The organism is Microbacterium algeriense, from assembly GCF_008868005.1.
Taxonomy (GTDB): domain Bacteria; phylum Actinomycetota; class Actinomycetes; order Actinomycetales; family Microbacteriaceae; genus Microbacterium; species Microbacterium algeriense.
In genome coordinates this window covers 1-115343 of sequence record NZ_WAAO01000003.1, presented here as the reverse complement: position 1 = coordinate 115343, position 115343 = coordinate 1, and the positions used below count along the sequence as shown (strand labels likewise).

Below are 115343 nucleotides of genomic sequence, written 5' to 3'. Positions count from 1 at the left end.
TGCTGAGCGCCTCGGCGATGGTCATCGCAGGTTGCAGCAGCACGCCATCGGACGAGCCGTCGGACGGTGGCGGATCGTCCGCCGACCTCACCCTCAAGCTGGGTTCGCTGCTGCCGCAGACCGGATCGCTGTCGTTCCTCGGCCCGCCGATGGAGTCCGGCGTCGGACTCGCGGTCAAGGAGGTCAACGACGCCGACGCCGGCGTCACGATCGAGCTGACAGCGGAAGACGAGGGCGACACCGACACGAAGGCGTACGAGACCTCGATCACCAAGCTCCAGAGTGCCGGCGTGAGCGCCATCGTCGGCGCGGCGGCATCGGGCGTCTCCCGTCTGATCCTCGACGGCAACGTCTCCGCAGGCATCCTGCAGATCTCCGCCTCGAACACAGGCCCCGACTTCACCGACTGGGACGACAACGGCCTCTACTTCCGCACCGCTCCCAGCGACCTGCTGCAGGGCGAGGTGCTCGGCAACCTGATCGCCGAAGACGGACACAAGACGCTGGGCGTCATCTACCAGAACGACGCCTACGGCACGGGTCTGTTCGACAACATCAAGTCGACGTTCGAGGGCGCTGGCGGCGAGGTCGTCGCCGACGCGTCGTACAACGTCGGTGACGGTCAGTTCGACGCGCAGGTCGAGACCATCAAGGCGCAGAACCCCGACGCCGTCGCGATCGTGTCGTTCGACCAGTTCAAGACCATCGCCCCGCTGCTGGTCAACGCGGGCATCTCGCCGGACAAGTTCTACCTGGTGGACGGCAACCTGTCGGACTACGGCTCGTCGCCCGACACCAACTTCCCGTTCTCGCTCGAGGGCGCCCAGGGCACCAAGCCCGGACCGGCGCTCGAGGACGACTTCACCGACCGTCTGCAGACGTTCTGGACGGGTGAGGGCAACCCCGAGGTCAACGACTTCACCTACGCGGCCGAGGCCTACGACGCCGTCGTCCTCGTCGCGCTCGCCTCTCTCGCCGCAGGATCGACCGAGGGCGCGGACATCGCGGCCAAGATGGCCGAGGTCTCCGGCGGCTCCGGTGACGGCGAGAAGTGCACCAGCTTCGCCGAGTGCGCGAAGATCATCAACGACGGAGGCACCGCCGACTACGACGGCTACTCCGGCGAGATCACGTTCGACGAGAACGGCGACCCGCAGGGTGCCTCGATCGGCACGTACGTGTACGGCGCGGACAACCTGATCACCCGCACCAACTGATCGACGAAGAAGGCCCCGGATGCGGAATCCGGGGCCTTCTTCGTGTCCGGCCCTTTCGACAAGTTCAGGGACCCGATCCTGCGGAACCCTTCGACAGGCTCAGGGACCCAATCGTGTCTGTCGAAGCGTCCGGTCGGCCGCGTCAGGCGGCGTCCGTGCCCAGCGTGCCGAGGTAGAGGCCGATGACCTTGGGATCGTTCAGCAGATCGCGTCCGGTGCCCTCATACGCGTCCTTGCCCTGATCGAGCACGTACCCGCGGTCGCAGATCTGCAGGCAGCGCCGCGCGTTCTGCTCGACCATGATCGTCGTGACACCCGCCTTGTTGATGTCGGAGACGCGGATGAACGCGTCGTCCTGACGGACGGGGGAGAGGCCGGCGGAGGGCTCGTCGAGGAGCAGCACCGACGGATCCATCATGAGCGCCCGCGACATCGCCACCATCTGGCGCTCGCCACCGGAGAGCGAACCGGCGCGCTGTTTCAGGCGCTTGCCCAGCTCGGCGAAGATGCCGGTGACGAACTCGAGACGCTCCACGTAGATCTTGGGGTTCTGGTAGAGCCCCATCTGCAGGTTCTCCTCGATCGACAGCGACGGGAAGACGTTGTTCGTCTGAGGAACGAAAGCGACCCCGCGCTTGACGAGCTTGTCGGCCTTCAGTCCGACGATGCTCTCGCCGTTCACGGTGATGTCACCGCTTCGGACGTTCACCATGCCGAAGATCGACTTCAACAGCGTCGACTTCCCCGCACCGTTGGGACCGATGATGCCGATCAGCTCGCCCTGGCGTGCGATGAGGTTGGCGCCGTTGAGGATGTTCACCCCTGGCAGGTAGCCGGCGTGCACGTCCTTGAGTTCGACGACGACATCGTCGGCGGACGATGCTGCGGGGTTCTCGGCGCTCATGCGTTGCCCTTCTGATCCGGATCGGCGGTGCTCGTCGCTTCGAGCTCCGCCTCGGCCTCTGCTTCGATCTGCTCGCGGAGCCGGGCCGCGGCGTCGCTCTCGATCACGGGGATGCGACCGGTGACGGCACCGAGGTCGAGGTCCTGGTGAGCGCCGAGGTAGGCGTCGACCACCGCGGGGTCCTCCATGACCTCGTCCGGCGGTCCCTCCGCGACGATACGGCCCTCGGCCATCACGACGACCCAGTCGGCGATGTGGCGGACCATGTGCATGTCGTGCTCGACGAACAGCACCGTCATCCCGAGTTCCTTGAGATCGAGGATGTGGTCCAGGAGCGACTGGGTGAGCGCGGGGTTGACGCCTGCCATCGGCTCATCGAGCATCACCAGGGTCGGGTCGCTCATGAGGGCCCTCGCCATCTCGAGCAGCTTGCGCTGTCCTCCGGAGAGCGAGGCGGCGAAGTCCTTCTCCTTGGCGTCGAGCTTGAAGCGGGCGAGCAGCTCGCGCGCCTTCCCCTCGATCTCCCGGTCCTGGGCGCGCCACAGGAACGGGAAGAGGCTCGACCAGAATCCCTCGCCGCGCTGGCCGGGAGCACCGAGCTTCATGTTCTCGAGCACCGTGAGCAGCGACAGCGACTTGGTCAGCTGGAACGTACGCACCTGCCCCATGCGCGCCACCTTGAACGAGGGGACACCGGCGAGGTTCGTCCCATCGAACGACCAGGTGCCGCTGTTGGGCTTGTCGAACCCGCAGAGCAGGTTGAACAGGGTGGTCTTGCCGGCTCCGTTCGGCCCGATCAGGGCGGTGATGGCGCCGCGAGGAATCTCGACGTGGTCGACGTCGACGGCGGTCAGACCGCCGAAGTGACGCTGCACGCCGTCGGCCACGAGGATCGGATCGACCTTCGGGACGCCCGGTGCGGCCGGACCCTTCGCGAGCCCCGTGGTCTTGGGGCGACGGATGCTCCCGGTCGTGGGCGCCGCCTCGACGTTCTCGTCGGGGGTGGGTTCAGTGGACAAAGGTCATCTCCCTCTTGTCTCCGAGGATGCCCTGAGGACGGAAGATCACGAGCAGCATCAGGGCGATGCCGACGAAGATGAACACGAGCGTCGAGGCCTGGCTGTCGGACATCGGCAGGATGCCCGCCTTCGCCAGGGCGGGGAGCAGGTTCGCCATGAAGGCGAACACGACCCAGAACAGGATCGCGCCCAGCGTCGGCCCGAAGACCGTCGCCGCTCCTCCGAGCAGCAGCACGGTCCACAGGAAGAACGTGAGCGAGGTCGTGTAGCTGCCGGGGACGACGGCGGACGGGAGGACGAACACGATTCCGCCGGCCGCGCCGATGATGCCGCCGACCACGAGCGCCTGCATCTTGTAGGCGAAGACGTTCTTGCCGAGCGAGCGCACGGCATCCTCGTCTTCGCGGATGCCCTTGAGCACCCGGCCCCACGGGCTGCGCATCAGCGACCACACGAGGAGGATCGCGATGGCGAGGAGGATGATGCCGAACACGCGATTCCACAGGTCGTTCGCGCTGAGAGTCCACGGACCGAACCCGTAGGTCCCGGTGGGGAACGGGTTGGCGTCGCGGAATCCGCCGTTGAACTGCGCGAGTCCGTCGGCCGAGTTGGTGTACTCGTCGAAGATCTGCGTGGTGAACAGCAGTCGCACGATCTCACCGGCCGCGATGGTGGCGATCGCGAGGTAGTCGGCGCGCAGTCGCAGCGTCGGGATGCCGAGGATCACCGCGAAGAGCGCGCCGCCCAGAAGGCCGATGAGCATGCCGACCCACCAGGGCAGCCCGAAGGTCAGCACCGAGATGGCGTAGCCGTAGCCGCCGATGGCCATGAACGCGGCCATGCCGAAGTTGAGGAGTCCCGCGTAGCCGAAGTGCACCGCCAGACCGGTCGCCGCCAGCGCATAGGCGATCGTGACCGGGCTGATCAGGTAGACGGCAGTGTTCGAGAGGATGCTTCCGAAGTCCACGGTCAGCCCAACCTTTCCTTGCGTCCGAGCAGGCCCTGCGGCCGCACCAGGAGGATCACGATGAGCACGACGAGCGCGCTCGCGTACTTGAGGTCGGACGGGATCCACAGAGTCGAGACCTCGACCGCGATGCCGACGATGAGCGAGCCGACGAGGGCGCCGAACGCGGTGCCCAGGCCGCCGAGCGTGATCGCGGCGAAGATGAGCAGCAGCATCTGCATGCCCATGTCCCACTTCACGCCGGGGCGGAAGTATGCCCACAGGATGCCGGAGATCGCGGCCAGCGTGCCGGCCAGGATCCACACGTAGCGGACCACCCTGTCGACGTCGATGCCGGAAGCGGCGGCCAGCTGCGGGTTGTCGGAGATGGCGCGGGTGGCCTTGCCGATGCGGGTGCGCGTGAGGAAGAACGCGACCCCGATGATCACCACGATGCTGACGCCCATGCCGATCAGGTCGATGTACGACAGCGAGATCGGCCCGAATCGGAACGGCTCGGGGCTCGCGCCCGGGAGCTGGCGGGTCCCGCCGCCGATCATGTACTGGAAGGCGTAGCGCAGTGCGAGCGAGAGGCCGATGCTGACGATCATCAGCTGGACGACCCCGAGGCCCCGGCGTCGCAGCGGGCGCCAGATGCCGGCGTCCAGAGCCCAGCCGAACAGACCGCCGCCGACCACGGCGGCGACGATGCCGAGCCACAGCGGGAGGTGCCAGAACGACGTCGTCACGAGAGCGACCAGACCGCCCCAGGTGACCATCTCGGCGTGCGCGAAGTTCGACAGGCGCGTCGTGCCGTAGATGAGCGCGGCGCCCATCGAGGCCAGGGCCAGCAGGAGCCCGAAGTTGAGCCCGCCGACGAGACGCGATGCGAGCTGATCGAAGAAGGATGTGGTCATGCGCTCTCCCTCGCCGAGGAAGAGGTTCATGATCTTGGTGCCCGTCAAGCCGAACTCGACTTCGAACGAGGCGGTCGTGCCCGCGATCGGCTGTGTTCCCTCGGGGAGCTGGGCGGCGTCGACGATCACGCCGTCGGGGAGGGTGTCCTCGTCGACGGTGAGCGTGTACGTCTCCTTCTCGGGAACGTACAGTCGCCACTTGCCGTCGGCGTCGGTCTCGGTCTCTCCCTCGAAGCCGTTGCCCTCGATCGTCATGACGACGCCCTCGACGGGAGCGTCGTCAAAGGTGATGACGCCGGCGAAGTAGAAGTCTGTGATCTCCTGGCCGTCGTCGGTCTCTTCGGCGGAGGCCGACGACGGGGGCTGCAGCCAGAGGAAAGCGATGGCGAGGAGCGACGCCAGCAGGATGATGACCCACCGCTTTCCGCTTCGATTCGCCGAGATCGTCGGACGCACAGAACCTCCAGCCCAGTACACAGGCCATGACGGAGTTGTGCATCGGCCTTGATGTACGACGGTATGAGCGTAATGTGTCGGCTCTGTTTCGACCAAGGCACGATCTGCTCACGGTGAGAACGATCCCATCACGACGGTGCGGAAGCTCGCTGCGTCGCGCCCTCGTCCGGCGTGCGACCCCAGCCCCCGCCGGGAATTTCCTCAGCCTCCTCACGCTTAGAATTGGTACACCCTCGCCCCCAGATCGCGCCCGCAGGAGGACAATCCATGGACCAGCACGACCCCTTCGGCTTCGTTGGACTGACGTACGACGACGTGCTGCTGCTCCCCGGGCACACCGATGTGATCCCGAGCGAGGCCGACACGTCCTCAAGGATCACGCGTCGGATCTCGGTCGCCACTCCGCTGCTGTCGAGCGCGATGGACACGGTCACCGAGTCGCGTATGGCGATCGCGATGGCGCGCGAGGGCGGCATCGGCATCCTGCACCGCAACCTGTCGATCGCCGACCAGGCCGCGCACGTCGACCGGGTCAAGCGCAGCGAGTCGGGCATGATCACCGACCCGATCACGACGACGCAGGACGCGACCGTCGAGGAGGTCGACGCGCTGTGCGCGAAGTACCGCATCTCGGGTCTGCCGGTGGTCGACGACGAGGGCAAGCTGGTCGGCATCATCACCAACCGCGACATGCGCTTCGTCTCGGGCTTCGAGCGCCAGACCACGTTCGTCAAGGACGTCATGACGAGCGAGAACCTCGTCACCGCTCCCGTGGGTGTGGCAGCCGGCGAGGTCATCGCCCTGTTCGCGAAGCACCGCGTCGAGAAGCTCCCGCTCATCGATGAGGACGGCAAGCTGGCCGGCCTCATCACCATCAAGGACTTCGACAAGAGCGAGAAGTACCCCCTCGCCACCAAGGACGACCAGGGCCGCCTGCGCGTCGGCGCCGCGATCGGATTCTTCGGCGACGCCTGGGAGCGGGCCGAGGCGCTGCGCGACGCCGGAGTGGACGTGCTCGTCGTCGACACGGCCAACGGCCAGTCGCAGGGCGTGATCGACCTCGTCAAGCGACTCAAGGCCGACGCCTCGTTCGAGCACATCGACATCATCGGCGGCAACGTCGCGACCCGTGAGGGTGCGCAGGCCCTGATCGACGCCGGAGTCGACGCGGTCAAGGTCGGCGTCGGCCCCGGCTCCATCTGCACCACGCGCGTCGTCGCGGGTGTCGGCGTCCCCCAGGTGACCGCGGTCTACGAGGCCTCGCTCGCCGCACGCCCCGCCGGCGTCCCGGTGATCGCCGACGGCGGTCTGCAGTACTCCGGCGACATCGCCAAGGCGCTCGTCGCCGGCGCTGACGCCGTGATGCTCGGCTCCCTGCTGGCCGGAACCGACGAGTCCCCGGGCGAGATCGTCTTCCAGTCCGGCAAGCAGTTCAAGCAGTACCGGGGGATGGGCTCGCTCGGCGCGATGCAGACGCGCGGCAAGCAGACCTCGTACTCGAAGGACCGCTACTTCCAGGCGGATGTCCCCAGCGACGACAAGCTGATCCCCGAGGGCATCGAGGGGCAGGTGCCGTACCGTGGCCCGCTCTCGGCCGTGGCCTATCAGCTCGTCGGCGGTCTGCGTCAGTCGATGTTCTACGTCGGAGCGCGCACCATCGAGGAGCTCAAGACGCGCGGCAAGTTCGTGCGCATCACCTCGGCAGGGCTCAAGGAGTCGCACCCGCACGACGTGCAGATCGTCGTCGAGGCCCCGAACTACAAGAAGTAGTCGCACGCAGCGAGGGAGGGACCGGATGCTCGCATCCGGTCCCTCCCTGCATGTCTGCCCGAAGCGATGTCAGCCGCACCGGTAGGTGACGCCGTCGATGTTCCACACTCCGGGGCCGAGCTCGGCGCACGTGCCGAAGATGTTGGCGAACACCGCGACGAAGAAGATGATCGCGATGATCCAGAAGATCGTGATGATCGCGCCCACGATGATCCCGGCGATCGCGAGCCCCTTGGGCTGACCGGCCCTGCCGAGCTTCACGGCGGCGACGATGCTGATCACCAGGCCGATCGGTGCTGCGACGACCGCGAGCACCAGTCCGACGATCGACAGCACGCGACCCGGCGGCGTCGGGGTCGGCTGGCCGTAGGGTGCGGCTCCGGGAGGCGAGTACGGCGGGGCCGATTCCTGCGGAGGCGAGGACGGCGGGACCGAGGAGGCGGGCGGAGCCGGCGGGGGTGCGCTCGGCGTCGTGGAATCCGGCGTGGGGGAGTCCGGAGTCGGGGAGTCGGGGAACGGGGGGTTCGTCATGGGCTGTCCTGTCGCTGAGGAGTGGGGCATCGCGGCACGGCGGCCGCTCCGGTAGCCCCGAGCGTAGAGGGGCCGCCGTGCGCGCACCACCCCGATCGACCGGAGCCCCCGCAGGTCTTCCCACCGTCGGAGCCGCGGCGTAGCGTGCCGGTATGTGTCGAAACATCGTCCCGCTGAACAACCTCGAACCCGCCGCGACGGAGGAGGAGTGCCACGATGCCGCGCTGCAGTTCGTCCGCAAGATCTCCGGGAGCACCGCGCCGTCCCGCGCCAACCGGGAGGTCTTCGACCGCGCGGTCGACGACATCGCCGAGGTCGTCCGTCGGCTCCTGGATGAGCTCGTGACATCCGCCCCGCCCAAGAACCGCGACGAGGAGGCGGCGAAGAGGCGAGCCCGATCCGCGGAGCGCTACGAGGCGATCAGGGTCTATCAGCAGGAGAAGCGCGCGGCGCGCGCCGGCGTCTGAGCGGCGGATCGCGGCGGCGACGCCTCCCTATGCCAGAATCGACATACCCCGCTCGACTTTCCCAGCGGTCCCGGTGAGTGAAGGCGCCGAGACGGCGATGCCGCTCCCTATCGGCAGGGAATCTCCCCAAGGAGAGCTGCATACATGCCTGAGGATGCTCCTCGGATTCTCGTCGTCGACGACGATCCCGATGTCGCCCTGCTCGTGAAGACCGTCCTCCAGCGGAGGGCCGGCTGCGTCGTCGACGTCGCGGAAGACGGTCAGGTCGCGGTCGAGCGCGTGGCCGCGTTCCGGCCCGACGTGGTGGTGACCGACATCGAGATGCCGGGTCTGAACGGACTGGAGCTGCTCGCCGAGCTGCGCCGGACCGTCCCGACCGTGCCGGTGATCGTGATGACCGCTCATGTGTCCGTCGAGTACGCGGTGTCGGCGCTGCGGGCGCAGGCGGATGAGTTCCTGACGAAACCGCTCGACAACGCCAAGCTCGTCGAAGCGGTCACGCGGCTGGTCGCCGAGGGGCGGCGTCGCCGGGACGAGGCGAGGACCCCGGAGCGGGTGCTCGCGATCGGCGCGCACCCCGACGACGTGGAGATCGGCGTCGGCGGGCTGCTCGCCGCCCACGCCAAGGCCGGCGACGAGATCACCATCCTCACGCTGTCGCGCGGCGCGCGCGGCGGTGATGCGGACAGCCGTCAGGACGAGTCGCTGGCCTCCGCCGAGATGCTCGGTGCGCGCCTCTTCCTCAAGGACCTCATCGACACCGAGATCTCGGGCGGGGGATCCACCGTGCGCCTGATCGAGGAGGTCGTGCAGGAGATCCAGCCCACGATCGTCTACACGCACTCGAGCCACGACCGCCACCAGGACCACCGAGCCGTGAGCGAGGCGACCATCGTCGCGACACGGCGCGTGGGGACGGTCGCGTGCTATCAGAGTCCCTCGGCGACGATCGACTACCGCCCGACCCGGTTCGTCCGGATCGATCAGTACCTCGACGAGAAGCTCCGGCTGCTCGAGCGGTTCAGCTCGCAGACGGCCAGACGCGACTACCTCGAGCCGGATTTCGTCACGGCGACGGCACGCTACTGGTCGCGCTTCGGCGGCGGCATCGCGGTGGAGCCGCTTGAAGTGGTGCGCGAGACGGCCGAGTTCGTCGGCGCGCACGAACTGACCCGACGGGAGAGCTGATGACCAAGCGCGTTCTGGTGACCGGGGCCGGCGGACCGGCGGGCGTCGCCGTGATCCGATCCCTCCTCCGTCGCTCCGACCTGACCGTCTTCGCGGCGGACATGGACGGGTGGGCGAGCGGGATCTACCTCGTCCCGACGGAGCAGCGCCGCCTGGTGCCGCCAGGGCGGGACGAGGACTTCGTGCCGACGATCGCCCGACTCGTCGAGGACGATCGGCTCGACCTCGTGATCTCGACCGTCGACGTCGAGCTGATCGCCCTGGCCGACCGCCGCGACGAGCTGGCGCCCGCCGTGCTGGCCGCACCGTCTGCGGACACCCTGAACACCGCCCTCGACAAGCTCGCCCTCTCCGAGCGATGCGCGCCGACCGGCCGGACACCGCGCACGGTCCTCGCCGGGGCGGACGCGGAGGCGATCGACTGGGAGTTCCCGGTGTTCGCCAAGCCACGCCAGGGTGCCGGCAGCCGTGGCGTGCGCCTCGTCCCCGACCGGGACGCCCTGCTCGCGCTGCCCACGGATGAAGGGCTCATCGTGCAGGACTTCCTCCCGGGGGAGGAGTACTCGGTCGACGTGATCGCCGACGCGACGGGGAACGTCGTCGCCGCCGTGCCGCGCACGAGAGCGCGGGTCGACTCGGGTGTCGCCATCGCCGGCCGCACGCTCCGCGACCATGAGCTCGAGGAGACCGCCGCGTCGATCGCCAGGGCCATCGGACTCGTCGGAGTCGCGAACGTGCAGCTGCGGCGCGATCGGGCAGGCCGTGCCGTGCTGCTCGAGGTCAATCCGCGGTTCCCCGGCGCGCTCCCGCTGACCATCGCGGCCGGCGTGGACATCCCCTCGCTCGTCGCCGACCTGTTCCTGGGCCGCGAGATCCCCGTCAGCGTGCCGTTCCGCGAGGTCGCCTCCGTGCGATTCCTCGAGGACATCATCGTCGAGGTCGACGAGGTGCTCGTCTCGGACCATGCCGGCCACCAGGAGGAGCTGTGAGCCACGGGATCCTCCGCGGCGATCATCACGTCCATTCGACGTTCTCGGACGACGCCGTCTCGACGCTCGCGGAGAACGTGGCCGCGGCGACGGCGGCGGGCCTGACCACGGTGCGTCTGGTCGACCATGTGCGTCAGAGCACGACCTGGGTGCCCGAGTACCTCGCGGCGGTCCGCGACCTCGACCGCCCGGAAGGGCTCACGGTGCTGACCGGCGTGGAGGCGAAGATCCTCGACGCGACCGGCGCGCTCGACATCCCGGCGCTGCCGCAGGGCATCGACCGGATCCTCATCGCGGACCACCAGTTCCCCGGCGTCGACGGTCCGCTCGGCCCCTCCGCCGTCCGAGAGCGGATGGCCGGCGGCTGGGCGGTCGACGATGTGCTCGATCAGTTCGTGGGCGCTCTGATCGCCGCGATGCGCCGACACCCGGGCAACCAGCTCGCGCACTGCTTCTCGCTCCTGCCCAAGATCGGCCTCGCCGAAGACGACCTGGGCGCGGAACGGGTCCAGGCGTGGGCGCGCACCGCGGCCGAGACCGACACCCTCGTCGAGGTCAACGAGAAGTGGGGCTGCCCGGGAACGGAGCTCCTGCGCGCCCTGCGTCTGGCCGGCGCCGAGATCGTCGCCTCCACGGACAGCCACGTAGCCGACGACGTCGGCCGCTACGCGCGCATCATCCCGATCCTCGACGCCCTGGAGTCCTCCGCATGACCGATCTCACCTGGCTGCAGACGGTCCTGGTCGTCATCCTCCTGCTGTGCGTCCTCGTCGGCACGCTTCCCGTGGTGAACACCGGGCTGCAATTCCTCGCGCTGCCGCTGCACGCCTTCCGCAACCACTACGGCAAGGCGGCCCCGTACCACCCGAACGTGGCCGTCATCATCCCCGCCTGGAACGAAGGCGCGGTGATCGGCCCGGCGATCGAGCGGCTGCTGCAGCTGGAGTACCCTGCCGAGCGCCTGCGGATCTTCGTCGTGGACGACGCCTCGACCGACGACACCCCCGCCGTCGTCGCCGCGAAGTCGGCGGCCCACCCCGGCCGCGTCGTGCACCTGCGTCGCGAGAAGGGCGGCGAGGGCAAGGCGCACACCCTCAACCACGGGCTCGACGTCGTCCTCGCCGACCCCTGGACCGAGGCCGTGCTCATCATGGACGCCGACGTGATCTTCGCGCGGGATTCGCTCCGCAAGCTCAGCAGGCACCTCGCCGACGAGAAGGTCGGGGCCGTGACGGCCTACATCGCCGAGGGCAGTCGCGACCGCAACTACCTCACGCGGTTCATCGCGATCGAGTACGTGATCGGGCAGCTGTCCGCACGTCGCGTGCAGAACGTCGGCGGCGCGATCGCGTGCCTGGCCGGTGGCGCGCAGCTGCACTCCCGGGCGAATCTGGAGGCCATCGGCGGACGCATCCCGACCGGCACTCTCGCCGAGGACACGATGACGACCTTCGAGGGGCAGCTGCACGGGCGCCGCATGGTGTTCGAGCCGCACGCGGTGGTGCTGGCCGAAGAGCCGCGCACGATCGACAGCCTGTGGAAGCAGCGACTGCGATGGGCTCGAGGCAACGTGCAGCTGACCTCGATCTACAAGAAGCTCTGGTTCCGTCCGAGTCCTGATCACAACCTGGGCAGCTTCTCGTTCGGCCTCGCGTGGTTCACGATCCTCCTGCTCCCGGCGTTCATGCTGCTTGCCGCCGCGGGAATGCTCGCCCTGCTGCTCCTGCACAGCGACATCGCCGAGTTCGTGTTCCGCTTCATGTGGATCTCCGCGGCGTGCATCTACATCTTCTCGATGCTCTACTCCGTGCAACTGGATCCCCGCATCGGCAGGCAGTCCTGGCGCGAGGCCATCATGTTCCCCGGTCTCGGTGCCCTGATCCTGATGGCCATCGCGATCTTCCCCTGGCTGTTCGAGTCGGCTCTGCTCGCGCTCGGACTGCCGGTGACGGATCAGGCGCGCATCACCTGGGCGGTGATCTTCTACCTGTGGGGGCCGATCTCGATGCTCGGGATCTGGCTCGCCAGGGCGGTGGAGCCCCTTCCCGGCGGACGGTTCTTCGCCGGGCTGCTGCTCTACATCTGCGGGTACGGATCGCTGCTCTGCGCGATCACCGTGGACTCGTACATCAAAGAGTGGCGTCGCGCCGACGCCTCCTGGATCAAGACCGAGAAGATCGGACGCGTCGACTCATGACCGCAGCCCCGTCACACGAATCCGAAGTGGAGGAGATCGCCGCGGATGCGCGCCGCGAACGCCGCCTCGTCCCGCAGGCCCTCCTCTCCCTCGCCGTCGTCGTCATCATCGTCATCGTGCGAGAGCTGCTCCTTCGATGACCGGGAGGCCGTTGGCCCTGGTCGTCGAGGACGCTCCCGATCAGGCGGCGCTGCTGCGTCGCTACCTGGACCGTGAGGGGTTCGACGTGTTCGTCGCCCGCGATGCGGAGTCGGCCATCGCGGCGTTCTCCGACATCGACCCCGCTCTGGCCGTGCTCGACCTGCTCCTTCCCGGGATATCCGGACAGGCATGCGCACGGCTCGTGCAGGAGCGCTTCCCGGCCTGCTTCCTCGTGATCAGCTCGGTGCTCGACGCGGCGGACTACCCGCCAGCGGACGCGGCGCTGCCCAAACCCATCACCGGAGCAGACCTGCACGCCATCGTGGAGCGGGTGCCCCGATGAGGGCCACACCGCTGGAGCGCGCGGAGAACCGCTGGTACCGGCTGGTCGACAACCCGAGCCCGCTGATCAAGCAGGCGCCGACGTTGACAGCCGCCGTGATCGCCGCGCTGCTGACGTGGACGGTGCCCCAGCTGCCGTTCACGCATCTGGGCGTGGCGCTGATCGGACTGGCCGTGGTGCTCGCCGCCACGGTGCAGGCGGCGATCCTCAGCGCCCGCCACGTCTACGACGGCTGGGCCGTGCTGCTCGTGCCGATGATCGACATCGTGGGGCTGGGCCTCTTCCGCGCCGGCACCGGGGGCGCCGCATCGGTCTTCGGATCGCTCGTGCTGCTGCCCGTCGTGTGGATAGCGGCAGCGCCCGGGATCCGCTGGGTCTTCGTCGTCGGCGGCCTGACCTCCTTCGCGCTGCTGATGCCCTACCTCGCGGACCCGCCCCGGAGTTCCGCCGAGTGGCTGCGCGGCGTCGTCGGTCCGCTCGTGTTCGCCGCGCTCGCCGCGGTCATCAACGAGCTCTCCCGGCAGCAGCGCGTCCGCGTCGAGCAGGCCGAGGAACTGGTGGCCGCGCGCACGAAGGCGCTCTCGGAGAACGTGGCGATGATCGTCCAGCTGCGCGACAAGGAGCGGCAGTATCGGGAGCTGCTCGACTCGTTCGAGAGCCTGTGGTCGTCGATCACCGCGCAGGCGGTGGTCGCCACCGATTGCAGCGGCACGATCACGGCGTGGAATCCCGGTGCGGTGCGTCTGCTGGGGATGTCGGCCGAGGAGGCCCGAGACGGTGTGCGCATCGACCGCTTCTTCTCCGCCGCGGTCCTCTCGATGCTGGCGGCCGAGGGCACGGAGCCCGCGCACACGGCCGACGAGATGCCGACGGGCTTCGCCGAGCTCTCCCCGGGGATCAAGGCGCTGTTCGCGCAGGCCGATGCCGGACTCCCCGTCGACGGCGATGTCGAGGTGACGACCGCCGGCGGGACCACCGTCCCCGCCCGGGTGACGGTCAGTCCGCACAAGGACGGAGCGGGCGCGCAGCAGGGCTACCTGTTCGTGCTCACCGACGAGACGCGCGCCGTCGAGGTCGCCCGGATGAAGGACGAGTTCGTCGGGATGATCTCCCACGAGCTGCGCACCCCGCTCAGCGCGATCATCGGGTTCCTCGATCTGCTCCAGAACGATCCGGGTCAGCCGCTCACCGAGGATCAGCAGGAGTTCGTCGGGATCATCGAGCGCAACGCGCAACGGCTGCTCAACCTCGTCGGCGACCTGCTGTTCACGGCGCAGGTCGAGTCCGGGCGCTTCCCGCTCGACCGCGAGGAGGCGGACGTCGCGCACCTGGTGCGCTCGGCCGTGCAGTCGGCGGGTCCGCACGCGCAGCGCGAGGGGATCGAGCTGGTGGCCGAGGTGCCAGACGGGGCCCTTCCCGTCGTCGTGGACCCCGGTCGCGTGGGGCAGGCGATCGACAACCTGCTGTCCAACGCGATCAAGTTCACGGCCCGTGGCGGCACGGTCACCGCTCGGGTGCGCCCCGTCGATGGAGCCGTGGAGTTCTCGATCGCCGACACCGGCGTCGGGATCCCGGAAGACGAGCAGGGGATGCTGTTCACCCGCTTCTTCCGGGCGTCCACGGCCACCAGGAATGCCGTCCCCGGCGTCGGGCTGGGACTCACGATCACCCGCGCCATCGTGCTGGCGCACGGCGGGACGATGGACGTCACGAGTCAGGAGGGGGTGGGCACGGAGTTCCGCTTCGTCATCCCCACCGCCCCGCGGACCGAGGCGCTGAGCGTGACCCGCACGGACTGAACCGCACCTCCCCGCGCCGCCGGCGGAGCGCATCGAGCAGCTCTGTTGGTGAACGGCCTTCGGATGCTGATAGCCTGATCGGCTCGGCATGCGCGGGCGGAAGGACGGCCACGCACCGTGGGCTATATCGATGTCTCCACTGTCTCTCTGACGCTTCCCGACGGCAGACCGCTTCTGGACGAGGCGACCTTCCGGGTCGGGGCGGGCTCGACGAGTGCGCTGATCGGCCCGAACGGTGCCGGCAAGACCACTCTCCTGCGCATCATCCGCGGTGACCAGGCTGCGGACGACGGCGTCGTGACGATCGACGGCGGTCTCGGGGTCATGGATCAGTTCGTCGGTCACGGTGGCGCCGGCGAGACCGTGCAGCAGCTGCTGGTGCGCGTGGCGCCCGCGCGTATCCGCCAGGCCGCCGAAGCTCTCGAGGCGGCAGAGAACGCGCTGATCGAACGCGATGAGCACGACACGCAGATGGCCTACGCCTCGGCGATCGCCGAGTATGCGGACGCCGGCGGCTACGAGCACGAGACGGTCTGGGACCAGTGCACGGTCGCGGCGCTCGGAGTGCCCTACGAGCGCGCCCGGTACCGCGAGCTCACCACCCTCTCCGGTGGCGAGCAGAAGCGTCTCGCGCTCGAGGCCCTGCTGCGCGGGCCCGATGAGGTGCTGCTGCTCGACGAGCCCGACAACTATCTCGACGTGCCCACCAAGCGCTGGCTCGAAGAGCAGCTGCGTCAGACCCCGAAGACCGTGCTGCTCGTCTCGCACGACCGGGAGCTCCTCGCCCGCGCCGTCGACCGGCTCATCACGCTGGAACCCGGCGGCGCCGGATCGACGGCCTGGGTGCACGGCGGCGGTTTCGCGACCTATCAGCAGGCGAGGGCCGACCGGATGGACCGGCTCGACGAGCTGCGGCGCCGGTGGGATGAGCAGCACGAGAAGCTGCGCACCCTCGTCGCGAACCTCAAGGTGAAGGCGGCCGCCAATGACGGCTTCGCGTCGCGGTACCAGGCGGCCCAGACGCGGCTGCGCAAGTTCGAGGAGGTCGGGCCGCCGGAGGAGCGCCCGCCGGCACAGGACTTCGACATGCGCCTGCGCGGAGCCCGCACCGGCAAGCGGGCGGTCGTCGCCCGCCGACTCGAGCTGACCGGGCTCATGCGTCCGTTCGACGCGGAGGTCTGGTACGGCGACCGGGTGGCCGTGCTCGGCTCGAACGGGTCGGGGAAGTCGCATTTCCTCCGCCTGCTGGCGCGGGGCGGAACCGATCCCGATCCGTCGCTCGGCCACGTCACGTCGACGGGGGAGCAGCTCGCCCCGGTCGAGCACACCGGGACGGCCACGCTCGGAGCCCGCGTCGTACCTGGACTGTTCGCGCAGACGCACGCGCATCCGGAGTTCGTCGGGCGCACGCTGCTGGCGATCCTGCACCGGGGCGATGACCGTCGCGCCGGGATGCCCCGGGACGCGGCGAGCTCGGCGCTGGACCGCTACGGACTCGTCCGGCAGGCTCAGCAGAGCTTCGACTCCCTCTCCGGTGGCCAGCAGGCGCGGTTCCAGGTGCTGCTGCTGGAGCTCTCCGGCGCGACGCTGCTGCTGCTGGACGAGCCGACCGACAACCTCGATCTGGAGTCCGCCGAGGCGCTGGAGCTGGCGCTCGCCCGCTTCGAGGGGACGGTGCTCGCGGTCACGCACGATCGGTGGTTCGCCCGATCCTTCGACCGGTTCCTCGTGTTCGGCGCGGACGGCGAGGTCTACGAGTCGGACGAGCCGGTGTGGGACGAGAGACGGGTGGCCAGAGCGCGCTGAGCTCCGAGGACGATCAGGGCAGGCGGAAGGGGGCCGCGGCGCGCGCGTCCGGGTCGGTCGCGAGATCGGCCAGGACCCCGCCGACGCCCGGCGCGAACTTGAAGCCGTGCCCCGAGAAGCCCGCGCCCACCACCACCCGACCACGACGGTCGAGCACGAAGGCGCCGTCGTGGGTCGAGGTGTAGGTGCAGCTGATCGGCGCGGCGGTCTCGGGGTCCAGGCCCGGGAGCCACTCGCGGACGTACTCGGCGAGTGCCCGCTGCCGCGTCGCCACATGAGGGCGGGCATCGGGGTCCACCTCGTCGCCGACCCGGTGGAAGCCGGCCTTCACTCCTCCGCCCGGCGTCGGCATCCCGTACACGGTGGCGGGGAACCGCGCCGGGTCGACGTGGTGGTTGAACGACGGCCATGGTGCATCGATGCGCGGGCGGAAGTGCGCGGGGATCTCCTCCGTGACGGTGAGCTGCGGGAGGCCGAAGCGTCCGAGGAGCTTCTGCGTCCAAGCCCCGGCGGTGACGACGGCCGTCCCGGCACGCAGCAGGCGTCCCTCGCCCAGGTCCACCACCACGCCGTCGGGATCCTCGCCGATGTGCGCGACCGGAGTGCTCCACCGCACGTCGCCTCCGCCCGTCGCGATCCGCCGCTCGAATGCGCGCAGCGCGTCGGCGGCGCGCACGACCCCGGCGTCCGACGACCACAGGACGTCGCCGGCGAAGCGCATCCCCGGCCAGCGCCGCGCAGCCTCGCCGGGCGAGAGGACGGCAGAGGGGATGCGGCGCGCCGCGAGCCCCGCATGGATCGACGCGATGTCGAGGTCGCCGTGGGTGACGAGTCCGTGCAGGCGCAGGAGGGGTGCGCCGTCGACCTCCCCGATGGCCTCCCATCCGGCGCGGGCCCGCACGAGCAGATCGAGGTAGTGCTCCTCGACGTAGGCGTTGTTGAAGTTCCTGGTCGCCCCGTGCGATGCGCCCTCATGATGGCCGCGGGCGAACCGCTCCAGCACGACGGGCCTGCGGCCGCGGCGCGTCAGCTCCCATGCCGTCGCCAGTCCCATCACGCCGCCCCCGACCACGATGATGTCCACGGTCTCGGTCCTCATGCTGCCTCCGCTCTCGGATCCAGTCTCCCAGCACGGGGGTGCGCAGCCGCCGGGTAGGCTGGAGGGGTGACCATGGAGATCGAGCTCGGCCGAGGAAAGCGCGCGCGTCGCGCGTACACGTTCGATGACATCGCGGTGGTGCCGTCCCGGCGCACGCGCAACCCGGAGGACGTGTCGACCGCGTGGACGATCGACGCCTTCGGCTTCGAGATCCCCGTGCTCGGGGCGCCGATGGACTCCGTCGTGAGCCCGCAGACGGCCATCATGCTCGGTCAGCTGGGCGGTCTCGGCGTGCTCGACCTCGAGGGGCTGTGGACGCGATACGAGAACCCCGAGCCGCTGCTCGCGGAGATCGCCGGTCTCGACGAGGGCAAGGCGACCGTGCGGATGCAGGAGCTCTACTCCGAGCCGATCAAGCCCGAGCTGATCACCCGCCGCCTCGCCGAGATCCGCGAGGCCGGGGTCACGGTCGCCGGCTCCCTGACCCCGCAGCGCACGCAGGAGTACTACGACACGGTCGCCGCCGCGGGCGTCGACCTCTTCGTGATCCGCGGCACCACGGTCTCGGCCGAGCACGTCTCGAGCGTCGCCGAGCCCCTCAACCTCAAGAAGTTCATCTACGACCTCGATGTCCCCGTCATCGTGGGCGGCGCGGCGACCTACACCGCAGCCCTCCACCTGATGCGCACGGGTGCGGCGGGCGTGCTCGTCGGCTTCGGCGGGGGAGCGGCCTCGACGACACGGGCGACGCTCGGCATCCATGCGCCGATGGCGACCGCGGTCTCCGATGTCGCCGCCGCGCGCCGCGACTACCTCGACGAGTCCGGTGGGCGCTACGTGCACGTGATCGCCGACGGCGGCGTCGGCACGTCCGGCGACATCGTCAAGGCGCTCGCGATGGGTGCGGACGCCGTCATGCTCGGCGTCGCACTCGCCCGCGCCACCGATGCACCGGGACGCGGCTTCCACTGGGGGCCTGAGGCGCACCACCCGAAGCTCCCGCGCGGGCACCGCGTCGAGGTGGGCGGCATCGGCACGCTCGAGGAGATCCTGTACGGACCGGCGCCCGTCGCCGACGGCACGGCGAACCTCATCGGCGCGCTGCGCAAGTCGATGGCGACCACCGGATACTCCGACCTCAAGGAGTTCCAGCGGGTCGAGGTCGTGCTCGCGCCCTACGAGGCCTGAGGGTCCTGCGCTCCACCGTGACCACTCCTGCACTCTTCCCCCCGACTCTCCGCGAGGTCATGCTCCGGGGACGCTGGATCGGGATGCTCCTGCTCTGCCTCCTGGTGGCCGGCGTCTTCGCCTGGCTCGGTCAGTGGCAGCTGGAACGCGCGATCGAGACCGATCCGCCCGCGCCCGGTGCCACCGAGCAGGTGCAGGAGCTCTCGGATGTGCTCGAGCCGGCGGAGTACCTTCCGGAACCGCTCGTCGGGCAGCGCGTCGAGACCTCCGGATCGTGGATCCCCGGAGACTTCATCGTCGTGGGGAGTCGCTTCAACGACGACGTGCAGGGCTACTGGGTGACGGGTCAGCTGCGGGTCGATGAGGGCGTCTCCATCGCCGTCGCCCTCGGCTGGGCTCCCGATCGCGCGACCGCGGATGCCGCGGTGGAGGAGCTCGAGGCGGGTGCCGACGGCTCCGAGGTCGCCGTCACGGGCCGCATCATCTCCGACGAGGGCCCCCGCGTGCCTCCGCGGTCGGATCCGTACCAGCTGGACCGCATGTCCCCGGCCGCGCTCCTGAGCCGGTGGCACGACACCGAGCAGCTCGACGTGTACCGCCCCTACCTGGCCGCGACCACCGCCTCGGCGGGCCTGGTCGACATCTCCTCGCCGGCGCCGGAGGAGATGTCCCCGGTGAACTGGCTCAACGTCTTCTACGCGGTCGAGTGGGCCATCTTCGCCGGCTTCGCGTTCTACCTCTGGTACCGCCTGGCGAAGGATGCCTGGGAGCGCGAGGTCGAGGAGTTCGAGGACGCGGCAGCGACCGACGCCGCCTGATCGATCCGCGCATCCGCGCGCTTCGACGTGCGCACCTGCGCGGCTGACCACGCGCTTAGCGACCTTCGTCAGGGGTCGTTCGGGCCATCCGGTGAGCGCTGGATGACGAATCGGAAAACTCCGTTGAGGATGTCCGAACCGCTCCGTATGCTCGCACCATGTGAGCACGCTGGGAGTTCCTCCTGTGTGCCGTGTCAGTCCTGAGAAGCGTAGAACCCGATCGAGGAGACAGCACCGATGATGTCCGCTCCAGACGGCGAGAACCGCATGGTTCCCGCCTCGAACCGTAGAAGTCGGGGGCGCATCGGCGCTCTCGCCGTGACCTGCGTGGCCGCCCTGAGCCTCGGCTCGCTCGCCGCCGCACCCGCTGTCGCCGACACCGCCGGGACGGGGGTGGTGATCAACGAGGCCTACCTCTCCGGAGGCAGCGCCGGCGCGGCGTTCAAGAACAAGTTCGTCGAGCTGTACAACCCGACCTCGGCTCCGGTCACGCTCGACGGCATGTCGCTGCAGTACCGTTCGGCGACCGGCTCCGGTGCGTTCAACGGCGTCGCTCCGCTCACCGGGGTCATCCCCGCCGGCGGGTACTACCTCGTCCAGGGCAACAGCAACGGCACGAACGGCGCGGACCTCCCGGCACCGGACGCCGTCACCACTCTGACGCCGAGCGGCACGAACGGGACCCTGGCGCTCGTCGAGGGCACCGCGGCCGTCACCCTCACCCCCGGCTCGGTCGTGGGTGCGGACGGCGTCGTCGACCTCCTCGGGTACGGCACCTCGAACACGTTCGAGACCAAGGCCGCGACGCCCCCGACCGGCAACACGGACGTGAAGTCCCTCAACCGGACCGACGGCGTCGACACGGACGACAACAGCGCGGACTTCACGCTCTCCGCGACCATCACCCCGCAGAACTCCGGCGGCACCGATCCCGGCACCGACCCCGGCGGAGAGCCGACGAAGGCCACCATCGCCGAGGTCCAGGGAACCACCGACGTCTCGCCGCTGAATGGCCAGACCGTGCAGGTCGAGGGTGTCGTCACCGCCGACTATCGCACCGGCGGCTACAAGGGCATCGTCATCCAGACGCAGGGCTCCGGCGGTGCGACGGACGCGACTCCGGGGGCCTCGGACGGCGTGTTCGTCTTCCTCAACGCTCTGAACCCCGACCTCGCGATCGGCGATCTGGTCTCGGTCACGGGTTCGGTGAGCGAGTACTTCGGCCAGACGCAGCTCAACCCCGCCGCGGCAGCCGACGTGTCGGTCGTCACCGCCGGCGTCGGGGTTCCCGCCGTCACCCCGCTGCCCACCACGGTGCAGGGCGCCGACCGCGAGCAGTACGAGAACATGTACGTCGCCCCGGAAGGGACATACCGTCTGGCATCCAGCCACCAGCTGTTCAACTTCGGCACGCTCTGGCTGAACGCCGGTGACGAGCTCGCCGTCAAGAGCACGGAGACGACGCGGCCTGGTGCCGAGGCCGCCGCGATCGCCGCGGCCAACCGGGCCAACCGCATCCTCCTCGACGACGGCTGGTCGATCCAGGTGTCCAACAGCGGACACCCCGGCGAGCAGCCCTACTTCACGAAGGACACGGTCGTCCGAAACGGCGACACCGTCGACTTCGGCGACAACGGCTACGTGCTGCAGTGGGGCTTCAACGACTGGCGTCTGCAGCCGGTCGTGCCGATCGACGACTCGTCGGCCGCCGACCTCAAGGTCGGATTCACGGCGACGAACCCGCGCACCGACTCCGCCCCCGCGGTCGGCGGCGACGTCCAGGTCGCGTCCTTCAACGTCTACAACTACTTCACGACGCTGAAGAGCGAGGACTCCAACGCGCGCGGAGCCGCGAACGCGGCGCAGTTCGCGATCCAGAAGTCCAAGATCGTGGCGGCGATCAACGGCTTGGATGCCGAGATCGTCTCCCTCATGGAGATCGAGAACTCCGTCAAGCTGGGCAAGCCCATCGACACGGCCCTCAAGGATCTCGTCGCGGGACTCAACGCCGACGCGGGTAGCGACGTGTGGGCTTATGTGCCCACCCCTGCCGCGCTGAACAACGCGGCCACCACCGACTACATCACGAACGCGATCATCTACAAGAAGGACGCGGTCACGACGGTCGGCGACAGCGCCACGGTCATCGACGAGTCCGTGTGGGGCAACGCCCGCGAGCCGATCGCTCAGGCGTTCGACATCGACGGTCGCGTGGTCACGGTCGTGGCGAATCACCTGAAGTCGAAGTCGCCGCCCGAGGGCGCCGGCGCCGAGCCCGCCGACGGGCAGGGCTTCTTCAACGCCGACCGCGTCAAGCAGGCGAACGCGATCCTCGCCTTCACCGCGCAGCTGGAGGAGACGACCGGCAGCGGCGACATGCTGCTGATCGGCGACTTCAACGCCTACGGCAAGGAAGACCCCATCGACGTCTTCACCTCGAACGGGTGGAGCGACCTCGTCGCGGACAAGACGGACGGCCAGTACACGTACACGTTCGACGGCGAGCTCGGCTCGCTCGACCACGTGATCGTGTCGCCGTCCCTCGCCTCGTCCATCACGGGCGCGGGCGTGTGGGGCATCAACTCCCCGGAGTGGAGCGACCGCGGCTACGCGTTCGGCGCCACGGAGGAGGGAACGCCCTACCGCTCCAGCGACCACGACCCGATCATCGTCGGCGTCTCCTCGGACATCCCGCCGGTGAGCATCGACGTCGTGACGGTCAACGACTTCCACGGCCGGATCGAGGCGGACGGCGCTGCTGCGGGCGCAGCAGTGCTGGCCGGTGCGGTCAAGCAGTTCCGCGAGGCGAACCCGAACACGATCTTCGCCGGCGCCGGCGACCTGATCGGGGCGTCGACGTTCACCTCGTTCATCAACGATGACAACCCGACGATCGACGCGCTCAACGCGGCCGGTCTGGACGTGAGCGCTGCGGGCAACCACGAGTTCGACCAGGGCTGGGAGGATCTGCGCGATCGTGTGCAGGACCGCGCGGACTGGGAGTACATCTCGTCGAACGTGTTCGTCACCGAGACCGGAGAGCCCGCGCTCGCACCGGCCTGGGTGAAGGAGCTCGACGGCGTCCGTGTCGGGTTCGTCGGAGCCGTGACCGAAGACCTCGGCTCGCTCGTCTCTCCCGAGGGCATCAAGGACCTCGAGGTCCGCAGCATCGCCGACTCCGTGAATGCGGTGGCCGACGACCTGCGCGACGGCGACGCGTCCAACGGCGAGGCGGACGTGGTCATCCTGCTCGTGCACGAGGGTGCCGAGAGCACGGCGCTCTCCGCCATCACCCCCGACTCTCCGCTGGGGGAGATCGTGTACGGCGTGGACGATGACGTGGACGCGATCGTGTCGGCTCACACCCACCTCGCCTACAACCACGTGATCGACGGCCGCCCGGTCGTCTCCGCGGGGCAGTACGGCGAGAACCTGGGTCTGATGAACCTCCAGGTCGACCCGAAGACGAAGGAGCTGATCTCGATCACCAACGAGATCAAGCCCCTCACCGCCGCCGGCAAGCCGCTGTACCCGGCGGTGCCCGAGGTGCAGGCGATCGTCGATCAGGCCAAGGCCGAGGCCGACGTGCTCGGCGCGATCAAGGTCGGAGACATCACGGCCGACTTCAACCGCGCGCGCCAGTCCAACGGGTCGGAGAACCGTGGAGGCGAGTCCACGATCGGCAACTTCGTCGCCGATGTGCAGAAGTGGTCCACGGGCGCCGACATCGCGTTCATGAACCCCGGAGGCATCCGCGCGAACCTCACCTACGCGTCGAGCGGTGCGACGGACCCGGACGGGAACGTCACCTACCGCGAGGCGGCGACGGTCCAGCCGTTCGCCAACACGCTCGTGACGATGACGCTCACGGGCGCGCAGCTCAAGAGCGTGCTGGAGGAGCAGTGGCAGCCGGCGGGTTCGGCGCGGCCGTTCCTCAAGCTCGGGGTGTCCGAGGGCCTGGTCTACACGTACGACCCGACGGCCGCTCAGGGATCCCGGATCACGTCCATCACCGTGAACGGGTCTCCGCTCGACGCGGCGGGTACGTACACGGTGGCGGCGAACTCGTTCCTCGCGGGCGGAGGCGACAACTTCGCCACCTTCAAGGGGATCGAGGGCAAGCGCGACACGGGCAAGATCGACCTGCAGTCCATGGTCGACTGGTTCGACGCCAACAAGACCGCGAGCCCCGACTACGCCCAGCGCGCGGTCGGAGTGGCGGTCAGCCCGGCCGACGCCGACGGGTACAGCGCCGGTGACCAGGTCACGGTAGCGCTGTCCTCGCTCGCGTTCAGCGCGGGAGAGCCGGCACCGGGTGCGGTCTCGCTGTCGCTGGGGGACACCGTGCTCGCTCAGGGCGCGGTCGACCCGGCGGTCGTCGACACCACCGACGAAGGCGGGCGCGCCAGCCTGACCTTCACGGTTCCGTCGGGAGTCTTCGGCGAGCAGGTCCTGACCGTGGCGGTCGCCGGCACCGGAACCACGGTGCAGGTGCCCTTCACGATCGCCGGCGAAGCCGAGTTCGCGGGCACCATCGACCTCGGCTCGTCCAAGGTCGCCGCGGGCAAGAAGCTCCAAGTGACCGGTGAGGGCTACGTTCCGGGCGAGACCGTGACGATCGAGCTGCGTCCGAAGAAGGGCAGTGCCGCGCAGGTGGGCACGGTCCAGGTGAAGGCCGACGGCACGTTCAGCACGCAGGTCACGGTGCCGAAGAACGCCCAGCCGGGCAAGTACACGGTGGCTGCGGTGCAGGCCGACGGCGATGCGGCAACCGCGACGGTGACGGTCAACCGCGCCGGCGGAATCATCGGCACGATCATCGACTGGCTGTGGGATCTCATCAGCGGCTGGTTCTGACCTGAGCGTCGGATGACACGGGCGGAGGCCGCCGGGATCGCTCCCGGCGGCCTCCGTCGTTCCGTCTCCTGGTCAGGCGGTGACGGCGACGGGAGCCCAGACGAAACCGTCGGGGTCCACGGCCGCGCCGAGGACGCCGTTGATCGTGATGCGGTGCGATCCGGAACCTTCGGCCGGGACGCCCGCGTCCTTCGCGAGCGACGCGTGCCGATACAGTCCGAGCCCGATCGGGCTCGCTCCCGTGTCGAACTGCACGTAGCTGCGGCCGAAGCTCTTGCCGACCGGGATGCCGCGCTCGGCGTAGAAGGTCTTCGAGGCGACCACGTCGTCGGCGCCGAGCAGGAGCACGATCTCGTCGACCGCGCGCCTGGGGGGAGCCGAGTCCTTCTTGGCCGAGGTGGCGATCTTCCAGATCGCGCCGTCCGGCGCCTGGACCGTGCCGCCGACGCCCCAGAGGGACTTCGCCACGGGCTTGATCACGGTGGCACCCGCGCCGACGGCCGCGTCGACGAGGGCCCGCACATTCGCGGGCTGCGATACGACGAGCGACAGCGTGTAGCCGCGGAAACCCGCGGTCGCGGCATCCGCGGTGCGGAATCGGAGGCGGTCGCCGAGGCCGAACGCCTCCGTATAGAAGGAGCGGGCGGCGTCCACGTCGGGGACGTCGAGGGTGAGGGAATCGATCGTGGTGTTCATGTCCACGACGCTACGAGCGTCGGGATCCCGCGTGCTTCTCGATTCCTGACCGATGTCGGACGGCGGAATCGACAGGATTCCGCCCCGGCTAGACTGGAGGCATGCCCGAACCGAAAGTCGCCAGCTTTCCGGCGATCCGCGGTGCGCTGAAGTTCTACCAGATCGCGTCGATCATCACGGGAGTCATGCTGCTCCTGCTGCTGACCGAGATGGTGCTGAAGTACACGCCGATCCACCTCGAGCTCTTCGCCGGAGGCTCGGGCGGTCCGCTCTGGTTCGCCGGCGTGCTCGCCGGGCCGGACTGCCAGTGGTGGTCGCTGTTCGCCCCCATGACGAACTCCTGCGAGATGACCTCCCTCGGTGACGGCTTCAACATCTCGCTGTTCATCCTCGTGGCCCACGGCTGGTTCTACGTGGCCTACCTCTTCGCGTGCTTCCGCATGTGGAGCCTGATGCGCTGGCCGTTCCCGCGCTTCATCCTGCTCGCGCTCGGCGGCGTCATCCCGCTGCTGTCGTTCTTCATGGAGGCGATCGTCGCCCGTGAAGTCAAGACCTATCTCGCCACCCGCGAGGCCGCCGAGGCCTCCGCGACCGCCCCGGAAGGTGTCCGTTGACCGAACAGTCCGAGACCCAGCAGCGTCCAGCGCTCGTCGTCGACTTCGGCGCGCAGTACGCGCAGCTGATCGCCCGACGCGTGCGTGAGGCGGGCGTCTACAGCGAGATCGTGCCGCACACCGCCACGGCCGAGGAGATCGCCGCCAAGAACCCGGTCGCGATCATCCTCTCCGGCGGTCCGTCGTCGGTGTACGAGGAGGGGGCGCCGAAGCTCGACCCGTCCGTGTTCGACCTCGGTGTTCCGACGCTCGGCATCTGCTACGGCTTCCAGTACATGGCCCAGACCCTCGGCGGCGAGGTCGCGCACACGGGCCTCCGCGAGTACGGCGCGACCGATGCGGTCATCTCCGGTGACGGCGGCACGCTGCTGAGCGGTCAGCCGACCGAGCAGAACGTGTGGATGAGTCACGGCGACCAGGTCGCCAAGGCTCCGGAGGGCTTCGAAGTCCTCGCGACGACCGAGGCCACGAAGGTGGCCGCCTTCGCGAACGAGGAGCGCGGCTTCTACGGAGTGCAGTGGCACCCTGAGGTGAAGCACTCCGACCACGGCCAGCGCGTGCTGGAGAACTTCCTCCACAAGGGCGCCGGGCTCGCGTCCGACTGGAACTCCGACAACGTGATCGCCGAGCAGGTCGAACGCATCCGCGAGCAGGTGGGCGACGCCAGGGTCATCTCGGCGCTCTCGGGTGGCGTGGACTCCGCGGTCTCGACCGCTCTCGTGCACAAGGCCATCGGCGACCAGCTCACGGCCGTCTTCGTCGACCACGGGCTCCTCCGCAAGGGTGAGCGCGAGCAGGTCGAGAAGGACTACGTGGAGTCCACCGGCGTGCGGCTCATCACGGTCGATGCCGCCGACATCTTCCTCGGCCACCTCAAGGGTGTGACCGACCCCGAGGAGAAGCGCAAGATCATCGGCCGCGAGTTCATCCGCGCGTTCGAGAAGGTGCAGCTCGATCTCGTCGAGGAGGCGAAGGCCGACGGCGGCGCCCCGGTGAAGTTCCTCGTGCAGGGCACGCTGTACCCCGACGTCGTCGAGTCCGGCGGCGGAGCGGGCACCGCGAACATCAAGTCGCACCACAACGTGGGCGGCCTCCCGGACGACCTCGACTTCGAGCTGATCGAGCCGCTGCGGGCCCTGTTCAAGGACGAGGTCCGTGCGATCGGCCGCGAGCTCGGCATCCCCGAGGCGATCGTCGGACGTCAGCCGTTTCCGGGGCCCGGTCTCGGCATCCGGATCATCGGTGAGGTCACCGCTGACCGTCTCGAGATTCTGCGTGAGGCCGACGCCATCGCCCGCGAGGAGCTGACCAAGGCGGGCCTCGACCAGGAGATCTGGCAGTGCCCCGTCGTGCTCCTCGCCGATGTGCGTTCGGTGGGCGTGCAGGGCGACGGCCGCACCTACGGCCACCCGATCGTGCTGCGCCCGGTATCAAGTGAAGACGCCATGACCGCCGACTGGACGCGCCTGCCGTACGACGTGCTGTCGAAGATCTCGAACCGGATCACGAACGGCGTCCGCGACGTCAACCGCGTCGTGCTCGACGTCACGTCGAAGCCGCCGGGGACGATCGAGTGGGAGTAGGGAGCGCGATGCTCCCGGATGCGGCGCCGGAGCTTCCGGATGCCGAGTATCTGGTGCTGTCCAGTCGTCTCATCCCCGGGATGGACGGCGGGTACACGATCGCCACGCTCGCGCGCGCCCGGCAGCTCGCCGGAGCCGGTGTGGCCAGCGGCGCGGGTCCGCAGCTGCTGACCTTCGACCCGGGGACGAGCGCGGATCACGCGCAGCACCGGCAGACGTTCGCGGAACAGGGTGCGCTGGTCGACCCTTCCCGGATGCGCAACCTCTTCGATGAGGCCGTCACATCCGAGGGAGGCGCGACCGGCTGGCTGCGCGAGGCCGCCGACCCCGCCGTCGCACCCGATCCCGACGTGGAGTACCGCGTGCTGGCGGACGCCGCGGGGCGGCCTTTCGCGGCGCTCCCGGTCATCCCGGGCAACCCGGACTGGCATCTGACGGACGAGCCGGTGCTGGTCTACGGCGCTGCCGGCGAGGTCGTCGGTGCGCTGCACGGGTTCCGCGGCCTGTACCGCGCCTGGCTCGAGCACGTCGTCGCGACGCTGGGCGATCGTCCGGTCATCGTGATCTGCGAGTCCCGGCAGCTCGGCGAGCTCGTCGCGGATTGGGACGATCCGCACGTGCGCATCCTCCACACGATCCACACCATGCACGTCGAGGCGCCGTACACGCCGGACTCGTCGATGAACACGCTCTGGACCCGCTGGTTCCGTCTCGCCGACCGGTTCGACGCCGTGATCTGGCCGACCGTGACGCAGCGCGACGACGTGGTCGAGCGGTTCGGCAGCGGCGCGAACCACGTCGTGGTGCCGAATCCGATCGCCCCGGTCGAGGCCCGCGAGGACCTGCGCGAAGACGGTCTGGTGGTCGTGCTCGGACGCCTCGCCGCGGGCAAACGGGTCGACCACGCGATCAGGGCCTTCCTCGCGGCGGATGTGCCCGGTACTCGGATGGAGATCTGGGGCGGCGGTCCCGAGCAGGAGCGGTTGCAGGCCCTGATCGAAGAGCTCGATGCCGGCGATCGGGTCGTGCTCGCGGGGTACACCGACGCGCCGGGAACCGTCCTCGACCGGGCCTCGCTGCTCGTCACGTCCACTGCCTTCGAAGGGCAGCCGCTGGGGATCGTCGAGTCCCTGCTGCACGGAACGCCCGTGGTGTCGTACGACGTCCGCTACGGCATCCGCGATGTGCTCGGATCCGGCGGGGGAGTGCTCGTGCCCGCGGGCGATGTCGACGCGCTGGCCGCAGCCGTCCGGGAGGTGCTCGGCGACGACGACGTGCGTGCCCGGCTGAGTGCCGAGGCTCCGCTGGTCGCCGCCGCGTGGAGCCCGGAGCGCTCGCTCGCCGCGCTGGCCACGGTGATCGCCGACGTCGCCCGCCGCCCCTCCCGTCGCGCCTGAGCCGTCCCTCCCGTCCGGCCCGGGTTCTCCCGGACGCTCACTTCGCGTTCTCCGGCGCTTTCCCCGGACCCGAGCGCGGGGAGCGGATGGGCGGCATGGAGGGTGCGGAGAAGAATATCCGCGGTGATGTCGATCCGGGGCATTCCTGTTCGACGTCTGTAGTGAGAGGGTCGAGAGACGGCCCTTCGAACAAGGAGAACATCATGAAGTTCATGCTCATCATGCGCGCGACCGACGAGGCCGTGGCGGCCTACACCGAGATGCCGTTCGAGCAGGTCATCGAGGCCATGGGCAGGTACAACGAGTCGATGCTGAAGGCGGGCGTGCTCGTCGCCGGCGAAGGCCTGACGGATGCGGCCGAGGGCTTCGTCGTCGACTTCAGCGCCGACAAGCCCCTCATCACGGACGGCCCCTACGGGGAGACGAAGGAGCTCTTCAACGGCTTCTGGATCCTCGAGGTGTCCTCCCGTGAGGAGGCCGCGGAGTGGGCGAGCCGCGCACCCCTCGGACCCGGTTCCTTCCTCGAGGTGCGCCGCGTGACCGGTGTCGAGGACTTCCCCGCCGACAACGAGTGGATCCAGAAGGAAGCAGGATGGCGCGAGCAGCAGGCTCAGCGCTCCGAGCAGGGATGACCGCCGACGAACCCGCCCCGACGGCGCGCTCCGCACCCGCGAGAGAGGTGACGGAGCGCGCCGTCGCGGCGGTGTGGCGCATCGAGGCCGCCCGGATCGTCGGCGCCCTCACCCGGATGGTCGGCGATTTCGGTCTGGCCGAGGACCTGGCTCAGGAAGCGCTGGAGGACGCGCTGCGGCAGTGGCCCGCGGATGGCGTGCCGCGCAATCCCGGCGCCTGGCTGACCGCGGTCGCCAAGCGCAAGGCCATCGACCGCTGGCGCCGGCAGGAGCGTCTCGACGAGAGGGTGGCGCTGCTCGCCCAGGAGCTGGAGCGGGAACAGGTAACGGACGGTGATCTGCTTTGGGATCCCGATGCCGTCGACGACGACGTGCTCCGGCTGATCTTCATCGCCTGCCACCCGGTGCTCTCGAGGGAGGCGCAGGTCGCCCTCACGCTGCGCGTCGTCGGGGGTCTGTCGAGCGAGGAGATCGCCCGCGCTTTCCTCGTGCCGACGGCGACGGTGCAGCAGCGGATCGTCCGCGCGAAGAAGACGCTCGCCGCCGCGAACGCTCCCTTCGATGTCCCGCCGCCCGAGGAGCGCGCCGAACGGATCGGAGCGATCCTCGCCGTGCTGTACCTGATCTTCAACGAGGCGCACGCGGCGAGTGGCGGACCGGAGTGGATGCGTCCCGATCTCGGGGCCGAGGCCATCCGTCTCGCTCGGGTGCTGGCCGCGCTGATGCCGCGCGAGGCGGAGGTGCTCGGTCTGCTCGCGCTGATGGAACTCACGGCTGCGCGATTCCCGGCGCGCACGGATGGCAACGGCGACCCGGTGCTGCTCGCCGATCAGGACCGCCGCCGCTGGGACCGGGGACGGATCGCCCGCGGCAGGGAGGCCCTGGCGATGGCGGACGCCCGGGGACGAGGACGAGGGGCGTACAGTCTGCAGGCGGCGATCGCGGAATGCCATGCGGTGGCGGCGTCCGTCGAGGACACCGACTGGGAACGGATCGTGCTCCTCTACGAGGCGCTGGGCAGGCTCGCCCCTTCGCCGGTCGTCGAGCTCAATCGTGCGGCGGCGGTCGCGATGGCGACGGGGCCGGCCTCTGCGCTGCTCATCGTCGATCGGCTGTCCGACTCGGGCGCGCTCCGCGGGTATCACCTGCTGCCGGCCACGCGCGGCGAACTGCTGCGACGGCTGGGGCGCGAGGCGGAGGCGAGGAGCGAGTTCGCGGTCGCCGCCGGCCTCGCCGGGAACGACAGGGAGCGGGTGCTGCTGGAGCGGAAAGCCCACGGCGCACAGAAATGACCCGCCCCCTTCGGAAGCGCGAAGCTGCCGAAAGGGGCGGGCGTGGAGAAGGGGAACGACCTCAGTCGTTGACCTTCTGGCCGCGACCGGCGATGAGGCCGTAAATCAGCAGCACGATGATCGAACCGGCGATCGCGAGGAGCCAGGTGCCGAGGTCCCAGAACTCGGTCAGCGGTCGGTTGAGGATCAGGCTGCCGAGCCAGCCTCCGAGCAGGGCGCCGACGACGCCCAGCAGCAGGGTGATGAACCATCCGCCGCCCTGCTTTCCGGGCAGGATCAGCTTCGCGATGGCCCCGGCGATGAGGCCGAGAAGAAGAAAGCCGAGAAAACTCATGTTCAGCTCCTTTATGTTCAGGAGCCCCGGGGTGCCAGGGCTTCGTGAGAACAAGAATGCCGCGTGAGCGCGCCGCATGCCAACCCCTTGCGCGGCGATCCCCGGATATGGCAAAGAGGCCCGCCTCCCGGGGGAGACGAGCCTCTTGCGGCCGATCGGACGCCGTGCGGTCAGTTGTTGCCGCGGGCGATCGCGATGATGCGCAGGATCTCGACGTACAGCCAGACGACCGTGACCATGATGCCGAAGGCGCCGAGCCAGCCGTACTGGCGGGGAGCGCCGTTGCGGACACCCTGCTGGATCTGGTCGAAGTCGAGCACCAGCGAGTACGCCGCCATGATGACGACGAGGACGCCGATGATCAGGCCGAGCGGGATGCCGAAGATCGGCTGGCTGAACAGGCCGAAGGCGTTGGTGTTCACGCCGGTCCACATGAGGACCAGGTTCAGCAGCGAGAAGACCAGGTAGCCCATCATCGCGATCATGAAGACCTTCGTGGCCTTCTTCGAGGCGCGGATCTTGCCGCTCGCGAAGAGCGCGAGAGTCACGCCGACGACCGACACGGTGGCGAGAGTCGCCTGGAAGACGATGCCGGGCCAGCGCACCTCGAAGTAGGCCGAGATGCCGCCGATGAAGAGGCCCTCCAGGGCCGCGTAGGCGAAGATCAGCGCCGGACGCACCTTCTTGCGCGAGGTGAAGGTGATGACCATGGCGAGCACGAAGCCGCCGAGCGCACCGATCACCCAGGGCAGGACGTTGACGGCCGCGGGGTTGTACGGGTTGTAGCGTGGGACGTCGAGTCCGCCGAGGGTCCAGACCCAGCCGATCGCTGCCGTGACGAGGAGGATGCCGAACAGGCCGGCCGTCTTCCACACCGTGTCCTCGACGGACATGCGGTCGGTCTCGATGGCGCCGGCGGGCGGAGCCGCGTACATGCCTTCGAGCTGTGCGTTCGTCGCGGCGTCGACGGAAGCGTGCTGGAACGACGCGCTCTGCGCACCCTGAGCAGCCTGCGGTCCGCCCGGATACGTCGCGACGTTGCGCGGGTCCTGCTGCTGGAAAGCAGGGTTGTTGAAAGCGAAGTTGCTCATTGGTGGGCCTCACTCCAAAAGGGGGGTCGTGGGTCGCTTTCCTCCACGATACTCGGGCGGCGACACTCCCGGGGTGTTCTACGCTGAGAGCGTGCCCAGGAAATCACCCCTCGTCATCGGGCATCGCGGTGCCCCCGGCTACCGGCCGGAGCACAGCAGGTCCTCGTACGAGCTGGCGCTCGCGATGGGGGTGGACGCGGTCGAGCCCGACGTCATCGCCACGAAGGACGGCGTCCTCGTCGTGCGGCACGAGAACGAGATCTCGGGAACGACGGATGTCGCCGCGCATCCGGAGTTCGCCGACCGGAAGACGACCAAGCGCGTGGACGGCCATGCCCTCACCGGCTGGTTCACGGAGGACTTCACCTGGGCGGAGCTGTCGACGCTGCGCGGACGGGAGCGCCTGCCCGACGTCCGGGCCTCGAGCGCGAGCTTTGACGGCGGGCAGGGCATCCTGCGGCTGCGTGACGTGCTGGACCTCGTGCGCGAGGGATCGGTGGAGCACGGGCGCGAGATCGGCGTCGTCCTGGAGGTCAAGCACGCCACCTACTTCGCAAGCATCGGCCTCGCCCTCGCGCCCCTGATCGCCGAGGAGCTGCGGGCGGCGGGCTGGGCGGACGGCGAGCTTCCCCTCGTGATCGAGAGCTTCGAGTCGACGGTGCTCGGCGAACTGCGGGCGCTCGGGATCGCGGCCTCCTACGTCTACCTGATCGAGGCGAAGGGGCGACCGTACGACCTCCTGGTCGCCGAGGGGAAAAGGGCCCTGACCTATCAGGAGACCGTCACCCCGCAGGGGCTGGACGCGCTCGTGGGACGCGTGGACGGGATCAGCGTCGACAAGAAGATGCTGCTCGACCGGGGCAACACCATCGTCGCCGATGCCCACGCACGGGGCCTCCAGGTCTTCACGTGGACGTGCCGTCCGGAGAACGCGTTCCTCGCGGCGGAGTTCCGGCGCCCGGGTGGCCGCGAGGCGTTCGGCGACTACGAGGCGGAGTGGGGCGTGATCGCGGGCCAGAGCGTCGACGGGGTGTTCGTCGACCACCCGGATCTGGGCGTGGCGTTCTTCCGCGGCTGAATCACGGCCCGGGGATCAGGCGGGCGGCATCCATCGGCCCGTGCAGGCGGGGAGTCAGAGCGTTCGGTCGAACGCACCCCGCCGCGTGGAGACGATTTCCTTCCCGAGCGGCATGAGCGAGACCGGAACCATCTTGAAGTCGGCGATGCCCATGGGGATGCCGATGATCGTGACGCACAGCAGGATCCCCGAGACGATGTGCCCGATCGCGAGCCACCATCCGGCCAGGATCACCCAGAGGACGTTCCCGAGGAACGAGCCGACACCGGCGGTCGGCTTGCTGACGACCTCGCGTCCGAAAGGCCAGATCGCGTACGCGGCGATCCGGAAGGAGGCGATCGCCCAGGGGATGGTGACGATCGGGATGCACAGCAGGATGCCCGCGAGCACGTACCCGAGGAACAGGGCCCACCCGGCGAGGATGACCCAGATGATGTTGAGGATCGTGCGCATGAGGAGATTGTGTCACCCTCTCCGCCTCGGGGCGTTCGGAGCGACGAGGGTGCGAGGTGGCGTGCGGGAGAACGACACGGGGCGTTCACCTCGCGTGCACCGGGACGTCGCGCGCAGGACATGCCGGCTCGGTGGTCTGGATGCGTACCCGACTCAGCCCCCTCCGGTCGGTCTCGTCCTGCGGGACCCGCCGGCTCATCCATCCAGGAGTCCTCCATGCCCCGCCTGCACTCCGCAGCGGCGGTCGCGGCCGTGTGCGCCCTGAGCGCCGCCGCCCTGCTCGCCACTCCCGTCGCCGCGATCGGCGCCGACCCCGGCATCCGTCCCGCCGAGGCGTCCGCTGCCGCTCCCGGTCTCGTGCTGAACGAGATCGTGTACGACGACGCCGCGACCGGCCTCGCCGATCAGATCGAGCTGTACAACGCCGGCACCGAGACGGTCGACCTCACCGGGTGGACGGTTGCGGACGAGAAGCGCGACAGCTTCGGCAAGGCTCCGGAGGGCACGTCGCTCGCGCCCGGGGAGTTCCTGGTCCTCGTGAAGGACGTCGACTTCCCGTTCGGGCTCGGCAAGGGCGACGAGGTCGTGCTCATCGACCCGAGCAGCACCGAGGTCGACTCCTACGCCTACGAGAACACCGCGCCGCTGTCCGTGTGGGCGCGCTGCCCCGACGGCACCGGAGCCTGGGCGCACGCCACGACCGCGACTCCCGGCGCCCCGAACGACTGCTCGGTCGCTCCCGTCGCGGGCTCCATCCTGATCAACGAGGTCGATTCGCAGCCGGCCGACTGGGTCGAGTTCCACAACCCCGGCACCGAGGCGCTCGACATCTCGGGGTACGAGATCCGCGACAACTCCGACGATCACCGGTGGCGGTTCCGACCGGGCACGCAGATCGGCGCGGGCGAGTTCCTCGTCGTCGAGGAGAGCACGATCGGACTGGTCGACGGCGTGGAGACGGCCTTCCGCGACCCGATCGGCATCGGCAGCGCCGACCGCATCCGGCTCTTCGACGCCACGGGCACCGCGCTCGACGACACTCTGCCGTGGCAGGGGCACGCCGCGATCGACGGTGACTTCGCCGCCGCCACGCTCGCCCGCTGCCCCGACGGGATCGGCGCGTTCGTGCTGGCGTACGCCACACCCGGCGCGGCCAACTCCTGCGTCCTGCCCGACGTCGTGATCAACGAGATCGAGTCGAACGGCGACGCCACGGACTGGGTCGAGGTGACGAACACCGGCAGCACGGCCGTCGACCTGTCCGGGTGGACCGTGATGGACAGCGACCCCACCGGCCACGCCGCCGAGACCACGCCGCTGCCGGCGGGCACGATTCTGCAGCCGGGCGGATACTTCGTGTTCGACCAGCCGAGGGACTTCGTGTTCGGGCTCGGCAACGGCGACACCGTGACGATCCGCGACGCGAACGGCAACACCGTCGACGAGCACGTGTACACCGCGCACGCCGCTGGTGTCCTCGCCCGGTGCGCCGACGGCACGGGCGCGTTCGTCGACATCGCGGTCTCGACGAAGGGGCAGCGCAACGCCTGCGGCAACCCCGTCCGGATCAACGAGGTCGAGTCCGACGGAGGTTCGCCGGACGACTGGGTGGAACTGGTCAACCCGACCGACGCGACGCTCGACGTCTCGGGCGTCGTCGTGAAGGACGACGATGACGCGCATGCATACGCGATCCCGGCAGGAACCAGCATCGGTGCGGGCGGATACCTCGTGATCGAGCGCGCGCAGTTGGGATTCGGTCTCGGAGCGGGTGACGCGGTGCGGCTCTTCGACGGCGATCTGCTCATCGATGAGACCACCTGGGGCGATGGGCACGCCGCGACCACGTGGGGGCGCTGCCCCGACACGACGGGCGCCTTCGCCGCGACAGCGGAGTCCACGAAGGGGGCCGCCAACGTCTGCGACGGCGAGGTCGAGGTCGGCGTCTGGCCGGGGTCGGCCGACGTCAGGGTGCTCGACAGCGTGCCCACGTTCCTCGAGGACAGCTCGGGCCTGGACGTGCAGGAGACCGCCGACGGGGCGTTCCTCTGGGCGGTCGACAACGGCGAGGGCCGGATCTGGAAGCTCGAGGCACACGCCGACGGCTCGGTCGAGAAGGTCGACGGCTGGGATGCGGGCAAGCGCGTGCGCTTCCAGAAGGATGCCGCCGACCCGGGAGCAGCAGGGCCGGACACGGAGGGCATCACGGTCGACGGCGACGGCTTCGTGTATGTCGCCTCGGAGCGCGACAACAGCGCCAAGGGCGTGAACCAGAACGTCGTGCTCAAGGTCGATCCGGAGGCCTCGGCCGGTGACCTGGTCGCCCAGCAGGAGTGGGACCTCACGGCGCAGCTCCCCGCCGTGGGGGCGAACCTCGGCATCGAGGCGGTGCAGTGGGTGCCGGATGCCGCGCTCGCCGGGAAGCTCTTCGACGACACCACTTCCGCCCCGTACGACCCCGCTCGGTACGCGGGGCACGGCGACGGACTGTTCCTCGTCGCGGTCGAGGACAACGGCCACGTCTACGCCTTCGCGCTCGGCGGCGACGGCTCGGCGACCCTGGTGTCCGAGATCGCGCCGGGGCTGGCGGGCGTCATGGCGCTCGACTACGACAGCGTGCGGGGCACGCTGTGGGCCGTGTGCGACGACGGATGCCATGGTCGCTCGGCCGAGGTCACGCTGAACGGCACCGCCCAGCCCGGCATCGCCCACTATGCGCGTCCGGCCGGGATGCCCGACATCAACAACGAGGGCTTCGCCACGGCTCCGGCCTCGCTGTCGGTCGACGGTCAGCGTCCGGTGTGGTGGTTCGCGGACGGCTTCGCCTCGGAGTCGCTGCGTACCGGCACGCTTCCGGGCGCCACCGGCGAGAACCCGGGCGGCGAGAACCCGGGCGGGGAGAACCCCCCGCTGCCCGGGACCGGACTGGTCGACGGCAACCGCCACGGCGTCACGGTCGATCCGGCGGTCGCGGCCCCCGGACAGCGGGTCACCGTGACGGCGGGCGCGGAGGCCTCTGGCGCGGAAGCATCCGTCTGGATGTACTCCGACCCGGTCCGGATCGGTGGCGGAACCCTCTCCGCCGCCGGAGCGATCACCGTGACGATCCCCGCCGACGCCGCGCTCGGAGCGCATCGGATCGCGGTGTACGCGGCCGACGGCGCGCTTCTCGGGTGGGCGGACATCCGCATCGCCGCCGGCAGCGCGACCGGACTCGCCGCGACCGGCGCCGACCTCCCGATCGGGGCGGTCGCTCTCGCGCTCACCCTCCTCGCCGCGGGTACCCTCGCCGTGACCCGGCGCCGCCGGACCGCGGCCTGACCCCTGCTCCCGTCGTACCTTCTGTCGGTCTGAGCCGCGTGAGGCGACAGAAGGTGCGACGGGAGCGAGGAGGGGAGCGGGTGTCGGTGGTGCCGCCTAGACTCGTAAGGTCATGACCGAAGCCCCCCTCATCGTCCCCGGATCCGTCGGCCCCTCGTCCACGGGAGCCTCGGCGCAGGACGACCTCCTCGCCGGACTCAACCCGCAGCAGCTCGAGGCCGTCACCTACCGCGGCCCCGCACTGCTCATCGTCGCGGGAGCAGGGTCGGGCAAGACCAGCGTGCTCACGCGCCGCATCGCCTCGCTCCTGCGCAGCCGGGAGGCGTGGCCGAGCCAGATCCTCGCGATCACCTTCACCAACAAGGCGGCCGGCGAGATGCGCGAGCGCGTCCAGGGGCTGATCGGCGACGCCGCACGCGGCATGTGGATCTCGACGTTCCACTCCGCCTGCGTGCGCATCCTGCGTCGCGAGGCCCAGCAGTTCGGGTTCACGAAGAACTTCACGATCTACGACTCCGGCGATTCCCGCGCGCTGATCAAGCGTCTGGTGAAGGAGCACGAGGCCGACGCCTACGGGCTCACCCCGGCCGCGGTGCAGGGCCGCATCTCCAAGCTCAAGAACGAGCTGTCCGACGCCGAGTCCTACGCGCGTCAGGCGAACATGAGCGATCCGGCGGAGCGCGTCTTCGTCGAGGTCTTCGCCGACTACCAGCGGCAGCTGCAGAAGGCCAACGCGTTCGACTTCGACGACCTCATCGGCCAGACCGTCTACCTCTTCCGCGCGTTCCCCCAGGTGGCCGACACCTATCGCCGCCGCTTCCGGCACATCCTCGTCGACGAGTACCAGGACACCAACCACGCCCAGTACGCCCTGATCCACGAGCTGACGCGGCCGGTGTCGGGTGAGGGATCCGCTCCGGACCCGTATGCCTCGAACGGCATGATGATCTTCGAGCCCGACCCCGCCCCTGCGGCCGATGCGGGAGAGGCGGGGGCATCCCTCACGGTGGTCGGTGACTCCGACCAGTCGATCTACGCCTTCCGCGGGGCCGACATCCGCAACATCAGCGAGTTCGAGCGCGACTTCCCCGGCGCCAAGGTGGTGCTGCTCGAGCAGAACTACCGGTCGACGCAGAACATCCTCTCGGCGGCGAACGCGGTGATCGGCAACAACTTCGACCGCAAGGACAAGAAGCTCTGGAGCGACCGCGGCGACGGCGACAAGATCATCGGCTTCACCGGCTACTCGCAGCACGACGAGGCGCAGTTCGTCGCCGACGAGGTCGAAGCCCTGCACCGCGCCGGCATGCCGTACTCGGAGATGGCCGTGTTCTACCGGACCAACTCGCAGTCGCGCGCGCTCGAGGAGATCTTCATCCGCTCGGCGGTGCCGTACAAGATCATGGGCGGCACGAAGTTCTACGAGCGCGCCGAGATCAAGGACGCCCTGGCGTACCTGGTGGCCGTCGCGAACCCCGCGGACGAGATGTCGGTGCGCCGCATCCTGAACAAGCCGCGGCGCGGCATCGGCGATGTCACCGAGACCGCCATCGCGCGGTTCGCGGATGAGCACGGCATGAGCTTCCGCGATGCGCTGTCGATGCCAGGGCAACTCGGGGTCGGACCGAAGATCCAGGCCGCGATCGCACAGCTCGATGCGGTGCTCACCGAGGCGACCGCCATCATGCTGCCGCCGTCGGGCGAGGTGCCGCCGCCGACCTCGGTGGCCGACGGGCTGAGCCTGCTCCTGGCCAAGAGCGGCTACCTGGACGCGCTGCGCGCGAGCCGGGACCCGCAGGACGAGGCCAGGGTCGAGAACCTCGACGAGTTCGTCGCGGTCACGCGCGACTTCGCCCGCAACAACCCCGAGGGCACGATCACCGACTTCCTCACCGAGGTCGCGCTGGTGTCCGACGCCGACGACCTCGACGACGAGTCCGGTTCGGTCTCGCTCATGACGATGCACACCGCGAAGGGCCTCGAGTACGACGCCGTCTTCGTGACCGGTGTCGAGGAGGACCTGATCCCGCACCGCATCTCGGCGGGGGAGCCCGGTGGCCCGCAGGAGGAACGGCGCCTGTTCTACGTCGGCATCACCAGGGCGCGCAAGCGGCTGCACCTGTCGCTCGCGATGACCCGCGCCCAGTTCGGCGAGGTGACCGTGGCGATGCCCAGCCGCTTCCTGCAGGAGATCCCGGCCGGGCTCATCGACTGGCGGCAATCGCCGGGCGATGTGAACTCGCGGGGCGGCATGCAGTCACGGGCGCTCAATGCGCGCCGCCAGGGCGGCTTCGGCGGATCCGCCTCGAACGACCGGTTCGCCGTCAAGGCGCTTCCCGGGCGCGACAGTCTGAAGCCCCTGTCGACCGCGATGGACAAGTTCCCCAACCGCGTGACGGCGAAGATGCGCGACAACGGAGACCTCGAGCTCGCTGCCGGCGACCGCATCCGTCACGTCGACTTCGGGGAAGGTCGAGTGGATGCCGTGACCGGCGAGGGAGCGAAGCGCATCGCGCACGTGCGATTCGACTCGGCCGGTCAGAAGAAGCTGCTCATCAAGGTCGCGCCGATCGAGAAGATCTAGCACCCTCTGCGGCGAGGTTCGCGTGCGGCGCAATCGCGCAGAAGTCGTCGGAGATGGCGGTTAGGCTGGCTCATATGGCCCTCTTCTCCCGCCGCAAGAAGTCCGGTGACGATGCCGTCGCCCCCACCGCCGCACCCGTCGAGGACGCGTCGGCTCCGTCGGAGGAGGGCGAACAGGCCGAGCAGCCGGCCGACGTTCCCGCCATCGGCATCTCCGTACAGGCCTTCCGCGGTGTCGGCGCCGAAGCAGGACCGGAGGTCGCGCTGCCCGCGGCGGATGCGAAGCCCGCCCCCGCACAGGCCCGCCCTGCCGTGACGAGCCCGCCGTCGTCGCCCGCTGCGGATGCCGCCACCGCCACCGCGCCCGTGCCGGAACGCCGCCTGCCGCTCGCCTCGCCGCTGCCTCCGGAGCAGACCGAGACCGTCGCCGGCATGAAGGACAACGTCCTGCTCCGCGAGGCCCTCACCGAGATCGAAGCGGGTGCGTCGAACGAGCAGCTGCTCGGCGTCATGCGCCAGGCGTTGCAGGGACACCTCTACATCCGCGTGAACGGCGACGCCCGGGCGCAGATCAGCGAGGGCAAGCCGCTGTCGGTCGCCGTCGTCCGCGACGGAGACCGACAGTTCATGCTCGCGTTCAGCTCGGCGCGTGCGGTGCGCGACTCGGTGCAGCTCGAGACCGATCCCACCGCGACCTCTGCCGTGGCCCAGCCGGTCACCTCCGTGCTGCAGCAGGTCGTGTCCGGTGACTTCGCCGGCCTCATCGTCGACAACGCCTCTGCTCCGCACCGCGTCGTCTTCCCGACCGAGCTGCTGCAGAAGACGCTCGAGCAGGCCGATCCGGACATGACGGTGAAGAGCATCCTCGCGGCTCCCCGCGAGCAGGACTCGGCCGTGAAGGTGGGTGAGGCGCTGGCGGCGAAGCGGATGTGGGTCGCCGTCAACGACGGCACCGGCGGCGGCCCCGTCGGCATCGCGGAGGCGCAGACCACGGACGGGCGCCGTTTCCTGCAGCTCTTCTCCCACCCGCTCGAGGTCATCGCCCTCGGTCGCGGCGATCGCCCGCTGCCGTTCGCGCCCGAGCAGCTCGCCAAGGTCCTCACGACCCACGCGGACATGGCCGGGGTGATCGTGGACTCCGCAGGGCCCTCGATCGTGGTCGAGCGGGACGCGCTCACGCCGGTGCTCGTGCTCGCGGTCGACCTCGGCGACGACGGCGCGGCCGGCTGACACCGGGGCGCGGGGTTCCGCCCGCCGCCACCGCACCCTAGGGTCGGATCATGGCCTCCGAACGTGTGACACTGACCGTCGCCGACTCCGACGGAGAGCGCGAGGTCGCGCTCTCCAGTCCCAATCGTGTGGTGTGGCCGGATCTCGGCATAACGAAGGCGGAGCTGGCGGAGTACGTCCAGCTGGTGTCCGTGCCGTTCCTCGCGGCGAACGGGAATCGCCCGGTGTCCCTGGAGCGCTTCCGTGACGGGATCGGCCCTTCCGGCGGCCCCCGGGCGGAGGGCTTCTTCTCGAAGAACCCGCCCAAGGGCACGCCGGATTACGTCGACGCGGTCACCGTGACCTACAACAGCGGGCGTCAGCATCCGCAGATCGTGCTCAACCGCACGAGTGCGATCGTCTGGGCCGTGCAGATGAACACGATCGTCTTCCACCCGTGGGCGTCGCTCGCGACGGATTCCGACAACCCCGTGGAGCTGCGCATCGACCTCGATCCGCAGCCCGGCACCGATTTCGCGGATGCCGTCACCGCAGCGCACACCCTGCGCGAGGTGCTGCGGGAAGCGGGCCTGGAGGCGTTCGCGAAGACCAGCGGGAACCGCGGTCTGCACATCTTCGCCCCCATCGAGCCGACGCATGAGTTCCTCGATGTGCGGCACGCCGTCATCGCCGCCGGGCGTGAGCTGGAGCGGCGGATGCCCGACCGGGTCACGACGAACTGGTGGAAGGAGGAGCGCGGCGAGCGGATCTTCGTCGACTTCAACCAGGCCAACCGTGACCGCACCATGGCGGGCGCCTACAGCCCGCGCGCGCTGCCGGGCGCGACCGTCGCGACTCCGGTGCGCTGGGAGGAGCTCGACGGGCTCGACCCCCGCGAGTTCACGGTGCGCAGCGTGCCGAAGCGTCTGGACGACCTGGGTGACCCGTGGGCGGACATGCAGGCTTCGGCCGGACGCATCGACACCCTGTTGCAGTGGTGGGAGCGCGACGCGGAGAACGGCCTGGGGGAGCTGCCCTTCCCGCCGGAGTTCCCGAAGATGCCGGGCGAGCCGCCGCGCGTGCAGCCGAGCAAGAAGGTCGCAGCGAACTGGGGCGAGGACGGCAGCCCAGCCGAGAAGGACTGATCGCGACGGCTCAGGCCAGGACGTCGGCGAGGTCGTAGCCGGCGACGGTGTCGAGCTGGTCGTACGTGCAGGAGCGGGCGTCGCGGTCGGGCCGCCAGCGCTCGAACTGCACGGTGTGACGGAATCGCGCCCCTTCGAGCTGGTCGTAGCGCACCTCCAGCACGCGCTCCGGCCGCAGCCGCACGAACGAGACGTCCTTGGAGCCGCTGAAGCGGGACCGTTCGCCCTCCGCCGTCACGGCGGCACCGTCGTCGTCGCGCTCCACCAGCGGTGCCAGCTCGTCGACCAGCTCCCGCCGTCGCGCGTCGCTCCACGCGGCGACGCCGCCGACCTGCCGCAGGACGCCGTCGTCCCCGTAGAGGCCGACCAGCAGTGACCCCACGCCTGCTCCCGACTTGTGGATGCGGTAGCCCAGCGCGACGACGTCCGCGGTCCTGGCGTGCTTGATCTTGAAGAGGGTGCGCTTGCCCGGCGCGTACGGCTGGGCGAGGGGCTTGGCGACGACCCCGTCGAGTCCTGCGCCCTCGAACTCGGCGAGCCAGCGGACCGCCGCCTCGCGGTCTGCGGTGGTGCGGGTGATGTGCAGCGGATGCTCCACCGCAGCCATGACGGTCTCCAGCCGCTCCCGTCGCGTTTCGAAGGACTGGTCGATCAGGTCGTCCTCCCCGTAGGCGAGGAGGTCGAAGGCGATGAACATGGCCGGCGTCTCCGCGGCCAGCTTCGCCACCCGTGATGCCGCCGGGTGGATGCGCTGGCTCAGCGCCTCCCAATCCAGTCGCTGCGCCCCCTGCGGGCCGGTCGCGACGACGATCTCCCCATCGAGCAGGCAGGGGCCGGGCAGCACCTCGGGAATCGCCTCGACCAGCTCCGGGAAGTAGCGCGTGAGAGGCTTCGCCCCGCGGGAGCCGATCTCGACCGTCTCGCCGTCCCACGCGATGAGGCCGCGGAACCCGTCCCACTTCGGCTCGAACAGCAGTCCGCCGGGCGTCTTGTCCGGGTCGGGGACGGCGGCGACCGCCTTGGCGAGCATCGGGGAGGGGATGTCGTAGCGCATAGTCCCATCCTGGACGCGACGCACGTCGCGGCGGAAGGGGTTGCGCTCAGGCGAACAGGTCGTCGAGCGTGGCCGGTTCGCCCGCGTCGGCGAGCGCCGTGCGCGCCGCGTGCCAGCCGGCCATGCCGTGGACCGCCGGGCCGGGCGGGGTCGCGGCGGAGGCCAGGTAGACGCCGCGCATCGGAGTGCGCCAGGGGGCGACGGACAGGGTGGGCCGCCGCAGCGCCTGTCGCATGTCGAACACCCCGCCGGAGATGTCGCCGCCGATCTCCGCGGGATTGATCGCCTCGCGGGAGGAGGCGGGGACGGCGTGGTGGGCCAGGATGAGGTCGCGGAATCCGGGCGCGAAGCGCTCGACCTGCGCCGTGATGAGCTCTGTCGGATCGAGGTCGGAGCCGTTGGGCACGTGGATGTACGCCCACAGCACGGACTTGCCCTCAGGTGCGCGCGACGGGTCGAGCACGGTCGGCTGCACGGCGAGCACGTAGGGACGCTCGCTCACGCGGCCGGAGGCCACGGCGTTCTCGCTCGCCCAGATCTCGGCGCGGGTGCCGCCGAGGTGCACGGTCGCGGCCTGCCGCACATCCGCATCCGTCCACGGGATCGGCCCGTCGAGGGCGAAGTCGACCTTGGCGGCTGCCGCGCCGTAGCGGTACGAGGCGAGGGCGCGCCCGTAGCCGGACGGGATGTCCGGGTGCGTGAGAGCGAGGCGCGGAGAGGTGTTCAACAGGAGCAGGTCGCCGCGTCCGGGGTCGCCCCAGTCCAGCGCGGCCAGGTCGGTGACGGGCGTGCCGGGTTCGACGGATCCGCCGTGCGCTTCGAGATCGGCCACCAGCGCGTCGGCGATCCGCTGTGCGCCCCCGCGGGGGAGCGGCCACCCTCCGGCGTGCCCGTGGGCGGCAAGCAGGAGACCTGCGGCCGCTCCCGCGAGCGAGGGCTGCGGGGAGTTGGCGTGCGCGACGACGCCCGAGATCAGGGCCGCAGCCTTCGCGGTCCGGAAGCTGCGGGCGGCGAGCGGGGTTCCCTGATCCAACATCCGCAGTGCGTAGCGGACGGCGGTCACGGGTTCCCGGGGGATGCGGAACAGCTGATTGCCGGTGAAGTCGGTGACGCCGTCGATGTGCCGGCTGAGGGGACGGAGCAGCGCGAGCCACGCCCGCTGGTCGACACCCAGCCCCGCGGCGGTGCGCTCGACGTCACGCCACGCGATCGCCGCGCCGCCGGCGTCGAGCGGATGCGCGTACGAGATCTCCGGAGTGATCCACTCGATGCGCTCGGCGAGCCCGAAGGCGCGGAAGAACGGCGAGGACAGGGCGGCCGGATGCACGGTGGAGCACACATCGTGCCGGAATCCGGAGAGGGTGGACTCCGCGGTCCGTACTCCTCCGCCGATCGTGTCCGCGGCCTCGAGCACGCGCACGTCATAGCCCGCGCGTGCGAGCGAGACCCCGGCGGCGAGGCCGTTGGGGCCGGAGCCGATGATCGTCGCGCGAACCATGAGGCCAGTCTGTCACGCACGCCGCGGAAGCGGTCGAAGAGGTCTTCCGGACGTGCGATCCTGGAAGGGATGAAAGAAGTACAGGGGCCGACCCCCGCAGGCACCTCCCGTCCATACCGTTCTCTTCCGGAAGCGCTCCGCGCGCACCGCATCGACCCGGCGAACCACGCGTTCATCACGGCGATCGCGGACGCGATCGGGATCAGCTCGTTCATCGACCGCGGTCGCTACATCGAGGCGATCCGCCGCGGCGAGGGGGCTTCGCTGCACATCGGTCGCACCTACACGAACGGCTTCACCGAGGACGAGAGGCTCGTCGTGGGATCCGCGCCCCTGCGGTTGCAGCCGAGTGAGGGCAGGGCGCCGTACTTCTATGTCACCCACCCCAGCGAGTTCATCCCGCTCACCCCGCCGCGCGCCGCGAAGCGCTCGACCACCCCGCGCGTCGCGGCGCCTCGGGCCGAGAAGGCTCCCCAGCCCGTCGCGGACCGCGACTACGGGGTGTGCGACGTGTGCTTCATGGTGAAGACGCCCTCCGGGGGCTGCGGCTGCGACTGATGGTCGAGCGCGCACAGCCTTCCCCGCGGGTCCGCCCCGCGACCGTCTGACCGGGGCGGGCCGGCGCTCCGTCGTCAGGCGAAAGCGCTCATGCCCGTGATGTCGCGCCCGAGCAGCAGGGCCTGCACCGACTCGGTGCCCTCGTAGGTGTGGATGGCCTCGATGTCGGCCATGTGCTGCATCACGCCGTTCTCGAGCAGGATGCCGTTGCCGCCGAGCAGATCGCGCGCTGTCGATGCCACGCGGCGCGCGGCGCGGGTGTTGTGGAACTTCGCGAGCGACGCCTGGGTGGGACGCAGGGCGCCCGCCGTCTCGAGGTCGGCCATCCGTCGGCAGTACAGCTGCATGGCGGTGAGGTCCTCGAGCATGTGCGTCAGGCGCTCCTGCACCATCTGGAACTTCGCCAGCGGCTTGCCGAACTGCACGCGCTCCTTGGCGTAGGCGAGGGCTGCTTCGTAGCAGGCGGTCGCATGTCCGAGCGCCGACCACGCCACACCCGACCGTGTCGCGTACAGCACGGTGGACGCGTCCTTGAAGCTCTTCGCCCCGGGCAGCACCGCGTCGAGAGGCACGCGCACGTCGTCGAGGGTGATGTGCGCCTGGTGGATCGCGCGCAGCGAGGCTTTGCCGCGGATCACGGAGCCGGTGTATCCCGGGGTGTCCTGCTCGACGAGGAAGCACCGCACCGCACCGTGCTCCTCGGCGTGCTCGTCGTCGACGCGCGCCCAGACGAAGGTGATTCCGCCGGACGCTCCGTTGCCGATCCACTTCTTCGCGCCCCGGATCACCCAGCTGTCGCCGTCGCGGCGGGCGACCGTCTCGAGCGAGACCGAGTCCGAGCCGTGGTCCGGTTCGGTCAGCGCGAACGAGCCGAGGACCGATCCGTCGGCGAGGGCCGTGAGCCACTTCTCCTGCTGAGCGGGCGAGCCGAACAGCGCAAGGGTGCGCAGGGCGAGTCCGCCCTGGACAGCGAGGATCGTCCCGAGCGAGCCGTCGCCGCGAGAGATCTCCATGTTCACCAGTCCGGCGGCGAGCGGGGACAGGCTCGTGAGCGACGGATGCTGGACCCCGTCGACGACCAGATCCATCTCGCCCATGCGCCGTGCTGCTTCCAGCGGGTACTCGGCGCGGTCCCAGGCCTCGGCCATACGGGGGGCCACCTCGTCGACATACGACTTCGCGCGGTCCCAGGCTGCGCGGTCGGCGGAGGGGATGTCGGAGAAGACCGCGTAGTAGTCGCTGTCCTGACGTCCGGTGACGTCGTAGGACGAGACGCGCTCGCCGGGGAACGGGGAAGCTTCGGTGCTCATGGGGGCTCCTTCGTGGACCTCAGTATCGTACCCCGCGATACTCGGTGCCACGAGTGCCGACGACGCGCCCTGCGGTCAGTCGAGCTGGGAGCGCAGGCGGCGTGTGACCTCGGCGAGCGGCATCGAGCGGGGGAACACCGCGACGACCACATCATCCGGTGCGTCGGGGGCGGCATCCTCGGCCACTCCGTAGCGGCGACGCACATCCGCCAGCGCGGTCTGCAGCGTGGCCAGCGGCACCTTCTTCCGGCCGCGCAGGAGCTGACGCAGCACGTGATTGTGCACCGCCGTCACGAGCGCGGCGAAGCCCACCGCGTCCAGCGGGTCGACCCCCGGGAGCGCGCCGCGCAGGTAGTCGTCGAAGAGGCGCTCGTAGCGGAAGACCGTGATGATCTCGCGTTCGCGCAGCACGGGCACCTGGCGGACGATCTGGTAGCGGCGACGGGCGAGCTCCGGATCGTGGGCGAAGTGCGCGAACACCGACTCGGACGCCGCGCACACGGCGCCCCACGGGTCGTCGTGGCCCTCGGCCAGGAACTCCCGCAGCTGCTCCAGGAGCACCTCGTGGTCGGCGAAGACCACGTCCTCCTTGCCGCCGAACTGCCGGAAGAAGGTCGACCGGGAGACGCCGGCCGCCTTCGCGATCTGCTCCACCGAGGTCTGGTCGAACCCCTGGGTGCTGAAGAGCTCGAGCGCCGCGGCGACGACGCCGGTGCGCAGTTCTGCGGATTCGTGCATGGCGAAAGCCTAGACCTCGCCGTCCGGGCCGAACGTGCGCGACCGTCATAATGAGGGCGTGCGTGCGAACGGGATTGCGGCCGGATGGTTCGAGACGAGACGCCGGGGGACGCTGCGCTGGTGGGACGGCACGCAGTGGACGGACCGCATCGCCGTGCGCGGACGCGAGACCACCCTCTCGGATGATCGCGCCGCCGTCCGTCGGCAGCTGCTGCTCTGCGAGATCGTGCTCGCCGCCGTGCTCGTCGGGGCGATCCTGATCGCGTTCTGGGGAGCGATGCCGGTCGTCGTCGTCCGCCCGGTGATCGTCGCCGCGGGCACAGCGCTGGTGATCGTCCCGTTCCTGATCGCCCAGCAGTTGCGCCTCGTGACTCTTCCCGCGCGCCGCCGCGGGGTGCCGGAATCGCGGCCGGGAGCGTCCAGGCCGAGGTAGTAGGCTGGGGGACTGGTCGATGTCTCGACATCGAGAGAATTACCAGACAGCAGCCCAGTGAAGGAACCACAGTGGATCTGTACGAGTACCAGGCACGAGACGTTTTCGAAAAGTACGGAGTGCCGGTCCTCGCCGGCATCGTCGCGGACACCCCGGAAGAGGTGAGGGCGGCTGCCGAGAAGATCGGTGGAGTGGTCGTCGTCAAGGCCCAGGTGAAGACCGGCGGCCGTGGCAAGGCGGGCGGCGTCAAGGTCGCCAAGACCCCCGATGAGGCATACGAGGCGGCCAAGGCCATCCTCGGTCTCGACATCAAGGGCCACGTCGTCAAGCGCGTCATGGTCGCGCAGGGTGCGCGCATCGCCGAGGAGTTCTACTTCTCCGTGCTGCTCGACCGCGCCAACCGCTCCTACCTGAGCCTGTGCTCGGTCGAGGGTGGCATGGAGATCGAGGAGCTCGCCGTCGAGCGTCCCGAGGCGCTCGCGCGCGTCGAGGTCAACCCGCTCACGGGTATCGACAAGGAGAAGGCCGTCGAGATCGCTCGCGCCGCCAACTTCCCCGAGGACCTGATCGAGAAGGTCTCCGACGTCTTCGTCAAGCTCTACGACGTCTACAAGGGTGAGGACGCGACGCTCGTCGAGGTCAACCCGCTCGTCCGCACCGAAGAGGGCGACATCATCGCCCTCGACGGGAAGGTCACGCTCGACGACAACGCCTCCGAGATCCGTCACCCGGAGCACGAGGCGCTCGAGGACAAGGACGCCGCCGACCCGCTCGAGGCCAAGGCCAAGGCGTCCGGCCTCAACTACGTCAAGCTCGACGGCGAGGTCGGCATCATCGGCAACGGGGCGGGACTCGTCATGTCCACGCTCGACGTCGTCGCCTACGCCGGTGAGAACCACAACGGCGTCAAGCCCGCCAACTTCCTCGACATCGGCGGCGGCGCCTCGGCCGAGGTCATGGCCGCCGGCCTCGACGTCATCCTCGGCGACCCGCAGGTCAAGAGCGTGTTCGTCAACGTGTTCGGCGGCATCACGGCGTGCGACGCCGTCGCCAACGGCATCAAGGGCGCTCTCGAGACGCTCGGCGCTGCTGCCTCCAAGCCGCTCGTCGTCCGCCTCGACGGCAACCGCGTCGACGAGGGTCGCGCGATCCTCGCCGAGTACGCGCACCCGCTTGTCACCCTGGCCGCAACCATGGACGAGGGCGCCGACAAGGCCGCCGAGCTCGCCAACGCCTGATCGCCTGAGACACAAGGAACCAGAGCTATGTCTATCTACCTCAACAAGGACTCCAAGGTCATCGTCCAGGGCATCACCGGCGGTGAGGGCACCAAGCACACCGCGCTGATGCTCAAGGCCGGCACCCAGGTCGTCGGCGGCGTCAACGCCCGCAAGGCCGGCACCACGGTCTCGCACACGGACAAGGACGGCAACGCCGTCGAGCTCCCCGTCTTCGGCTCGGTCGCCGAGGCCATGAAGGAGACCGGCGCCGACGTGTCGATCGCCTTCGTCCCCGGCGCGTTCACGAAGGACGCGATGATCGAGGCCATCGACGCCGAGATCCCGCTGCTCGTCGTCATCACCGAGGGCGTCCCCGTGGGCGACTCGGCCGAGGCCTGGGCCTACGCGCAGAGCAAGGGCAACAAGACCCGCATCATCGGGCCGAACTGCCCCGGCATCATCACGCCCGGTGAGGCGCTCGTCGGCATCACGCCCGCGAACATCACCGGCAAGGGACCGATCGGCCTCGTGTCGAAGTCCGGCACCCTGACCTACCAGATGATGTTCGAGCTGCGCGACCTCGGCTTCTCGACCGCCATCGGCATCGGCGGCGACCCGGTCATCGGCACCACGCACATCGACGCGCTCGCCGCGTTCGAGGCCGACCCCGAGACCAAGGCCATCGTCATGATCGGTGAGATCGGCGGCGACGCCGAGGAGCGCGCGGCCGAGTACATCAAGGCGAACGTCACCAAGCCGGTCGTCGGCTACGTCGCGGGCTTCACGGCTCCCGAGGGCAAGACCATGGGTCACGCCGGTGCGATCGTCTCCGGCTCGGCCGGTACCGCTCAGGCGAAGAAGGAGGCCCTCGAGGCCGCCGGTGTCAAGGTCGGCAAGACGCCGTCCGAGACCGCTGACCTGATGCGCGCGATCATCGAGGCGCTCTGATCTGAGCTACGCTTGACCTGAAGGCCCCGGGCTCCACCCCGGGGCCTTCTTTCATGCCGGGGGTCGCTCCGTCCGGGCGCCCAGGATCGCGGCGCGGAGGACGTCGAGCCGTCCGGTGTTCCAGCCGAGTTCGCTCAGCACAGGCACGTACACCGGTGACGACCGCGCCTCGTCCTCGGAGACGCTTCGAGGCTCGCGCGGATCAGCTCTCGGTACTGCGCGAGGCGCCGATCGAGGTCTTCCCTCAGGTCGAACGGGGCGCGATGGTCGTCTGCCACGTGCACGCAGCTCCTCCCGGTCGTCGAGCTTCCACCCTTGCGCCGGCGGTCGCCCCGCAAGCGTCGCTCAGCTTCGGCTGACAGCGGTGTCCAGAAGCGCGTCGAGCGCCCCGTGGGCCTGTCGGCGTGCCTCCGCGTCGTCCGGGCGGACGGCGAGCCAGAGGGCGAGTTCGTTCATCGCGCCGGACAGGGCCGCGGTCAGGGCGTCGAGGAGCGCGGGCGGGGCTCCGGCTTCACGCAGTCCACTCCGCAGCTCGCGCTCCGGCCCCTCCGCGTCGAGGCGGCGCCACTCCTCCCAGCCGAGCACGGAAGGTCCGTCGATGAGGAGTACGCGCGCGGCTGTCCTGCCCGTGATGCCGTCGAGGTAGGCATGGCTCCCCTCGCGGAGTGCGGCCTGCGGGGTGCTGTCCCTCGTCGCGGCCACGATCGCCTCGGCGACGCTCTCCTGTTGGCGCGTGGCGACCGCGGCGAACAGTCCCGGCTTCGATGCGTAGTGGTGGTACACGGCCCCGCGGGTCACTCCGGCGGCGCGTGCGAGGTCATCGACGGAGCAGGACGCGTAGCCGTGTTCGGCGAAGTGCGCGGTGGCGGTCTCGAGGATGCGTCGAGCCGTCTCGGCGGCGTCGGCAGCGGATGCTCGCGGCATGGGACTTCCTTTACGTGCGGATTGTATGTATTCTAGCCACCGATATTACAAACACACTGTATGTAAAGGAGGGTTCATGGAGATCACGAGCTTCTACCCGGTGCTGATGGTCGACGACGTCGCCGCTGCCGCGCAGTTCTATCGTGAGGAACTGGGATTCGAGACGACCTTCGAGGCGGACTGGTACGTGAGCCTGCGCGTCGAAGGGGGAGAGCTCGCGCTCCTCGACCGGGGTCACGAGACGATCCCCGGCGGCTTCCGTGAGCCCGTCCGAGGACTGCTGCTCAACGTCGAGGTCGTCGACGCGACGGCAGCGCACCGTCGGCTCGTGGGTGAGCGCGGGTTGACCGAGCGCCTCGCTCTTCGGGATGAGACGTTCGGGCAGCGTCACTTCATCGTCGAAGCACCCGGTGGCGTGCTGATCGACGTGATCGAGCCCATCGAGCCGTCAGCGGACTTCGCCGAGGCCTACGTGGGCTGAGGGAAAAGCAGAGGGGCGGATGCCGCAGCACCCGCCCCTCTGTCGTCGTCCGGTCCGGATCAGATCCCGACGCCGAACAGGGCCTCGATCGGGCCTCTCGCGAAGAAGATCAGGAACCCGGCGCCGACGACCCACAGCAGCGGGCTGATGGTCTTGGCCTTGCCCGAGAACGCGTGGATCAGCACCCAGCTCACGAATCCCGCACCGATGCCGTTCGCGATCGAGTAGGTCAGCGGCATGACGGAGACGGTGAGGAACACCGGCAGCAGCACCCGGAAGTCCGCGAAGTCGATGTAGCGGATCTGCGCCATCATCATGGCTCCCACGATGATCAGCGCGGCGGCGGCGATCTCGGTCGGCACGATCGAGGTGAGCGGCGTGAGGAACATCGCGATCAGGAACACGATGCCCGTCACGACGTTCGCCAGTCCCGTGCGTGCCCCTTCTCCGATGCCCGCTCCGGACTCGATGAAGACCGTGCTCGAGGAGGACGAGGTCGCGCCACCCGCGATCGCACCCACGCCCTCGACCACCAGCGCCGACTTGATGCGCGGGAAGTCGCCGTTGTCATCGGCCAGGTTCGCCTCCTTGGCGAGTCCGGTCATGGTGCCCATCGCGTCGAAGAAGTTCGTGAAGAGCAGGGTGAAGACGATCATCACCAGGGCGACGAGGCTGACCTTGCCGAGGTCGAACGTGAAGTCGACGGCGCCGATCAGGCTGAGGTCGGGCACGCTGACAGGCGATCCGGTGAGCGCGGGGACGGTCAGTCCCCATCCGCCGGGGTTGACCACGTTGCCCTCGTCGTCGAAGCCGCGGGCGCCGATGTGCCAGATCGCCTCGACGATGACGGCGAGCACGGTGCCGCCGATCAGTCCGATCAGCATGCCGCCCTTGATCCGGAGGGCGACCAGGATGCCCGTCAGCAGGAGCGTGATCACGAAGAGCAGGGTCGGCACGGTGGCCACGGACCCGTTGACGCCCAGCCCGACCGGCGGGGAGGACGACCCCGTGGCGGTGACGAAGCCGGAGTTGACGAAGCCGATGAAGGCGATGAACAGACCGATGCCGACCGTGATCGCGATCTTCAGCTGGAACGGCACCGCGTCGAAGATCGCCTTCCGCAGGCCGGTCGCGGCGAGCAGCACGATCACGACGCCGTTGATCATCACGAGCGCCATCGCCTCGGGCCAGGTCACCTGGCCGACGACGGAGAACGCGACGAAGGCGTTGATGCCGAGACCGGCCGCGAAGCCGAACGGCAGCCGCGTGACCAGACCGAACAGGATCGTCATCACGCCGGCGGTCAGCGCGGTGGCCGCTCCGACCGCGTTGAACTCCAGCACGTCGCCGGCGACGTCGGGCTTGCCGGAGAGGATGATCGGGTTGAGGATCACGATGTAGGCCATCGTGACGAACGTCACCAGACCCCCTCGGATCTCGGTGCCGATCGTGGATCCGCGCTTGCTGATCTCGAAGAAGCGGTCCAGGGAGTTCTTGGGCTCGGTGGGTGCCGGGGCGGGCGGGGCAGTTGTCATCGGGAAACCTCCGGAGAAACGCTATCGTGTCGCCGACCCCACGCGCGCCCCCGGGGCTTGCAGAGGAACTCGTCGTAGTCTCGAAGCGCTATGCAACGCCTCCTCGTCGCGCTCCTCGCCGCCTTCGACGCCGCCATCGCCGCGGCGGTCGGTCTCGTCGTGCTCCTGGCGCCGTTGACGCTGCTGTGGACACTGGCGTTCGGCATCACGGCGGACTGGGGCGCGCTCTGGCCGCTCACCGGAACGCTGTGGCAGTTCGGTCACGGTGTTCCGCTCGCCGTGACGATCCCGGCTGAGCTTCTGGTGGCGCTCGCGATCCCGCCGGAGGCCGCGACGTTCGCGGTGTCGGTCACCCCGCTCGCGTTCCTGCTCTTCACGCTCCTCTTCGCCGCGCGATCGGGCCGCCGGGCGGCGTCCTCCGGGGCGTGGCTGCTCGGGTCGCTCTCCGGTGCCGTGGTGTTCTCCCTCATCTCCGCCGGTGTCGCTCTGACCGCACGGCTGGATGCAGCGCAGACGCCGCTGCCTCTCGCGATCGTGCTCCCCGCCGCCGTCTATCTCGTGGGGGCGCTGTGCGGAGCGGTGCGGATCGCCTGGGAGGACGGCGACGGCGGTCTCCTCGATCGGCTGCACGATCGGGTCGACGCCCGTGCGGACTGGGCACCGGTTCCGGCAGCGGTCGTCCGCGGTGCGGCGTTCGCCCTGGTGGGCGTCGTCGGGGCGTCCGCCCTGGCCCTCGCGCTCACGACGCTCTTCCGCGGTGGCGAGGTCGTCGCGCTGTTCCAGTCCGCGCGCGTGGATGCGCTCGGCGCGACCGTGCTGACTCTCGCGCAGCTGCTCTACCTGCCGACGATCGTCGTGTGGACCGCCTCCTGGCTCGCCGGCCCGGGGTTCGCCGTCGGCGTCGGCACCGCGGTGTCGCCGGCCGGGACGCAGCTGGGCGTCGTCCCCGGGATCCCCGTGTTCGGACTGCTGCCCGAGAACAGCTCGATCTGGATGCTGATCGTGGTCATCGTCCCCGTGGCCGCCGGTGCCTTCGCCGGCTGGGCGGTGCGGTCGCGCCTCGTGTGGGAGGGCACCCCGCTCGGCATGGTGCAGCGCGCCGTGATCGCCGGAGGCATCGCCGCCGTGACGGCAGGGATCGCCGCGCTCGCAGCCGTGTTCGCCCACGGCTCGATCGGACCTGGTCGGCTGTCGGACGTGGGTCCTTCCGTCGGCCCGTTCGCTCTCGCGCTCGGGGTGGAGGTCCTGATCGGAGCAGCGATCCTGCTGCTCTCCCCGCGCAACCGTGACGAGCTGGCCGAGGAGCGCACCGACCGCTGGCTGGCGGAGATGACCGAGCTCGAGCCGTTGCCGGAGACGCCCGCGCCCGCTTCCGACGTGCCGGTCCGCGAGGTCACGGCCTTCGATGACACGGCACCGCTCGACGATCTCCGCGGGTTCACCGCCCCGCCCGTCGACCCGGCCGACCGTCGCGACTGAACCGGCACCGTGGGCGCGACCGGCGGAGGGAGCATCGCGCGTCCCCCGCTAGACTGGGCGCGTGCTCACGGTCGCCGTTCTCATCTCGGGCACCGGCTCGAATCTTCGCGCCCTCCTCGAGGCCGCTCGTCATCCCGATTTCCCTGCCAGGGTGATCGTGGTCGGCGCCGACCGCGAAGCCGAAGGGCTCGCCCACGCCGAGGAGTTCGGCATCCCCAGCTTCACCGTGCCGTGGCATGAGCATGAGAGCCGCGAGGCCTGGGGCGAGGAGCTGGGCCGCCAGCTGGACGTCTGGAGACCCGACCTGGTCGTGCTCAGCGGTCTCATGCGCCTCCTGCCCGCGTCGCTGGTCGCCCGGTACTCGCCGCGCCTGATCAACACGCACCCCGCCTACCTGCCGGAGTTCCCCGGCGCGCACGGCGTGCGCGACGCGCTCGCCGCGGGCGTGACGCAGACGGGCGCGAGCGTGATCGTGGTGGACGACGGCGTCGACACCGGACCGATCCTCGCTCAGGAGCGCGTGCAGATCCGCGCCGACGACACCGAGCACTCCCTGCACGAGCGCATCAAGCCCGTCGAACGTCGACTCCTCATCGACGTGGTCCGAGGCATCGCCACCGGCGACGTCTCCCTGGACCCCGCACCCTGACCTTCCGCAACCGAACTCCATCCCGAAGCCCCCGCACGAAGGAGCCCATCATGGCCGGCCCCCGCCACGACCCCACGCTCTACCGCGATCGCGACGCCGTGCCGATCCGGCGCGCACTCGTCTCGGTGAGCGACAAGACCGACCTGCTCGTGCTGGCCGGCGCCCTCGCCGACGCCGGCGTGGAGATCGTCTCCACCGGTTCGACGGCTGCGACCATCCGCGACGCCGGATTCGCGGTCACCGACGTCGCTGCGGTCACCGGCGTCGCCGAGATGCTCGACGGACGGGTCAAGACGCTGCACCCCAAGATCCACGGCGGCCTGCTCGCCGACCTGCGCCTCGAGGACCACGAGCGTCAGCTCGCCGACCTCGACATCACGCCGTTCGAACTCGTGGTCGTGAACCTCTACCCGTTCGTCGAGACGGTCGCCTCCGGCGCCCAGGGCGACGACGTCGTCGAGCAGATCGACATCGGCGGTCCGGCGATGGTGCGCGCCGCGGCGAAGAACCACGCCAACGTCGCCATCGTCGTCTCGCCGCAGTCCTACCCCGGCATCATCTCCGCGCTCGACGCCGGCGGCACCTCTCTCGCCCAGCGCCGTGAGCTGGCTGCCCGCGCCTTCGCGCACACGGCCGCGTACGACACGGCGGTCGCCTCCTGGTTCGCCGAGGGCACGCTGCAGGACGACGGCGACCTCCCCACTCACCTGACGATCCAGGCCGAGCGCCTCGCGACCCTCCGCTACGGCGAGAACTCGCACCAGCGCGGCGCGATCTACACCAGGGCCGGCGGACACGGCATCGCTCAGGCGAGGCAGCTGCAGGGCAAGGAGATGTCGTACAACAACTACGTCGATGCCGACGCGGCTCTGCGCGCGGCCTACGACATGGTGAAGCCGGCCGTCGCGATCATCAAGCACGCCAACCCCTGCGGCATCGCGACCACGGCCCCGAACGCCCTCGACCCGATCGCCAGCGCGCACCTGCGCGCCCACGAGTGCGACCCGGTCTCGGCGTACGGCGGAGTGATCGCCGCGAACGGCACCGTGACGCTGAAGATGGCGGAGAACCTCAAGGACATCTTCACCGAGGTCATCGTCGCACCCTCGTTCGAGCCGGCTGCGCTCGAGGTGTTCAAGGCCAAGAAGAACCTGCGTCTGCTGCAGCTGCCCGAGGACTGGCAGCAGGAGCGGATGGATGTGCGTCTGGTCTCCGGGGGGCTCCTGCTGCAGGACGCAGACCGCTTCCCCGACGACATCGTCTCGGTCGCGAAGAACTGGGAGCTGGTCTCGGGGGAGCGCCCGAGCGACGAGGAGATGGAGAACCTCATCTTCGCGTGGAAGGCCTGCCGCGCCGTGAAGTCCAACGCGATCGTGCTCGCGAAGGACAACGCCACGGTCGGGGTCGGCATGGGCCAGGTCAACCGCGTGGACTCGTGCCGCCTCGCCGTGGAGCGAGCGGGCGATCGCGCGGCCGGATCCGTCGCCTCCTCCGACGCGTTCTTCCCGTTCGCGGACGGCGCGCAGGTGCTGATCGACGCCGGCGTGAAGGCGATCGTCCAGCCCGGTGGCTCCGTGCGCGACGAGGAAGTGATCGACGCTGCCCGCAAGGCCGGAGTCACGATGTTCTTCACCGGAGAGCGTCACTTCTTCCACTGAGCCGAGACCCCCGGTTTCCGTCGAGACCCCGGTGTGCAGACGTCCGCACACCGGGGTCTCGTCGCGGGGGCGGGGCCTCGGCGAAGCGGCACCGCGATGTCCGATTTCCGCCAGTCGAGGTCGGGGGTGCGTGGCAGAGTGGGGGGATGAGCCTCCCCCTGGTCGACTTCGATGAGCGCTACCGTGCGATCAGCGCGCGCGACACCCGCTTCGACGGACAGTTCGTGACGGCCGTGCGCTCGACCGGAATCTACTGCCGACCGAGCTGCCCTGCGCGCACGCCGAAGCCCCAGAACGTCACCTTCTATCCTACCAGCGCGGCTGCCCACGAGGCCGGCTACCGGGCGTGCAAGCGCTGCCTTCCCGAAGCCGCGCCCGGGTCCCCGGCGTGGGACGTCCGCGGTGACGTCGCGGCGAGGGCCATGCGCCTCATCTCCGCCGGGGTGGTCGAACGCGAAGGCGTGCCGGGGCTCGCGGCGCGTCTCGGGTACTCGAGTCGGCACCTGACCCGCCTGCTGTCCTCGGAGCTCGGCGCTGGACCGCTCGCGCTCGCCCGCGCCCACCGCGCGCACACCGCGCGGATGCTCCTCGTCGGCACCGACATGCCGATCTCCGACGTCGCGTTCTCCGCCGGATTCGCCAGCATCCGCCAGTGCAACGACACGATCCGCGAGGTGTTCGGCCTGACCCCCGGTGAGCTCAGGGCGCGTCGCCGGACCCCCGCTCCCGCGGTTCCCGGCTCGATCGACCTCGTGCTTCCCTATCGGGGGCCTCTCGATGCGAGCGGGATCTTCGCCTGGATGGATGCCCGTGCCGTCGCGGGCGTGGAGGAGGCGGGCCCGAGCTCGTTCTCGCGACACCTGCGGATGGCCGGCGGCCCCGCCTGGTTCGAGGTGCGACAGGACGAATCGTCGCGTCTGCACCTGCGGGCCCGCGTCGCCAGGCTCGGTGACCTCGCCCCGCTGGTCTCGACCGTGCGCCGCATCTTCGATCTCGATGCCGACCCGCTGGCGATCGAGGAGGCGCTGTCCGCGCATCCCGAGCTCGCACCGATCGTGGCCAGGACCCCCGGGATGCGCGTGCCGGGGTCTGCGGACCCGCACGAGATGCTCATCCGCGCCATGATCGGGCAGCAGATCACGGTGGTCGCAGCTCGCACGGCGCTCACGGCGCTCACCGCGGCGCTGGGGGAGCGCGCCGAAGACGGCCTCCTCTTCCCCACGATGGACGCGATCGCCGAACACGGGGCCGAGGTGCTCCGCGGTCCGGCCGCGCGGATCCGTGCCATCACCGGTGCTGCCGCCGCCCTCGCCGACGGCTCGCTGCCGCTCACGGTGGGCGACGACGGCGCGGAGCAGCGGGCCCGGCTGCTCGCGATGCCGGGGATCGGCCCCTGGACAGCGGACTACGTGCGCATGCGCGTCCTCGGCGACCCCGACGTCCTGCTGCCGGGGGATGTCGCCCTCCGCGCCGGTGCCGCCGCCGTCGGACTCCCCGCCGAGGCGAAGCCGCTCACCGCTTGGGCGGAGCGCACGGCCCCGTGGCGCAGCTATCTGAGCGCCCACCTCTGGCGCGCCGCCCCGGTGCGTCCGGCCGGCCCTCGCCGAGCAGCACCGCCCTCGGCGCAGCACCCCATCGCAGACACGTCCACGAAGGAGAAGTCATGACCGCGCTCATCCAGACCATCGAGACCCCGGACGGGGCCTTCACGATCCTCGCCGACGACCGGCAGCGGGTGCTGGCATCCGGCTGGACCTCCGACGTCGAGGCGATCCTGGCGAGACTCTCGCCCGCCGTCCGTCCGGAGCATCTCGCGGACGGCGAGACGGAGGCGGCAGCGGCGACGCACGCGTACTACGCCGGTGACGTCACGGCGATCGACACCGTCGCGGTGAAGCAGACCGGCACCGCGCTCCAGCTCGCCGGCTGGTCCGCGCTCCGCAGCATCGCGCCGGGAGAGCCTCTCACCTACACCGGCTTCGCGACTCGGCTCGGAAGCCCGACGGCGGTGCGCGCCGCCGCGTCCATCTGCGCGCGCAACGCACCGGCGCTGTTCGTGCCCTGTCACCGCGTGCTGCGCACGGACGGCAGCCTCGGGGGATTCGCCTGGGGTCTCGATGTCAAGGAGCGCCTCCTCGCCCGGGAGGCCGCCGCCCGCTGAGTCAGCCGCGCCGAGGTCCCAGGCGTTCACCTGGCCTGCAATACATCGCTTTCAACGGCAGTAGCGTGTAATACTTTGCACGCCACCACCGAATCTCGATCCGAGTCCCGAAGGAGCGCACTCGCCGATCATCGCCTTGAGCAGTGTTGCCGCGGCTCGCACCGAAGCGGGGAAAGCTGCGTCTCGCGCAGGGCGTCGGTCGTCCCGGCGACGGTTTCGTTCCTGAGGGGCCGCGACAGCGAGAGGCGTGCCATGCGAAACACGATGAGAACAGGGAAGAGGAGCGGGGTCGACTCCCGCCTGTCGGCAGCCGCGCGTCTGGTGCGGCGTCGACGGCGGAACGGTCCGCTGCGGCCGATCTCGCTCCTGGTCGCTGCGGCGATCGCGCTCCCTCTCGGAGTGATGGCACCGCTCGCAGCGCCGACTGCGCAGGCGCTCGACAACGGCCTGGCGCTCACTCCGCCCATGGGGTGGAACAGCTGGAACCAGGTGCACTGCAACGATCTGTCCGAGGCAGCGGTGAAGTCCGCCGTGGAGGCGATCGTGGACCGAGGACTGAAGTCCGTCGGATACGAGTACGTCGTCGTCGACGACTGCTGGCAGGGCGGACGAGACGACCATGGTGAGCTGTTCGCTGACCCGGTCCGGTTTCCCTCAGGCATCGAAGCCCTCGCGACCTATGTGCACGATGCGGGGCTGAAGTTCGGCATCTACAGCTCTCCCGGAAGCGAGACGTGTGCGAACTACTGGGACGGCTATCCGGTCACGGGCATCGCGAGCTTCGGACACGAGGCGCAGGATGCCCAGACCTTCGCGGACTGGGGCGTGGACTACCTGAAGTACGACTGGTGCCGCGCCGACGTGACGAACGGACTCGAGCGCCCCGCCGCTTTCGCGAAGATGCGCGATGCTCTTGCCGCGACCGGGCGGCCGATCGTCTACGGCATCTCGGAGTACGGCGAGACCAAGCCGTGGACGTGGGCCGGACCGGTCGCGAACCTCTGGCGCACCACTGGGGACATCGGCCCCCGCTGGTCGTCTGTCCTCTCCATCATCAACTCCCAGGCCGGGCTGTCCTCCTACGCCGGCCCGGGCGCATGGAACGACCCGGACATGCTGCAGACCGGAAACGGGTCGATGACCCTGGCCGAGAACAGGAGCCACTTCGGGATGTGGGCGATGCTGGCTGCGCCGCTGTTCCTCGGCACCGATGTGTCGGCTCTCAGCGCAGACGTCCTCGCCGTCGTCGGGAACAGGGAGATCGTCGACATCGATCAGGATCCCCTCGGAGCTCAGGCCGAGCGCATATCGGACGTCGGGGGAGCGCAGGTGTGGGCTCGGCGGCTCGCGGGCGATGAGCTGGCGGTCGCCCTCCTGAACACCGCGGATCAGGCGCAGACGATCACCACATCCCTGTCAGCCGTTCACGCGTCGGGGGATGCCTACGTGGTGCGGGATGCCTGGGCGCAGAAGGACCTGTACAACGCGACCCGGTCGGTGAGCGCGCGCGTCGGCGCGCACGACACCGTGATCCTCCGCCTCGCTCCCGGTACCGACCCCGCGCTGCCCGGTCTGGTCACGGCCTCAGGTGCCGGGACGCTCTCGCAGGGTCGAACCGGCGTCGTTCCGGTGGTCGTGTCGAATTCAGGCGCCGTCCCGCTCGAAGGGGCGACCCTCACGGTGGGTGGCGTCGACGGTGTGGACACAGGAGGCGCCCCGTATCCGATCCCTTCCGTACCCGCGGGCGGTGAAGCGACGGTCGACGTGAGCGTCTCGGTGTCGACGTCGGTCGCGCTCGGGGAGAAGACGCTGCCGTTGAAGCTGTCCACGGGCGGCGACGGGTCCGTCTCGGTGACGGTCGTGCCGCCGGCGCCCTCGACGAACACCCACGTGTCCGACCTGACGTTCGTCCGCGCTGAGACCGGTTGGGGCCAGGTGCGGAAGGACGTCAGCGTGGAGCAGCGGCCGCTCACTGTGAACGGAACGGTGACGCAGAAGGGGATCGGAAGCCACGCGAAGTCCGCGGTGCAGGTGTGGTTGGGCGCGCAGTGCAGCCGGCTCGTCGGCGCTCTGGGCATCGACGACGAGACGTCGGGCGGGGACACGACCTGGGGTACTCCGTCGATCGGAGGGGAGATCAGCGGTGATGACCGCACTCTGTGGCGAGCCGACGGCGTCATCGGCTACCGACAGCGACAGGACTTCCGTCTCGATGTGCGGGGGGTCGAGATGCTGACACTCGTCGTCGACGATGCGGGGAACGGCAATGCCTACGATCACGCCGACTGGCTGGACATGCAGCTCGAGTGCGCGCCGGTGCCGCCGCCCGTGGTGACTTCGTCCGCTCCCGTGCTCAGGGTGCGTGAGTCCGCGACCGTGACCGCCGCGCATCTGCGGCCGGGATCCACGGCGACGTTCGAACTCCACTCCGCCCCCCGCGTGCTCGGAACAGCCGTCGCGGATGAGGAGGGCGTCGCTCGACTCACGTTCACCGTGCCGGCCGTCGACGCCGGGACACACGAACTGATCGCGATCGGTCAGGACGCCGCCGGAAGCGCCGCGCGCGCCTCCGTCACCGTCACCGTGGAACGGCGGACGAGCGCGAGCTTCCCGTGCCCGCGCGGTCACGGCGCGGCGCACCCCGGGCGCGGACTCGGCCCCCGCTGGCTTCCGCCGGCGGCGTGGCTGCGTTGCTGCTGACCCCGCACACCGTCACGTCGATCATCGCCGGTCGGTGGGCGTCCTTCGCGACGCACACCGACCGGCCAGTCAGCCGCGCCGATGCGAGCTCAACACTCGGATCGGGAATGAGTCTTGTGTTCAGCTGGTTCACAGCAATAGGCTGGTGGGCTGTCGCGCCAACCGGACGACATCGCCGAGCCCCTGAGGAGGACACCATGACCACGATCGCCACCGCGCGGATCGCAGCTCTCGGCTCGACCCCGGCGCGTCCGCTCTCCTAGAGCCACCCCGCCCCACCTTCTGCATCGGATGCCGGACCCTGTGGGTCCGCTCTCGCATCCGTCCCCTTCCGCAACCGCTGTCCATACGAAACTCGTCTGAGAGACATGTCCTCCTCGCCCTCCGTGCAGAATCCCTCACCTTCATCGACCCTTTCCACTCCGGCCGCACTGTGGCGCCTGAAGCCCTTCGTGAAGCCGGTCATCTGGCGGCTCGCCGGCGGAGCAGCCAGCGCGCTCATCGCCGCCGTCATCGCCCTGATGATCCCGATCGTCCTCGAGCAGATCATCAGCGGCCCCGTCCGCTCCGGCGAGATCAGTGCGATCGTCTGGGGCGCGCTCGCCGTGTTCGCGCTCGCCCTCGGCGAGGCGCTCATGGTGTGGCTGCGTCGCCAGTTCGTGCTCAACCCGGCCACGCAGGTCGAGTACAGGATGCGCACCGAGCTGTACTCGCGGCTGCAGACGCTGCCGGTGTCCTTCCACGACCGGTGGGGGTCGGGACAGCTGCTCAGCCGCATGATGCAGGACATCGGCCTCATCCGCCGCTGGCTCGCGTTCGGCCTCGTGCTGCTGGTCGTCAACATCCTCACGATCATCATCGGCTCCGTGCTCCTGTTCCGGTGGCACTGGCTGCTCGGCACGATCTTCCTGGTCACGGCGATCCCGCTGTGGATCCGCGGCTACCTGTTCGAGAAGCGCTACGGTGCGCTCACCCGCCGCAGCCAGGATCAGGCCGGCGACCTCGCGACCAGCGTCGAGGAGAGTGTGCACGGCATCCGCGTGCTCAAGGCCTTCGGTCGCGGAAAGCACGCCCTGAGCCGCTTCAGCCGCCAGGCCGAGACGCTGCGCGAGACCGAGATGAGCAAGGCGGGCGCGATCGCGTCGATCTGGTTCTGGCTCGACCTCATGCCGCAGATCGCGTTCGGTCTGAGCCTGATGTCGGGCATCTGGCTGATCTCTCAGGGGCAGATCGACGAGGCGCAGCTGTTCGCCTTCTTCGCGATGGCCGTCGTGCTGCGGTGGCCCATCGAGTCGATCGGCTTCCTGTTCTCGTTCATGCTCGACGCCCGGACGGCCACGGACCGCGTGTTCGACATCTTCTCCGAGACCAACACCATCACCGACCCCGAGCACCCGGTGCACATCGAGAACCCGCGCGGAGAGCTCGCGTTCGAGAACGCGCACTTCCGCTACCAGGACGCCGGCTCCGGTGAGCGCGATCTGCTCGACGGCATCGACCTGGTGCTCCGCCCCGGCGAGACGATGGCACTCGTGGGTCTGACCGGCAGCGGCAAGACGACGCTGACCACGCTGCCCACGCGTCTCTACGACGTCACGGGCGGCAGAGTCACGCTCGACGGCGTCGACGTGCGCGATCTCCCGCTGGCAGAGCTCCGCCAGCACATCGCCATGGCGTTCGAGGACGCGACGCTGTTCTCGGCGACCGTCCGGGAGAACGTGCTGCTCGGTCGCGCCGAGCTCGACGTGCACAGCGAGGAGGCCGAGCGCGTGCTCCGCGAAGCGCTCGACGTGGCCCAGGCCGGATTCGTGGACTCGCTGCCCGACGGCGTCGAGACCGTGATCGGCGAAGAGGGGCTCAGCCTCTCCGGTGGTCAGCGTCAGCGGCTCGCCCTCGCCCGTGCGGTCGCGGCGAAGCCGAAGGTCCTCGTGCTCGACGACCCGCTGTCGGCGCTCGACGTCGACACCGAGGCGCTGGTGGAGGAGGCGCTCCGCCACGTGCTCGCCGACACCACCGCCATGATCGTCGCGCATCGCCCGTCGACGGTCGCGCTCGCCGATCGCGTGGCCCTGCTCGAAGCCGGCCGTGTGACGGCGGTCGGGACGCACTCCGAGCTGCTGAAGACGAGCCGGCACTACCGTCACGTCATCTCCAGCCTCGAGGCGGAGGAGGCGGCGCGGACGGGAGCGATCCCGATCATCCGCGATGAGCAGGCCGAGATCGACGAAGAGGTCCGTGCGGGCCTCGGGATGCAGGCCGCCGACGAAGACCCGATCACCGAGAAGGAGGTGCAGCGATGAGCTCCGCCGTCACCGGAACCCAGAACGAGGACCGTTCCGAGTACACCCGCGAGGAGAGCAGGGAGATCCGTCGTCGGTCCCTCCGTCTGCTCGGATCCCTGGTCAGCCCGCTGAAGCCGCGGATCGTGCTCGCTGCCGTCGTCCTCGTCATCTCGACCGCACTGCAGGTGGCCGGACCGATCCTGATCAGCATCGGTCTCGACCGGGCGCTGCCTGCGGTGCTCGAGCGTGCCGACTGGATGCCGACGTTCATGATCGGAGGCATCTACCTGCTGGCCGGTGCGCTCGCGGCGGCCCTGATCGCGTGGTACGTCATCATCGCGGCCAAGCTGACCCAGGCGGTGCTGCTCGACCTGCGCAAGCGCATCTTCCTGCACACCCAGCGCCTGAGCCTGGAGTTCCACGAGTCGTACACGTCCGGTCGGATCATCTCGCGCCAGACCAGCGACCTCGACTCCATCAAGGAGCTCCTCGACGGCGGCCTGAACGAGCTCGTCTCCGGTGTGCTGTTCGGTCTGTTCACGTTCATCGCGCTCTGCTTCTGGGACTGGCAGTCGGGGCTGATCCTCGCGATCGGCGGGGTGCCGCTCTTCTTCCTGATGCGGTGGTTCTACTCCCGATCGCAGCTCGTGTACCGCGAGTCCCGCGTCATCAGCGCCAAGGTCATCGTGCAGTTCGTGGAGACGATGACCGGCATCCGCGCCGTCAAGGCGTTCCGCAAGGAGCCCCGCAACGACAAGGCCTTCCAGGACATCGCGGGGGAGTACCGCGACGTGAACCGCCGCTCGATGCTGCTGTTCGGCACGTTCGAGCCCGGCCTGATGGGCGTCGCAGCGCTCGTGCTCGGCATCGTCGTGCTCTGGGGCGGCATCCGCGTCTCCGAGGGTGCGCTGACCGTCGGCGTGCTGCTGTCGGCCGTGCTGTACGTGCGCAACTTCTTCGCGCCGATGCAGGAGATCGCGATGTTCCTGAACTCCTACCAGTCGGCGACGGCCGCGCTGGAGAAGGTGTCCGGTGTGCTGGAGGAGGTGCCGACGGTTCCGGACCCCGAGAAGCCGGTCGACCTCTGGGAATCGCGTGGACACATCCGCTTCGACGAGGTGACGTTCGGGTACAACGGCGAGAAGACGATCCTCCCGAACTTCTCCCTCGACATCCCGGCGGGGCAGACGATCGCCCTGGTGGGGACGACCGGTGCGGGCAAGTCCACGCTGGCGAAGCTCATCTCTCGGTTCTACGACCCTTCCCAGGGGCGGGTGACGCTCGACGGTGTCGACCTGCGGTCGCTGCACCCGAAGGACCTTCGGCGCGCGATCGTCATGGTCACCCAGGAGGCGTACCTGTTCAGCGGGACGGTCGCGGACAACATCGCGCTCGGCAAGCCGGATGCGACGCTCGAGGAGATCAAGGCGGCGGCGCGAGCGGTGGGCGCCGACGGGTTCATCTCGTCGCTGCCCGATGGCTACGGCACCGACGTGAACAAGCGCGGAGGCCGGGTGTCGGCCGGTCAGCGGCAGCTCATCTCGTTCGCCAGGGCCTTCCTCGCCGACCCGTCGGTGCTGATCCTCGACGAGGCCACGGCCTCGCTGGACATCCCGTCCGAGCGGTTGATCCAGGATGCGCTGCAGACCCTGCTCAAGGACCGCACGGCGATCATCATCGCGCACCGTCTGTCGACGGTCGCGATCGCCGACAGGGTCCTGGTGATGGAGCACGGCCGCATCATCGAGGACGACACCCCCGCCGCTCTCATCGGCGGTACCGGCAAGTTCGCCCAGCTGCATGCGGCCTGGCAGGAGACACTGGTCTGATGACGCCAGCTTCTTCCGGTCGCGATATGTCAGCCATCTGGCTCAGAATGGCTGACATATCGCGACCGGAAGTCGTCTCCGGCGTGGGTAGCATCGGTACATGGATCCCTTGCTGCTCGTCGCGGAGTGGTGGTGGATCGCGCCCACCGCAGCGGCTGCGGGGACGGCGGGTGCGCTCGGGCTCCGGAGGCGGAGCACCGTGAGCGGCCGGCGCCTCGAGGTCGACGCGGCCCGTCACGACCTCCGGAACGCGCAGCGGGCCCTGGCCGAGCGTCGGGTCGCGTTGAAGATCGCCCGCGCCGACCTGGCTCGCGTCACCGCGGAGCGGGCGGCACAGCGCGCGACGGCCGAGCAGGTCGCCGCCGCCCGGCGGATCCTGCGGGAGCGGGAGCGCGATGCCAAGGCGATGTCGGCGGACGTGCGGGCGCGTCAGGTGCGGCTGAACGCCGCACGGGCGGCGATCCCGTCCGCCTCGGAGCCCTCGCCGGTCGAGCGGCTCCAGGCCGCGCACGACGCCGTGACCGCACGCTGGATGCGCTACGAGACCGACCCCTCGTTGCAGATCGCCTACCCCGCCATGACGGATGTGAAGCGGCCGGCGACGGCGGCGTACTTCCGTGCGGCCGGGCATGCTGCGGACATGCGCCGCGCGGCGACGGGACGCATCACCCCTGCCGACTTCGCCGCGTATCGCGATGCCGTGACCGAGCTGGAGCGCGCCTTCGAGGCCGCAGAGCACGAGGCGAAGGTGCACGCGGGGGAGGTGCCGACGACCCCCGCGTGGCAGGACACCGCGCAGGAGATGCTCAGCCGGTCGGCCGAGGCCATCGACCGCGCGGCGGGAGCGGCGGCCGCGGCACTCTCGTCGTGGACGAACCGCCGGAAGCCGCGCAACCCCGACGACCGACCCTGATCTCCGTCGGGGGCTGCGCGCTCACGCCTCGACGGTGCGGGTGCGGATGAGCTCCCGGTACCAGTGGCCCGAGTCCTTGACCGTGCGCTCGAGCGAGTCGAAGTCCACGCGGACGATGCCGAAGCGCTTGGCGTAGCCGTATCCCCATTCGAAGTTGTCGAGCAGCGACCACACGAAATACCCGCGCAGGTCGACGCCGCGCTCCAGGGCCCGATGGGCGGCGGTGAAGTGCCTGCGCAGATAGTCGGTCCGCTCGCGGTCGTGCACGGCGCCGTCCGGCGCGACCTCGTCGTCGAAGGCCGCGCCGTTCTCGGTCACCATGAGCGGCTGCTCCGGGAACTGCTCCGAGAGCGAGACGAGCAGCTCCTCGAGCCCCTCCGGAGCGATGTTCCATCCCATGGCGGTGTAGGGTCCCGGCTGCTCGACGAACTCGACCAGCCGGTCGCTGCCCGGCCAGGCGGTTCCGCCCGTGGCACCCTTGTGGCCGTCGTTCTCCTGCTTCGGAGAGACGCCGTCCCACAGGCGCACGGTCGCCGTCGAGTAGTAGTTCACCCCGAGCACGTCGATCGGCTGCGCGATCGTGGCGAGGTCTCCCTCCCGCACGAAGCTCCAGTCCGACACCGATGCGGTGTCCTCGAGCAGGTCGGCGGGGTACTCCCCGCGCAGCATCGGACCGGTGAAGGCGCGGTTGGCGAGGGCGTCGATGCGGCGCATGGCCTCGGCCGCCCCGTCGCCCTGCCCGCGCAGTACGTGGAAGTTCAACGTGACGGAGTAGTCGGGATCCCCGGTCGAGGTGGCGCGGAGCGCCTGCACAGCCCGACCGTGAGCGAGGTTGAGGTGGTGCACCGCCGACAGCGCGGAGGCGGGCTCGTGGCGGCCTGGCGCGTGACCGCCTTGACCGTACCCGAGGTACGCGGAGCACCAGGGCTCGTTGAGCGTGGTCCAGGTGTGCACGCGGTCACCCAGCGCCGCGCCCATGACCTCGGCGTATCGCTCGAAGGCATCCGTCGTGGCTCGGGAGGTCCAGCCGCCGGCGTCCTCCAGGTATTGCGGCAGGTCCCAGTGATACAGCGTCGCGACCGGACGGATGCCGCGCTCGAGGAGGCCGTCGACGAGCCGGGAGTAGAAGTCCACCCCCGCCTGGTTCACCTCTCCGGTGGCGGTGGGGACGATACGCGGCCACGCGATCGAGAACCGGTAGGCCTGCAGCCCGAGCGCGGCCATCAGGTCGAGGTCCTCGTCGACGCGGTGATAGTGATCGCACGCGACGTCGCCGGTGTCGCCGTTCCACACCCGCCCCGGCGTCTTGCTGAACGTGTCCCAGATCGATGGGGTGCGTCCGTCCTCGGCCGCGGCACCCTCGATCTGGTACGCGGCCGTGGCCGACCCGAACGTGAAGTCCTCCGGGAACACCAGGCCGGAGCCGCGGTAGTCGTCGCGGGGCGGGAAGAGGGTGGTCATGCCGTGATCTCCTCGAGGTCGATGGTGTGCTCCTCTGCGCGCCCGTCCGGGTTCGTCACGGTCACGACGGTGCTGCCGGAGCCGCCAGGGAAGACACGGAATCGGAGTCCCTCATGGTAGTCGTAGTCCGGGCGGTCGACGCGCGCTCCCCAAGGCAGGGCGGTGCCGGGGCGCACGTACAGCGGCAGCGAGTCGAATCCGTGGTGCTCACGCCGCCATCCGCCCCCGCTGACCGTCTCTCCGGTGAGGAGCGACGTCCAGGCCCCGGGCGGGAGGTAGAACTCGACCTCGCCGTCCTCCGTGAACACCGGGGCCACCAGCAGCGACGACCCGAGCATGTACTGCCGGTCCAGGTACGCGACCGCGGGGTCGTCCGGGAACTCCAGCACCATCGGCCGCAGCAGGGGAACGCCGGTCGCCGCCGCATCCAGCCCCTGCTGGAAGAGGTACGGCATCAGGCGCATCTTGAGGTGCGTGAACTGCCTCGTCACCTCCACGGCCTCCTCGTCGAACGCCCACGGCACCCGGTACGAGCTCGAGCCATGGAAGCGCGAGTGCGACCCGAGCAGTCCGAAAGCGGTCCAGCGCTTGAAGACCCCGGCATCGGGCGTGCCCTCGAAGCCGCCGATGTCGTGACTCCAGAAGGCGAAGCCGGAGAGGGCGAGCGACAGGCCGCCGCGCAGTGTCTCGGCCATCGACGTGTAGGTCGAGGTGGAGTCACCTCCCCAGTGCACGGGCATGCTCTGCCCGCCGGCGGTCGCGGATCGGGCGAACACCACCGCATCGCCCTCCCCGCGCGTCTCGGTCAGCACCTCGTGCACCGCGCGGTTGTACAGGTCGGCGTAGAGGTTGTGCATGCGCTCCGGGTCGGCGCCGTCCGCCCACACCACGTCGGTGGGGATGCGCTCGCCGAAGTCGGTCTTGAAGCAGTCGACCCCCTGTGCGATGAGCCGACGCAGGTGGGACTGGTACCAGGCCGTCGCGTCGGGGTTCGTGAAGTCGACCAGTCCCATGCCGGCCTGCCACAGATCCCACTGCCACACCGAGCCGTCGGCGCGTCGCACGAGGAAGCCCTGATCGGCCGCCTCCCGGAACAGAGGGGAACGCTGGGCGATGTACGGATTGATCCAGACGCAGACCCGCAGGTCCTTGTCGTGCAGGCGGTCCAGCATCCCCTCCGGGTCCGGGAAGACCCGCGGATCCCATTCGAAGTCGCACCACTGGAACTCGCGCATCCAGAAGCAGTCGAAGTGGAAGACCGAGACGGGGAGCTCCCGCGTCGCCATCTCGTCGAGGAACGAGTTCACCGTCTCCTCGTCGTAGTCGGTCGTGAAGCTCGTCGAGAGCCACAGCCCGTATGACCACGCGGGCACGACCGGCGGGCGTCCGGTGAGCGCGGTGTAACGGCCGAGGACGTCCTTCGGCGTCGTCCCGGCGATCACGAAGTACTCCAGCACCTCGCCGGACACCGAGAACTGCACCCGCTCGACGGCCTCGGAGCCAATCTCGTACGACACGTGCCCCGGGTCGTTCACCAGCACGCCGTAGCCGCGGGTGGAGAGGTGGAACGGCACGTTCTTGTACGCCTGCTCGCTGGAGGTCCCGCCGTCGGCGTTCCACACCTCGACGGTCTGACCGTTCTTGACGAGGGGGCCGAAGCGCTCGCCGAGTCCGTAGATGTGCTCGCCCACGCCGAGGTCGAGCTGCTCGTGGACGAACGCGTCCGCGGCGGGGGTGCCGCCGCCCTGGCGCGCGTTGCTCACGATGCCGGGATCGACCTGCGCATCGGCGGCGAGACGGATGTATCCCTGCGCCTTGTGTCCGCTGCCGGTCACCCGCCGCCCGTCGACCGCGAAGGAGAGATCCCACGGCGATCCCGGTGCGATCGTCGCCACGAGGGAGCCGGCGTCGAGGACGCCGCCGGTCTCCGACAGGGAGACCGATGCCGTACCGCGACCGGCACCGGGAAGGGCGAAGCCGCCGTGCCAGCGGCCGCCGGTGTGATGGGCGACGCGGACGCGGATCACGCCCTCGGCGGGGGAGGAGAGGGTGGTCGTCAGCACGGGCCGGTTGAGGGTGTCACCGCGTTTGGCGATGACCATCGTGGGGGCGGTGATGACCAGCCCCGGGCCGTCCGGGGTCGCGTCGGTCTCGGCGATGTCGTAGGCCTCCTGCGCGTACAGCGCGGTGACGCCGGGGCGCAGCTGCCAGAACCCGTCGGTGAACTTCATTACTTGACTGCTCCTGCCGTGATGCCCCGGGTGAGGGTGCGCTGGAAGATGAGGAAGAAGATGAGCGTCGGGATGATGCCCAGCAGGGCCGAGGCGCTCGTGGTGGTGACATCCATCAGCCGGTCGCCCTGCAGCACGCTGATCGCCACGGGAACGGTCTGATTCGCGTTCGAGGCGAGGAACGTCAGCGGGATGAGGAACTCGTTCCAGGTCCAGATGAAGAAGAAGATGAGCAGGACCGAGAGCGTCGGTCGGCTGATCGGGAAGACCACCCGCCACAGGATCTGCCAGCGGCTCGCCCCGTCGAGGGACGCCGCCTCCAGCACCTCCTTCGGGAACGTGCCGTACACCGAGGACAGCAGGTAGGTGCCGAAGGCCGCCTGGATCACCGTGAACACGATGATGACCGACCACACGCTGTCGTACAGCCCGACCGACTTGAACATGTAGTACAGCGGGTAGAGCAGGGCCTCCTGCGGGAGCAGGTTCGCCAGCAGGAACAGCAGGACGATCCAGGAGCGGCCGCGCACTCGTCCGATGCCGATGGCGAACGCGTTCAGCATCGAGATCACCACGGCCAGCACGGCGACGATGCCGGAGATGAAGATCGAGTTCCAGACCTTCTCCGGGAAGTTCACCCGCTCCCAGAACTTCACGATCCCTCCGAAGTCGAGGGTCTCGGGGAGCGCGAGCGGTCCGGAGGTCGCGTAGTCCACGGGCGATTTGAACGAGTTCACGAGCACGAGGTAGAAGGGCGCGATCACGAGCAGCGCGCCGACGATGACGAGGGCGAGCAGCAGCCAGTCGATCGGACGCTTCTTGGTCATGCCGCCGCGCGGACGCGTCTTCGCGGGCTTTCCGGTGACGATGGCGGTGGTGGCGTGCATCACAGACCCGCCCTTTCCTTGCGCTCGAGCGAGTTCTGGACGCGGATGAACACGATCGACACGATCACCACGACGATGGTGAGGACGGTCGCGATCGTGGCGCCGTAGCCGACGTTCCGCTTCGTGAAGAACTCCTGGTACGCGTAGTACGCGGGCACCAGGGTGGCACCGGCGGGACCGCCGCGCGTGATGATGTAGACCGGCCCGAACACCTTGAGGGCGGCGATCGTGCAGGTCAGGGTGACGACGAAGATCTCCGGCCGGATGATGCTCATGGTGATCGCCGTGAAGCGCTGGAGCCAGTTCGCCCCGTCGAGCTCCGCCGCCTCGTAGAGCTCGGGGTCGACGCGCTGCAGCGCCGCCATGAACACCACGACCGGGTAGCCGAGCTGCACCCAGACCATGACCACCATCAGCACGATGAGCGCGGAGGGCATCTGGCCGAGCCAGTCGTAGGCGGGCAGGCCGAACCAGCCGAGGATCTGGTTGAGTGCCCCGTCCCCGCCGGGGCGCACGATCCAGCCGATGACGATGCCGGCGACGGCGATCGGGAGGATCTGCGGGAGGTAGTAGGTGGCACGCAGGAAGCTGCCGACCTTGCCGCCGAACTTGCGTCCGACGACGTCGAAGAGGAGGGCGGCGACGATGAGACCGACGATCGTGGGAACGACGACCATCGCGATGATCATCCACACCGAGTTCGTGAACGACGTCCAGAAGTCGCTGTCGGTGAGGATCTTCTGCCAGTTCTCGAGGCCGATGAACTCGGGGCTGCGCACGCCCCGCCATTTGGTGAACGTGAGGTACACGTTCCAGATGAGCGGGACGATCACGATGACGAGCAGCAGGACGAAGCCGGGGAGCAGATACATCCAGTAGGCGCCGGTCCCTCCGCGGCGCTGCGGGATCGACGGCTGTTCGGGCGGCAGCTTCGTGCGGCCCTCGCGGCGGGTGGCGAGTGACATGTTCATCTCCAGGGGGTGTGGGGGCGCACCGACGCGGTGCACCCCCACGGATCGATCAACGGAATTCCGCGGTGCCCTCGTCGTACTGCTCGCCGAGGTTGGCGTTGGTGGTCTCCACGTCCTGCACACCGGTGACCAGGCCCTGCAGCTCCTGCACGATCACGTCGTAGAAGCCGGGCGCGGGCCAGTCCGGGTAGAACGACAGGCCGTCGGCGTCGAGGACCCCGTTGAACGTGTCGATGAGCGCGGCGCTCTTCTCGTCGGTGATGTCCGCGGTGTCGGCGGCGACGGGCAGGCCGCCGTTGTTGCCGATGATCGCCTGGATCTCCGGGCGCATCGTGATGTCGATGAACTCGTAGGCCAGCTCCTTGTTCGCGGCGTTCTCCGGCACGACCCAGAGGTTGCCCGAGGAGCCGAGGGAGAGGTCGGCGCCGGGGAAGGCGGTCATGCTCCAGTCGAACCCGGTCGCCTCCGCCACGAACCGGCCGAACCACCAGGAGCCGGAGACGAAGATCGGCGATGTGCCGTTGATGAACGAGACACCCGCGTCCTCGGCCTTCACCGAGGAGACGTCGGAGGCGATGTAGCCCTTGTCGACGTAATCCTTCAGCGTCTCCGTGGCGGACGTGACCTCGGGGCCCTGCCAGTCGACCTCTCCGTCGTAGAGCTGGTACGCGTCGACGAAGCTGCGATCGCCCTCCAGGAGCGCGAGTTGGTACCAGAGCTGACCGAGGGGGTACTCGGCGCCGGCTTCGGCCAGCGGCGTGACGCCCTTCGCGACGAAGGCGTCGAGCACGTCGACGAACTCCTCGTACGTGGTCGGGATCTCGAGTCCGGCTGCGGCGAAGGCGTCTTCGTTGTAGTAGACGCCGACGAACTCCCCGTAGTTCGGCACGCCGAACCAGGTGTCACCGCCCATGACGCCGTCCTCGGAGTACTTCGCCGTGGTCTGCAGGGACGGGGCGAGCTTGTCGTCCCAGCCGTATTCCTCGACGGCGTCGGAGATGTCGGAGATCAGACCGGTCGACGCGAGGAATCCTGCCGTGGCGTTTCCCTTGTTGAACTCCATCAGGTCGGGGGCGGCGTCCGTGTCGAGCACCTGGCTCGCGGTCTTCTGGATCTGCTCGAAGGACTTCTCCTCGAACTCGACGGTCGCTCCGGTCTCCTTCTCGAAGACACGGATGGCTTCGTCCCAGGCCTTGCCCATCGCACTGTCGGAACTCTCGTAGTGCCAGAGCTTGAGCGTCTGACCGTCGCCGCCGTCGTCGCCCGAGCCGGCTGTACAGCCGCTCAGGGCGATGCCCGTCGCCGTGATCGCGGCCATCAGGGCCAGCGCCTTCATCCTGCGGTTGCTGCGTGCCATCGTCGGCACTCCTTTCTCGGTGGCCCAAGGGCCGGACACTTCGTCGGGTCGGATATTCAGTTGTGGGGAGCGATCATCGAAGCGTTTCGAGCTTGCTCGTGCGGAAGTGACTCCGTCGCATGCCGTCAGCCCCGGGCGGGGGCGACGGAGCCGGCGGAGCGGTATTCGGGAGGGATGAGGTGGATCTCGGGCGTCGCGGCTCCCTCGTCGAGGCGACGGACCGCCAGTTCGACGGCGAGGTCGCAGGACTGCTGCGGCACCAGGGGGATGGTGTCCAGAGGCGCTCGCAGCGATGACGTGTCGAACGAGGCGGCGGCGGAGACGACGGAGACGTCTTCGCCGACCACCAGGCCGTGCTCCTCGAGGGTCCCTAGCAGCAGTTCGTGCACGTCGTCCGCCGCGTGCACGACGAACGCGCGGTCGCCGCGGTCGAGAGCCGAGGCGATGGCGGTCCGCACCGTGGACGGTTCCGTGACGGTGGCGCCGGATGCCGCCCGGTCGAGGACGACCTCGCGCTCGGCGGCGGTGTCCTGCGCTCCGCGCAGCAGCCGGCGTGGGAAGTTCGATCGGCGGTAGGCGGCCTCGGTCTGACCGAGCAGCGTGATGCGGCGATGCCCGGCATCCGCGAGGCGGCCGACGGCGAGCCGGCCGGCGGCCTCGAAGTCGAGGTCGACGCAGGTGAGGCCCTGGTGGTCGTCGGGGACGCCGATGAAGACGGTCGGCGTGCCGACGTCGCGCGCGATCACGGCGCGCTCATCGTCGGGGGCCACGTCGAGCACGAGGATCGCGTCCACGAGGTTGCTCGCGGCGACCCGGTTCATGCCCTCGGATGCCTGCTCGTCGGTGAGGAGCAGGATGTCGTAGCCCTGACGCCGCGCCGCCACGGAGGCGGCCAGCACGAACGCCATGTGCGTGGGGGCGTGCGTGTCCGCGCGCAGCGGCTCGGTGAGGGCGAAGATGTGCGTGCGTCGTCCGGCCAGCATCCGCGCGCCGGCGTCGGGCTCGTAGCCGAGTTCCCTGACCGCGCCCTCGATGCGCTGCCGGGTCTTCTCCGAGACCGGGCGCTTGCCGCTGAGGGCGTACGAGACCGTGCTGATCGACACGCCGGCGGCGCGGGCCACCTCATGGATCGTCGTCATCGGGACTCCATCGTCATCCTGCGGGAAGTGATCGTCGAAGCGCTTCGCTTGCGCTGCTGAAGCGATAGTAGACAGACCGGACAGCCGAGCGCAAGGCTTTTGTGGTTTTCGCCAACAAATAGCCGAGGTGTCGTGGGAGCGCTCCCCGTCGAGGGTGAAGGCGACGAGGTCTCGATGGGGGAGGGGATTCGAGACCCCGCCGCCGGTCTCAGGAGGGGACGCGGATCTCGGCGATGACCTCGCCGTAGGCCGTCTCCCCGACGGGGGTGAAGCCGACGCGACGGAAGAAGGCCTCCGGGCCGTCCTCCCCGGCCTCGTAGATCACGTTGACGTGGTCGACGCCGCGGTGGCGCGCTTCGTCGATGAGGTTCTCGACGGCGAAGCGGCCGATGCCGCGACCCTGGTCGTCCGCGTCGACGTTGATGCGCCACAGCACGGAGCGGAAGTGCTCCTCCGGGGCCTCATCGTCGAAGTTCGCGCTCACGAAGCCGACGACCTCGTTGCGGTCGAGGATCACCCGCTGCCAGGACGTCTGAGGGTTGATGACCGTGGCCGCGATCCCGTACGAGACGGGAGCGAGGAACTGCTCCTGTCCGGGCTTGAGCGACAGGTTGTTCACGGCGACGATCGTCGCAGCTGAGAGTTCGACCATGCGCAGTTCGGACATGACCCCAGGCTAACCCCTCCGGGGTGGCCGGACACGTTTCCGGCGAACATTTCACCTCGGCCGCCTCGGCAACATGCTCCGACGGCTGCCGCTGCCGCTGTCGGGCCACGGGGGCGGAGCCCGCTCAGGTATCTTGGTATCGAGACAAATCGCCCCGTGAACGGAGAACCTCCCGGTGACCGACGACGCCATCATCTACACGCACACAGACGAGGCTCCGGCGCTCGCCACCGCCTCGTTCCTGCCGATCATCCAGGCCTACACCGGCCAGGCGGGCATCGAGGTCGAGACCCGCGACATCTCGCTCGCCGGCCGCATCCTCGCCGCCTTCCCGCAGAAGCTCACGCCGGAGCAGCAGGTCGGCGACGCGCTCGCCGAGCTCGGCGGGCTCGCCACGCTCCCCGAGGCGAACATCATCAAGCTGCCGAACATCTCGGCATCCATCCCGCAGCTCAAGGGCGCGATCGCCGAGCTTCAGGCTCAGGGCTACGACATCCCCGACTTCCCGGACGAGCCGACGTCCCTCGAGGAGAAGGACGTGCGCGCCCGCTACGACCGCATCAAGGGCTCCGCCGTGAACCCCGTCCTGCGCGAAGGCAACAGCGACCGTCGCGCTCCGCTCGCGGTGAAGAACTACGCCAAGAAGCACCCGCACCGCAACAAGCCGTTCGCCGAGGGCTCGAAGACCCGCGTCGCCACGCTCGGCCACGACGACTTCAAGCACAACGAGCGTTCCTGGGTCGCGGCCCACGACGACGTGCTGTCGTTCCGGCACACGGCCGAGGACGGCACCGTCACGGTCCTCAAGGAGGGCCTCAAGGTCCTCCCGCGGGAGATCATCGACGCCACGTTCCTGTCCGCGAAGGAGCTCGACGCGTTCCTCGCCGACACGCTCGCGGAGGCCAAGACCGACGACGTGCTCTACTCCGTGCACCTCAAGGCCACCATGATGAAGGTCAGCGACCCGATCATCTTCGGCCACGTGGTGAAGGCGTTCTTCAAGGACGTCTTCGACCAGTACGGCACGCAGCTCGCCGAGGCCGGGCTCAGCGCGAACGACGGCCTCGGCTCGATCCTCGCGGGCCTGGCGAACGTCGCCGGTGGCGCAGAGATCGCTGCGGCGTTCGACAAGGCCATCGCCGAGGGGCCGCGCCTGTCGTACGTGAACTCCGACAAGGGCATCACGAACCTCCACGTTCCGAGCGATGTCATCGTCGACGCCTCCATGCCGGCGCTCGTCCGCAACGGCGGCAAGCTGTGGGGCAAGGACGGCGAGGAAGCAGACACCCTGGCCGTCATCCCCGACTCGTCCTACGCGAGCGTCTACCAGGCCGTGATCGACGACGTGATCGCGAACGGCCCGCTCGACCCCGCCACGATCGGCACCGTGCCGAACGTCGGCCTCATGGCGCAGGCCGCCGAGGAGTACGGCAGCCACGACAAGACCTTCGAGATCGCGGCGGACGGCATCGTCCAGGTGCTCGACAGCGAGGGCACCGTGCTCATCGAGCACACCGTGGGCAAGGGCGACATCTGGCGCGCGACGCAGACCAAGCACATCCCCGTGATGGACTGGGTCAAGCTCGCGGTGTCCCGCGCCCGCGCGACCGGCGTGCCGGCCGTGTTCTGGCTCGACGCGAACCGCTCGCACGACGCGCAGATCATCGCGAAGGTGCACCAGGGGCTCGCGACGCTCGACACCAAGGGCCTCACCATCACGATCCTGGCGCCGGAAGAGGCCACGCGGTACACGCTGGCGCGCATGCGCCACGGCCTCGACACCATCTCGGTGACCGGCAACGTGCTGCGCGATTACCTCACCGACCTGTTCCCGATCCTCGAGGTCGGCACGAGCGCCAAGATGCTCTCGATCGTGCCGCTGCTCGCCGGTGGTGGACTCTTCGAGACGGGTGCCGGCGGCTCCGCCCCGAAGCACGTGCAGCAGCTGGTCGAGCAGAACTACCTCCGCTGGGACTCGCTGGGCGAGTTCTTCGCGCTGGCGGCTTCGCTCGAGCACTTCGCCGACCGCACGGGCAACGAGAAGGCCCGCGTCCTGGCGGAGACGCTCGACGCCGCGACCGGAACGTTCCTCGAGGAGGACCGCTCGCCGGGCCGTGCGCTCGGCACGATCGACAACCGCGGCAGCCACTTCTACCTCGGCCTGTACTGGGCGCAGGAGCTGGCGAAGCAGACGAAGGACGCGGAGCTCGCCGCGGCCTTCGCGCCCATCGCCGAGTCCCTGGCGCAGAACGAGGAGGCGATCGTCTCCGAGCTCAACGCCGTGCAGGGCACCCCGGTTGAGATCGGCGGCTACTACCGTCCGGACGAGAAGCTCGTGGCCGCGGTCATGCGCCCGTCCACGACGCTGAACGGCATCGTCGACGCCCTGCGCTGAGACGAAGGAAGGGGGCGGATGCTGCGGCATCCGCCCCCTTCTGCTATCCCTGCCCCGTTCCCCCGTACTCGGCACAACTTCGGAGATCGGACCCGACACGCCGGTCGACGGCAGCGGGATCTCGGCGTGTCGCGCCGGGACTCCGAAGTTGTGTCGACGGACCGGGAGTGCGCGGCGTCCACCGACAGGGGCCGGGGACGGGGACGGGGACGGGGTCAGGGCCGGGGACGGGGCCGGGGTCAGTTGTAGACGGAGACCTCGAGGCCGACGGGCGACCAGTCGTAGACGTACTTGGCGAGGTCGATCGGCAGGTTGACGCAGCCGTGGCTCATCCGGTTGCCGAAGTTGTTGTGCCAGTAGGTGCCGTGGAAGCCGATGTTCGGGGCGAACCACGTGATCCAGGGCACATCCTCCGTGCAGTACGGAGCACCCTCGTAGCAGCCCATGTCCTGCATCGACGTGTGTGCGAAGACCTTGAAGTTGCCGGTCGGGGTCGGCGTGCCGGGAAGACCGGTGGACACCGCCCACGACTTCACGACCTCGTTGTTCTCGAACAGGTACGCCCGCTGCGAGCTGAGGTTGATCTCGATGCGGCGGAAGAGGTTCACGCTCTCGAAGGCGGTCTCGCTCACCGACAGCTTGAAGACGCCGTCGCCCGCGGCGAGTTGCTGGGCGAACTGGTCGGCGACCCCCGCCGTGTCTCCGACCGTGCGCCCTGCCACACCCTCCCGCTCGGCACGCAGGACGTTCCCGGCGGAGTCGACGATGTTGGTCGCGTTGACGGGCGCCCGATCCACGAGGGAGGGGAGCGTGTCGACGGTGGCCTGGATCGCCTGCGGGTCGGCCTCGATGCGCAGCTGGCCGTCCTGGTCGACGACCGTCAGCCAGGAGGCGGCGACCTCGGGGGCGACGGGAACGGTGCGCTCCTCGCCGACGTAGAAGCCGATCGTCCCGAGCATCGAGTTCAGCTCGGTGGCCGTCGCGGTGGCGTCGTCGTCGGTGACAGCGGGGGTCGCCTGCGCGGGATCGCCCGAGTACTCGAGCGAGGTGCGGCCCGCCGCGATCGCATCCACGAAGGCTCCGGTGAGGTCGGCGACGTCGATCCCGGTGCCGTTCTCAGACGGGGTGATGACGTAGGTGCCGCTCGCGGCGTCGAAGGCGACGCCCGCGTCGACCGGGTCTTCGAAGCTCACGGGCACGGCACCGCGCAGAGCGGCGGATGCCGTGTCGGGGTCGAGGACGATGTCGGCGGACACGGGGTCGCCCATCCATGCGCCGAGATTCCACATCGGGTGCTCGGCGAAGGCGGTATCCGCGAGTGCTGCCGCGTCGACGGTGGCGCCCAGGTCGGCACCGGTGAGCACCGCGCCGTCTCCGGCGCCGGTGAGGGTGACCTCGGTGTCGGCGACGTGCGAGGCGATGGCCTCGGCCGCGGCTCCCGGTGTCATCCACCCCACCGGGATTCCGGCGACGGTCGTTCCGGGCGCGATGAGGATCATGGACGCGGCGCCGGCACCCAGAACGACGGCACCGACACCGAGGCCGATCCAGAGTCCGAGCCGGCGCTTCTTGGGAGCGGGTTCGATGGGCGCCCAGGCCAGCGGCTGATCGCCCGTGGTGGGCGGCTCTGCCGCTGTGCGGGCGTCCGACGGCGTGAGCACCGCAGTGGGTGCGGAGTCGTCGCCGTGCGCCCCGGCTGTTGCGCCCGGCGCGGAAATCAGATCGGTCACGAACTTCACCCCCCGGCTCTCAAACGTGTCCTGACGTCCAATGGTACGGGATGGCAGGTAACGGGGAGGCAACGGTCGTGATACGGTGCCGCCCCGCGCCCTTCGGATCAGTCGACGATGGCGATCCCGTCGATCTCGACCAGCATCTCCTCGCGGGGGAGGCCGGTGAACACGGTGGTGCGCGACGGCAGCACGCCGCTGGTGGTGTGCGCGGTCACGAAGGCGCCGTACGCCTCGTTCATGATCGGGAAGTCCTCGCGCTTGGTGAGGTAGACGCGGAGCATCACGACGTCGTCGAAGGTGGCGCCGGATGCTTCGACGATCGCCTTCACGTTCTCCAGCGTGCGGGTGGTCTGTGCCGCGACGTCCCCGGGGAACAGGTACTCGTTCGTCTTCGGGTCGACGGGGCCCTGGCCGGACACCTGCACGAACGGGCCCTTGCGGATCCCCTGCGAGAAGGTGTGGGCGGGTGCGGGGGCGGCGTCGGTGGAAACTCGGATCTTCGCGGTCATGCTGTCAGCCTAGTAGCCTTGTTAGATGCCTCTACAAATTCCGGATCCCGTTCTCGGCGCCTGGACGAAGGGCTTCCCGGCGCGTGCCGCAGGGCTCCGTCTCTCGGAGGTCCCCGATGCCGGCCTGCGCCTCTCCGACCTGGTGACTCCGGTGCTCACCGTCCACGCCGACGCGCTGTCGCACAACGAGGACACGGTCTTCGCCTGGGCGCGGGAGCAGGGCGTGCTGCTGGCGCCGCACGGCAAGACCACCATGGCTCCGGCGCTGTGGCAGCGACTGCTCGACGCGGGGGCGTGGGGGATCTCGGTCGCGACCCCCTGGCAGGCCGAGGTCGCCGTCGACGCGGGTGTGGCCACGGTGCTGATCGCCAACGCGGTCACGGATGCCGTGGCCGTGCGCCGACTCGCGCAGCTGCTCGCGGCGGATGACGGGCTGCGCGTGCTGTGCTGGGCGGACTCGCTCGCCGGCGTCGCGATCCTGGCCGAGGCCACGCACGACGCCGTCCGCCCGCTGGACGTGCTGGTCGAGCTCGGGGGAGCGCACGGGCGCACCGGCGCCAGGACCGTGGCCGAGGGCGAGCGCATCGGACAGGCGATCGCGGCGGCCCCGGGGCTGCGTCTCGCCGGCGTGGCGGGCTACGAGGGGCCGTTCGGACCGGACCGCAGCGCGGAATCCGTCGCCGCGGTCGATGCGTACCTGCGGACCCTCGTCGAACTGCACGAGAAGCTCGCATACCCGGACGGCGTCCGGCCGGTGCTCAGCGCCGGCGGCAGCTCCTTCCCCGATCGGGCGGCAGCGGTGCTCGCACCGTCCGGCGAGGACGCGGATGTGGTGCTGCGCTCCGGCGCCTTCCAGATCCACGACGACGGCTTCTACTCCCGCATGTCGCCCTTCGGGCCACTGACCGGCACCGCGCCGCTGCGGTCCGGCATGCATGCCTGGGCGCGCGTGGTGTCGCAGCCGGAGGACGGACTCGCGCTGCTCGATGCCGGACGACGCGATGTCCCGTTCGATCTCGACCTGCCCATTCCGCAGTCCGTCGCGGGTGAGATCACCGCGCTCAACGATCAGCACGCGTTCCTGAGGCTTGCGGACGGCGCGACCGTCGGTGTCGGCGAGGTGGTGCGCCTCGGCCTGTCCCACCCGTGCACGGCCTTCGACAAGTGGCGGGTGGTCGCGGTCCTCGACGATCCGGATGCCGCGGATCCCCGCGTGATCGGGGCTGTCGCGACATGCTTCTGAGTGCGGAGAAGGCCGCGGCCGGGCTGGTGCGGGTGTACCGCGGGGCCACGATCCTGGACGGCACAGGGGCGCCGCGGTTCGTCGGCGACGTCGCCGTGGAGGGAGCGCGGATCGTCGCGGTGCTGCCGCACGGAGCACGGGACGACCTCGAGCTGCCCGACGGCGCGATCGAGACCGACGCGACGGGCCTGTTCCTGGCGCCGGGCTTCATCGACATGCACGCGCACAGTGAGCTGGCGGTGTTGAGCGGGACCGCGCACGAGGCCAAGATCCGGCAGGGCGTCACCACCGAGGTGCTCGGTCAGGACGGTCTCGGCTATGCGCCGCTCGACGATGCCACTGCGGCCGTCATCCCGGCGCAGATCGCGGGATGGAACGGCATGCCGGCGCAGGTGCCGTGGCGCACCATGGAGGACCTGCTCGCAGCGATCGACGCGGCTGCCGTGGCGAACGCCGCCGTGCTGGTGCCGCAGGGCAACCTGCGGATGATGGCCATCGGTCACGAGAACCGCCCCGCCACGATGGACGAGCTCGCCGAGATGGCGGATCTGCTGGGTCGAGCGCTCGATGCCGGCGCCTTCGGGATGTCGAGCGGCCTGACCTACACGCCCGGGATGTACGCCGACACGGCCGAACTCGAGGCGCTGTGCCGCGTCGTGGCGGAGCGCGGAGGCTACTGGGCTCCGCACACCCGCAGCTACGGCGGGGGAGCGCTCGACGCCTACCGGGAGGCGCTGGACATCGGCCGGCGCACCGGATGCCCCGTGCATCTCACGCACGCCACGATGAACTTCGCCCCGAACCGCGGTCGCGCCGATGAGCTCCTGGCGCTGATCGACGAGGCCATCGCGGACGGCGTCGACGTCACGCTCGACACGTATCCCTACCTGCCGGGGGCCACGACGCTGTCGGCCCTCCTGCCCAGCCGGCTCGCCGCGACGGGCGACCTGCTGCGAGCCGTCGCCGCGCTCGATGCGGACGGGCGAGAGGCCCTGCGCGTCGAGCTCGAGGAGATCGGCTGCGACGGGTTCCACGGCGAGAAGGCCGACTGGACCCAGATCCAGATCTCCGGCACGGCGAATCCCGCGCTCGCCGACCTCGTCGGACGCACGGTCGCCGAGATCGCCGAGACGAGCGGGCGGCGTGCCCTGGACGTGGTGCTCGACACGATCGTCGCGGACGCGGGCGCCACCGGGATCCTGATGCACATCGGGGATGAGCAGAACGTCCAGGCGATCATGCGCCACCCGCAGCACGCGGGCGGGAGCGACGGCATCCTGATCGGAGCGCGACCGCACCCCCGCGGCCGCGGCACCTTCCCGCGCTACCTCGGCCACTACGTGCGGGAGCGGGGGATCCTCACGTGGGAGGAGGCCGTGCGCCACCTCGCCGGAACCCCCGCCCGCCGTCTCGGGCTCGACCGCGGGGACGCCCCGCGAGGCGTCATCCGCCGGGGCGCGACGGCGGACCTGGTGCTGTTCGATCCGGAGACCGTCGCCGCGGGCGCGACCTTCGATGACCCATTCGCCGCCCCGGAGGGCATCGCGGAGGTGCTGGTCGGGGGCGTTCCCGTCGTCGCGGACGGGCGACCGACAGGACGCGCGGCCGGGCGAGCGCTGCGGATGCCGCCGCCCGCGCATCGGGCGACCGTTCCCCGCATCGATGCGCAGATCGACCCGGCGGCGCCCTGCTTCCCGTGGTCGCCTTCGACGCCCGTCGTCGGTCCGTCGGGACTCGCGGCGTCGGCGATGCGGCTGCGCGGCGACGGGCATGACGAGTCGCAGCCGCCGATCCGTCTCGTCGTCGACGAATCGCTCGGGGCCGACGCGGCGGCCACGGGCCGCATCGCGGAGGAGGCCTTCCGCGTGACGGTGACGTCGTCCGGGGTCGAGGTCCGCGGCGCGAGCCCTGTGGGCGTGTACCGCGGCGCCACCGTGCTGCGGCAGCTCCGCGACCCGGATGCGTCGACGGCTCTGATCCCTGCCGGGGTCTGGGAAGGCGCACCCGCCTACACCTGGCGCGGGACGATGCTCGACGTGGCGAGGCACTTCCGACCGGCGGACGAGGTGCGTCGGCTGATCGACCTGCTCGCCGACCACCAGCTCAACATCCTGCACCTGCATCTCACCGACGATCAGGGCTGGCGGTTCGAGGTGCCCGGGTACCCGCGGCTCACCGAGGTCGGTGCACGTCGGGAGGCGACGCAGCTCGGCCACGGGCCCCTGGCGACCGTCGAGCCGGGCGTCCACGAGGGCTTCTACACGACAGCCGAGCTGCGCGACCTGGTCGCCTACGCGCGCGAGCGCTTCGTGACGCTCGTGCCGGAGGTCGAGCTGCCCGGGCACATCCAGGCGGCGCTGGCCGCCTATCCGGAGCTGGGCAACCTCGACGTCGGTGAGCCGGCGTCCTCGGCGTGGGAGCGCTTCGGGGTGAATCCCCGCACCCTCGCCCCGACGGAGGCCTCGCTGGCCTTCGGGCGGGCTGCGATCGACGCCCTGTGCGACGTCTTCGACGCGGAGTGGATCGGCATCGGCGGCGACGAGGTCCCCGTCACCGAGTGGGAGCAGAGCGCCGCGGCGCGCGAGCGGATGCGCGTGCTCGGCCTGGCGACGCCGCACGACGTGCAGCCGTGGTTCACGGCGCACTTCGTCGCGCACGTCCGCGCTCGCGGGCGGACGGCGCTCGCATGGGACGAGGTCCTCGAAGGGGATGTGCCGGACGGCGTGCGGATCCTCGCCTGGCGCGGACCCGTCGCGATGCGCGAGGCTCTGCGCCGCGGCATCGACGTCGTCGCGTGCCCCGACCTCGAGGTGTACCTCGACTACCCGCAGTCGGCGTCCGAGGAGGAGCCGATCAGGGTCGGACCGCCGCTGAGCATCGAACGCGCCTACACGCTGCGCGTCGAGGACGGAGCGGTCGGTGGCCAGGCGAACGTGTGGAGCGAGCACCTGCCGACCAGGGATCGCGTCGACTTCGCGCTGTTCCCCCGACTCGCGGCGATCGCCGAGCGGCTCTGGGACGGGGGTGAGCCGGGTCCTTTCCCGGACTTCGCGCGGCGACTGCCGACGCACCTGCGCCGCCTCGACGCGGCAGGGGTGCGGTATCGTCCCTTGGACGGGCCTGCACCCGATCAGCGCCGTCCCGGGGTGCCGGGGAAGCCGCTCACGGTCGAGGCGCGGGAGACGATCGTGGCGGGCCTGGTGACGCGACTCATCGCACGCTCGACGACGGTCGACGGCGGCGATCGAAAGTAATGTAACGTTTCGGTAACCCTCCTCGCGCGTGCGCGAGCTGAGGTTGCGCAAATTTTGTTCGTAAGGTCTACTAACAAACATGTCCGTTTCGGATGATCAGCGTCCCACATCGACGTCGGAGTACGTCGGTGCGAACGCGCACGCCTTCGGCCCAGGGCGCCACCTGCGCTCGCGATCCAAGGTCCTGCCAGAGCACGCGCGCGGACACAACCGCGCGCTGGTGCTGCAGACGCTGTACCACGCGGGAGCGATGAGTCGCGCGGACCTCTCCCGCGAGACCGGTCTGACGCGGGTGACGATCTCGGATCTCGTCGCGGAGTTCATCGCCGACGGCATCGTGATCGAGATGGGCGTCCGCGAAGCCGTCGGCCCCGGAAAGCCCCCGATCCTCATCGACATCGACCGCTTCGGGCATCAGATCGTCGGCCTCGACCTCTCCGGTCCCAACGCCTTCACGGGCGCTGTGCTGAGCCTGGACGGAGACGTCCTCGAGCGGCGCGAGGTGGCTCGTCCGGAATCCCCGGACGGCGAGGCCGCCTACACGGCGCTGCGGGAGCTGGCGCAGAGCCTGGTCGAGGCATCCACGCAGCCGCTGCTGGGAGTCGGCATCGGCACCCCCGGCGTCGTCCGGCCGGACGGCGTCGTGCTCAGCTCGCCGAACCTCGGATGGACGAACTTCCCGCTCGAGGCGAAGCTCGGTGTGGATCTGGACCTGCCGGTGCTCGCGCGCAACGACGCCAACGCCGCGGTGCTCGCCGAATACACCTTCGGCGAGGCCAAGGCCGACTTCATGCTGATCAAGATCGGCCGCGGCGTGGGAGCCGGACTCATCACCGGCAGCCAGCCGCTGCTGGGCAGTCGCTTCGCCGCGGGCGAGATCGGCCACGTCGTGGTCGGAACCGACGGCGGACCGCGCTGCGCCTGCGGCAAGGACGGGTGCCTGGAGGCCTGGCTCAGCGTCAGCCGTCTGCGCACGGCGCTGGCCGCGGAGCCCGAGGCGCGCGACGAGATCCTCCGGGACGCCGGCACCCGCATGGCGATCGCCGTCGCTCCGATCGTGGCGGCCCTCGACCTGTCCGAGGTCGTGCTGTCGGGTCCGGCCGACCTGCTCGACGGCATCCTCATCGACGCCGCGATCGAGACCCTCCACGCACGCACGCTCGAGGGAGTCTTCGAAGACGTCAGCGTGCGTCGGACGCATCAGGAGGACATCGTGCTGCGCGGCGCCGCCGTCATGGTGCTCTCCGGGCAGCTGGGTGTGTCGTGACGCGCGTCATCGCCCCCGCCGCCACGGTGGGGAACGGCATCCGATGACGGATGCAGGAATGGCCGACCCCTCCGGTCGGCGTCTTCGCGTGGGCCTGGACGTCGGCGGCACCAAGATCGACGCCGTGGCCGTCGACGCGTCCGGCGACATCCGCGGACGCCTCCGCCGGGCGACCGGTTGGGGCGACGACGCCGTGGTCGAGAGCATCGCCTCGGCGGTGACCGCCCTCGCGGAGGAGAGCGGATTCGCCCTCGCCGACGTGGGCTCGGTCGGCATCGGCATCCCCGGTCTCGTCGACGTGGACGCCGGTCGGGTGGATCACGCCGTCAATCTCGGCGTCCAGTCCCTCGATCTCGCGACGCGCGCGGAGCAGACGCTCGGCGTCCCGTTCCGGGTGGAGAACGACGTGAAGGCGGCCGCTCTCGGCGCCGCCGCGCTGAGCGGTGTCGCCGGCTCGATGGCCTATCTGAACCTCGGGACGGGTGTCGCAGCGGGCATCGTGATCGACGGACGCATCTGGCGCGGTGCGCGGGGGACCGCGGGTGAGGTCGGACACCTCTCCGTCGACCCGCGCGGACGGCTCTGCGGCTGCGGGCAGCGCGGATGCGTCGAGACGTTCTGCGGCGGCGGTGCCCTGGCGAAGGCCTGGGGACGCCCGGGTGCCCTGCCGATCAGGGACATCTTCGACGCGGCCGACGCGGGGGACCCGCAGGCCGCCGGACTCCGCGACGACCTGTTCCACGGCGCCGCAGCCGCGGTGCGAGTGCTCGTGCTGTCGGCCGACGTCGAGACCGTGGTCATCGGGGGCGGACTGACAGCGCTCGGCGACCGTCTGGAGAGCGGCATCAGGGCCGCCCTGCACGCCGGCGCGGAGGCATCGCCGTTCATGCGGTCGCTCCGCCTGGATGAGAGAATCGAACTGCTTCCCGCGGGCTCTCCCGCGGCCGCTTTCGGCGCCGCACTCGTCGGCGCATCCATCACCGAGAAGGAGATCGTCCCGCATGGCTGAGGTCGTCATCGTCGAGAATGCCGAGGCCGCCGGCGCGCTGGTCGCCCGTGAGATCGTGCAGCTGATCGAGCGCCGTCCGGACACCGTCCTCGGACTCGCCACCGGCTCGACCCCGCTGCCGGTCTACCAGGCGCTGCGCTCCGAGCTCGCCGGTCGCGACGTCTCGCAGGTGCGCGGCTTCGCGCTCGACGAATACGTCGGCATCGATCCTCACCACCCCGAGAGCTACCGGTCGGTCATCACGCGCGAGGTCGTCGAGCCGCTCGGCCTCGACCCGCAGCGCATCCACGTCCCCAACGGAGCGCAGGCGACGATCCAGCACGCGGGCGAGGACTACGAGGCTGCCATCGAGGCAGCGGGCGGCGTCGACCTGCAGATCCTCGGCATCGGCACGGACGGACACATCGGCTTCAACGAGCCCGGGTCGTCCTTCGCCTCCCGCACCCGGGTGAAGACGCTCACGGAGCAGACCCGTGAGGACAACGCGCGCTTCTTCGACTCGATCGACGATGTGCCGATGCACTGCATCACGCAGGGGCTCGGCACGATCCTGAAGGCGCGTCACCTCGTGCTGCTCGCGTTCGGCGAGGGCAAGGCCGAAGCCGTCGCCGGCGCGGTGGAGGGCCCGCTCTCGGCGCTGCTCCCCGGCTCCGCGATCCAGCTTCACCCGCACGCCACGGTGGTCGTGGATGAAGCCGCAGCCTCGCGACTCCGCCTCGCCGACTACTACCGCTACACGTTCGCCAACAAGCCGGCCTGGCAGGGCATCTAGACGGCGAGGAGCGCGCTCAGCCCGCGAGGGCGGGCCACGCGATCGGGAGCAGGTGCTCCACGCTCAGCGGGGCGAGAGGCAGCGTCGCGACGTCGGCCGGGGTGATCCAGCGCAGTTCGGCGAGTTCCGCCTGCACGGTGACGGCGTCGGGATCGATCGTGGTCGCGAACGCCTCGGCGACCACACGGTGACCCGGCTCATTGGCCGCGGCAGAGACGAAGGTGCCCAGAGGGCGCAGGTCGCCCTCACGGAGGACCAGGCCGAGCTCCTCCTCGAGTTCGCGGATCAGCGTCTGCGCGGCGGACTCCCCGGGCTCCGGCTTGCCGCCGGGCTGCATGAAACGGGTCGTCCCCTCCTTGCGGACCACGAGGACCCGCTGGGCGGCATCGACGATCACGGCCGCGCTCACATGGATGTCAGGCATCGGGATCGAACACCTTTCCAGGGTTGAGGATGCCGAGCGGGTCGAACACCGCCGCGATCCGGCGCTGGAGCTCCCACTGGTCGTCGCCCAGCTCTGCCGCGAGCCAGCGGCGCTTGAGGACCCCGATGCCGTGCTCGCCGGTGAGGGTGCCGCCGAGAGCGATGGCGGCACGGAAGAGCTCATCCGCCGCGGCCCACACGTTCGGCGGCGTCTCCGGCCCGTCGAAGATGAAGTTCGGGTGCAGGTTGCCGTCTCCGGCATGGGCGACCGTGGGGATCGTGAGTCCGTATTCGCGCTCGATGCGGGCGATCTCGTCGAACATCGCGGGCATGGCGCTGCGAGGGACGGAGACGTCCTCGATCAGCGTCGTGCCCAGTGCGGCCATCGCGGCGTGCATCGAACGCCGGACCGCGAGGAGGCGCTCGCCCTCGTCACGATCGCGGGACACGATCGTGACGCCGTCGTGCGCGCGCAGGATCCCGGCGATCGTCTCCGCTTCGACACCCGCGGCAGGGCCGTCGGTCTGGATGGTGAGCTGCGCGGCACCCGGTGTCGGGGCCGGCAGCGCGAGGAGGGCGTGCACGGCGGTCAGGCTCGCGGCGTCCATCAGCTCCATGATCGCCGGCTGCACGCCCGCGGCGGTCACAGCGGCGGAGGCCGCAGCCGCGCTGCGCACGCCGGGGAAAGTGGCCGTGACCGTGCAGGTCTCGCCCGGCACGAGTCTCCGAAGCTTGAGGGTCGCCCCGACCACCACGCCCAGAGTCCCCTCGGAGCCGATGACCAGCGAGGTCAGATCGAGTCCGGTCACGCCCTTCACGCTGCGGTGTCCGAGGTGCAGGAGACGGCCGTCGGCGAGCACGAGGTCGACGCCGAGCACCGCCTCGCGCACGACGCCGTACTTGGCGCAGAGCAGGCCTCCTGCCCCGGTGGCGATGTTGCCGCCGACGGTGGAGATGTCGCGGCTCGCGGGGTCGGGCGGCCACCACAGTCCGTGCGCGGCGAGGGCGGCGTTGAGTTCGGCGTTCAGGATGCCAGGTTCCACGACGGCCAGCAGATCGTCCGGCCGCACCTCGCGGATCGCGGTCATGCGCCGCGTGGAGAGCACGATCTCGCCGGTCCCGGCGTTCGCGGCCCCGGCGAGCCCGGTGCCGGCCCCGCGGACGACGACGGGGGTTCTGGTCGCGGTAGCGATGCGCAGCGTCTCCTGGACGTGCTCCACCCGTTCGGCGTGCACGACGGCGAGGGGGCGGCCGGGCGCGGAGTGGCCGGAGCGGTCGGCTCTGGCCTCTTCGAGCGACGCCTCACGCGTGTCGACGAGCGCGCCGAGCGATTCCTGCAGCAGGGCGAGGGGGGTCACGATCGGACGCTCACGGCGGCAGGGGCGGGGCCCAGGGTCAGGACAGGGCGCGTCGGCCGCTGAGCACGCCGGCGACGACGGCCACGAGAGCGAAGGCCGTGCCGATCAGCGCCTGACCCATCGACCACCAGGCGATCGTCACGCCCACGTAGATCAGGAGCTCGACCGCAGCACGGAGGAACGGGTGCACGCGCAGGACGGGACGGGGAGACAGGAACAGCGCCCAGACCAGAAGGACGAGGACCGGGGCTCCGATCCCGACGACGATGTTCCACGGGAACGCCCACGCGGCGAAGCCCCAGAGCGCGAGCGAGGCCACGGCGACGACCAGGACGACGGCGCGGACGATGTCGAGCGCGGACAGAGCCGGGCGTTCGACGCCGGGGACGGGTGCGGGATCCGAGGACATGGATCCAGTCTATTCGGCGACCGGGGAGCCCTCTGCCGAGGCATCGACCGTCGCGCTCTCCGCACCGGCGACCGCGGCTTCCGGCGCGGCGGCTGCGGTTTCGACGGCAGCCTCCTCGACGGGAGCCTCCTGGACGGAGGCCTCCACGGGAGCTTCCTGGGCGGGGGTGGCCTCGACGGGGGCGTTCTCCAGAACGGGAGCGGGTTGCTGGACGGGCGCTTCGTCGACGGGAGCCTCCTCGACGGGAGCCTCCTCGACGGGAGCCTCCTCGACGGGAGCCTCCTCGACGGGAGCCTCCTCGACGGGAGCCTCCTCGACGGGGGCGCCGAGGTAACCGAGGGAGAAGAGGCTCGTCTCGGTCGAAGGGCCGACGCCCGACGCGAGCACATACCGGAAGGTGACGTTGGTGAGCGGCGCGAGCAGATACTGCACGATGTCGGGCGTGAGCGTGATCGTGCCTGCTCCGGTGTCGTCGAGCACGACGGTGCCGCCGCCGAGCGGGCTGCCGTTGAGCAGCGCCTCGATCGTCGTCCCCGGGGCCCCGGTGACGGGGACCCGGTAGAGGATGTGGATGATGCCGAGCTCGTCTTCCGAGATCGCGACGCTGGCCGGCGCCCAGACCGGCGGCGTCACCGGGTCGACGGGGATCTCGGGGTCGACGGGGATCTCCGGGTCGACGGGGGTCTCGGGGTCGACCGGGGTCTCGGGGTCGACCGGGGTCTCCGGGTCGACCGGGGTCTCCGGGTCGACAGGAGGTTCCGGTTCGACGGGGGTCGCGGGGTCTGAAGGCTCTGCCGGGATGACGGGCAGCGTCGGCGGAACCACGACAGGGGCGGGCGCGACGTCGGGCCCGTTCTGCTCGACCACCGGCGGCACGGCGGGCTCCTCCGCGGGCGGCGCGGGTACCTCTTCGTCGGACGTCTCGATGACGACGGGCTCGTCGAGACTCATCTTCTCGTCGGGTCCCACGTCCGCCGCGATCGAGGACGGATCCTTGTCTCCCGCGCTGGGAAGGGACGTCTCGGGGTCGTTTCCGGTGAGCCCGGGAACGATCGTCGCGGCGGCGACGACCCCGGCGACCACGAGAGCCGCGGATCCGGCACCAACCAGCGCGCCGATGCCGGTGAACGCGCCGCCGGTCGAGCCCGCGCCGGCCGACGTGCCGGAGGCTCCTCCTGCCGATCCGCCCGCGCCGGAGGCGCCGCCTCCCGCGATGCCGGTGACGGCCGAACCGGAGGCGGGGTCGCCCGCGAAGACGGCGCCGGTGATGCCGGAGGGCATCGCGGCCAGCGCGACGATCGGCGTGCCGGCGCCCTGCAGGGTGGCCAGATAGCCGGAGGCGCCCGTGACGCCGAGGACGAGCGGGAGGAGCACGAGCGCGAGGCGCTTGGAGACGTCCTTGGCTTCGGCGGCGACGATCATGCACCGGGCGCACTCATCCAGGTGCAGCTCGAGGCGCCGGTGGTCGCGCGTCCCCAGGTTGCCGCGGGAGTACGCGCCCAGGTGCTCGATGGTCCACTGGCAGTCGGAGCCCTCGGCCGCGCTGCGCAGATGCGCCTGGATCCAGGCTTCGCGCAGGCCCTCCCGGGCGCGGAAGGCGAGCTGCGAGACGGCGCCGGCCTTCATCCCGAGGAGCGGACCGACCTCCTGCGGTTTCATCTGCTCGATCTCGGTGTACCAGAGGACCTCCTGCCAGCGGGACGGGAGGCTGCGGAACGCCTGGGCGGTCAGACTGCGGTCGAGCGCCTCGTTGGCTGCCTGATCGGTGGTCTCGGGGTCGGCGACGGCGTCGAGCTCGTCGATCGCGGTCTCGCGGCGCGCGCGTCCCCATCCGGCCGCCGTGTTCCTGATGCTCGTGAACAGGTACGCGCGGAAGGAGCCGTTCGGCCCGCCGCCCTTGACGATCGCCTGGTAGATGCGGGTGTACGCCTCCTGCACGAGGTCGTCGGGGTCGATGGAGGAGGTGATCGAGCGAGCGACGGATAGGCCGGACGGGTAGTGGCGTCGCCAGAGTTCCCCGAATGCCTCCGTGTCACCCGAGCGGGTGCGGAGGATCAGGTCGGCATCGCCGACGATCTCGTCGTGACTCGTGTTCTCTTCGTGCACAATCATCCATCTGGTCGCAGGGCGCGCATACGCCTCCGCGGGAAGAGACGCGTGAGAGCGCCTCTCATCACGCGACTTCTCCATTCTCTCGCGAATCTCCCAGGGAAGCCAGCCCTCGTCGGGATTCCGAGTCGATCCTCGGGAACACTCGTCCCGCCGTCCGCGTCGGTCGCGGGGCGAGCGAGTCGGGGAGGTTTTTTCGCGAAGTCGCGTAATGAAACCGGCTCGACGCCATCTCTTCCGGTGAGACAGCCGTACGGACTCCGCTGGGGGGCGGGGTTCAGGTATCGACACGGGGTTCCGTGTCGAGAGGGCGGGTCGGGAGCCTCGGGGGAGGAGTGCCCGACCGCCCGCGTCTCGCGAACGAGGCCGACGATCGGGGACGGCGGCCTCCCACACGCATCGATCACGGATCGAGGAGCTTCCCGAGGATTTTCGAGAAGTCGCGTAATGAAAACGGGTGAGTGTCATCTCATCCAGTGAGACAGCCGTGCGAACTCCACCGGGGGGCGGAGTTCTGGCTGCTGGTGCGGGGGGCAACTGCACCGGCTGGGCGGGTCGGGACCCTCGGGGGAGGAGTTCCCGACCGCCCGATCTCACGAGGGGGGATGAGGCCGCCGATCTGGGGAACGGCGGCCTCCCATCCTCCGCCACACGTACGACCGGAGAGCGCAGAGCTGCGCGTCGCGCGCAGTTCTCGATGCCCTCAGACGATCAGCCGGGCTCCCGTCCAGACGCGTGCGACGCGCAGGTCCGCATCCAGCAGCACCGCATCGCCGAGCAGTCCTTCCTGGAGTCGGCCGAGAACGGCGTCGCGCCCGATCGCCCGCGCCGGCGTCTCCGTGAGCGCCTGCACCGCCGCGGGGAGCGTCGCTCCCGCCTGCACGGCCCGTCGCAGCGCCACATCCTGGGTGAGGGTCGAGCCGGCGATCGATCCGGTGTCGTCCGCCCGTGCCACGCCGTCCTCGACCGTGACGCTCACGGCGCCGAGGTCGTAGTGGCCGTCGGCGCTTCCCGCGGCTGCCATCGCATCCGTGATCAGAGCCACACGCCCGGGGGCGGAGTCGAAGACGAGCTTGATGACGTGCGGGTCGAGGTGCACGTTGTCGGCGATCGCTTCCAGGACGACCCGATGGTCCGCGGCGGCAGCGAGCACAGGGCCGGGCGCCCGGTGATGGATCCCCGGCATCGCATTGAAGGCATGCGTGAGGATCGATGCCCCCGCCTCGAAGGCGGCCACGGCCATCGCGGCGTCCGCGTCGGTGTGTCCGACCGCCGCGGCGGTGCCGGCCGCCACGATCTGCCGGATCGCGTCGAGGCCCCCCGGCAGCTCGGGAGCGATCGTGATCTGCCGGATCGTGCCGCGGCCTGCCGCCAGCAGCCGCGCGACGTCATCCGCCGTCGGATGCCGCAGCAGCGAGGGCTCGTGCGCACCGTGATGACCGGGGTCGAGGAAGGGGCCCTCGAGGTGGGAGCCCAGGACGTCGGCATCCGTCTCGGTCAGATCGGCGATGGCCGCGACGCTCTCGGCGAGCGCGTCGACGGACGCGGTCACGAGCGAGATCACGGCGCGTGTGGTGCCGTGTTCGCGGTGCAGAGCGCGTCCGGCGCGGATCGCCTCCACGCCGTCGTCGAACGCCGCCCCGGCACCGCCGTGGCCGTGGATGTCGACGAACCCGGGCGTGAGCAGCGCCCCGGCTCCGGCGACTGCGGTGGCATCGACCACCTCATCCGCCGCCGTCCACTCCGATCCCGTCCCGCGCGCGACGATGAAGCCGTCCTCGATGCGGAGCCAGCCGTCCTCGACGATCTCGCCGCGATCCACGATGCGGGCGGAGTGGATGACCAGCGAACCGGTCGCGGAGGAGTGGGTGCTCAACGTGTGCTCCAGGGGATCTCGTCTGCGGGGTGGAAATCGACCCCCTCAGCCTTCCACAGCGGCGCCAGCGACCCGAGACGAACCCGGAACGACTCCCATCCGCGCTCCGGCGACTCCCGCGGAGACCAGGCGACCTCGGCCTGAGCTGCGACACGGGGGAACACCAGCTGCTCGACCTCGTCGAGCGTGCGCGTCGTCTCCGACCACAGGGGCGCCTCGACCCCGAGGATCGCGGACTCGGGCACGTCGAGGACAGCGGTGGGCTCCCACTCGTACGCCGTCCGGACGTCGATGATGCCCGCCCAGGTCAGCCCGAGCGGGAAGTCGTCGGAGTACTTCATGTCGAGGTACGTCGCGTTCGCCGCCGACATGATGAGGGCGCCGCCGCGCTCGACGAAGTGCGCCGCTTCTGCCGCGTGCGTGCCCTCCGGCGTCGTCTTGCCCCAGTACTGCCCGATCGTCCCCTCCGCGATGGCGGCGGCCGAGCCCATCTCGTGCCAGGCCACGGGGACCTTGCCCGCCTCGACGACGATCGCCGTCGCGCGCTCGGCGAAGAGGTCGAAGTCGGCCTGCGGGGTGCCGAGCGACTCGTCGCCGCCGATGTGGATGTACGGTCCCGGGGTCATCTCGGCGAGCTCGCGGACGACGTCGCGCACGAACTCGTACGTGCGCTCCGAGTGGATGCGGACGCTGGAGTGCCCGACGCCCCAGCCGAGGTACGGCTCGCCGGCGACCGGAAGGGGCTGACCCAGGCGCTTCGAGTCGGCGATCAGGGCGTCGTTCATGACCGGCGCCTCGACGAGCTCGGGATAGGCCACGCCGATCGCGTGCGTGTGGCCGGGCAGATCGATCTCCGGGATCACGATCATGTGACGTGCGGCGGCGTAGGCGACGATCTCCCGGTAGTCGTCCTTGGTGTAGAAGCCGCCCGGCGCGCCGTCGGCGGCGCTCGCCGCGGCCCGCTCGGTCAGCAGCGGCCAGGAGTCGATCTGCACGCGCCAGCCCTGGTCGTCGCTCAGGTGCAGGTGCAGGTGGTTCAGTTTCAGGGCGCTCGTGCTGTCGATGAACGTCTTGACGTCGTCGACGCCGAAGAAGTGCCTGGTCACGTCGAGCATCACGCCGCGACGGGGGAACCGAGGGGAGTCGGCGATGTCGGCACGGAGCAGCCCCCAGCCGGCGTCGTCCTCCCGGAGCAGCTGCAGCAGCGTCTGGACGCCGTAGAAGAGCCCGGCTTCGTCGGCGCCGATGATGATCGCGCGATCGCCGATCTCCAGCGTGTAGCCCTCCGCCGCGGAGGAGTCCGGATCGATGAGCAGCTCGATCTCCGCTGGTCCGTCGACGGTGCTGTCGAGGCGGATCCCGGTGCGGCGCTCCATCGCGTCGATCAGCTGGGCGGCGGCGGGGGAGGAGCCGAGCACGCGCGTCGTCGCGGTGACCGGCATCCGTCCCTCTCGTGCGAGGGCGGACACCGGCGCGGGCACGAGCGGAAGAGAATGAGGAAGGACCATGAACAAAACCTACCCGGCGCGACGCTCCGGCGGAATGGGAGAGGTCGAATCGATTCTGCGATCACCCGGCCCCGCGATCCGATCCGCCGCCGTGCAGGCGTCGGCGATCCGCTATGCTCGTAACCGTCGCGACTGGCGTCTGGGTGGACTACCACCGGGGAGCGACTGACCACGGAATTCGACCGCGCGCCTGGGCCGATAGGAACACCCCTTTCGAATCCGTCGTCAAAAGGAGCACGTCATGACCGACCGTTACTTCAACGCCCCGCTCTCCGAGGTCGATCCCGAGATCGCCCAGGTGCTCGACCGCGAGCTGAAGCGTCAGCAGACCTTCCTCGAGATGATCGCGTCGGAGAACTTCGTCCCCGTCTCGGTGCTGCAGTCGCAGGGCTCCGTGCTCACCAACAAGTACGCCGAGGGCTACCCCGGACGCCGTTACTACGGCGGCTGCGAAGAGGTCGACGTGGCGGAGGAGCTCGCGATCGAGCGGGCGAAGAGCCTGTTCGGGGCGGAGTTCGCGAACGTCCAGCCGCACTCCGGCGCCTCGGCCAACGCGGCCGTCCTGCACGCGATCGCCCGCCCCGGTGACACCCTGCTCGGCCTCTCGCTCGACCAGGGCGGCCACCTGACGCACGGCATGAAGATCAACTTCTCCGGCCGGCTCTACGACATCGTCGCCTACGGGGTCGACCCCGAGACCTCGACGATCGACATGGACGAGGTGCGTCGTCTCGCGATCGAGCACAAGCCCAAGGTGATCATCGCCGGCTGGTCCGCCTACCCCCGCACGATGGACTTCGCGGCGTTCCGTGCGATCGCCGACGAGGTGGGCGCGCTGCTCTGGGTCGACATGGCGCACTTCGCCGGTCTGGTCGCCGCGGGGCTGCACCCGAACCCGGTGCCGCACGCCCACGTCGTCTCCTCGACGGTGCACAAGACCATCGGCGGCCCGCGCTCCGGCTTCATCCTCACCAACGACGCCGAGCTCGCCAAGAAGATCAACACCGCGGTGTTCCCCGGCCAGCAGGGCGGCCCGCTCATGCACGTGATCGCCGCGAAGGCGACCGCGTTCAAGCTCGCAGGCACGCCGGAGTTCAAGGAGCGTCAGGAGCGCGTGCTCCGCGGTGCGAAGCTCATCGCCGAGCGCCTGGCGCAGCAGGACGTGAAGGACGCCGGCATCGCCGTGCGCTCCGGCGGCACCGACGTGCACCTCGTGCTGGTCGACCTCCGCGACGCCGAGATCGACGGCAAGCAGGCGGAAGACCTCCTGCACGACATCCACATCACTGTGAACCGCAACGCCGTCCCGAACGACCCGCGTCCGCCGATGGTGACCTCGGGTCTGCGCATCGGCACCCCGGCGCTCGCGACCCGCGGCTTCGGCGACGCCGAGTTCACCGAGGTCGCCGACATCATCGCCCTCGCGCTGCTCCCCGGCGCCGACGTGGAGTCCCTCCGCGCCCGCGTCGACGCCCTCGCCGCCGCGTTCCCGCTCTACCCCGATCTGCAGCAGTAATCCTCGCGAGTGCACGACAACCCGCCGAGTGCACGGCTTCGCCACGCGATGAAGCCGTGCACTCGCCGACAGGCCGTGCACTCGGCGGCGACAACGTAAGGAAGAAGGGACGAAGACATGACCGCGAAGATCCTGGATGGGAAGGCGGCGTCCGCCGCGATCCGGGCGGAGCTCACCGAGCGCGTCGCCGCGCTCACGGCGAAGGGCATCACGCCGGGCATCGCGACGGTGCTCGTTGGTGCGGACCCGGCATCGCAGCTGTACGTCGGCATGAAGCACCGGCAGTCCGAGGCGATCGGGATGAACTCGATCCAGCGCGAGCTCCCCGCGGACGCCACGCAGGAAGACGTCGAAGCCCTGATCGACGAGCTCAACGCCGACCCCGCCTGCCACGGCTACATCGTGCAGCTGCCGCTGCCGAAGCACCTCGACACGGACGCGATCCTCGAGCGGATCGACCCGGCGAAGGACGCGGACGGGCTGCACCCGACCAACCTCGGCCGGCTCGTGCTCAACGTCAACGGCCCGATCCACACCCCGCTGCCGTGCACGCCGCGCGGTGTGATCGAGCTGCTGCTGCGCAACGACTACGACCTCCAGGGCAAGCACGTGGTCGTGGTCGGCCGCGGAGTGACGATCGGCCGCTCGATCGGGCTGCTGCTGACCCGCCGCGACCTCAACGCCACGGTCACCCTGACCCACACGGGAACGGTGGACATGCCGCGCTATCTGCGGGAGGCCGACGTGATCGTGGCTGCCGCGGGCGTCAAGCACCTCATCCGTGCGGAGGACGTCAAGCCAGGGGCCGCCGTGCTCGACGTGGGCGTGACGAGGGAGACCGACCCCGAGACGGGCAAGAGCCTGGTGTTCGGGGACGTCGCCCCCGAGGTCGCCGAGGTCGCCGGATACCTCTCGCCGAACCCGGGCGGCGTGGGCCCGATGACGGTCGCGCTGCTCATGACCAACGTGGTTGAGGCCGCCGAGCGTCTCGCCTGACCCGCTCCAGTCGCGAAAAAGCACCCATCCAGGCCTCGGATGGGTGCTTTTTCGCGACCGGAACGCGGGTCAGCGGAGGGAGGACTCGATGCCGGCGATGCGCGCCTGCTCGTCGAAGCGGAAGGTCGCGGTGCCGGTGGCATCGGCCACCTCGGCGCCGGAGAAGGACTCGTCCGTCCAGGTGAGGGTCCAGCCGGCGAGCCGAGCGAGGTCCCACACCGAGGTGCGCGCATCGGAGAGCGCCGTGCCGGACAGGATCCGAGGCAGGGCCACCACCGCCTCCGCGACCGTCAGCGGGGGCAGCGGCGCGTCGAGCAGGAACACCGCACGCGTGCCGTTGCCCACCGGCGCGGAATAGTACGGGGCGCGGCCGGTGAGCTCGACCGCGACCCCTCCGATGGTGTGCGCCGCCTGCGCGATCCAGTCCTCGTCGCCCGAGGCATCGGCGGGGAACGGGACCTCGGCCGCGGTCAGCTCTGCGATACGGTGCTGCTCGCCGTACGCACGCAGCTGAGCGGCGATGCCCTGCGGGTCGCCGCTCGGGTGTGCCCAGGCCCACAGCAGCGAACGGGGTCCGGGGGCGATCGTCGCCACGAGGTGCGACCGGGTGGCGAGCTGGCGGGACGGGTCGTCGTTCGCCGTGAAGGTCAGGGTGCCGGCGGCCATGTCCGCATCCCAGCGATGGTCGCCGAGGGCATCGGCAGCGGCGGAGAGGGCATCCTGACGAAGCGCGACGAAGAGCGCGGCACGGTCGGCGAGGGGCTGGAGCGCGGCGAAGGTCATGCCGACAGTCTCGCCGGAGATGCTATGAATCCGCCAGTGCGGGCGACGCGGCGACGCCGTCCGGGCGCCCCATCCGCCACACGCTCGGCACGGCCAGGGTCGCCAGGGCGATCACCGCATAGACCGCGCCGGAGGTGACCAGCACGGTCGCGGGATCGGCGTGCGTGATGAGCCAGCCGTACACGAGCGTGCCGATCGGCATCACCACGAAGCTGCCGAGCATGTCGTAGCTGGCGACGCGGGACAGCTTCTCGCCGGGGATGTTCTCCATCATCGCGAGGTTCCAGCCGGTCGAGAACACCTCGGCGCCTGCCCCCGCGATGAACGCGGCCATCGCGAGGAGCACGACGGCGGGGTGCACGCCGAGCACGGTCAGCGGGATCGCGAAGGCGGCCATGCCGATCATCCCGTAGCGCAGCGGCCGCCGCAGCGGGAACCACATCAGCAGCAGGGTCATCAGCAGGACGCCGGCGCCCTCCGCGCTGACGACCCATCCCCAGCCGCTGATGCCGAGCCGGTCGTCGTTCTTCGCGATGTAGGGCCCGACGACACCCCAAGCACCGACATGGATGGCGTTCATCACCATGAAGGCGAGCACGATCGCCCACAGCCAGGAGCGGCTCCAGAACTCCTGCCAGCCGACGCGCAGATCGTGGAACATCGTGGTGCCGCCGCCGTGCGCGGGTGGGGGGAGCTTCACGAGGGCGAGCACCGGGATCGCGATCACCCACCCGGCGGCCTGGACCACCATCGCCCATGCGGGCCCTGCCGTCGCGACGAGGATGCCCGCGATGATCGGGCCGCCGATCGTGACCGCCGACCGCACGAAGGAGAGCATCGCATTCGCCTGCTGCAGGTGCTCAGGCGTCGTCAGCTGCGGGATGATGCCCTGCATCGCCGGCAGCACGAACGCCGTCGACGCGCCGTTCACGACCGAGAGCACCGCGATGAGGGGGACGGTGGCGGTGCCGGTGAACAGGAGGGCCGCGATCGTGCCGATGGACAGGATGTCGACGACGTAGCAGGCCTGGATGATGAGGGCGCGCGGCAGGCGGTCGGCGATCACACCACCGAACAGCACGAAGACGATGTTGCTGACCGTGAACGCGGCGAGGACCAGCGAGAGGGATCGCGCGTCGTTGTCGATCTCGAGCACCGCGAACGCCAGGGCGATCGACGACATCGAGCCCGTGACCATGGTGATCGCGCGCGCGAGGAAGAACCAGCGGAAGTTGCGGTCCTGCATCGCGGCGAGTCCGCGGATCATGTCCCGGCCTCGCTCCTGCGCATCCGTCCATCCTGCCACGGCCGACGGGCGCGGGACTCGGCGCCGTCAGGCCGCTGTTCCGCGACGCGCGTCAGTAGCTCGACCGACGGGCGTCGTCGGTTCCGCGGAAGCGCGCGGCGAGGGACTCGGAGGCGCGGGCGAGGAGAGCCACGTCGGCACCGACGGCCACGAAGTCCGCGCCCGCCGCGAGGTACGCGTCGGCGGCGGAGGGGTCGAAGGCGTTCACGCCCACCGGCTTCCCTGCGCCCTTGACCGCGGCGAACACCGACTCGACGGCGGCGACCACGTCCGGATGCGTCTGCTGTCCGAGCAGGCCCATCGACGCGGACAGGTCGGAGGGGCCGACGAACACGGCGTCCACCCCGTCGACCGCGGCGATGTCGGCGGCGGCCTCGACCCCGGCGGCCGTCTCGATCTGCACGGTGAGCGACACGTGCTGCGCGGACTCCTGCAGGTAGCGGTCGACGCGGTTCCAGCGGGCGCTGCGGGCCAGGGCGCTGCCGACCCCGCGGACGCCCTCGGGGGGATAGCGGGTCGCGGCCACGGCGGCCCCGGCCTCGTCGGCGGACGACACCATGGGGACGATGAGGTTCTGCGCGCCGAGGTCGAGCACCTGCTTGATCGCGACCGCGTCGTTGAACGGCACCCGGACCAGCGGGGTGACCGGGTAGGCCGCGACCGCCTGCAGCTGCAGCAGCACGGACTCGAGCGTGTTGGCCGAGTGCTCCATGTCGATGAGCAGCCAGTCCAGTCCGGAGCCCGCGGCGACCTCGGCGAGCAGCGGGCTGCCGGAGCACACCCACATCCCCACGAAGGGGTGGTCGGACGCGGCGAGCTGCTCGCGGAAGGACGGATCTAGACGAAGCGGCATGTGATGGTCCCCATCGGTCCGTAGTCGCACAGCACCTCGTCGCCGCGCGACACCCACATCGGGCGTGTGAACGATCCTGCCAGGATGATCTCGCCCGCCTCCAGACGCGCGCCGTGCTGGTGGAACTTGTTCGCCAGCCACGCGACTCCCGTGGCGGGGTGACCGAGCACGCCGGCGGCGACGCCGGTCTCCTCGATCTCCCCGTTGCGGGAGAGGACGCCGGGAACCCACCGCAGGTCGATCTCGTCCGGGCGCTTGCGCACCGTCCCCAGCACCATCGCCCCGTAGGCGGCGTTGTCGCTGATGGTGTCGACGATCGTGCGGCCCTCGAGCTCGATGTGCGAGTTGAGCACCTCGAGGGCCGGCACGGCGTAGTCGATCGCGGCGAGGGCGTCCTCCAGCGTGCAGTCGGGGCCCTCCAGCGGTTCCTTGAGCACGAACGCGAGCTCGACCTCGATGCGGACGTTGGAGAAGTGATCCGTGGGGATCTCCGCGCCCGACTCGTACACGGTGTCGTCGAACATGACGCCGTAGTCGGGCTCGGTGATCCCCGTCGCCTGCTGCATGGCCTTCGAGGTCAGGCCGATCTTGCGCCCCACGAGCCGGCGGCCGGCCGCGACCTGCGAGTCCCGCCACACGCCCTGGATGGCGTAGGAGTCCTCCACGGTCGCCTCGGGGTACCGCGCCGTGATGCGTGGGATCACCCCGTGGGTGCGGTCGGCCTCGGCGAGCTCCGCCGCGATCTGCGCGATCGTCTCCTCAGACAGCATCCGTGACTCCTAGAGCTGGTGGCCGAGCTTGTACTCGCCCTGCTTGTACTCGGGCATCGACTTCTCGCCCTCGTCCGCGCGGGTGTAGGAGAAGCCGTCGGCGCCGATCGTCACGGCCATCTCGCTGGAGTCCGTGCGGGCGATCACCGGCTGCGGGTTGCCGTCGAGGTCGAGCACGAGCGAGGCGTCGGTGTACCAGGAGGGGACCACCGGGGTGCCCCACCAGTCACGGCGCTGGTTGTCGTGCACGTCCCAGGTGACGACCGGGTTGTCCGGGTCGCCGGTGTAGTAGTCCTGCGTGTAGATCTCGACGCGGTGCCCGTCGGGGTCGCGCAGGTAGAGGTAGAACGCGTTGGAGACGCCGTGCCGGCCGGGGCCGCGCTCGATGGCGTCGGAGCGGCGCAGCGCCCCGAGCTTGTCGCAGATCGCGAGGATGTTGTGCTTCTCGTGCGTCGCGAAGGCGACGTGGTGCATGCGCGGACCGTCGCCGCCGGTCGCTGCGGTGTCGTGCACGGTGGGCTTGCGACGCATCCAGGCGGCGTACACGGTGCCCTCGTCGTCCTGGATGTCCTCAGTCACGCGGAAGCCGAGGTCCTGGTAGTGGCGCACCGCGCGCGGCACGTCGGGGGTGACCTGGTTGAAGTGGTCGAGGCGCACGAGCTCACCCGGGGTGTGCAGGTCGTACCGCCAGGACAGGCGCTCGACGTGGTCGGTGGCGTAGAAGAACTCGTACGGGAAGCCGAGCGGGTCGACGACGCGCACGGAGTCGCCGATGCCCTTCACGAAGCCGTTCTCCTGACGCCGGACGTCGCAGCCGAGTTCGGTGTAGAACTCCACGGCGCGGTCGAGGTCCTCCGCCGAGCGCACCCGGTACGAGAACGCGGCGACCGCGGCGATCGGTCCCTTGCGCAGCACGAGGTTGTGGTGGATGAACTCCTCCGTGGAGCGCAGGTAGATCGCCTCGTCGTCCTCTTCCGTCACGTACAGGCCGAGGATGTCGACGTAGAACTGGCGGGAGGCGGCCAGATCCGTCACGACGATCTCCATGTAGGCGCAGCGCAGGATGTCCGGCGGGGTGCTCTTCGGCGTCGCGACGGGGTTGTCGGAGTGGATCGGAGCCTCCTGGCTCACGTAGTACCCCGAGGAGGTCAGGGTCATGTCTTCGCGGTGTGTCATGTCAGCGTCCTTGCTTGAGTTCCCGTCGCGATATGTCAGCCATTTCGGGCCGAAACAGCTGACATATCGCGACCGGAGCGGGTGGGTCAGGCCTTGCCGAAGGTCGGGTTGTGCGGGGTCGAGGCGAGCGTGATGTGCACGCTCTGCTGGTCGGTGTAGAAGTCGATGGAGCGGTAGCCGCCCTCGTGGCCGAGACCGGACGCCTTCACACCGCCGAACGGCGTGCGCAGGTCGCGGACGTTGTTGCTGTTCAGCCACACCATGCCGGCCTCGACGGACTGCGCGAAGTTGTGCGCGCGCTTGAGGTCGTTCGTCCAGATGTAGGCCGCGAGTCCGTACTTGGTGTTGTTCGCCAGGGCCAGTGCCTCGTCGTCGGAGTCGAACGGCGTGATCGCGACGACCGGGCCGAAGATCTCCTCCTGGAAGATCCGGGCGTCGGGGGAGACGTCGGCGAACACGGTCGGGGCGACGAAGTTCCCCTCCTCGAAGCCCTCGGGCCGACCGCCGCCGGCGACGAGGCGACCCTCGGTCTTGCCGATCTCGACGTAGCTCATGACCTTGTCGTAGTGCTCCGGGTGGACCAGGGCGCCGACCTCGGTCTCCGGGTCGTGCGGGTAGCCGACCTTGACGCGCTCGGCCTGCGCGGCGTACCGCTCCACGAACTCCTCGTAGATCGACCGCTCGACGAGGATGCGGGAGCCGGCGGTGCAGCGCTCGCCGTTGAGCGAGAAGACGCCGAAGATGGTGGCGTCGACGGCGGCTTCCAGGTCGGCATCGGCGAAGACGACGGCAGGGGACTTGCCGCCGAGCTCCATGGACAGGCCCTTGAGGAACGGAGCGGCGTTGCCGAAGATGATCTGGCCCGTGCGGCTCTCACCGGTGAACGAGATCAGCGGCACGTCGGGGTGCTTCACGAGCGCATCGCCGGCGTCTTCACCGAGGCCGTTGACGAGGTTGAAGACGCCCTTCGGGAGTCCAGCCTCCTCGAAGATGCCCGCCCACAGCGAGGCGGAGAGCGGTGTGAACTCGGCGGGCTTCAGCACGACCGTGTTGCCGGTCGCGAGCGCGGGGCCGAGCTTCCACGACTCCAGCATGAACGGCGTGTTCCACGGCGTGATGAGTCCCGCGACGCCGATCGGCTTGCGGTTGACGTAGTTCATCTGCTTGCCGGGCACCTTGAACGCGTCATCGGCCTGCGCGACGATCAGGTCGGCGAAGAAGCGGAAGTTCTCGGCGGCGCGACGGGCCTGACCGAGCGCCTGCGTGATGGGCAGACCGGAGTCGTAGGACTCGAGCTCCGCCAGACGCGCGTCACGGGATTCCACGATGTCGGCGATCCTGTGCAGCACCCGCGAGCGCTCGCGGGGGAGCATGCGCGGCCACGGGCCTTCGTCGAACGCGCGCTTCGCGGCGGCGACGGCCAGCTCGATGTCGGCCTTCTTGCCCGCGGATGCGGTGGTGTAGGTCTGGTTCGTCACGGGGTCGAACACGTCGAACGTGTCGCCGTCGATCGAGTCGACGAACGCGCCGTCGATGTAGTGCTGGATGTGGTCCGGCAGGTCGGCTGGGATGCGGGAGTCGGTCATGATGCTTCTCCTTCGGCGGGAACGGAACGGGTGTGCAGGGCGTCGAGGAACGCGTCCCTCGTGCGCCACCGGTGGTTGCGGGCGGCGAGCTCGATCTCCAGCGGCTCGGCGCCGTCGCGGATCAGCTCGAGGATCTGGGTGTGCTCGTCGACCGAGTGGTGAGCTCGTCCGGGCACGTAGGCGAACGTGGTGTCGCGGATGCCGGACAGTCGGGCCCAGCCGCGGTGCACGAGGTCGAGCAGGTGCGGGTTGGGGCACGGCTCGAACAGCACGGAGTGGAACTGGCGGTTCAGCTCGGTGAAGGTATGCGGGTCGAAGTGATCGAGGAGGCGGCTCATCCGGTCGTTGACCTCGGCGGCCTGTGCGAGCGCATCCGCATCGAGCAGCGGAGCGGACAGCGCGGTCGCCGCCCCCTCGACCAGCCCGAGCGTCTGCATCGTGTGCGCGTACTCTCCCTCATCGACGAGGGTCACGCGGGCGCCGACGTTGCGCTCGAAGGTCACGAGTCCCTCGGCCTCCAGTCGGCGGATGGCCTCGCGCACCGGGACGACGCTCATCCCGAGCTCCTCCGCGATCGGGCCGAGCACCAGGCGGTAGCCCGGGCCGTAGGCGTGCGCGGAGATGCGCGAGCGGATCCACGTGTACGCCTGCTCCGACTTGCTGGCGCTTTCGACCGTGCTCACTTCGTGTCCGTTCCGGTGCCCGTGGCCTGCTCGTAGCGGGCGCGCCACTCGGCATTCATGGGGAACAGGCCGTCGACGGGGTGCCCTGCGGCGACCTGCTCCGCGATCCAGGCGTCCTCGATCTCCTGGGCGACGGCGGCGGCGGCCACCTCCGCAGCGAGGGCTGGTGGGATCACGATGACGCCGTCGCTGTCGCCGACGATGATGTCTCCGGGCTGCACGGTGGCGCCGCCGCACGAGATCGTGACGTCGACGTCCCACGGCACGTGCTTGCGGCCGAGCACCGAGGGGTGCGCCCCCTGCGAGAAGACGGGCAGTCCGATCTCGGCGACCGCCTCGAAGTCGCGCACGCCGCCGTCGGTCACCACGCCGGCCGCGCCGCGGGTCTTCGCGCGCAGGGCGAGGATGTCGCCGAGCGTGCCGGTCGTGGCATCGCCGCGGGCCTCGATCACGATGACCTCGCCGTCGGCGACCGCGTCGAAGGCGCGCTTCTGGGCGTTGTAGCCGCCCCCGTGGCTGGCGAAGAGGTCCTCGCGGAAGGGGACGAAGCGCAGGGTCTTCGCGACGCCGACGATCTTCACGCCCGGCAGGTTCGCGGAGACGCCGTCGATGAAGCAGGAGTGGTGGCCGCGCTTGCGAAGCTGTGCGGAGAGCCCGGCCGTCGGCGCCTCGAGGAGCTGGGCACGCAGCTCGGGATCGATCGCGGGCACCGGCTCCTCGGCGGGAAGGCCCGTCTCCTCGCGGGAGCCCCAGGCCTCCGTGCGCTGCAGGTCGTCCACGGCGGGGAGAGACCCGATGGTGCCGTCGAAGGGCGTGTCGCCCTGGACGACGGTCGTGACCAGCCGTCCCGAGCTCGGCGCACCGGGGGCATCAGGCGCGTCCACCTCGACCTCGACCACGTCGCCGGGCACGATCACGGAGGAGCCGGCCGGGGTGCCGGTGAGGATGACGTCGCCGGGCTCGAGCGTGAAGTGCTGGGAGAGATCGGCCACGAGCTGTGCGAGCGGGAAGATGAGTCCCGCGGTCGTGTCGTCCTGGCGGAGGTCTCCGTTCACCCACGCGCGCACCCGGAGGGCGGCCGGATCGACCGAGCGGGCGTCGATGAGCTCAGGGCCGAGCGGGGTGTAGCCGTCGCCGCCCTTGGATCGGACGTTCGAGCCCTTGTCGTTCGCGCGCAGGTCGTACAGCCCCAGGTCGTTCGAGGCGGTGACCCAGCCCACGTGGGACCAGGCCTCCTCGAGCGGGACGCGACGAGCCGCGGTGCCGATGATGAGCGCGATCTCGCCCTCGAACGCGAGCAGCTCCGTGCCGGCCGGGCGCTCGACCGTGCCGCCGGAGACGCCGACGGAGCTCGCCGGCTTGAAGAAGTAGGAGGGGGCGGCGGGTCGCCTGCCGCGCTGATCCGCACGAGAGGCGTAGCTCAGGTGGATCGCGATGATCTTTCCGGGGCGGCTGATGGTGTCCGTCACGGGGCGCCTCCTCGCGCTCGACTGCGTTGTGCTTCGGACGCTTGTGCGTCGTATCCGAAATCATATATTATCGGGTCACCCCTCGGCAAGCACTTCGGATTCACGTCCGCGCACGCCGTGACAATGCGGTCACAACAAAAGGAGACACCCCATGAGCGGGCAGTCACAGGCTGGGTTCACGCCCACCGGAACCATCGCGACAGCGGCCGATCGGCGCCGCGTCGTCTTCGCCACGGTCGTCGGCACCACGGTCGAGTGGTACGACTTCTTCATCTACGCGACAGCGGTCGGACTCGTGTTCGGTCAGCTGTTCTTCGCGCCGCTCGGTGCCGACAGCGCGCTGATCGCCTTCGCGACGGTCGGCGTCAGCTTCCTGTTCCGTCCGCTCGGTGCGTTCCTGGCCGGTCACTTCGGAGACAAGCTCGGACGCAAGGCCGTGCTCATGTGGACGCTGATCCTGATGGGTGCGGCCACCGCACTGATCGGTCTGCTGCCCACCTACGAGACCATCGGCCTCACGGCCCCGATCCTGCTGGTGCTGCTCCGCATCATCCAGGGCATCTCGGCGGGCGGTGAGTGGGGCGGTGCGGTGCTGATGGCCGTCGAGCACGCCCCGCGCACGAAGCGCGGCATCTTCGGAGCGTCCCCCCAGATCGGCGTGCCGCTCGGACTCCTCCTGGCGTCCGGAGTCATGGCCGTCATGACCGCGATCGCCCCCGGCGACCAGTTCCTCACGTGGGGCTGGCGCGTGCCGTTCCTGCTGAGCGTCGTGCTGATCCTCGTCGGCTACTACGTCCGCCGCCGCGTCGAGGAGAGCCCGGTCTTCACCGAGCTCGCCGAGCGCAAGGAGAAGGCGAAGATGCCGATCGTGCAGCTGTTCCGCAAGCACCTGCTGCTCGTCATCATCGCGGCCCTCGTGTTCGCGGGCAACAACGCCGTGGGCTACATGACCACGGGCGGATACATCCAGGGCTACGCCACCGACCCGGAGGGGCCGATCGGGCTCGAGCGCGGTCCGGTGCTCTGGGCGGTCGCCGGCTCGGCCGTCACCTGGCTGCTCACGACACTGCTCGCCGGCTGGGTGTCCGACCGGATCGGCCGCCGCTCGACGTACATCATCGGCTGGGCGCTGCAGCTCATCGGCGTGTTCACGCTGTTCCCGCTCGTGAACACCGGTTCGATCGGCCTGCTGTTCGCCGGGCTCGCGATCCTCACGGTCGGACTGGGCTTCACCTACGGCCCGCAGGCGGCGCTGTACACGGAGCTGTTCCCGGCGAGCATCCGCTTCTCGGGTGTCTCGATCTCCTACGCGATCGGCGCCATCGCCGGCGGTGCCTTCGCGCCGACCATCGCCACGGCCATCGTGCGCGCGACCGGGTCGACGCAGGCCGTCACCTGGTACCTCGCAGGTATGACCGTGCTGGGCCTGATCGCGACGCTGCTGCTGCGCGACCGCTCGGGCATCCCGCTCGGTCCGGATCACGAGGAGGAGCAGTCCGTCAGCCCGATCCGCGGACTCGCGAAGGCCTGACGCACGCATCCTCCCCACGCTCCCGTCGCACTTCCTGTCGCCTGCGCCCGATCTTTTCCGACAGAGAGTGCGACGGGAGCGTGCTCTGTGCGGGAGCGGGTGCAAGGGGCGTGGAGGTGGTCAGCCGTCCAGGGCCTCGCGGATGACGGCGGCGGACTGCTGGAGCCGCGCGGCGATCGCGGCGTCATCCAGGTCTGTCGCGACGTGCACGACCGCGATCGCCGCGGGGCGCTGACCGCGCAGGACCAGGGGCACCGCGACCGACTGCACCGTCGGGATGACCTCGTCGTGGCTGGTGGCGAAGCCGCGGGCTCCGGTCGTGTCCACCTCGGCCGCGAGCGTGGCCGAGACCCCGGAGGGCCAATCCGCGGTCGGCACCTGCGCCAGGATCGCCTTGCCCGGCGCCCCCACGGTCACCGGATGCCGCGCCCCGGGGCGCTGGGCCACGCTGGCCACCGCGTGGCGGGGTTCGACGCTGGCCAGAGTGATGCACTCGGCGCCGTCGAGCACCGCGAGGAAGCACGTCATGCCGAGCTCGTTCGCGATCGCCGTGAGCTCGGGGAGGGCCTCGGCCTGCAGGTCGTGGGCCACCCCGGCGGCCAGCGCGGCCATGCGCGCGCCCAGGCTCACGGCTCCGGCGGCGTCGCGCGAGACGAGACCGTGGTCCTCCAGCGTCCGCAGCAGGCGATAGGCGATCGAGCGGTGCACGCCGAGGTGCGTCGCGAGTTCGTCGATCGACAGGGCTCCGTGCGCATCGGCGAGCACCTCGAGTATCCGGATGCCGCGGCTGAGCGTCTGCGAGGCGGGGGAGCTCGTCGCGCTGGTGTCGGGCATGGTCGTGCTCCTTGCGGTCGCGGACAGGGCGCATTAGTCTGTGTTCAATAGTAGAACAGTGTGTTCGAATATAGAACACGCGGTTTCAGGACGCAACACCCGACGAAGACGTCCGGAAGGAATCGACGACGATGCAGTTCCACCACCACGGCTATGTCTCCGCAGACCCCCGCGTGCAGGATGCGGCCGGTGTCGGCGTCGACCGGCCGACCGACCTCCCCGATGAGATCGACGTCCTCATCGTCGGCTCCGGTCCCGCCGGCATGCTGCTCGCCGCGCAGATGTCGCAGTACCCCGACATCGCCACCCGCATCATCGAGAAGCGCGAGGGCCGTCTCCCGCTCGGCCAGGCCGACGGCATCCAGCCGCGCAGCGTCGAGACGTTCCAGGCCTTCGGCTTCGCGGAGCGCATCATCGCGGAGGCGTACAACATCGGGTGGATGAACTTCTGGGGCCCGAACCCCGAGAATCCGCGCGAGATCGTGCGGACCACCCGGACCGCCGACTACGCGTACGACATCTGCGAGTTCCCGCACCTGATCGTGAACCAGGCGCGCGTGCTCGACTACTTCGCCGAGGCGGCGGCGCACGGACCCGGCCGCATCGTCCCGGACTACGGGGTCGAGTTCGCCGGGCTCACCGTGCACGCCGGCGGGGAGTACCCGGTCGAGGTGCGGATCCGCTACGTCGGGGGAGAGCGTGCCGGCGAGGAACGCACGATCCGGGCGAAGTTCGTCGTCGGCAGCGACGGCGCCCGCAGCGGTGTGCGTCAGGCGATCGGCCGCACGCATGTCGGGGCCTCCGCCGCACATGCCTGGGGCGTGATGGACGTCCTCGTGAACACGGACTTCCCGGACTGGCGCACCAAGTGCGCGATCAACTCCGAGGCCGGCAACATCCTGCACATCCCCCGCGAGGGCGGCTACCTCTCGCGCATGTACATCGACCTGGGCGAGGTCGCGGAGGACGATGACCACCGCGTGCGGCAGACGCCGATCGAGGAGATCATCCGCAGGGCGAACGAGATCCTGCACCCGTACACGCTCGACGTGAAGCAGGTCGCCTGGCACAGCGTGTACGAGGTGGGCCACCGCGTCACCGACGGGTTCGACGACGTGATCGACGACTCCGGCCGCACACCGCGCGTCTTCCTCACCGGTGATGCCTGCCACACGCACAGCGCCAAGGCCGGGCAGGGGATGAACGTCTCGATGCAGGACGGCTTCAACCTCGGCTGGAAGCTCGGGTCCGTGCTCACCGGCCGTGCCCCGGAGAGCCTGCTCGCCACGTACGGTGCCGAGCGCCGCCCCGTGGCCCAGCAGCTCATCGACTTCGACCGCGAGTGGTCGAGCCTGATGGCGCGCAAGCCCGAGGAGATCTCCGACCCCAACGAGCTCGCGACGTACTACCTCGCCACAGCCGAGTTCCCCTCCGGGTTCATGACGCAGTACACCGCCTCGATGATCACCGGAACCGACGCACACCAGGGGCTCGCCGCCGGTTTCCCGCTCGGCAAGCGGTTCAAGTCCGCCGAGGTCGTGCGGGTCGGCGACGGCAACGTCGTGCACCTCGGACACCACGCCAAGGCCGACGGGCGCTGGCGCGTCTACGCGTTCGGCGACCGCACCGGGGAGGCGCTCGCCGCCTGGGCGGCAGAGGCCGAGCCGGTGTTCGCCCGGTACACCCCGGCCGACGCCGATGCGGATGCGGTCTTCGACGTGAAGGCCGTGTACCAGCAGCCGTTCGAAGAGGTCGAGGTCACCTCGACGCCGGCGCTGTTCCAGCCGAGGACGGGACCGCTCGGACTCACGGACTGGGAGAAGGTCTACGCGGCCGGGCCCAGCAAGTGGTGCGACACGGACATCTTCGACGCGCGGGAGCTCTCCCGTGACGGGGTGGTCGTCGTGGTGCGGCCCGACCAGTACGTCGCGGCCGTCTTCCCGCTCGGTGCGAGCGCCGAGCTCGACGGCTTCCTGCGGGGGGCCTTCCTCCCGGCGCGCTGAGCCCTTCGACATGACAGCTGTCATGTCGAAGAGATGACACCGCCCTCCGGCCCCGTCGTCGCTGCAGGACGAGGCTGGAGGCATGAACGACTCCTCCATGGACGGTCCGGCGACGCAGACCGTCGCGCGACCGGCGCCCGCCTCCCCGACCGCTGAACCCGTGGTGCTCGAACTGAGCGCCGTGACCCGCCACTTCGGCTCCGGCGACCGCCGCGTGCAGGCCGTCGCCGGGGTCGACCTGTCCATCCGGCGCGGGGAGGTCGTGGCGCTGCTCGGTCCGAACGGCGCCGGCAAGACGACCACGCTCGACATGCTGCTCGGACTCACCGACCCCAGCTCGGGCACCGTCCGCGTTCTCGGGGGGACGCCGCAGCGGGCCACCGCGAGCGGCGCGATCGGCGCCGTGCTGCAGACGGGGGGACTGCTCGGAGACCTGACCGTGGGCGAGACGGTCCGGCTGATCGCCTCCCTCTACGGCGCGGAGGCGCTCGGACGGGTCGACGACGTCATGGTGCGGGCCGACCTGGGACGGCTCGCCCGGCGACGGGTGTCGAAGTGCTCCGGGGGTGAGCAGCAGCGGGTGAAGTTCGCGCTCGCGATGCTCTCCGACCCGGACATCCTCGTCCTCGACGAGCCCACGGCCGGCATGGACGTCACGGCGCGGCGGCGGTTCTGGGACGTGATGCGCGCGGACGCGGACGCCGGGCGCACCATCGTCTTCGCCACCCATTACCTCGAGGAGGCCGAGCAGTTCGCTCGTCGGACGGTGGTCATGCACCGGGGAGCGCTCGTCGCGGATGCTCCGACGGCGCTGCTGCGGGCGAGCCTGGGGGAGCGGACCGTCTCGGCCACCGTGGACACGGCCCCCGCCGATCTCGCCGGCAAGCTGCGAGCGACCGAAGGGGTCACCGCGGTGCGGGTCGACGGCGATCGTCTCAGCGTCCGCGCCACCGATTCCGACGCCGCCGCCCGCCTCCTCCTCGACAGCGGCGCCCACGATCTCGAGATCGCCGCTCCCACCCTCGAAACCGCCTTCACGGCCCTCACGGAGAACTGACATGCTCGTCTCGCCCACCATGCTGCGCATCGAAGGCGTCCGCCAGCTGCGCAACCCCTACACGCTCGCGTTCACCCTGGCGATGCCGGTCGCGATGTACCTGCTGTTCGGCGCGGGGATGGGCTACGGCTCGCTCTCCGCCGGCCACGGCAACGTGTCGTTCTACGTCATGACGTCGATGGCCGCATACGGCACGGCCGTCGCGATGAGCTCGCTGACCTCCCTCGCCGCGACCGAGGCCAAGCAGGGGTGGGGGCGCCAGCTGGCGATGACTCCGCTCACCACGGCGGGGTATGCGCTGACCAAGCTGCTCACTGCCGTGTCCTTCGCCGCGCTCGCCCTGGTCGCGGTGTTCGCGGCCGGGATGATGACCGGTGCTCAGGCCGAGGACGCCTGGCGGTGGGTCGCCACGGCGGGCATCGTGCTCGGGCTGGGGCTCATGTACGGCCTGTTCGGCCTGGGGGTCGGGCTCTTCTTCAGCTCGGATTCGGCAGCGGCACTGGCATCCATCTCGATGACCTTCTTCGCGTTCTTCGGGAACGTGTTCATGCCCCTGGACGGGGTGATGCTCGACATCGCCCGGTTCACGCCGCTGTACGGCTTCGTCTCCCTGAGTCGGTGGCCGCTCACCGACGGCGTGCTCACGACAGGGCAGACGGATGAGCTGTGGATGCTGCTGCTCAACGTCGTGGTCTGGCTCGCGGTGTTCGCGGCGCTCGTGGCGATGGGCGTGAAGCGCTCGCGCGCGCGCCAGTAGGCGACGCGGTGACGGTCGGCGACGACAGTAGGTTGGACGGATGACGCAGCACGCCACCCCCGGAGGGCCGGAGTCCGCTCGGCGATCCCGCGACGCGGCCGACCTCGCGGCCCTCGGTGCTCCTCCGGCGGCCTGGTCCGCACCGGGGGCGCGGGTGGCCGACGCGGCGACCGGCAAGGACCCCTGGGCGCGGTTCGGCTGGCTGATGGCCGTGATCTGGCTGGTGTTCCTGGTCTACCCGGTCCTCGCCCTGCTGCATTCCGAGGCTTCGCTGGCGTGGATCGTCGTCGGGTGGATCGCGCTGGTCGCGTTCATCGTGCTCTACGTCACGGGCTTCATGCACGGCATGCGCGGTGGCGGAGGCCTGGGGCGGCCCCCGTCGCTGCGGCAGTGGATCACCTTCGCCGCGCTCATCGGATGCGCTCTCGTCTCCGTGCCGGCCGAAGGCGGCTCCGCGCTGAGCTTCCTGCCCTTCATCATGTCGTTCGCGTCGTACGGCCTGACCCGGGTGTGGCACTGGATCACGACGGTCGCGGCCGTCGCCGTGACCGCCCTGTGCGTGTTCCTGCTTCCCGGCGGCATCGACTACCTGTCGATCCTCGCGATCGTCGCGCTGCTCGGAGTGGTGAACACGGTCTCGACCTGGCTGATCCTCCGCTCGGCGGAGGCGGAGCGGCTCGGTCTGGAGCTGGCGACGAGCGAGGGCCGCGAAGCCGTGGCGCGCGACGTGCACGACCTCATCGGCCATTCCCTCACGGTGGTCGGACTCAAAGCACAGCTGGCGCGGCGGCTCATGGACTCCGATCCGGAGCGGGCGAAGGTCGAGCTCGCCGACATCGAGCGGCTCACCGCGGAGGCGATCGCGGGCGTGCGCTCGACGGTCGCGGGGGCGCGGGCGACGACGCTGGTCGAACAGCTCGCCTCGGCGCAGGACGCCCTCCGCGCAGCCGACATCGAGATGCAGCTCGAGGGGGATCCGCGATCGCTGTCCCCGGTGCAGGCGCTCACCGCGAGCTGGATCCTGCGCGAGGCGACGACCAACACGCTCCGTCATGCCCGCGCCCGCACCGTCCGGGTGCGGGTCGCGCCGGGGCTGCTGGTCGTGGAAGACGACGGGATCGGGGTGCAGGCCGCCGAGGGCAACGGCATCCGCAGCATGCGCGAGCGCGCGGCCGCGGCCGGCGCGGGTTTCGCTCTCGGCCGTGTCGGCGCATCCGGCACGCGCGTGGAGGTGAGCTGGTGAGCGAGGCGAACGAGGACGCGGCGATCCGTCTGGTGATCGCGGATGACCAGGCCCTGGTGCGCGGCGCCCTCGGCGCGCTCCTGGACCTCGAGGCGGACCTCACGGTGGTCGGCATGGCCTCGGACGGCGCCGAGGCCGTTCGTCGCGCGGAGGAGCTGCAGCCGGACGTGTGCCTGATGGACATCCAGATGCCGGGCACGGACGGCATCGAGGCGACCCGCCGTATCCGAGCGGCGAGCCCGGGGACGCGAGTGCTGATCGTGACGACCTTCGCGCGCCCCGGGTACCTGCGGGCGGCTCTGGATGCCGGTGCCAGCGGTTTCCTCGTGAAGGACACCCCCGCCGAACAGCTCGCCGAGGCGGTGCGCCGCGTGCACGCGGGGCTGCGGGTGCTCGATCCGGTCCTCGCCGCCGACAGCCTGTTCGACGGCGCCAACCCGCTGAGCGACCGCGAACGGCAGGTGCTGCGCCTCGCGTCCGACGGGCGTCCGGCAGCCGCCATCGCGGCGGAGGTCTTCCTGTCCGCCGGGACCGTGCGCAACCATCTGTCCTCGGCGATCGGGAAGACCGGGGCGGCCAACCGCACCCAGGCCGTGCGGATCGCCCAGGACAAGGGCTGGATCTGACGACAGCAGGCTCGCGATGCCCGTGGAGCGGTGGCGGGGTGGCGCGACGTCGGTGGCCCCGCGTACGGTGGGCGCCGACGGGCGACGACGCCCGACAGGAGGAGTGCGTGATGGATTGGAAGATCGAGCTCATCTTCGTCCCGGTCACCGATGTCGACCGGTCGAAGGAGTTCTACGAGAAGATCGGCTTCAACGCGGACTGGGACCACACGCCCACCGAGGGCCTGCGGTTCGTGCAGATGACGCCACCGGGGTCGGCCTGTTCGATCGCGTTCGGCACGGGGCTGGGCATCGACCTCGAACCGGGTAAGCAGAACACGATCCAGGTCGTCGTGCCCGACGCGGACGAGGCTCTGGCGCATCTGCGTGGTCTGGGGGTGGAAGCGCGGGGCGTTCAGGAGCTGGACTGGGGGCGGTTCGTGTCGTTCGACGATCCGGACGGCAACTCCTGGACGCTGCAGCAGCTGCCGGACTACGGCGCGTAGCGGGCTCGCCCGCGTGCGGCGGGCGAGGCCAGGGACTCACTCGGCGTCGGCGACGACCTCGATCTTGAAGCCCGACGCGTTCTCGAGCCAACCGGCGTAGTGCTGGGGCCCGCCGGCGTGCGGGTAGCGGGCCACGTAGAGCGGTCTCCAGCCGTGGGCGGATGCGTCGGCCATGAGCGCGTCCACGGCGTCGCGCGCGCCGCCGTGGAAGGCGAGGTGGTTGAGGCCGGCGCGGCGGCGGTCGTGCGCGGGGTCGGACAGGTTCGGCGACGAGGTGAGGGTGAGGTAGGCGCCGCCCGCGGCCCAGGACTCCCCACCGGTCCATTCGTCGTCGAGCGAGAAGCCCAACCGGCCGAGCACCCACCGCCATCCGGCGCGCGTCGCGTCGAGGTCGGCGATCCAGAGTTCGACGTGATGGAAGCCAGGCATGATCCGAGTCTGCCAGGAGGGCACCGTGGTGCTGGCCTCAGGCCCGGATTCTCTCGGCTCTGTGTCGGGTGGAGCGCCGGGTGCTGGAAGGGGTGGCGGGCTGTGGGGTGCGCCATTGTCGGGTGGGGTCCCACCAGGCGGGGCCGCGGATGTGGGGGGTGCCGTGGTGCATGCGGATGTCCCATCCGCTGGTGGGGAGGGTGCGGTGGTGG

The 115343-nt window shown here is 70.0% G+C and carries 94 protein-coding genes and 1 riboswitch (1 of these 95 running past the window's edge); of the genes, 53 read left to right on the top strand and 41 right to left on the bottom strand.

Features of this window, described 5'->3' with window-relative positions; translation table 11 throughout:
* Positions 1 to 1217, top strand: partial view of an ABC transporter substrate-binding protein gene (locus tag F6A08_RS14250; RefSeq protein ID WP_017203653.1) — the 3' portion only. Its footprint begins 52 nt before the window's first position; 1217 of the gene's 1269 nt are visible here — the last part of the coding sequence; its start codon lies beyond the left edge, outside the window; its stop codon occupies positions 1215 to 1217.
* 142 nt (positions 1218 to 1359) lie between these two features.
* Here the strand turns inward: F6A08_RS14250 and F6A08_RS14245 are convergent, their stop codons facing one another.
* Genes F6A08_RS14245 through F6A08_RS14230 form a run of 4 tightly spaced genes read right to left on the bottom strand, consistent with a single transcriptional unit; the run spans position 1360 to position 5459 of the window.
* Positions 1360 to 2121 carry an ABC transporter ATP-binding protein gene (locus tag F6A08_RS14245; protein WP_151459806.1) on the bottom strand — a complete coding sequence of 254 codons (762 nt, stop codon included), beginning with the start codon at positions 2119 to 2121 and terminating at the stop codon, positions 1360 to 1362.
* Positions 2118 to 3083, bottom strand: a complete 966-nt coding sequence (locus F6A08_RS14240) for an ABC transporter ATP-binding protein (protein WP_051000907.1) — start codon at positions 3081 to 3083, stop codon at positions 2118 to 2120. Before F6A08_RS14240 ends, F6A08_RS14245 begins: the two co-directional genes overlap by 4 nt.
* A 46-nt stretch (positions 3084 to 3129) precedes the next feature.
* Positions 3130 to 4107, bottom strand: coding sequence for a branched-chain amino acid ABC transporter permease (locus tag F6A08_RS14235; RefSeq protein ID WP_017203650.1), 978 nt, complete (start codon positions 4105 to 4107; stop codon positions 3130 to 3132).
* A gap of 2 nt (positions 4108 to 4109) precedes the next feature.
* Positions 4110 to 5459 carry an ABC transporter permease subunit gene (locus F6A08_RS14230; protein WP_017203649.1) on the bottom strand — a complete coding sequence of 450 codons (1350 nt, stop codon included), beginning with the start codon at positions 5457 to 5459 and terminating at the stop codon, positions 4110 to 4112.
* Positions 5460 to 5726: 267 nt separating this feature from the next.
* Here F6A08_RS14230 and guaB point away from each other — a divergent pair, with 267 nt between their 5' ends.
* Positions 5727 to 7229: an IMP dehydrogenase gene (gene guaB, locus F6A08_RS14225; RefSeq protein ID WP_017203648.1), complete on the top strand. Its 1503-nt coding sequence runs from the start codon at positions 5727 to 5729 to the stop codon at positions 7227 to 7229.
* A gap of 69 nt (positions 7230 to 7298) precedes the next feature.
* Here the strand turns inward: guaB and F6A08_RS17695 are convergent, their stop codons facing one another.
* Positions 7299 to 7760, bottom strand: coding sequence for a DUF4190 domain-containing protein (locus tag F6A08_RS17695; protein ID WP_164479533.1), 462 nt, complete (start codon positions 7758 to 7760; stop codon positions 7299 to 7301).
* Positions 7761 to 7912: 152 nt separating this feature from the next.
* On the opposite strand from F6A08_RS17695, the gene F6A08_RS14210 reads away from it, so the two are divergent.
* The 9 genes from F6A08_RS14210 (at position 7913) to F6A08_RS14175 (ending at position 16690) form a co-directional block, all read left to right on the top strand.
* Entirely contained in the window at positions 7913 to 8227 is a 315-nt protein-coding gene (locus F6A08_RS14210) for a DUF2277 domain-containing protein (protein WP_017203646.1), read from the top strand.
* Positions 8228 to 8371: 144 nt separating this feature from the next.
* The gene (locus tag F6A08_RS14205) at positions 8372 to 9415 is read left to right on the top strand and encodes a response regulator (RefSeq protein ID WP_017203645.1); all 1044 of its coding nucleotides are present in this window, start codon (positions 8372 to 8374) and stop codon (positions 9413 to 9415) included.
* Entirely contained in the window at positions 9415 to 10404 is a 990-nt protein-coding gene (locus F6A08_RS14200; RefSeq protein WP_124894977.1) for an ATP-grasp domain-containing protein, read from the top strand. The genes F6A08_RS14205 and F6A08_RS14200 overlap by 1 nt, the downstream gene beginning before the upstream one ends.
* Positions 10401 to 11117, top strand: coding sequence for a PHP domain-containing protein (locus tag F6A08_RS14195; protein ID WP_151459805.1), 717 nt, complete (start codon positions 10401 to 10403; stop codon positions 11115 to 11117). Before F6A08_RS14200 ends, F6A08_RS14195 begins: the two co-directional genes overlap by 4 nt.
* On the top strand, positions 11114 to 12601 hold the full coding sequence (locus F6A08_RS14190; RefSeq protein ID WP_151459804.1) for a glycosyltransferase family 2 protein: 1488 nt from the start codon (positions 11114 to 11116) through the stop codon (positions 12599 to 12601). Before F6A08_RS14195 ends, F6A08_RS14190 begins: the two co-directional genes overlap by 4 nt.
* Positions 12598 to 12741 (top strand): hypothetical protein, encoded by a 144-nt coding sequence (locus tag F6A08_RS17690; RefSeq protein ID WP_192576818.1) that lies wholly within the window; start codon positions 12598 to 12600, stop codon positions 12739 to 12741. Before F6A08_RS14190 ends, F6A08_RS17690 begins: the two co-directional genes overlap by 4 nt.
* Positions 12738 to 13085 carry a response regulator gene (locus tag F6A08_RS14185; RefSeq protein WP_040568721.1) on the top strand — a complete coding sequence of 116 codons (348 nt, stop codon included), beginning with the start codon at positions 12738 to 12740 and terminating at the stop codon, positions 13083 to 13085. The genes F6A08_RS17690 and F6A08_RS14185 overlap by 4 nt, the downstream gene beginning before the upstream one ends.
* The gene (locus tag F6A08_RS14180) at positions 13082 to 14884 is read left to right on the top strand and encodes a sensor histidine kinase (protein WP_017203639.1); all 1803 of its coding nucleotides are present in this window, start codon (positions 13082 to 13084) and stop codon (positions 14882 to 14884) included. Before F6A08_RS14185 ends, F6A08_RS14180 begins: the two co-directional genes overlap by 4 nt.
* Positions 14885 to 15001: 117 nt before the next feature.
* Positions 15002 to 16690, top strand: a complete 1689-nt coding sequence (locus tag F6A08_RS14175; protein WP_151459803.1) for an ABC-F family ATP-binding cassette domain-containing protein — start codon at positions 15002 to 15004, stop codon at positions 16688 to 16690.
* 13 nt (positions 16691 to 16703) lie between these two features.
* Here the strand turns inward: F6A08_RS14175 and F6A08_RS14170 are convergent, their stop codons facing one another.
* Positions 16704 to 17789: an FAD-dependent oxidoreductase gene (locus F6A08_RS14170; protein WP_151459802.1), complete on the bottom strand. Its 1086-nt coding sequence runs from the start codon at positions 17787 to 17789 to the stop codon at positions 16704 to 16706.
* 72 nt (positions 17790 to 17861) lie between these two features.
* Here F6A08_RS14170 and F6A08_RS14165 point away from each other — a divergent pair, with 72 nt between their 5' ends.
* The 3 genes from F6A08_RS14165 to F6A08_RS14155 all read left to right on the top strand — a co-directional run bounded on the left by F6A08_RS14165 (position 17862) and on the right by F6A08_RS14155 (position 24652).
* Entirely contained in the window at positions 17862 to 18977 is a 1116-nt protein-coding gene (locus F6A08_RS14165; protein WP_017203636.1) for a GuaB3 family IMP dehydrogenase-related protein, read from the top strand.
* A gap of 59 nt (positions 18978 to 19036) precedes the next feature.
* Positions 19037 to 19795 (top strand): SURF1 family protein, encoded by a 759-nt coding sequence (locus F6A08_RS14160; RefSeq protein ID WP_151460131.1) that lies wholly within the window; start codon positions 19037 to 19039, stop codon positions 19793 to 19795.
* A gap of 237 nt (positions 19796 to 20032) precedes the next feature.
* On the top strand, positions 20033 to 24652 hold the full coding sequence (locus F6A08_RS14155) for an ExeM/NucH family extracellular endonuclease (RefSeq protein ID WP_151459801.1): 4620 nt from the start codon (positions 20033 to 20035) through the stop codon (positions 24650 to 24652).
* A gap of 72 nt (positions 24653 to 24724) precedes the next feature.
* Here F6A08_RS14155 and F6A08_RS14150 read toward each other — a convergent pair whose 3' ends face one another.
* A complete protein-coding gene (locus F6A08_RS14150) occupies positions 24725 to 25348 on the bottom strand; it encodes a VOC family protein (protein ID WP_192576785.1) in 624 nt (207 codons plus the stop codon).
* 101 nt (positions 25349 to 25449) lie between these two features.
* Between F6A08_RS14150 and F6A08_RS14145 the strand changes: the two genes are divergently transcribed.
* The 5 genes from F6A08_RS14145 to F6A08_RS14125 all read left to right on the top strand — a co-directional run bounded on the left by F6A08_RS14145 (position 25450) and on the right by F6A08_RS14125 (position 30866).
* Complete coding sequence (locus tag F6A08_RS14145) at positions 25450 to 25962, top strand: DUF3817 domain-containing protein (RefSeq protein ID WP_151459799.1); 513 nt, start codon at positions 25450 to 25452, stop codon at positions 25960 to 25962.
* Positions 25959 to 27545 (top strand): glutamine-hydrolyzing GMP synthase, encoded by a 1587-nt coding sequence (guaA, locus tag F6A08_RS14140; protein ID WP_124894989.1) that lies wholly within the window; start codon positions 25959 to 25961, stop codon positions 27543 to 27545. Before F6A08_RS14145 ends, guaA begins: the two co-directional genes overlap by 4 nt.
* Positions 27546 to 27553: 8 nt before the next feature.
* Complete coding sequence (locus F6A08_RS14135; protein WP_225855854.1) at positions 27554 to 28942, top strand: glycosyltransferase; 1389 nt, start codon at positions 27554 to 27556, stop codon at positions 28940 to 28942.
* Positions 28943 to 29145: 203 nt separating this feature from the next.
* The gene (locus tag F6A08_RS14130) at positions 29146 to 29574 is read left to right on the top strand and encodes a YciI family protein (protein ID WP_017203629.1); all 429 of its coding nucleotides are present in this window, start codon (positions 29146 to 29148) and stop codon (positions 29572 to 29574) included.
* Entirely contained in the window at positions 29571 to 30866 is a 1296-nt protein-coding gene (locus F6A08_RS14125; protein ID WP_151460130.1) for an RNA polymerase sigma factor, read from the top strand. The genes F6A08_RS14130 and F6A08_RS14125 overlap by 4 nt, the downstream gene beginning before the upstream one ends.
* A 61-nt stretch (positions 30867 to 30927) precedes the next feature.
* Here F6A08_RS14125 and F6A08_RS14120 read toward each other — a convergent pair whose 3' ends face one another.
* Both F6A08_RS14120 and F6A08_RS14115 read right to left on the bottom strand, forming a co-directional pair.
* On the bottom strand, positions 30928 to 31200 hold the full coding sequence (locus F6A08_RS14120) for a GlsB/YeaQ/YmgE family stress response membrane protein (protein ID WP_017203627.1): 273 nt from the start codon (positions 31198 to 31200) through the stop codon (positions 30928 to 30930).
* A 170-nt stretch (positions 31201 to 31370) separates the two neighbouring features.
* On the bottom strand, positions 31371 to 32291 hold the full coding sequence (locus tag F6A08_RS14115; protein WP_017203626.1) for a Bax inhibitor-1/YccA family protein: 921 nt from the start codon (positions 32289 to 32291) through the stop codon (positions 31371 to 31373).
* A 91-nt stretch (positions 32292 to 32382) separates the two neighbouring features.
* On the opposite strand from F6A08_RS14115, the gene F6A08_RS14110 reads away from it, so the two are divergent.
* Positions 32383 to 33369 (top strand): glycerophosphodiester phosphodiesterase family protein, encoded by a 987-nt coding sequence (locus F6A08_RS14110; protein WP_151459797.1) that lies wholly within the window; start codon positions 32383 to 32385, stop codon positions 33367 to 33369.
* 54 nt (positions 33370 to 33423) lie between these two features.
* On the opposite strand, the gene F6A08_RS14105 is transcribed toward F6A08_RS14110, so the two are convergent.
* Entirely contained in the window at positions 33424 to 33822 is a 399-nt protein-coding gene (locus F6A08_RS14105) for a YccF domain-containing protein (RefSeq protein WP_124894993.1), read from the bottom strand.
* A 216-nt stretch (positions 33823 to 34038) separates the two neighbouring features.
* On the opposite strand from F6A08_RS14105, the gene F6A08_RS14100 reads away from it, so the two are divergent.
* From F6A08_RS14100 to ligD, 4 genes are all read left to right on the top strand, one after another.
* Entirely contained in the window at positions 34039 to 37143 is a 3105-nt protein-coding gene (locus tag F6A08_RS14100; RefSeq protein ID WP_151459796.1) for a lamin tail domain-containing protein, read from the top strand.
* A gap of 112 nt (positions 37144 to 37255) precedes the next feature.
* The gene (locus F6A08_RS14095) at positions 37256 to 39727 is read left to right on the top strand and encodes an ATP-dependent helicase (protein WP_151459795.1); all 2472 of its coding nucleotides are present in this window, start codon (positions 37256 to 37258) and stop codon (positions 39725 to 39727) included.
* Positions 39728 to 39801: 74 nt separating this feature from the next.
* Positions 39802 to 40956, top strand: a complete 1155-nt coding sequence (locus F6A08_RS14090; RefSeq protein WP_164479535.1) for an SseB family protein — start codon at positions 39802 to 39804, stop codon at positions 40954 to 40956.
* 50 nt (positions 40957 to 41006) lie between these two features.
* Positions 41007 to 42080: a non-homologous end-joining DNA ligase gene (ligD, locus tag F6A08_RS14085; protein ID WP_151459794.1), complete on the top strand. Its 1074-nt coding sequence runs from the start codon at positions 41007 to 41009 to the stop codon at positions 42078 to 42080.
* Between the two features lie 10 nt (positions 42081 to 42090).
* On the opposite strand, the gene F6A08_RS14080 is transcribed toward ligD, so the two are convergent.
* Positions 42091 to 43134, bottom strand: a complete 1044-nt coding sequence (locus F6A08_RS14080) for an ATP-dependent DNA ligase (protein WP_026049954.1) — start codon at positions 43132 to 43134, stop codon at positions 42091 to 42093.
* Positions 43135 to 43180: 46 nt separating this feature from the next.
* A complete protein-coding gene (locus tag F6A08_RS14075; RefSeq protein WP_151459793.1) occupies positions 43181 to 44632 on the bottom strand; it encodes a phytoene desaturase family protein in 1452 nt (483 codons plus the stop codon).
* Between the two features lie 69 nt (positions 44633 to 44701).
* Here F6A08_RS14075 and F6A08_RS14070 point away from each other — a divergent pair, with 69 nt between their 5' ends.
* Positions 44702 to 45190, top strand: a complete 489-nt coding sequence (locus F6A08_RS14070) for an SLC41A family transporter (RefSeq protein WP_151459792.1) — start codon at positions 44702 to 44704, stop codon at positions 45188 to 45190.
* Positions 45191 to 45264: 74 nt separating this feature from the next.
* On the opposite strand, the gene F6A08_RS14065 is transcribed toward F6A08_RS14070, so the two are convergent.
* Together F6A08_RS14065 and F6A08_RS14060 are read right to left on the bottom strand one after the other, a co-directional pair.
* Positions 45265 to 46500, bottom strand: coding sequence for an acyl-CoA dehydrogenase family protein (locus F6A08_RS14065; RefSeq protein ID WP_017204061.1), 1236 nt, complete (start codon positions 46498 to 46500; stop codon positions 45265 to 45267).
* A 75-nt stretch (positions 46501 to 46575) separates the two neighbouring features.
* Entirely contained in the window at positions 46576 to 47238 is a 663-nt protein-coding gene (locus F6A08_RS14060; protein WP_017204062.1) for a TetR/AcrR family transcriptional regulator, read from the bottom strand.
* Between the two features lie 58 nt (positions 47239 to 47296).
* Between F6A08_RS14060 and F6A08_RS14055 the strand changes: the two genes are divergently transcribed.
* The 3 genes from F6A08_RS14055 to sucD all read left to right on the top strand — a co-directional run bounded on the left by F6A08_RS14055 (position 47297) and on the right by sucD (position 49839).
* The gene (locus F6A08_RS14055) at positions 47297 to 47671 is read left to right on the top strand and encodes a DUF2510 domain-containing protein (RefSeq protein ID WP_151459791.1); all 375 of its coding nucleotides are present in this window, start codon (positions 47297 to 47299) and stop codon (positions 47669 to 47671) included.
* A gap of 71 nt (positions 47672 to 47742) precedes the next feature.
* Complete coding sequence (gene sucC, locus F6A08_RS14050) at positions 47743 to 48909, top strand: ADP-forming succinate--CoA ligase subunit beta (RefSeq protein ID WP_017204064.1); 1167 nt, start codon at positions 47743 to 47745, stop codon at positions 48907 to 48909.
* Positions 48910 to 48936: 27 nt separating this feature from the next.
* Positions 48937 to 49839: a succinate--CoA ligase subunit alpha gene (sucD, locus tag F6A08_RS14045; RefSeq protein WP_151459790.1), complete on the top strand. Its 903-nt coding sequence runs from the start codon at positions 48937 to 48939 to the stop codon at positions 49837 to 49839.
* Positions 49840 to 50184: 345 nt separating this feature from the next.
* Here sucD and F6A08_RS14040 read toward each other — a convergent pair whose 3' ends face one another.
* Positions 50185 to 50763: a TetR/AcrR family transcriptional regulator gene (locus F6A08_RS14040; RefSeq protein ID WP_151459789.1), complete on the bottom strand. Its 579-nt coding sequence runs from the start codon at positions 50761 to 50763 to the stop codon at positions 50185 to 50187.
* A gap of 76 nt (positions 50764 to 50839) precedes the next feature.
* Here F6A08_RS14040 and F6A08_RS14035 point away from each other — a divergent pair, with 76 nt between their 5' ends.
* Complete coding sequence (locus tag F6A08_RS14035; RefSeq protein WP_017204069.1) at positions 50840 to 51244, top strand: VOC family protein; 405 nt, start codon at positions 50840 to 50842, stop codon at positions 51242 to 51244.
* A 59-nt stretch (positions 51245 to 51303) separates the two neighbouring features.
* Here F6A08_RS14035 and F6A08_RS14030 read toward each other — a convergent pair whose 3' ends face one another.
* Positions 51304 to 52779 carry an NCS2 family permease gene (locus tag F6A08_RS14030; RefSeq protein WP_017204070.1) on the bottom strand — a complete coding sequence of 492 codons (1476 nt, stop codon included), beginning with the start codon at positions 52777 to 52779 and terminating at the stop codon, positions 51304 to 51306.
* Between the two features lie 90 nt (positions 52780 to 52869).
* Between F6A08_RS14030 and F6A08_RS14025 the strand changes: the two genes are divergently transcribed.
* The 9 genes from F6A08_RS14025 to F6A08_RS13985 all read left to right on the top strand — a co-directional run bounded on the left by F6A08_RS14025 (position 52870) and on the right by F6A08_RS13985 (position 66450).
* The gene (locus F6A08_RS14025) at positions 52870 to 54258 is read left to right on the top strand and encodes a cell division protein PerM (protein ID WP_017204071.1); all 1389 of its coding nucleotides are present in this window, start codon (positions 52870 to 52872) and stop codon (positions 54256 to 54258) included.
* 61 nt (positions 54259 to 54319) lie between these two features.
* The gene (gene purN, locus F6A08_RS14020; RefSeq protein WP_151459788.1) at positions 54320 to 54907 is read left to right on the top strand and encodes a phosphoribosylglycinamide formyltransferase; all 588 of its coding nucleotides are present in this window, start codon (positions 54320 to 54322) and stop codon (positions 54905 to 54907) included.
* Positions 54908 to 54957: 50 nt separating this feature from the next.
* Complete coding sequence (gene purH / locus F6A08_RS14015; protein WP_124895009.1) at positions 54958 to 56565, top strand: bifunctional phosphoribosylaminoimidazolecarboxamide formyltransferase/IMP cyclohydrolase; 1608 nt, start codon at positions 54958 to 54960, stop codon at positions 56563 to 56565.
* Positions 56566 to 56711: 146 nt separating this feature from the next.
* The gene (locus F6A08_RS14010) at positions 56712 to 58232 is read left to right on the top strand and encodes a DNA-3-methyladenine glycosylase 2 family protein (RefSeq protein ID WP_151459787.1); all 1521 of its coding nucleotides are present in this window, start codon (positions 56712 to 56714) and stop codon (positions 58230 to 58232) included.
* Positions 58229 to 58726 carry a methylated-DNA--[protein]-cysteine S-methyltransferase gene (locus F6A08_RS14005; RefSeq protein WP_151459786.1) on the top strand — a complete coding sequence of 166 codons (498 nt, stop codon included), beginning with the start codon at positions 58229 to 58231 and terminating at the stop codon, positions 58724 to 58726. The genes F6A08_RS14010 and F6A08_RS14005 overlap by 4 nt, the downstream gene beginning before the upstream one ends.
* Before the next feature lie 252 nt (positions 58727 to 58978).
* Positions 58979 to 61426, top strand: a complete 2448-nt coding sequence (locus F6A08_RS14000) for an NPCBM/NEW2 domain-containing protein (RefSeq protein WP_151459785.1) — start codon at positions 58979 to 58981, stop codon at positions 61424 to 61426.
* Positions 61427 to 61794: 368 nt separating this feature from the next.
* Positions 61795 to 63726, top strand: coding sequence for an ABC transporter ATP-binding protein (locus F6A08_RS13995; protein ID WP_124895012.1), 1932 nt, complete (start codon positions 61795 to 61797; stop codon positions 63724 to 63726).
* A complete protein-coding gene (locus F6A08_RS13990) occupies positions 63723 to 65537 on the top strand; it encodes an ABC transporter ATP-binding protein (protein ID WP_151459784.1) in 1815 nt (604 codons plus the stop codon). Before F6A08_RS13995 ends, F6A08_RS13990 begins: the two co-directional genes overlap by 4 nt.
* 100 nt (positions 65538 to 65637) lie before the next feature.
* Positions 65638 to 66450: an efflux RND transporter periplasmic adaptor subunit gene (locus F6A08_RS13985; RefSeq protein ID WP_151459783.1), complete on the top strand. Its 813-nt coding sequence runs from the start codon at positions 65638 to 65640 to the stop codon at positions 66448 to 66450.
* Positions 66451 to 66471: 21 nt separating this feature from the next.
* Here F6A08_RS13985 and F6A08_RS13980 read toward each other — a convergent pair whose 3' ends face one another.
* From F6A08_RS13980 to F6A08_RS13950, 7 genes are all read right to left on the bottom strand, one after another.
* The gene (locus F6A08_RS13980) at positions 66472 to 67911 is read right to left on the bottom strand and encodes a GH1 family beta-glucosidase (protein WP_151459782.1); all 1440 of its coding nucleotides are present in this window, start codon (positions 67909 to 67911) and stop codon (positions 66472 to 66474) included.
* Complete coding sequence (yicI, locus tag F6A08_RS13975; protein ID WP_151459781.1) at positions 67908 to 70142, bottom strand: alpha-xylosidase; 2235 nt, start codon at positions 70140 to 70142, stop codon at positions 67908 to 67910. The genes F6A08_RS13980 and yicI overlap by 4 nt, the downstream gene beginning before the upstream one ends.
* A complete protein-coding gene (locus F6A08_RS13970; protein ID WP_225855853.1) occupies positions 70142 to 71029 on the bottom strand; it encodes a carbohydrate ABC transporter permease in 888 nt (295 codons plus the stop codon). The genes yicI and F6A08_RS13970 overlap by 1 nt, the downstream gene beginning before the upstream one ends.
* Positions 71029 to 71994 (bottom strand): carbohydrate ABC transporter permease, encoded by a 966-nt coding sequence (locus tag F6A08_RS13965; protein WP_017204084.1) that lies wholly within the window; start codon positions 71992 to 71994, stop codon positions 71029 to 71031. Before F6A08_RS13965 ends, F6A08_RS13970 begins: the two co-directional genes overlap by 1 nt.
* Before the next feature lie 55 nt (positions 71995 to 72049).
* Positions 72050 to 73357 carry an ABC transporter substrate-binding protein gene (locus F6A08_RS13960; RefSeq protein WP_124895017.1) on the bottom strand — a complete coding sequence of 436 codons (1308 nt, stop codon included), beginning with the start codon at positions 73355 to 73357 and terminating at the stop codon, positions 72050 to 72052.
* A 125-nt stretch (positions 73358 to 73482) separates the two neighbouring features.
* Positions 73483 to 74496, bottom strand: a complete 1014-nt coding sequence (locus F6A08_RS13955) for a LacI family DNA-binding transcriptional regulator (protein WP_151459780.1) — start codon at positions 74494 to 74496, stop codon at positions 73483 to 73485.
* A gap of 208 nt (positions 74497 to 74704) precedes the next feature.
* Positions 74705 to 75163 (bottom strand): GNAT family N-acetyltransferase, encoded by a 459-nt coding sequence (locus tag F6A08_RS13950; protein WP_017204087.1) that lies wholly within the window; start codon positions 75161 to 75163, stop codon positions 74705 to 74707.
* Positions 75164 to 75338: 175 nt separating this feature from the next.
* Here F6A08_RS13950 and F6A08_RS13945 point away from each other — a divergent pair, with 175 nt between their 5' ends.
* The gene (locus tag F6A08_RS13945; protein ID WP_151459779.1) at positions 75339 to 77558 is read left to right on the top strand and encodes an NADP-dependent isocitrate dehydrogenase; all 2220 of its coding nucleotides are present in this window, start codon (positions 75339 to 75341) and stop codon (positions 77556 to 77558) included.
* A 239-nt stretch (positions 77559 to 77797) separates the two neighbouring features.
* On the opposite strand, the gene F6A08_RS13940 is transcribed toward F6A08_RS13945, so the two are convergent.
* Positions 77798 to 79288: a L,D-transpeptidase family protein gene (locus F6A08_RS13940; RefSeq protein WP_225855852.1), complete on the bottom strand. Its 1491-nt coding sequence runs from the start codon at positions 79286 to 79288 to the stop codon at positions 77798 to 77800.
* A gap of 107 nt (positions 79289 to 79395) precedes the next feature.
* Positions 79396 to 79800 (bottom strand): RidA family protein, encoded by a 405-nt coding sequence (locus F6A08_RS13935; protein WP_151459777.1) that lies wholly within the window; start codon positions 79798 to 79800, stop codon positions 79396 to 79398.
* Positions 79801 to 79825: 25 nt separating this feature from the next.
* Here F6A08_RS13935 and F6A08_RS13930 point away from each other — a divergent pair, with 25 nt between their 5' ends.
* The 5 genes from F6A08_RS13930 to nagB all read left to right on the top strand — a co-directional run bounded on the left by F6A08_RS13930 (position 79826) and on the right by nagB (position 87345).
* Positions 79826 to 81043: a type III PLP-dependent enzyme domain-containing protein gene (locus F6A08_RS13930; RefSeq protein WP_225855851.1), complete on the top strand. Its 1218-nt coding sequence runs from the start codon at positions 79826 to 79828 to the stop codon at positions 81041 to 81043.
* A complete protein-coding gene (locus F6A08_RS13925) occupies positions 81034 to 84297 on the top strand; it encodes a family 20 glycosylhydrolase (RefSeq protein ID WP_151459776.1) in 3264 nt (1087 codons plus the stop codon). Before F6A08_RS13930 ends, F6A08_RS13925 begins: the two co-directional genes overlap by 10 nt.
* A 79-nt stretch (positions 84298 to 84376) precedes the next feature.
* On the top strand, positions 84377 to 85564 hold the full coding sequence (locus F6A08_RS13920) for an ROK family transcriptional regulator (RefSeq protein WP_151459775.1): 1188 nt from the start codon (positions 84377 to 84379) through the stop codon (positions 85562 to 85564).
* Positions 85565 to 85622: 58 nt separating this feature from the next.
* Positions 85623 to 86573, top strand: a complete 951-nt coding sequence (locus tag F6A08_RS13915) for an ROK family protein (RefSeq protein ID WP_017204094.1) — start codon at positions 85623 to 85625, stop codon at positions 86571 to 86573.
* Positions 86566 to 87345: a glucosamine-6-phosphate deaminase gene (gene nagB / locus F6A08_RS13910; RefSeq protein ID WP_151459774.1), complete on the top strand. Its 780-nt coding sequence runs from the start codon at positions 86566 to 86568 to the stop codon at positions 87343 to 87345. Before F6A08_RS13915 ends, nagB begins: the two co-directional genes overlap by 8 nt.
* A gap of 16 nt (positions 87346 to 87361) precedes the next feature.
* Here nagB and F6A08_RS13905 read toward each other — a convergent pair whose 3' ends face one another.
* The 6 genes from F6A08_RS13905 to F6A08_RS13880 all read right to left on the bottom strand — a co-directional run bounded on the left by F6A08_RS13905 (position 87362) and on the right by F6A08_RS13880 (position 95028).
* Entirely contained in the window at positions 87362 to 87769 is a 408-nt protein-coding gene (locus F6A08_RS13905) for an NUDIX hydrolase (protein WP_017204096.1), read from the bottom strand.
* Entirely contained in the window at positions 87762 to 89126 is a 1365-nt protein-coding gene (locus F6A08_RS13900) for an FAD-binding oxidoreductase (protein WP_017204097.1), read from the bottom strand. Before F6A08_RS13900 ends, F6A08_RS13905 begins: the two co-directional genes overlap by 8 nt.
* Positions 89127 to 89163: 37 nt before the next feature.
* Positions 89164 to 89535: a YrdB family protein gene (locus F6A08_RS13895; protein ID WP_124895022.1), complete on the bottom strand. Its 372-nt coding sequence runs from the start codon at positions 89533 to 89535 to the stop codon at positions 89164 to 89166.
* Positions 89536 to 89544: 9 nt separating this feature from the next.
* Positions 89545 to 91647, bottom strand: a complete 2103-nt coding sequence (locus F6A08_RS13890) for a sigma-70 family RNA polymerase sigma factor (protein WP_225855850.1) — start codon at positions 91645 to 91647, stop codon at positions 89545 to 89547.
* Between the two features lie 700 nt (positions 91648 to 92347).
* A complete protein-coding gene (gene nagA / locus F6A08_RS13885) occupies positions 92348 to 93520 on the bottom strand; it encodes an N-acetylglucosamine-6-phosphate deacetylase (RefSeq protein WP_124895024.1) in 1173 nt (390 codons plus the stop codon).
* The gene (locus F6A08_RS13880; RefSeq protein ID WP_151459772.1) at positions 93517 to 95028 is read right to left on the bottom strand and encodes a family 20 glycosylhydrolase; all 1512 of its coding nucleotides are present in this window, start codon (positions 95026 to 95028) and stop codon (positions 93517 to 93519) included. The genes nagA and F6A08_RS13880 overlap by 4 nt, the downstream gene beginning before the upstream one ends.
* Positions 95029 to 95146: 118 nt before the next feature.
* Positions 95147 to 95231: riboswitch (ZMP/ZTP riboswitch) on the top strand.
* A 38-nt stretch (positions 95232 to 95269) separates the two neighbouring features.
* On the opposite strand from F6A08_RS13880, the gene glyA reads away from it, so the two are divergent.
* Together glyA and F6A08_RS13870 are read left to right on the top strand one after the other, a co-directional pair.
* Complete coding sequence (gene glyA / locus F6A08_RS13875; RefSeq protein ID WP_017204100.1) at positions 95270 to 96544, top strand: serine hydroxymethyltransferase; 1275 nt, start codon at positions 95270 to 95272, stop codon at positions 96542 to 96544.
* A gap of 117 nt (positions 96545 to 96661) precedes the next feature.
* Complete coding sequence (locus F6A08_RS13870) at positions 96662 to 97540, top strand: bifunctional methylenetetrahydrofolate dehydrogenase/methenyltetrahydrofolate cyclohydrolase (protein WP_124895027.1); 879 nt, start codon at positions 96662 to 96664, stop codon at positions 97538 to 97540.
* A gap of 69 nt (positions 97541 to 97609) precedes the next feature.
* Here the strand turns inward: F6A08_RS13870 and F6A08_RS13865 are convergent, their stop codons facing one another.
* The 8 genes from F6A08_RS13865 to F6A08_RS13830 form a co-directional block, all read right to left on the bottom strand.
* A complete protein-coding gene (locus tag F6A08_RS13865) occupies positions 97610 to 98323 on the bottom strand; it encodes a DUF6882 domain-containing protein (protein WP_151459771.1) in 714 nt (237 codons plus the stop codon).
* 22 nt (positions 98324 to 98345) lie between these two features.
* Entirely contained in the window at positions 98346 to 99590 is a 1245-nt protein-coding gene (locus F6A08_RS13860; RefSeq protein WP_151459770.1) for an MFS transporter, read from the bottom strand.
* A 91-nt stretch (positions 99591 to 99681) separates the two neighbouring features.
* A complete protein-coding gene (locus F6A08_RS13855; RefSeq protein ID WP_017204104.1) occupies positions 99682 to 100482 on the bottom strand; it encodes an HpcH/HpaI aldolase family protein in 801 nt (266 codons plus the stop codon).
* Entirely contained in the window at positions 100467 to 101252 is a 786-nt protein-coding gene (locus tag F6A08_RS13850) for a fumarylacetoacetate hydrolase family protein (protein WP_060922855.1), read from the bottom strand. Before F6A08_RS13850 ends, F6A08_RS13855 begins: the two co-directional genes overlap by 16 nt.
* A 9-nt stretch (positions 101253 to 101261) precedes the next feature.
* Entirely contained in the window at positions 101262 to 102428 is a 1167-nt protein-coding gene (gene hpaD, locus F6A08_RS13845; RefSeq protein ID WP_151459769.1) for a 3,4-dihydroxyphenylacetate 2,3-dioxygenase, read from the bottom strand.
* Positions 102429 to 102514: 86 nt separating this feature from the next.
* Positions 102515 to 104014 carry a 5-carboxymethyl-2-hydroxymuconate semialdehyde dehydrogenase gene (gene hpaE, locus F6A08_RS13840; RefSeq protein WP_151459768.1) on the bottom strand — a complete coding sequence of 500 codons (1500 nt, stop codon included), beginning with the start codon at positions 104012 to 104014 and terminating at the stop codon, positions 102515 to 102517.
* Positions 104011 to 104697 carry a GntR family transcriptional regulator gene (locus F6A08_RS13835; protein ID WP_017204108.1) on the bottom strand — a complete coding sequence of 229 codons (687 nt, stop codon included), beginning with the start codon at positions 104695 to 104697 and terminating at the stop codon, positions 104011 to 104013. Before F6A08_RS13835 ends, hpaE begins: the two co-directional genes overlap by 4 nt.
* On the bottom strand, positions 104694 to 106166 hold the full coding sequence (locus F6A08_RS13830) for a fumarylacetoacetate hydrolase family protein (protein ID WP_420846043.1): 1473 nt from the start codon (positions 106164 to 106166) through the stop codon (positions 104694 to 104696). The genes F6A08_RS13835 and F6A08_RS13830 overlap by 4 nt, the downstream gene beginning before the upstream one ends.
* A 151-nt stretch (positions 106167 to 106317) precedes the next feature.
* Here F6A08_RS13830 and F6A08_RS13825 point away from each other — a divergent pair, with 151 nt between their 5' ends.
* On the top strand, positions 106318 to 107697 hold the full coding sequence (locus tag F6A08_RS13825) for an MFS transporter (RefSeq protein ID WP_124895032.1): 1380 nt from the start codon (positions 106318 to 106320) through the stop codon (positions 107695 to 107697).
* A gap of 120 nt (positions 107698 to 107817) precedes the next feature.
* On the opposite strand, the gene F6A08_RS13820 is transcribed toward F6A08_RS13825, so the two are convergent.
* Positions 107818 to 108531, bottom strand: coding sequence for an IclR family transcriptional regulator (locus F6A08_RS13820; RefSeq protein WP_151459766.1), 714 nt, complete (start codon positions 108529 to 108531; stop codon positions 107818 to 107820).
* Positions 108532 to 108662: 131 nt separating this feature from the next.
* Between F6A08_RS13820 and F6A08_RS13815 the strand changes: the two genes are divergently transcribed.
* The 6 genes from F6A08_RS13815 (at position 108663) to F6A08_RS13790 (ending at position 114702) form a co-directional block, all read left to right on the top strand.
* A complete protein-coding gene (locus F6A08_RS13815; protein WP_151459765.1) occupies positions 108663 to 110534 on the top strand; it encodes an FAD-dependent monooxygenase in 1872 nt (623 codons plus the stop codon).
* An 82-nt stretch (positions 110535 to 110616) separates the two neighbouring features.
* Entirely contained in the window at positions 110617 to 111591 is a 975-nt protein-coding gene (locus F6A08_RS13810; RefSeq protein WP_151459764.1) for an ABC transporter ATP-binding protein, read from the top strand.
* A gap of 1 nt (position 111592) precedes the next feature.
* A complete protein-coding gene (locus F6A08_RS13805; protein ID WP_151459763.1) occupies positions 111593 to 112348 on the top strand; it encodes an ABC transporter permease in 756 nt (251 codons plus the stop codon).
* 40 nt (positions 112349 to 112388) lie between these two features.
* Positions 112389 to 113591, top strand: coding sequence for a sensor histidine kinase (locus tag F6A08_RS13800; RefSeq protein WP_151459762.1), 1203 nt, complete (start codon positions 112389 to 112391; stop codon positions 113589 to 113591).
* Positions 113588 to 114217, top strand: coding sequence for a response regulator transcription factor (locus tag F6A08_RS13795; RefSeq protein ID WP_151459761.1), 630 nt, complete (start codon positions 113588 to 113590; stop codon positions 114215 to 114217). The genes F6A08_RS13800 and F6A08_RS13795 overlap by 4 nt, the downstream gene beginning before the upstream one ends.
* A gap of 110 nt (positions 114218 to 114327) precedes the next feature.
* Positions 114328 to 114702: a VOC family protein gene (locus F6A08_RS13790; protein ID WP_151459760.1), complete on the top strand. Its 375-nt coding sequence runs from the start codon at positions 114328 to 114330 to the stop codon at positions 114700 to 114702.
* 36 nt (positions 114703 to 114738) lie between these two features.
* Here F6A08_RS13790 and F6A08_RS13785 read toward each other — a convergent pair whose 3' ends face one another.
* Complete coding sequence (locus F6A08_RS13785) at positions 114739 to 115131, bottom strand: VOC family protein (RefSeq protein WP_151459759.1); 393 nt, start codon at positions 115129 to 115131, stop codon at positions 114739 to 114741.
* Between the last annotated feature and the right edge of the window lie 212 nt (positions 115132 to 115343).

Excerpts from the sequence above, each read along its gene's own strand:
- guaB (WP_017203648.1), top strand. The coding sequence starts at position 5,727 with ATGGACCAGCACGACCCCTTCGGCTTCGTTGGACTGACGTACGACGAC.
- F6A08_RS14145 (WP_151459799.1), top strand. The coding sequence starts at position 25,450 with ATGCCCGAACCGAAAGTCGCCAGCTTTCCGGCGATCCGCGGTGCGCTG.
- F6A08_RS13980 (WP_151459782.1), bottom strand. The coding sequence starts at position 67,911 with ATGACCACCCTCTTCCCGCCCCGCGACGACTACCGCGGCTCCGGCCTG.
- hpaE (WP_151459768.1), bottom strand. The coding sequence starts at position 104,014 with ATGACCGACTCCCGCATCCCAGCCGACCTGCCGGACCACATCCAGCAC.
- F6A08_RS14025 (WP_017204071.1), top strand. The coding sequence starts at position 52,870 with ATGCAACGCCTCCTCGTCGCGCTCCTCGCCGCCTTCGACGCCGCCATC.
- F6A08_RS13815 (WP_151459765.1), top strand. The coding sequence starts at position 108,663 with ATGCAGTTCCACCACCACGGCTATGTCTCCGCAGACCCCCGCGTGCAG.
- F6A08_RS14135 (WP_225855854.1), top strand. The coding sequence starts at position 27,554 with ATGCTCCCGGATGCGGCGCCGGAGCTTCCGGATGCCGAGTATCTGGTG.
- F6A08_RS13870 (WP_124895027.1), top strand. The coding sequence starts at position 96,662 with ATGACCGCGAAGATCCTGGATGGGAAGGCGGCGTCCGCCGCGATCCGG.
- F6A08_RS13965 (WP_017204084.1), bottom strand. The coding sequence starts at position 71,994 with ATGTCACTCGCCACCCGCCGCGAGGGCCGCACGAAGCTGCCGCCCGAA.
- F6A08_RS13890 (WP_225855850.1), bottom strand. The coding sequence starts at position 91,647 with ATGATTGTGCACGAAGAGAACACGAGTCACGACGAGATCGTCGGCGAT.
- F6A08_RS13985 (WP_151459783.1), top strand. The coding sequence starts at position 65,638 with ATGGATCCCTTGCTGCTCGTCGCGGAGTGGTGGTGGATCGCGCCCACC.
- F6A08_RS14080 (WP_026049954.1), bottom strand. The coding sequence starts at position 43,134 with ATGCGCTACGACATCCCCTCCCCGATGCTCGCCAAGGCGGTCGCCGCC.
- sucD (WP_151459790.1), top strand. The coding sequence starts at position 48,937 with ATGTCTATCTACCTCAACAAGGACTCCAAGGTCATCGTCCAGGGCATC.
- F6A08_RS14040 (WP_151459789.1), bottom strand. The coding sequence starts at position 50,763 with ATGCCGCGAGCATCCGCTGCCGACGCCGCCGAGACGGCTCGACGCATC.
- hpaD (WP_151459769.1), bottom strand. The coding sequence starts at position 102,428 with ATGACACACCGCGAAGACATGACCCTGACCTCCTCGGGGTACTACGTG.
- purH (WP_124895009.1), top strand. The coding sequence starts at position 54,958 with ATGGCCGGCCCCCGCCACGACCCCACGCTCTACCGCGATCGCGACGCC.
- F6A08_RS14130 (WP_017203629.1), top strand. The coding sequence starts at position 29,146 with ATGAAGTTCATGCTCATCATGCGCGCGACCGACGAGGCCGTGGCGGCC.
- F6A08_RS14005 (WP_151459786.1), top strand. The coding sequence starts at position 58,229 with ATGACCGCGCTCATCCAGACCATCGAGACCCCGGACGGGGCCTTCACG.
- F6A08_RS14000 (WP_151459785.1), top strand. The coding sequence starts at position 58,979 with ATGCGAAACACGATGAGAACAGGGAAGAGGAGCGGGGTCGACTCCCGC.
- F6A08_RS13995 (WP_124895012.1), top strand. The coding sequence starts at position 61,795 with ATGTCCTCCTCGCCCTCCGTGCAGAATCCCTCACCTTCATCGACCCTT.
- F6A08_RS14060 (WP_017204062.1), bottom strand. The coding sequence starts at position 47,238 with ATGCACGAATCCGCAGAACTGCGCACCGGCGTCGTCGCCGCGGCGCTC.
- F6A08_RS13925 (WP_151459776.1), top strand. The coding sequence starts at position 81,034 with ATGCTTCTGAGTGCGGAGAAGGCCGCGGCCGGGCTGGTGCGGGTGTAC.
- F6A08_RS14030 (WP_017204070.1), bottom strand. The coding sequence starts at position 52,779 with ATGACAACTGCCCCGCCCGCCCCGGCACCCACCGAGCCCAAGAACTCC.
- F6A08_RS14105 (WP_124894993.1), bottom strand. The coding sequence starts at position 33,822 with ATGCGCACGATCCTCAACATCATCTGGGTCATCCTCGCCGGGTGGGCC.
- F6A08_RS14185 (WP_040568721.1), top strand. The coding sequence starts at position 12,738 with ATGACCGGGAGGCCGTTGGCCCTGGTCGTCGAGGACGCTCCCGATCAG.
- F6A08_RS14155 (WP_151459801.1), top strand. The coding sequence starts at position 20,033 with ATGATGTCCGCTCCAGACGGCGAGAACCGCATGGTTCCCGCCTCGAAC.
- F6A08_RS13850 (WP_060922855.1), bottom strand. The coding sequence starts at position 101,252 with ATGCTGTCTGAGGAGACGATCGCGCAGATCGCGGCGGAGCTCGCCGAG.
- F6A08_RS14160 (WP_151460131.1), top strand. The coding sequence starts at position 19,037 with ATGCTCCGGGGACGCTGGATCGGGATGCTCCTGCTCTGCCTCCTGGTG.
- F6A08_RS14100 (WP_151459796.1), top strand. The coding sequence starts at position 34,039 with ATGCCCCGCCTGCACTCCGCAGCGGCGGTCGCGGCCGTGTGCGCCCTG.
- F6A08_RS17690 (WP_192576818.1), top strand. The coding sequence starts at position 12,598 with ATGACCGCAGCCCCGTCACACGAATCCGAAGTGGAGGAGATCGCCGCG.
- F6A08_RS14065 (WP_017204061.1), bottom strand. The coding sequence starts at position 46,500 with ATGAGCACCGAAGCTTCCCCGTTCCCCGGCGAGCGCGTCTCGTCCTAC.
- nagB (WP_151459774.1), top strand. The coding sequence starts at position 86,566 with ATGGCTGAGGTCGTCATCGTCGAGAATGCCGAGGCCGCCGGCGCGCTG.
- F6A08_RS13920 (WP_151459775.1), top strand. The coding sequence starts at position 84,377 with ATGTCCGTTTCGGATGATCAGCGTCCCACATCGACGTCGGAGTACGTC.
- F6A08_RS13915 (WP_017204094.1), top strand. The coding sequence starts at position 85,623 with ATGGCCGACCCCTCCGGTCGGCGTCTTCGCGTGGGCCTGGACGTCGGC.
- glyA (WP_017204100.1), top strand. The coding sequence starts at position 95,270 with ATGACCGACCGTTACTTCAACGCCCCGCTCTCCGAGGTCGATCCCGAG.
- F6A08_RS13855 (WP_017204104.1), bottom strand. The coding sequence starts at position 100,482 with ATGCCGCTTCGTCTAGATCCGTCCTTCCGCGAGCAGCTCGCCGCGTCC.
- F6A08_RS14115 (WP_017203626.1), bottom strand. The coding sequence starts at position 32,291 with ATGAGCAACTTCGCTTTCAACAACCCTGCTTTCCAGCAGCAGGACCCG.
- F6A08_RS13825 (WP_124895032.1), top strand. The coding sequence starts at position 106,318 with ATGAGCGGGCAGTCACAGGCTGGGTTCACGCCCACCGGAACCATCGCG.
- F6A08_RS13820 (WP_151459766.1), bottom strand. The coding sequence starts at position 108,531 with ATGCCCGACACCAGCGCGACGAGCTCCCCCGCCTCGCAGACGCTCAGC.
- F6A08_RS14200 (WP_124894977.1), top strand. The coding sequence starts at position 9,415 with ATGACCAAGCGCGTTCTGGTGACCGGGGCCGGCGGACCGGCGGGCGTC.
- F6A08_RS13880 (WP_151459772.1), bottom strand. The coding sequence starts at position 95,028 with ATGGTCCTTCCTCATTCTCTTCCGCTCGTGCCCGCGCCGGTGTCCGCC.
- ligD (WP_151459794.1), top strand. The coding sequence starts at position 41,007 with ATGGCCTCCGAACGTGTGACACTGACCGTCGCCGACTCCGACGGAGAG.
- F6A08_RS14010 (WP_151459787.1), top strand. The coding sequence starts at position 56,712 with ATGAGCCTCCCCCTGGTCGACTTCGATGAGCGCTACCGTGCGATCAGC.
- F6A08_RS17695 (WP_164479533.1), bottom strand. The coding sequence starts at position 7,760 with ATGACGAACCCCCCGTTCCCCGACTCCCCGACTCCGGACTCCCCCACG.
- F6A08_RS14150 (WP_192576785.1), bottom strand. The coding sequence starts at position 25,348 with ATGAACACCACGATCGATTCCCTCACCCTCGACGTCCCCGACGTGGAC.
- F6A08_RS13970 (WP_225855853.1), bottom strand. The coding sequence starts at position 71,029 with ATGCACGCCACCACCGCCATCGTCACCGGAAAGCCCGCGAAGACGCGT.
- F6A08_RS13935 (WP_151459777.1), bottom strand. The coding sequence starts at position 79,800 with ATGACCGCGAAGATCCGAGTTTCCACCGACGCCGCCCCCGCACCCGCC.
- F6A08_RS13950 (WP_017204087.1), bottom strand. The coding sequence starts at position 75,163 with ATGTCCGAACTGCGCATGGTCGAACTCTCAGCTGCGACGATCGTCGCC.
- F6A08_RS13860 (WP_151459770.1), bottom strand. The coding sequence starts at position 99,590 with ATGATCCGCGGACTCGCCGCGATGCAGGACCGCAACTTCCGCTGGTTC.
- F6A08_RS13990 (WP_151459784.1), top strand. The coding sequence starts at position 63,723 with ATGAGCTCCGCCGTCACCGGAACCCAGAACGAGGACCGTTCCGAGTAC.
- F6A08_RS14120 (WP_017203627.1), bottom strand. The coding sequence starts at position 31,200 with ATGAGTTTTCTCGGCTTTCTTCTTCTCGGCCTCATCGCCGGGGCCATC.
- F6A08_RS13790 (WP_151459760.1), top strand. The coding sequence starts at position 114,328 with ATGGATTGGAAGATCGAGCTCATCTTCGTCCCGGTCACCGATGTCGAC.
- F6A08_RS13785 (WP_151459759.1), bottom strand. The coding sequence starts at position 115,131 with ATGCCTGGCTTCCATCACGTCGAACTCTGGATCGCCGACCTCGACGCG.
- F6A08_RS13810 (WP_151459764.1), top strand. The coding sequence starts at position 110,617 with ATGAACGACTCCTCCATGGACGGTCCGGCGACGCAGACCGTCGCGCGA.
- F6A08_RS13800 (WP_151459762.1), top strand. The coding sequence starts at position 112,389 with ATGACGCAGCACGCCACCCCCGGAGGGCCGGAGTCCGCTCGGCGATCC.
- F6A08_RS14095 (WP_151459795.1), top strand. The coding sequence starts at position 37,256 with ATGACCGAAGCCCCCCTCATCGTCCCCGGATCCGTCGGCCCCTCGTCC.
- F6A08_RS14205 (WP_017203645.1), top strand. The coding sequence starts at position 8,372 with ATGCCTGAGGATGCTCCTCGGATTCTCGTCGTCGACGACGATCCCGAT.
- F6A08_RS13960 (WP_124895017.1), bottom strand. The coding sequence starts at position 73,357 with ATGGCACGCAGCAACCGCAGGATGAAGGCGCTGGCCCTGATGGCCGCG.
- F6A08_RS14190 (WP_151459804.1), top strand. The coding sequence starts at position 11,114 with ATGACCGATCTCACCTGGCTGCAGACGGTCCTGGTCGTCATCCTCCTG.
- F6A08_RS14165 (WP_017203636.1), top strand. The coding sequence starts at position 17,862 with ATGGAGATCGAGCTCGGCCGAGGAAAGCGCGCGCGTCGCGCGTACACG.
- F6A08_RS14035 (WP_017204069.1), top strand. The coding sequence starts at position 50,840 with ATGGAGATCACGAGCTTCTACCCGGTGCTGATGGTCGACGACGTCGCC.
- yicI (WP_151459781.1), bottom strand. The coding sequence starts at position 70,142 with ATGAAGTTCACCGACGGGTTCTGGCAGCTGCGCCCCGGCGTCACCGCG.
- F6A08_RS13865 (WP_151459771.1), bottom strand. The coding sequence starts at position 98,323 with ATGACCTTCGCCGCGCTCCAGCCCCTCGCCGACCGTGCCGCGCTCTTC.
- F6A08_RS13895 (WP_124895022.1), bottom strand. The coding sequence starts at position 89,535 with ATGTCCTCGGATCCCGCACCCGTCCCCGGCGTCGAACGCCCGGCTCTG.
- F6A08_RS14210 (WP_017203646.1), top strand. The coding sequence starts at position 7,913 with ATGTGTCGAAACATCGTCCCGCTGAACAACCTCGAACCCGCCGCGACG.
- F6A08_RS14245 (WP_151459806.1), bottom strand. The coding sequence starts at position 2,121 with ATGAGCGCCGAGAACCCCGCAGCATCGTCCGCCGACGATGTCGTCGTC.
- F6A08_RS14075 (WP_151459793.1), bottom strand. The coding sequence starts at position 44,632 with ATGGTTCGCGCGACGATCATCGGCTCCGGCCCCAACGGCCTCGCCGCC.
- F6A08_RS14170 (WP_151459802.1), bottom strand. The coding sequence starts at position 17,789 with ATGAGGACCGAGACCGTGGACATCATCGTGGTCGGGGGCGGCGTGATG.
- F6A08_RS14125 (WP_151460130.1), top strand. The coding sequence starts at position 29,571 with ATGACCGCCGACGAACCCGCCCCGACGGCGCGCTCCGCACCCGCGAGA.
- F6A08_RS13805 (WP_151459763.1), top strand. The coding sequence starts at position 111,593 with ATGCTCGTCTCGCCCACCATGCTGCGCATCGAAGGCGTCCGCCAGCTG.
- F6A08_RS13955 (WP_151459780.1), bottom strand. The coding sequence starts at position 74,496 with ATGACGACGATCCATGAGGTGGCCCGCGCCGCCGGCGTGTCGATCAGC.
- F6A08_RS13905 (WP_017204096.1), bottom strand. The coding sequence starts at position 87,769 with ATGCCTGACATCCATGTGAGCGCGGCCGTGATCGTCGATGCCGCCCAG.
- F6A08_RS14090 (WP_164479535.1), top strand. The coding sequence starts at position 39,802 with ATGGCCCTCTTCTCCCGCCGCAAGAAGTCCGGTGACGATGCCGTCGCC.
- F6A08_RS14180 (WP_017203639.1), top strand. The coding sequence starts at position 13,082 with ATGAGGGCCACACCGCTGGAGCGCGCGGAGAACCGCTGGTACCGGCTG.
- F6A08_RS13930 (WP_225855851.1), top strand. The coding sequence starts at position 79,826 with ATGCCTCTACAAATTCCGGATCCCGTTCTCGGCGCCTGGACGAAGGGC.
- F6A08_RS14070 (WP_151459792.1), top strand. The coding sequence starts at position 44,702 with ATGAAAGAAGTACAGGGGCCGACCCCCGCAGGCACCTCCCGTCCATAC.